The organism is Paenibacillus sp. S29 (genome assembly GCF_049319765.1).
In the GTDB taxonomy this organism is placed as follows: Bacteria; Bacillota; Bacilli; order Paenibacillales; family Paenibacillaceae; genus Paenibacillus; species Paenibacillus polymyxa_B.
In genome coordinates this window covers 57,672-173,014 of record NZ_JBMOUI010000011.1, presented here as the reverse complement: position 1 = coordinate 173,014, position 115,343 = coordinate 57,672, and the positions used below count along the sequence as shown (strand labels likewise).

General features: G+C 45.5%; 94 protein-coding genes (2 of these 94 cut by a window edge). 39 read left to right on the top strand and 55 right to left on the bottom strand.

What is annotated here, in order from left to right:
* The 10 genes from ACL9RM_RS18890 to ACL9RM_RS18845 all read right to left on the bottom strand — a co-directional run.
* Nucleotides 1-386, bottom strand: the 5' end (the start) of a protein-coding gene (locus tag ACL9RM_RS18890; protein WP_250267228.1) for an HSP90 family protein. 1,510 nt of this gene lie to the left of the window's left edge; the window shows 386 of its 1,896 coding nt (coding positions 1-386); its start codon is at nt 384-386; its stop codon lies beyond the left edge, outside the window.
* A 420-nt stretch (nt 387-806) separates the two neighbouring features.
* Entirely contained in the window at nt 807-2,321 is a 1,515-nt protein-coding gene (locus ACL9RM_RS18885) for an alpha-N-arabinofuranosidase (RefSeq protein ID WP_023986630.1), read from the bottom strand.
* 617 nt (nt 2,322-2,938) lie between these two features.
* Nucleotides 2,939-4,786: an ABC transporter ATP-binding protein gene (locus ACL9RM_RS18880; protein ID WP_414126441.1), complete on the bottom strand. Its 1,848-nt coding sequence runs from the start codon at nt 4,784-4,786 to the stop codon at nt 2,939-2,941.
* Nucleotides 4,787-4,851: 65 nt separating this feature from the next.
* Entirely contained in the window at nt 4,852-5,997 is a 1,146-nt protein-coding gene (locus ACL9RM_RS18875; RefSeq protein ID WP_250267226.1) for an opsin family protein, read from the bottom strand.
* Nucleotides 5,994-6,683, bottom strand: coding sequence for an ABC transporter permease (locus ACL9RM_RS18870; protein ID WP_250267225.1), 690 nt, complete (start codon nt 6,681-6,683; stop codon nt 5,994-5,996). The genes ACL9RM_RS18875 and ACL9RM_RS18870 overlap by 4 nt, the downstream gene beginning before the upstream one ends.
* A 4-nt stretch (nt 6,684-6,687) precedes the next feature.
* Entirely contained in the window at nt 6,688-7,575 is an 888-nt protein-coding gene (locus ACL9RM_RS18865) for an ABC transporter ATP-binding protein (protein WP_250267224.1), read from the bottom strand.
* The gene (gene papB / locus ACL9RM_RS18860; RefSeq protein ID WP_250267223.1) at nt 7,556-8,977 is read right to left on the bottom strand and encodes a PapB family radical SAM/SPASM ranthipeptide maturase; all 1,422 of its coding nucleotides are present in this window, start codon (nt 8,975-8,977) and stop codon (nt 7,556-7,558) included. Before papB ends, ACL9RM_RS18865 begins: the two co-directional genes overlap by 20 nt.
* A 708-nt stretch (nt 8,978-9,685) precedes the next feature.
* A complete protein-coding gene (locus ACL9RM_RS18855) occupies nt 9,686-10,540 on the bottom strand; it encodes a carbohydrate ABC transporter permease (protein ID WP_023986622.1) in 855 nt (284 codons plus the stop codon).
* Nucleotides 10,541-10,558: 18 nt separating this feature from the next.
* Nucleotides 10,559-11,443 carry a carbohydrate ABC transporter permease gene (locus ACL9RM_RS18850; protein ID WP_061830707.1) on the bottom strand — a complete coding sequence of 295 codons (885 nt, stop codon included), beginning with the start codon at nt 11,441-11,443 and terminating at the stop codon, nt 10,559-10,561.
* A gap of 36 nt (nt 11,444-11,479) precedes the next feature.
* A complete protein-coding gene (locus ACL9RM_RS18845; RefSeq protein ID WP_061830775.1) occupies nt 11,480-12,733 on the bottom strand; it encodes an extracellular solute-binding protein in 1,254 nt (417 codons plus the stop codon).
* A gap of 537 nt (nt 12,734-13,270) precedes the next feature.
* On the opposite strand from ACL9RM_RS18845, the gene bglX reads away from it, so the two are divergent.
* From bglX to ACL9RM_RS18830, 3 genes are all read left to right on the top strand, one after another.
* Nucleotides 13,271-15,445 (top strand): beta-glucosidase BglX, encoded by a 2,175-nt coding sequence (bglX, locus tag ACL9RM_RS18840; RefSeq protein WP_235308313.1) that lies wholly within the window; start codon nt 13,271-13,273, stop codon nt 15,443-15,445.
* 13 nt (nt 15,446-15,458) lie between these two features.
* Nucleotides 15,459-18,899, top strand: a complete 3,441-nt coding sequence (locus tag ACL9RM_RS18835) for a GH36-type glycosyl hydrolase domain-containing protein (protein ID WP_235308312.1) — start codon at nt 15,459-15,461, stop codon at nt 18,897-18,899.
* A 162-nt stretch (nt 18,900-19,061) separates the two neighbouring features.
* Nucleotides 19,062-20,066 carry a LacI family DNA-binding transcriptional regulator gene (locus ACL9RM_RS18830; RefSeq protein ID WP_235306984.1) on the top strand — a complete coding sequence of 335 codons (1,005 nt, stop codon included), beginning with the start codon at nt 19,062-19,064 and terminating at the stop codon, nt 20,064-20,066.
* Nucleotides 20,067-20,165: 99 nt separating this feature from the next.
* On the opposite strand, the gene ACL9RM_RS18825 is transcribed toward ACL9RM_RS18830, so the two are convergent.
* The 6 genes from ACL9RM_RS18825 to ACL9RM_RS18800 all read right to left on the bottom strand — a co-directional run bounded on the left by ACL9RM_RS18825 (nt 20,166) and on the right by ACL9RM_RS18800 (nt 24,928).
* Nucleotides 20,166-20,843: a hypothetical protein gene (locus ACL9RM_RS18825; protein ID WP_250267222.1), complete on the bottom strand. Its 678-nt coding sequence runs from the start codon at nt 20,841-20,843 to the stop codon at nt 20,166-20,168.
* Nucleotides 20,844-20,936: 93 nt separating this feature from the next.
* Nucleotides 20,937-22,157: a stalk domain-containing protein gene (locus ACL9RM_RS18820; RefSeq protein WP_250267221.1), complete on the bottom strand. Its 1,221-nt coding sequence runs from the start codon at nt 22,155-22,157 to the stop codon at nt 20,937-20,939.
* A gap of 354 nt (nt 22,158-22,511) precedes the next feature.
* Nucleotides 22,512-22,997 (bottom strand): cytochrome c biogenesis protein CcdC, encoded by a 486-nt coding sequence (locus tag ACL9RM_RS18815; protein WP_235306981.1) that lies wholly within the window; start codon nt 22,995-22,997, stop codon nt 22,512-22,514.
* Between the two features lie 43 nt (nt 22,998-23,040).
* A complete protein-coding gene (locus tag ACL9RM_RS18810) occupies nt 23,041-23,808 on the bottom strand; it encodes an ABC-2 transporter permease (protein WP_209949939.1) in 768 nt (255 codons plus the stop codon).
* Nucleotides 23,805-24,518, bottom strand: a complete 714-nt coding sequence (locus tag ACL9RM_RS18805) for an ABC transporter ATP-binding protein (RefSeq protein ID WP_414126440.1) — start codon at nt 24,516-24,518, stop codon at nt 23,805-23,807. The genes ACL9RM_RS18810 and ACL9RM_RS18805 overlap by 4 nt, the downstream gene beginning before the upstream one ends.
* A complete protein-coding gene (locus ACL9RM_RS18800; RefSeq protein WP_414126439.1) occupies nt 24,515-24,928 on the bottom strand; it encodes a GntR family transcriptional regulator in 414 nt (137 codons plus the stop codon). The genes ACL9RM_RS18805 and ACL9RM_RS18800 overlap by 4 nt, the downstream gene beginning before the upstream one ends.
* Before the next feature lie 212 nt (nt 24,929-25,140).
* On the opposite strand from ACL9RM_RS18800, the gene ACL9RM_RS18795 reads away from it, so the two are divergent.
* Entirely contained in the window at nt 25,141-25,713 is a 573-nt protein-coding gene (locus ACL9RM_RS18795) for a hypothetical protein (RefSeq protein ID WP_250267219.1), read from the top strand.
* Nucleotides 25,714-25,970: 257 nt separating this feature from the next.
* Nucleotides 25,971-26,516 (top strand): GNAT family N-acetyltransferase, encoded by a 546-nt coding sequence (locus ACL9RM_RS18790; RefSeq protein WP_250267218.1) that lies wholly within the window; start codon nt 25,971-25,973, stop codon nt 26,514-26,516.
* Nucleotides 26,517-26,567: 51 nt separating this feature from the next.
* Here the strand turns inward: ACL9RM_RS18790 and ACL9RM_RS18785 are convergent, their stop codons facing one another.
* On the bottom strand, nt 26,568-26,900 hold the full coding sequence (locus tag ACL9RM_RS18785) for a hypothetical protein (protein WP_061830729.1): 333 nt from the start codon (nt 26,898-26,900) through the stop codon (nt 26,568-26,570).
* A 187-nt stretch (nt 26,901-27,087) separates the two neighbouring features.
* Here ACL9RM_RS18785 and ACL9RM_RS18780 point away from each other — a divergent pair, with 187 nt between their 5' ends.
* Complete coding sequence (locus ACL9RM_RS18780; protein ID WP_235306975.1) at nt 27,088-27,906, top strand: alpha/beta fold hydrolase; 819 nt, start codon at nt 27,088-27,090, stop codon at nt 27,904-27,906.
* Nucleotides 27,907-28,014: 108 nt separating this feature from the next.
* Here ACL9RM_RS18780 and ACL9RM_RS18775 read toward each other — a convergent pair whose 3' ends face one another.
* From ACL9RM_RS18775 to ACL9RM_RS18765, 3 genes are all read right to left on the bottom strand, one after another.
* Entirely contained in the window at nt 28,015-28,230 is a 216-nt protein-coding gene (locus ACL9RM_RS18775; protein WP_013308357.1) for a cold-shock protein, read from the bottom strand.
* A gap of 131 nt (nt 28,231-28,361) precedes the next feature.
* On the bottom strand, nt 28,362-28,562 hold the full coding sequence (cspD, locus tag ACL9RM_RS18770; RefSeq protein WP_013308356.1) for a cold-shock protein CspD: 201 nt from the start codon (nt 28,560-28,562) through the stop codon (nt 28,362-28,364).
* 387 nt (nt 28,563-28,949) lie between these two features.
* A complete protein-coding gene (locus ACL9RM_RS18765; RefSeq protein WP_250267217.1) occupies nt 28,950-31,379 on the bottom strand; it encodes a LamG-like jellyroll fold domain-containing protein in 2,430 nt (809 codons plus the stop codon).
* Nucleotides 31,380-31,804: 425 nt separating this feature from the next.
* Here ACL9RM_RS18765 and ACL9RM_RS18760 point away from each other — a divergent pair, with 425 nt between their 5' ends.
* Both ACL9RM_RS18760 and ACL9RM_RS18755 read left to right on the top strand, forming a co-directional pair.
* Complete coding sequence (locus ACL9RM_RS18760; protein WP_061830735.1) at nt 31,805-32,149, top strand: DUF805 domain-containing protein; 345 nt, start codon at nt 31,805-31,807, stop codon at nt 32,147-32,149.
* 418 nt (nt 32,150-32,567) lie between these two features.
* On the top strand, nt 32,568-32,966 hold the full coding sequence (locus tag ACL9RM_RS18755; RefSeq protein ID WP_250259842.1) for a hypothetical protein: 399 nt from the start codon (nt 32,568-32,570) through the stop codon (nt 32,964-32,966).
* Between the two features lie 82 nt (nt 32,967-33,048).
* On the opposite strand, the gene pyk is transcribed toward ACL9RM_RS18755, so the two are convergent.
* The gene (gene pyk / locus ACL9RM_RS18750; RefSeq protein ID WP_023986598.1) at nt 33,049-34,464 is read right to left on the bottom strand and encodes a pyruvate kinase; all 1,416 of its coding nucleotides are present in this window, start codon (nt 34,462-34,464) and stop codon (nt 33,049-33,051) included.
* 179 nt (nt 34,465-34,643) lie between these two features.
* On the opposite strand from pyk, the gene ACL9RM_RS18745 reads away from it, so the two are divergent.
* On the top strand, nt 34,644-35,432 hold the full coding sequence (locus ACL9RM_RS18745; RefSeq protein WP_061830739.1) for a helix-turn-helix domain-containing protein: 789 nt from the start codon (nt 34,644-34,646) through the stop codon (nt 35,430-35,432).
* 169 nt (nt 35,433-35,601) lie between these two features.
* Here ACL9RM_RS18745 and ACL9RM_RS18740 read toward each other — a convergent pair whose 3' ends face one another.
* From ACL9RM_RS18740 to ACL9RM_RS18720, 5 genes are all read right to left on the bottom strand, one after another.
* Nucleotides 35,602-37,020 carry a sucrose-specific PTS transporter subunit IIBC gene (locus ACL9RM_RS18740; RefSeq protein ID WP_013308350.1) on the bottom strand — a complete coding sequence of 473 codons (1,419 nt, stop codon included), beginning with the start codon at nt 37,018-37,020 and terminating at the stop codon, nt 35,602-35,604.
* A 67-nt stretch (nt 37,021-37,087) separates the two neighbouring features.
* Nucleotides 37,088-38,563 (bottom strand): glycoside hydrolase family 32 protein, encoded by a 1,476-nt coding sequence (locus ACL9RM_RS18735; protein ID WP_250259844.1) that lies wholly within the window; start codon nt 38,561-38,563, stop codon nt 37,088-37,090.
* 183 nt (nt 38,564-38,746) lie between these two features.
* Nucleotides 38,747-39,769, bottom strand: a complete 1,023-nt coding sequence (locus tag ACL9RM_RS18730) for a LacI family DNA-binding transcriptional regulator (protein ID WP_235306969.1) — start codon at nt 39,767-39,769, stop codon at nt 38,747-38,749.
* Nucleotides 39,770-39,937: 168 nt separating this feature from the next.
* A complete protein-coding gene (locus tag ACL9RM_RS18725; protein WP_250259846.1) occupies nt 39,938-40,780 on the bottom strand; it encodes an aldo/keto reductase in 843 nt (280 codons plus the stop codon).
* Nucleotides 40,781-40,795: 15 nt separating this feature from the next.
* A complete protein-coding gene (locus tag ACL9RM_RS18720) occupies nt 40,796-42,007 on the bottom strand; it encodes an MFS transporter (protein WP_250259848.1) in 1,212 nt (403 codons plus the stop codon).
* 187 nt (nt 42,008-42,194) lie between these two features.
* Between ACL9RM_RS18720 and ACL9RM_RS18715 the strand changes: the two genes are divergently transcribed.
* Entirely contained in the window at nt 42,195-42,560 is a 366-nt protein-coding gene (locus ACL9RM_RS18715) for a winged helix-turn-helix transcriptional regulator (RefSeq protein WP_069292048.1), read from the top strand.
* A 77-nt stretch (nt 42,561-42,637) separates the two neighbouring features.
* On the opposite strand, the gene adhP is transcribed toward ACL9RM_RS18715, so the two are convergent.
* Nucleotides 42,638-43,654, bottom strand: a complete 1,017-nt coding sequence (gene adhP / locus ACL9RM_RS18710; RefSeq protein ID WP_250259850.1) for an alcohol dehydrogenase AdhP — start codon at nt 43,652-43,654, stop codon at nt 42,638-42,640.
* 224 nt (nt 43,655-43,878) lie between these two features.
* On the opposite strand from adhP, the gene ACL9RM_RS18705 reads away from it, so the two are divergent.
* Nucleotides 43,879-44,718: a carbonic anhydrase gene (locus ACL9RM_RS18705; protein ID WP_250267216.1), complete on the top strand. Its 840-nt coding sequence runs from the start codon at nt 43,879-43,881 to the stop codon at nt 44,716-44,718.
* 111 nt (nt 44,719-44,829) lie between these two features.
* On the opposite strand, the gene ACL9RM_RS18700 is transcribed toward ACL9RM_RS18705, so the two are convergent.
* The gene (locus tag ACL9RM_RS18700) at nt 44,830-46,116 is read right to left on the bottom strand and encodes a Gfo/Idh/MocA family protein (protein ID WP_250267215.1); all 1,287 of its coding nucleotides are present in this window, start codon (nt 46,114-46,116) and stop codon (nt 44,830-44,832) included.
* A 138-nt stretch (nt 46,117-46,254) separates the two neighbouring features.
* On the opposite strand from ACL9RM_RS18700, the gene ACL9RM_RS18695 reads away from it, so the two are divergent.
* On the top strand, nt 46,255-47,091 hold the full coding sequence (locus ACL9RM_RS18695; RefSeq protein ID WP_235306965.1) for a helix-turn-helix transcriptional regulator: 837 nt from the start codon (nt 46,255-46,257) through the stop codon (nt 47,089-47,091).
* 10 nt (nt 47,092-47,101) lie between these two features.
* Here the strand turns inward: ACL9RM_RS18695 and ACL9RM_RS18690 are convergent, their stop codons facing one another.
* The 4 genes from ACL9RM_RS18690 to ACL9RM_RS18675 all read right to left on the bottom strand — a co-directional run bounded on the left by ACL9RM_RS18690 (nt 47,102) and on the right by ACL9RM_RS18675 (nt 50,939).
* The gene (locus tag ACL9RM_RS18690; RefSeq protein ID WP_013308340.1) at nt 47,102-47,932 is read right to left on the bottom strand and encodes a carbohydrate ABC transporter permease; all 831 of its coding nucleotides are present in this window, start codon (nt 47,930-47,932) and stop codon (nt 47,102-47,104) included.
* Nucleotides 47,922-48,794 carry a carbohydrate ABC transporter permease gene (locus ACL9RM_RS18685; RefSeq protein WP_250267214.1) on the bottom strand — a complete coding sequence of 291 codons (873 nt, stop codon included), beginning with the start codon at nt 48,792-48,794 and terminating at the stop codon, nt 47,922-47,924. The genes ACL9RM_RS18690 and ACL9RM_RS18685 overlap by 11 nt, the downstream gene beginning before the upstream one ends.
* A 38-nt stretch (nt 48,795-48,832) precedes the next feature.
* The gene (locus ACL9RM_RS18680) at nt 48,833-50,131 is read right to left on the bottom strand and encodes an ABC transporter substrate-binding protein (protein WP_061830761.1); all 1,299 of its coding nucleotides are present in this window, start codon (nt 50,129-50,131) and stop codon (nt 48,833-48,835) included.
* Between the two features lie 250 nt (nt 50,132-50,381).
* Nucleotides 50,382-50,939 (bottom strand): GNAT family N-acetyltransferase, encoded by a 558-nt coding sequence (locus ACL9RM_RS18675; RefSeq protein ID WP_250267213.1) that lies wholly within the window; start codon nt 50,937-50,939, stop codon nt 50,382-50,384.
* 117 nt (nt 50,940-51,056) lie between these two features.
* Here ACL9RM_RS18675 and ACL9RM_RS18670 point away from each other — a divergent pair, with 117 nt between their 5' ends.
* Nucleotides 51,057-51,980, top strand: coding sequence for a hypothetical protein (locus ACL9RM_RS18670; protein WP_250267212.1), 924 nt, complete (start codon nt 51,057-51,059; stop codon nt 51,978-51,980).
* Nucleotides 51,973-52,587, top strand: coding sequence for a mitochondrial import inner membrane translocase subunit TIM54 (locus ACL9RM_RS18665; RefSeq protein ID WP_250267211.1), 615 nt, complete (start codon nt 51,973-51,975; stop codon nt 52,585-52,587). The genes ACL9RM_RS18670 and ACL9RM_RS18665 overlap by 8 nt, the downstream gene beginning before the upstream one ends.
* Nucleotides 52,588-52,657: 70 nt before the next feature.
* On the opposite strand, the gene ACL9RM_RS18660 is transcribed toward ACL9RM_RS18665, so the two are convergent.
* The 9 genes from ACL9RM_RS18660 to ACL9RM_RS18620 all read right to left on the bottom strand — a co-directional run bounded on the left by ACL9RM_RS18660 (nt 52,658) and on the right by ACL9RM_RS18620 (nt 62,398).
* Nucleotides 52,658-53,116, bottom strand: a complete 459-nt coding sequence (locus tag ACL9RM_RS18660; protein WP_250268989.1) for a hypothetical protein — start codon at nt 53,114-53,116, stop codon at nt 52,658-52,660.
* Between the two features lie 49 nt (nt 53,117-53,165).
* Complete coding sequence (locus ACL9RM_RS18655; RefSeq protein WP_250267210.1) at nt 53,166-54,134, bottom strand: ABC transporter ATP-binding protein; 969 nt, start codon at nt 54,132-54,134, stop codon at nt 53,166-53,168.
* Entirely contained in the window at nt 54,121-55,158 is a 1,038-nt protein-coding gene (locus ACL9RM_RS18650) for an ABC transporter ATP-binding protein (protein WP_250267209.1), read from the bottom strand. Before ACL9RM_RS18650 ends, ACL9RM_RS18655 begins: the two co-directional genes overlap by 14 nt.
* A 75-nt stretch (nt 55,159-55,233) precedes the next feature.
* Entirely contained in the window at nt 55,234-56,079 is an 846-nt protein-coding gene (locus ACL9RM_RS18645) for an ABC transporter permease (RefSeq protein WP_250267208.1), read from the bottom strand.
* 4 nt (nt 56,080-56,083) lie between these two features.
* Nucleotides 56,084-57,034, bottom strand: a complete 951-nt coding sequence (locus ACL9RM_RS18640) for an ABC transporter permease (protein ID WP_023986565.1) — start codon at nt 57,032-57,034, stop codon at nt 56,084-56,086.
* A gap of 72 nt (nt 57,035-57,106) precedes the next feature.
* A complete protein-coding gene (locus ACL9RM_RS18635) occupies nt 57,107-58,726 on the bottom strand; it encodes an ABC transporter substrate-binding protein (RefSeq protein ID WP_250259869.1) in 1,620 nt (539 codons plus the stop codon).
* 156 nt (nt 58,727-58,882) lie between these two features.
* Nucleotides 58,883-59,245: a DUF1304 domain-containing protein gene (locus ACL9RM_RS18630; RefSeq protein WP_061831915.1), complete on the bottom strand. Its 363-nt coding sequence runs from the start codon at nt 59,243-59,245 to the stop codon at nt 58,883-58,885.
* Between the two features lie 130 nt (nt 59,246-59,375).
* On the bottom strand, nt 59,376-60,887 hold the full coding sequence (locus tag ACL9RM_RS18625) for a methyl-accepting chemotaxis protein (protein ID WP_323873131.1): 1,512 nt from the start codon (nt 60,885-60,887) through the stop codon (nt 59,376-59,378).
* 257 nt (nt 60,888-61,144) lie between these two features.
* On the bottom strand, nt 61,145-62,398 hold the full coding sequence (locus ACL9RM_RS18620; RefSeq protein WP_061831913.1) for a cation:dicarboxylate symporter family transporter: 1,254 nt from the start codon (nt 62,396-62,398) through the stop codon (nt 61,145-61,147).
* A 211-nt stretch (nt 62,399-62,609) separates the two neighbouring features.
* On the opposite strand from ACL9RM_RS18620, the gene ACL9RM_RS18615 reads away from it, so the two are divergent.
* Both ACL9RM_RS18615 and ACL9RM_RS18610 read left to right on the top strand, forming a co-directional pair.
* Nucleotides 62,610-63,914, top strand: coding sequence for a sensor histidine kinase (locus ACL9RM_RS18615; RefSeq protein WP_250267207.1), 1,305 nt, complete (start codon nt 62,610-62,612; stop codon nt 63,912-63,914).
* A gap of 5 nt (nt 63,915-63,919) precedes the next feature.
* Nucleotides 63,920-64,849 (top strand): response regulator, encoded by a 930-nt coding sequence (locus ACL9RM_RS18610; protein ID WP_061831911.1) that lies wholly within the window; start codon nt 63,920-63,922, stop codon nt 64,847-64,849.
* 202 nt (nt 64,850-65,051) lie between these two features.
* Here ACL9RM_RS18610 and ACL9RM_RS18605 read toward each other — a convergent pair whose 3' ends face one another.
* Complete coding sequence (locus tag ACL9RM_RS18605; RefSeq protein ID WP_250267206.1) at nt 65,052-65,555, bottom strand: MarR family transcriptional regulator; 504 nt, start codon at nt 65,553-65,555, stop codon at nt 65,052-65,054.
* A 103-nt stretch (nt 65,556-65,658) separates the two neighbouring features.
* Entirely contained in the window at nt 65,659-67,158 is a 1,500-nt protein-coding gene (locus tag ACL9RM_RS18600) for a monooxygenase (protein ID WP_250267205.1), read from the bottom strand.
* Between the two features lie 309 nt (nt 67,159-67,467).
* Here ACL9RM_RS18600 and ACL9RM_RS18595 point away from each other — a divergent pair, with 309 nt between their 5' ends.
* Both ACL9RM_RS18595 and ACL9RM_RS18590 read left to right on the top strand, forming a co-directional pair.
* Nucleotides 67,468-67,965, top strand: a complete 498-nt coding sequence (locus ACL9RM_RS18595; protein WP_023986557.1) for a DinB family protein — start codon at nt 67,468-67,470, stop codon at nt 67,963-67,965.
* Nucleotides 67,966-68,169: 204 nt separating this feature from the next.
* Entirely contained in the window at nt 68,170-69,369 is a 1,200-nt protein-coding gene (locus tag ACL9RM_RS18590; protein ID WP_250267204.1) for an MFS transporter, read from the top strand.
* Nucleotides 69,370-69,390: 21 nt separating this feature from the next.
* Here ACL9RM_RS18590 and ACL9RM_RS18585 read toward each other — a convergent pair whose 3' ends face one another.
* Both ACL9RM_RS18585 and ACL9RM_RS18580 read right to left on the bottom strand, forming a co-directional pair.
* On the bottom strand, nt 69,391-70,212 hold the full coding sequence (locus ACL9RM_RS18585) for an endonuclease/exonuclease/phosphatase family protein (RefSeq protein WP_250267203.1): 822 nt from the start codon (nt 70,210-70,212) through the stop codon (nt 69,391-69,393).
* 5 nt (nt 70,213-70,217) lie between these two features.
* Entirely contained in the window at nt 70,218-71,882 is a 1,665-nt protein-coding gene (locus ACL9RM_RS18580) for a PTS transporter subunit IIBC (RefSeq protein ID WP_250259879.1), read from the bottom strand.
* Nucleotides 71,883-72,124: 242 nt separating this feature from the next.
* Between ACL9RM_RS18580 and ACL9RM_RS18575 the strand changes: the two genes are divergently transcribed.
* From ACL9RM_RS18575 to ACL9RM_RS18535, 9 genes are all read left to right on the top strand, one after another.
* A complete protein-coding gene (locus ACL9RM_RS18575) occupies nt 72,125-73,132 on the top strand; it encodes a LacI family DNA-binding transcriptional regulator (protein ID WP_103048414.1) in 1,008 nt (335 codons plus the stop codon).
* Between the two features lie 155 nt (nt 73,133-73,287).
* A complete protein-coding gene (locus tag ACL9RM_RS18570) occupies nt 73,288-75,570 on the top strand; it encodes a glycoside hydrolase family 65 protein (protein WP_414126437.1) in 2,283 nt (760 codons plus the stop codon).
* Nucleotides 75,571-75,595: 25 nt separating this feature from the next.
* Nucleotides 75,596-76,261 carry a beta-phosphoglucomutase gene (gene pgmB / locus ACL9RM_RS18565; RefSeq protein WP_025722091.1) on the top strand — a complete coding sequence of 222 codons (666 nt, stop codon included), beginning with the start codon at nt 75,596-75,598 and terminating at the stop codon, nt 76,259-76,261.
* Between the two features lie 250 nt (nt 76,262-76,511).
* Nucleotides 76,512-77,990, top strand: a complete 1,479-nt coding sequence (locus ACL9RM_RS18560; protein WP_414126436.1) for a spore germination protein — start codon at nt 76,512-76,514, stop codon at nt 77,988-77,990.
* A gap of 4 nt (nt 77,991-77,994) precedes the next feature.
* Nucleotides 77,995-79,149 (top strand): Ger(x)C family spore germination protein, encoded by a 1,155-nt coding sequence (locus ACL9RM_RS18555; RefSeq protein ID WP_250267198.1) that lies wholly within the window; start codon nt 77,995-77,997, stop codon nt 79,147-79,149.
* A gap of 17 nt (nt 79,150-79,166) precedes the next feature.
* Nucleotides 79,167-80,267 (top strand): GerAB/ArcD/ProY family transporter, encoded by a 1,101-nt coding sequence (locus tag ACL9RM_RS18550; protein WP_250267197.1) that lies wholly within the window; start codon nt 79,167-79,169, stop codon nt 80,265-80,267.
* 193 nt (nt 80,268-80,460) lie between these two features.
* A complete protein-coding gene (locus ACL9RM_RS18545) occupies nt 80,461-82,116 on the top strand; it encodes an SWIM zinc finger family protein (RefSeq protein WP_250267196.1) in 1,656 nt (551 codons plus the stop codon).
* Nucleotides 82,113-85,073 carry a DEAD/DEAH box helicase gene (locus ACL9RM_RS18540; protein WP_414126434.1) on the top strand — a complete coding sequence of 987 codons (2,961 nt, stop codon included), beginning with the start codon at nt 82,113-82,115 and terminating at the stop codon, nt 85,071-85,073. The genes ACL9RM_RS18545 and ACL9RM_RS18540 overlap by 4 nt, the downstream gene beginning before the upstream one ends.
* A gap of 216 nt (nt 85,074-85,289) precedes the next feature.
* Nucleotides 85,290-85,565 carry a hypothetical protein gene (locus ACL9RM_RS18535; RefSeq protein WP_422759384.1) on the top strand — a complete coding sequence of 92 codons (276 nt, stop codon included), beginning with the start codon at nt 85,290-85,292 and terminating at the stop codon, nt 85,563-85,565.
* Nucleotides 85,566-85,656: 91 nt separating this feature from the next.
* On the opposite strand, the gene ACL9RM_RS18530 is transcribed toward ACL9RM_RS18535, so the two are convergent.
* Nucleotides 85,657-87,750 (bottom strand): family 16 glycoside hydrolase, encoded by a 2,094-nt coding sequence (locus tag ACL9RM_RS18530; RefSeq protein WP_323873130.1) that lies wholly within the window; start codon nt 87,748-87,750, stop codon nt 85,657-85,659.
* Nucleotides 87,751-88,122: 372 nt separating this feature from the next.
* Between ACL9RM_RS18530 and ACL9RM_RS18525 the strand changes: the two genes are divergently transcribed.
* From ACL9RM_RS18525 to ACL9RM_RS18485, 9 genes are all read left to right on the top strand, one after another.
* Nucleotides 88,123-88,644 (top strand): ClbS/DfsB family four-helix bundle protein, encoded by a 522-nt coding sequence (locus ACL9RM_RS18525; protein ID WP_250267194.1) that lies wholly within the window; start codon nt 88,123-88,125, stop codon nt 88,642-88,644.
* 75 nt (nt 88,645-88,719) lie between these two features.
* A complete protein-coding gene (gene udk / locus ACL9RM_RS18520; RefSeq protein ID WP_013308305.1) occupies nt 88,720-89,355 on the top strand; it encodes a uridine kinase in 636 nt (211 codons plus the stop codon).
* 260 nt (nt 89,356-89,615) lie between these two features.
* Complete coding sequence (locus ACL9RM_RS18515; RefSeq protein ID WP_250267193.1) at nt 89,616-91,175, top strand: response regulator transcription factor; 1,560 nt, start codon at nt 89,616-89,618, stop codon at nt 91,173-91,175.
* A gap of 38 nt (nt 91,176-91,213) precedes the next feature.
* On the top strand, nt 91,214-93,028 hold the full coding sequence (locus ACL9RM_RS18510; RefSeq protein ID WP_250267192.1) for a cache domain-containing sensor histidine kinase: 1,815 nt from the start codon (nt 91,214-91,216) through the stop codon (nt 93,026-93,028).
* 44 nt (nt 93,029-93,072) lie between these two features.
* Complete coding sequence (locus tag ACL9RM_RS18505) at nt 93,073-93,216, top strand: hypothetical protein (RefSeq protein WP_235306938.1); 144 nt, start codon at nt 93,073-93,075, stop codon at nt 93,214-93,216.
* 215 nt (nt 93,217-93,431) lie between these two features.
* Nucleotides 93,432-94,721, top strand: coding sequence for an ABC transporter substrate-binding protein (locus ACL9RM_RS18500; RefSeq protein ID WP_250267191.1), 1,290 nt, complete (start codon nt 93,432-93,434; stop codon nt 94,719-94,721).
* Nucleotides 94,722-94,822: 101 nt separating this feature from the next.
* Nucleotides 94,823-95,719, top strand: coding sequence for a carbohydrate ABC transporter permease (locus ACL9RM_RS18495; RefSeq protein ID WP_069081021.1), 897 nt, complete (start codon nt 94,823-94,825; stop codon nt 95,717-95,719).
* Nucleotides 95,716-96,540, top strand: a complete 825-nt coding sequence (locus tag ACL9RM_RS18490) for a carbohydrate ABC transporter permease (RefSeq protein ID WP_025722097.1) — start codon at nt 95,716-95,718, stop codon at nt 96,538-96,540. Before ACL9RM_RS18495 ends, ACL9RM_RS18490 begins: the two co-directional genes overlap by 4 nt.
* Before the next feature lie 52 nt (nt 96,541-96,592).
* Nucleotides 96,593-99,637, top strand: coding sequence for a glycoside hydrolase family 2 TIM barrel-domain containing protein (locus ACL9RM_RS18485; RefSeq protein ID WP_250267190.1), 3,045 nt, complete (start codon nt 96,593-96,595; stop codon nt 99,635-99,637).
* 126 nt (nt 99,638-99,763) lie between these two features.
* Here ACL9RM_RS18485 and ACL9RM_RS18480 read toward each other — a convergent pair whose 3' ends face one another.
* The 4 genes from ACL9RM_RS18480 to ACL9RM_RS18465 all read right to left on the bottom strand — a co-directional run bounded on the left by ACL9RM_RS18480 (nt 99,764) and on the right by ACL9RM_RS18465 (nt 104,158).
* Nucleotides 99,764-101,380, bottom strand: coding sequence for a DUF4179 domain-containing protein (locus ACL9RM_RS18480; RefSeq protein WP_250267189.1), 1,617 nt, complete (start codon nt 101,378-101,380; stop codon nt 99,764-99,766).
* Entirely contained in the window at nt 101,364-101,882 is a 519-nt protein-coding gene (locus tag ACL9RM_RS18475) for an RNA polymerase sigma factor (protein ID WP_250267188.1), read from the bottom strand. Before ACL9RM_RS18475 ends, ACL9RM_RS18480 begins: the two co-directional genes overlap by 17 nt.
* A gap of 246 nt (nt 101,883-102,128) precedes the next feature.
* Nucleotides 102,129-103,067, bottom strand: coding sequence for a YwqG family protein (locus ACL9RM_RS18470; protein ID WP_250267187.1), 939 nt, complete (start codon nt 103,065-103,067; stop codon nt 102,129-102,131).
* 197 nt (nt 103,068-103,264) lie between these two features.
* A complete protein-coding gene (locus tag ACL9RM_RS18465; protein WP_250267186.1) occupies nt 103,265-104,158 on the bottom strand; it encodes an AraC family transcriptional regulator in 894 nt (297 codons plus the stop codon).
* Between the two features lie 130 nt (nt 104,159-104,288).
* Between ACL9RM_RS18465 and ACL9RM_RS18460 the strand changes: the two genes are divergently transcribed.
* The gene (locus ACL9RM_RS18460; RefSeq protein ID WP_250267185.1) at nt 104,289-106,547 is read left to right on the top strand and encodes a glycoside hydrolase family 127 protein; all 2,259 of its coding nucleotides are present in this window, start codon (nt 104,289-104,291) and stop codon (nt 106,545-106,547) included.
* Nucleotides 106,548-106,866: 319 nt separating this feature from the next.
* On the opposite strand, the gene ACL9RM_RS18455 is transcribed toward ACL9RM_RS18460, so the two are convergent.
* A complete protein-coding gene (locus tag ACL9RM_RS18455; protein WP_250267184.1) occupies nt 106,867-108,015 on the bottom strand; it encodes an RDD family protein in 1,149 nt (382 codons plus the stop codon).
* Nucleotides 107,993-108,865, bottom strand: a complete 873-nt coding sequence (locus ACL9RM_RS18450; RefSeq protein WP_250267183.1) for a LysR family transcriptional regulator — start codon at nt 108,863-108,865, stop codon at nt 107,993-107,995. Before ACL9RM_RS18450 ends, ACL9RM_RS18455 begins: the two co-directional genes overlap by 23 nt.
* 135 nt (nt 108,866-109,000) lie before the next feature.
* Between ACL9RM_RS18450 and ACL9RM_RS18445 the strand changes: the two genes are divergently transcribed.
* Entirely contained in the window at nt 109,001-109,990 is a 990-nt protein-coding gene (locus ACL9RM_RS18445) for a zinc-binding dehydrogenase (protein ID WP_250267182.1), read from the top strand.
* A gap of 88 nt (nt 109,991-110,078) precedes the next feature.
* On the opposite strand, the gene ACL9RM_RS18440 is transcribed toward ACL9RM_RS18445, so the two are convergent.
* The 3 genes from ACL9RM_RS18440 to ACL9RM_RS18430 form a co-directional block, all read right to left on the bottom strand.
* Nucleotides 110,079-111,470, bottom strand: a complete 1,392-nt coding sequence (locus ACL9RM_RS18440; RefSeq protein WP_250267181.1) for an MATE family efflux transporter — start codon at nt 111,468-111,470, stop codon at nt 110,079-110,081.
* Nucleotides 111,471-111,745: 275 nt separating this feature from the next.
* Nucleotides 111,746-113,116, bottom strand: a complete 1,371-nt coding sequence (locus ACL9RM_RS18435) for a glycoside-pentoside-hexuronide (GPH):cation symporter (protein ID WP_414126433.1) — start codon at nt 113,114-113,116, stop codon at nt 111,746-111,748.
* A 27-nt stretch (nt 113,117-113,143) separates the two neighbouring features.
* On the bottom strand, nt 113,144-115,087 hold the full coding sequence (locus ACL9RM_RS18430; protein ID WP_250267179.1) for a glycoside hydrolase family 127 protein: 1,944 nt from the start codon (nt 115,085-115,087) through the stop codon (nt 113,144-113,146).
* A gap of 193 nt (nt 115,088-115,280) precedes the next feature.
* On the opposite strand from ACL9RM_RS18430, the gene ACL9RM_RS18425 reads away from it, so the two are divergent.
* On the top strand, nt 115,281-115,343 hold the beginning of the coding sequence (locus ACL9RM_RS18425; RefSeq protein ID WP_061830230.1) for a helix-turn-helix transcriptional regulator. 813 nt of this gene lie beyond the right edge of the window; 63 of the gene's 876 nt are visible here — the first part of the coding sequence; its start codon is at nt 115,281-115,283; its stop codon lies beyond the right edge, outside the window.

Genomic DNA, 115,343 nt, shown 5'->3' with positions numbered 1-115,343 from the left:
GAAGTCTCAGAAGCCAGCAAATCGGCTCCCTTCTTGGAAGACTGACCGATGATCGACAAAAAACGGTGAATGTCTTCTTCTGACAATCCAATGCCGTTATCCTGAATCATCAATACCTGATGCTCCCCGGAACCAGATAACTCCACGATGACTTTACCTTCATAGTCGTTACTCTCAGAAGCTGTATCTTCAAGGGCCTTGTCTTCTTGTAATACATTACTTTCAGCAGCAACCTTCCGCAGCTCCTTGCGAGCCGTGATCGCATCTGTTGCATTTTGCAGAGCCTCACGTATAAACACTCGCGGACTGCTATATAAATGATTGGCCAAAATATCAATCATACCGCCCAAGTTCACTTGAAAACGATATTCGTCTGTTTGACTCATACAGATCATTCCTTTCTCGAAATACTACAACCACCATTTGGATTTAAATAGACTGTCTTTTAAAGTATAACGTGGATTTAAGTCGGATTGCACACCCTGCATTTCAGATATCAGTACGTTGACAACGATATAATAGGGTCTTTTTTCACCTGGGAAGTATGGCACTGGGTCTAATTAACTTCATAAAAATGTACGGAGTACGAGCACTTAGTGAATAAGGATCATCTTTGTCTAGTTAAATTTAGTAATAAACATAATATTTATTTAAAATCCACCCTTCTCTTAGAAACCTATATCTATGGAGGGACAAATGGCTCATTTTACGCAAAAAGCTCGCATTGCCGCTCTTGTAATACTCTTACAAGAGAGGATGCGAGCTTATTTAGATACAGTCGAAGCTGTACCTTTTACAGAAGAGAATTAATGAGACTTAGCGAGACGGATAACGTTCCACGATGCTTTGCCCAAATGAGCTTTTACAATTCCGTCTTCAAGCTTAGCATTGCCGCCGTTGTGAGGCGTAACTTTTTCACCAGCTGGACTGTTGGTCGCTTTAAGATCATCATGCTCCAATACAGTATGCTCGACAATGCGGTAGCCTTCAAAACTGCGTACATCTACTGTCAGCTCCAGCGATTCAGACAAATGACGGTTCACTGCAAAGACAGTCAGTGCGTCTCCCTCTTCATCATAAACTACAGCGCTGTCCAGATAAGGAATGTCTGTGAAGTCCTTGGAATCGTATTTTTCCGAATCCACAACAGGCATCAGCGATATGCCACGACCATAACGGGAGGCATGCAAATACGGATAGAAAATCGTTTGTTTCCACGCCTTTCCGTTATTCTCGGTCATGATCGGCGCAATAACGTTAACCAGTTGGGCGAGGCAAGCCATTTTCACACGATCCGCGTGGCGCAGGAACGTAATCAACATACTGCCTACCAACAATGCATCCTCAAAGTTATAGATATCCTCAAGCTGCGGCGGTGCCACAGACCACGGATCAATTTTTTTGTCCGCATCATTGGAGTGGTACCATACGTTCCATTCGTCAAAGCTGAGCATCATTTTTTTCTTGCTGCGTTTCTTTGCTTTGATATAGTCACAAGTCGAAATGACCGTATGAATAAAATGATCCATATCCATAGAGCGTGCCAGGTAATTAGCCGTATCATTGTCATGATTGCCGTAGTATTGGTGCAAGGAAATATAGTCTGCTACCTCATAGGTATGATCCAGTGTGGTTGCTTCCCATTCTGGGAACGTCGGCATTGTGGAACTGGAGCTACCACAAGATACAAGCTCAATGTCAGGATCAATCAGCTTCATGGCTTTTGCAGATTCAACAGCCAGACGGCCATATTCTTCTGCTGTCTTGTGACCAATCTGCCATGGGCCATCCATCTCGTTACCAAGACACCAGGTTTTAATCTTATGTGGTTGCTCTACACCGTGACTACGACGTAGATCACTCCAGTAGGAGCCGCCTGTGTGATTGCAATATTCCACCAGATTACGCGCAGCATCAATTCCGCGCGTACCCAGATTAACCGCCATCATGACTTCGGAACCTACATCCTTGGCCCACTTGAAAAATTCATTCGTACCCACTTCATTCGGCTCGACCGTTCTCCACGCCAGCTCCAACTGTCTAGGTCTGGACGCGACAGGGCCAACACCGTCCTCCCAATTGTAACCGGATACAAAATTGCCTCCCGGATAGCGTATAATAGGAACATCAAGCTGTTTTACCAACTCTTTAACATCATTTCGGAAACCGCTTTCATCACTGGTTGAATGAGTAGGCTCGTAAATGCCACCATATACGGCACGCCCGAGATGCTCTACAAAAGAGCCATAAATGCGTTTATCGACTTCAGCAATACGAAAAGATTTGTCTACAATCATCTTTGCTTTTACAGCTGCTGCCACCTAAACCATCCTCTCTGAATGCGAAAATAAAATCCGTGTACCACCAAGACTAAGATGCCGTTTTATTTACGGTTTTAATATAACACACCATATTCATCATAGTCAATATTATTATTAAATACTTAATATAATTATTAACATTCAGAATAAACGATAAGCAATTGGTCACGTATTTCTAAGTGTTTCGTTTTATAAACAAACTTATTGAGTGAATACCTGCTGATCATATTTCCATTAGAGTAAACGGAGGTGCTTCTTTGAACGATAGCGTTCGTCTGAAAGCACCCTCCTAATTGTACTATACACATAATAGCCCGATCAGACTGCAAAATACGCGGCCTGTACCCTTCCTCGCTGTCAAATATAATATTTCGGTTACGGCTACAACGACTCGAATCTATAGACTGAAAAGAAAACTTCGTACATTATCCCATCAATATTGTCTAACTCATATATAAATATATCCATGTAAAGCAAAAAAGCGGAGCCCCTCTTCCAAAGAGAAGCTCCGCTGTCGTTCTTGTGACTATGACTTGTATATTCTACTTAGTCTAGTTCTTTAGGTAAAAAACAATACTGTTCACAGTCCAAATATATGCCAGAATCCCTATACACAGTTAGCGTGTATCATTAGTAACTAGCGCTTCCTGGAATGTATTAATTTCATCAGAAAATAAATCATAGTAAAGCCCTCGACTTTCAATTAGTTCTTGGTGAGTTCCTTCTTCTATAATCTGCCCCTTATCCAGAACTAAAATTTTACCTGCATATAGAACAGAGGTATAACGATGAGAAATGTAGAGGCAAAGCCTATCAATAACAAAATTTTGAAATTGGCGAAATACTTGTTTTTCTGATTCTGGATCAAGAAATGAACTAGGCTCATCTAATACGTAAACGTCAGCATCTTTGAAGAGCGCTCTCGATATAGCTATCTTTTGCCACTGCCCTCCTGAAAGCTGTATACCCCCTTCAAAGTTTCTTCCTAGCTGTTGTTCTAATTGATTAGGCAAATCTCGTATTACCTTATCTACTCCTGTATGTTGTGCCGATTTCCATATCCTAGTATCAAATTCAAGATGTTCTATACTACCAAAACCTATATTTTCTCTTACTGAAAAATCGAATTGAACAAAATCTTGAAATATAACACCTATTTTTTTATAAAGTACTTCTTTATGATAATTTCGAATCGAGATAGAATTAATTAAAATATCCCCTTTAAAATCTTCATATAATCCCATTAAAAGTTTTATCACTGTTGTTTTCCCTGATCCATTCCTGCCCACTAGAGCAAGAGATTCACCACGCTTCATTTTAAAACTTATATCTCTGAGAGCCAATTCTTTTTGATCTGGGTAGGCAAATGAAACATTTTTAAATTCTATGCATTCTATCGTCGAATCAGCTTGTATACCTGATTCTCTTAGCAACATACTAGAACTGTCTTGTTTATGTTTTATGTTAAAAAAAGCGAATAATTCATCTAGATACAGATTATGATCACACAATGAAATCAATCCTTGAGATACTGTGTTAATATTTTGATTAGCTAATAATACTGCTTGAACTAATGCATAAATACTGCCAACGAGAAATACTTCTTTCCAAGCTATTTGTATAATCATAATCAAAGCAATGGCTATAAATAATGTACTTATTACTTGAAAAGACAAATATAACGCAATACGTTTTTTGGCTAAATACTTATCCTCTTTGTAGAAAACATCAAAAATGTCCTTATATTTTGCTGTAAAGTAGTCACTAAGTTGATACAATACGATTTCTTTAAAAGACTTCTCATTAGTCAATAAGTAATTAATATACCTGGATTTACGTTGTAAAGGAGCCCGTTTTTTCTTGGCTACATATTGAATTTGTGTGAACCTCAATAAAGAATAAAAAGATGCTAGGGGGGAAACAACAAGAATCAGTAAAATCCACCATCTGAATGCTATTAAAATGGCAATACTAGAGCATAACGTAACCATGGAACTTAACAAATTAATGAGTTCTTTATAGATCTGAATAGGTCTATCTATTGAGTCGTTTTGTACTCTTTTGAGCTGATTATGTACTTGCGGACTTTCAAAATCCGCAAGGTTAAATGTTGATGTTTGTGATACTATTAATGTTTGTAATTTATTTATCAGTGAAATTTGAAATAATTTATCAGAATATTCAATTAAACTTGAAATAAGCAAACTAGAAAACATCACGATAATTACAGGGAACACTGCACTTATTTGAAGCTTATGCCATACCGTGCTAGTCTCTAATTCAGAAACCAAATACTGTATGGAAAGAAGGTTAGCAATCGGGAGTATTCCTTTTAGTAGATAGCCAAAAATAATGATAATAAAGTAGATAGGTTCTGTACTCCATAATAACTTAGTTAACTTCGGCCAATATTGGAATGAATGAAATATAGCTCTGAAATTCAAATGTTCTGCCTCACGTTCCATGCATCCCATCCCTTTCTTTTTATCTACTATTATTCGTTCTTCATGAAACCTCGCTATTTTAGCTCTCATTCCCCATGAATTGTATAGACATTTTCGGGATTTTTCTTTCTAACTTCCATAATAATGTCATTTTTGAGGTGTTTAAAAGCGTCAACTTGCTCATTGGATAAGTGGGTCGATTGGGGCAAAATGTAATCAATCCACTTACTCGCCCAATCCATTCCGAAATTAAACTCTAAAAGCTTATTTGAATAAATATTGATTTGAAGTTTATTATGATTTTGCACTATTATTTTCGGCTCGAACGATGACATGGAGTGTATTCGGGTGATTTCCAGGGTATAGCGAACCGGGTGTGTCTCCTTTTTCTTAGCCACTTGATACAGCGTTTCAAAGAGGGTGGCAAATTGCCTCGCCTGATACGAACTAATCCCCTTATACTCTACTTGTGTTTGTCCCACAGTTATTTTTTGAAACGACGAAGTCTGTAGATTCTCATTAAATAGCCTCTCATATCCCCATACGCCAATCAGTATACTACAAGCAAGGACCGTACTAATCCAAGGGATTATAGACTTTTTGCCCCCTCCGCGCCGACTGGATAACAATGTGCCTAATCCATAAAATAATAAACTACAGCCTAAGAGTCCAAAGAGATTTCGCCAGTTGATCATATAGGGGTTGAATATATTCACTACAGGAGATATGTAACGTAACTTTTCATTAAAAGACCAGGAAACTAAACCTATAGGAAGGTAAAAAGCAATGAGAAAAGTGAAGGCCAACCCATAATGCTTTACTACCTGCCCTAACAAGAGACCCAACATCGACGAAAAAACACTAGAAAAAAACACAATGATAACCAAATTCCATAATGATACATCAGCGAATGATTTCCATAAAAGTCCTATCATCATGAGCAAGAGAGGAAACGAAAGAATTAAAGAAACATAAAGCTGGTAAGTGATTAAACGGTAATTAGGAAAGACGGAAATATATATATACGGCTCTGTATGATTACGATTATGTATACTCGCAATCTGTAAAGAAAAAAAAGCTACAAATAACAAGTTAACACTATAAGTTATTGCAATACCTTCATTCATTATTAAATTGAATAAAATAACCACACTAAAGGAAACGAGCAAGGTTACTGCTTGTTCTCTTCGAAGTAAAAGCTGTAGCCAGAAACGAACTATAATTCCATTCATTCTTGTACCCTCGCCATCCATAGATGATTACTGACTTTCATCAATACCCACATAAACAAAAATAGGAATATTCTACCAAAAGCAAACGACTGTGTGAAGAAATTGGAAATAATCCAATCTGGGTTAAACCAGATTGAAATGTAGGGAAAGTTGATAGTAATACTGATTAAAAGGTAAACGAGCATTACAATGTTTACATACAGTTGTTTACGTAAGAGCAAGTTCAATATGACAGTAATTTGAACAGAATATCCCATAGTTGCTAAACCTGCTACTGTTAGATGAAGCAGTATCAAGAATGGAGCCTTACCATGAGTCGACCATTGAACTACACAAATCATAGCTAAAGCGACAAATTGAAATAAGCAAACCACTCCCCATAATACAAAACTCTTACAATAAAAATATTGGGCTCCTTTAAGCAATTTAGGCATTATAACAGAAGAGATCATTTTTTGCTTCTCGCCATCATAAAGAACAGAATACATTAACGGCATTAGTAATATGGTAAAGAACATTTGTCCATGATGCAAAAATATCCATAACTCGTTATTCTTATTCCCTGCTCCTAGATATAAAAATAAAGGAATTAAAAAACAAGAGAACGTTAGTGCTATAAAAAACACTACACTTTTCTTCATAAGCAAAACTTCAAATCGAACTAGGGCTCTGATTACTTGTCCCATTCTGCTAACTCTCCTCCGGATCGGAAATGTATAAATACGCATCCTCAAGATTAGCCGTTTCAGGTGTGACTTCTGTACAACAATCTGGAGGGTAGTTACACAATAATCGAGCCTGAATTCTTCCTTCCTTCCGCACAATGGAGGTGATTCGAGCTTGTTGGCTTAATTGTTCCAATTGATGCTTGCCAACATCAACCAACCATACTTTACCCTCGACAGTTCGAATCATATCGTCTATAGCCCCTTGATACAGACAACGGCCTTCTTTTAAAACGAGTAGTTTGTCACATGTGCTCGAAACGTCAGGAACAATATGAGTAGATAACAATATAATCCGCTCTTCTCCATAATTCTGAAGCAAGTTTCGAAAAGCAATTCTTTCTTTGGGGTCCAGTCCAACCGTCGGCTCATCAACAATTAACAACTTAGGTTGTCCTAACATAGCTTGGGCAATTCCTAAGCGCTGCTTCATTCCCCCAGACAGCTGTTTTATTTTTTTATGAACTTGATCGATAAGTCCCACCTCAATTAATCGCTGAGATGTCTCCTCTTGAATATGACGCTTACCTTGAATACCTTTTAAAGCTGCAAAATAGTGCATAGATTCCATAATCGTTACATTTGGAAAAAAATCGAAATGTTGTGGCAAATACCCTAGTAAGGAACGAATAGCATCAGGTTCTTTTTTCAAAGAATGTCCGAATATTTCAACTTCCCCTCGGTCGAATCTAAGTAAAGTGGCAAGAATTTTCATTAAAGTGGTCTTACCCGCCCCATTGTCTCCGAGCAGTCCGAAAATACCATTATCAATGTGGAAATGAAGCTCGTTAAGTACTTGGTGAGAACCATATGACTTACTTAAAGCTTGAATATCAATTGTCAAATGAGACATCCTCCAATAGTTGCTCTCGCTGCCGCTTAGCAGAGAACAGGTTTTTCTTGTCTTCTTTAGTTAATCGTAAATACAATTCCATACAATCCATTATTGCACTACGAGTAAAGTTACAGTATTTATCCACTGGCTCATTAATCGAACCACTAAGCACCATATTTTCTTGAGGACAACCTCCACCACATAGATTCTTAGCCCAACATTCTCCGCATACAGTTCTCTTCTCTAAACGCATCTCACTAAGCATGCCACTCTTCTTTCTTACATCCATCCCTTCCCTTACATTCCCTAAAGAATAATCCTTTTCATTAACAAATCGTTGACAAGGATAAAGATTACCATGCACATCAACGGCAAGCATATGCGAGACCGCTCCACAAAAATAATCTCGCTTAGAAGAAGAATGAATCATCTTCAAGTATTTTAGAATGTTCGATATTTGACGTGCTTCCCCATATTTTTTAGCTTGAAGCAAAGATTCAAAATGAACAACCAATTTGGTGAATTCCTTTGCATACTTCTCAAAGTCTTCCTCACTAAGCATCTCGACTGCAGGATACATCGCAACATGGCGGATACCAATCCCCATTAAATGTGTAAGTGTATGTGTTATATCCAATTGTACTGGTGAAATCGTAGCTCTTGCTGTTATGACACCTTTTTTTCTTAAACTTTCTGTTCTATTTAAAATGATTTCATAGGTACCTTTTCTGTTCTGATAATATCGATTGAAATCGTGCGTCATTTGATCACCATCTAGACTTATCTGAATAGAAATATGATGATCTAATAAGAAGTTTTCAATTTCTTTGGAAATCAAGGTGCCGTTCGTTGTCATACTATATGTAACACGTTTATTTGATTTTTCTTGTTTTAGCTTAGTGTAGGCTACAACTTCTTTAATAACTTCAATGTTCAGAAGTGGCTCCCCTCCAAAAAAGCAAATATTCAGTTCTTCTTCTTCGCCAGAATGATTAAACAGATAATCAACTGCTTTTAATGCGGTCTCTGTGTCCATCCGTCCTCGGTCATTATATTCTCCGTCTCCTCCATAACAGTAAGAGCATCTTAGATTACACTCTTGAACCAGCATAAGGATTATAGATGATAGACTTACTTGCTCATCATTGCAACTTTTACATTCCTTTTGAATAGACAAATCTTTATTATATATAACCGATGCTTCCTCCAGACTGGCTAATAGCCTATCTACCTCTTCTCTACTAGAACGATGCTTAAGTAATTCATATATTTCTTCAATTTCCTTACCTTCGCTATTACATATATCTACTACGACATCATCAATCTGAAAAAGCCCATTTGTTTTTATATTGTATAAGTATAACTTTTCATTTTGTTCTATGATTTTGACGGGATTTTTTTCAAATGGAGCACTAATCACTAGTAATCATCCTTTCAAAGTTAACAAAATAAGAGGAAGTCCAAGAAGATTAGTTCCCAGACCTCCTAATTGACTATCTGTGTTTGAAAGTCCTATCGCTGCGAGTTTTACTTCAATTAATCGCTATCATTATTAGTACACCAATGACCACTTTCTTTGCTACAAAACCAATCAGTAGCATCACAACCTACACAACGATCACGTGTATCACAAAAAACGCAAGTCATAGGAGAAACACTACCTTCAGCTGCTTGGTTAATAGGATCGAACAATTTGATTCACCTCATTTTTTATATTTTGTTATTTCTTTTCCAATATAGTCAGTTTTTCATTGCATTTCTATACTTTTTTTAAAAAAATTGTATAAAATTTGTTAACATATTATTTTTGAAATATATTCAATTAAATATAATAAAAGTATAATTCGCTTTGCTAAAAAAAACTGGTCTTTGTTAATGTAATGCATACCCTAATGATTCTGGAGGTCGTAACTTTTATTCACCTTCGTAACACGCAATCTGTATTCTAAATCTTTCTTCTCCCGTTCTCATATATAAACAAAACCTGATGCAGCTTTTAAGAATGAATGTCAACTAGTCTGGATTTCCTATTTTTCTATAAAACAAAAACACAAAAAACGGAGAACTTCTTTGACTTAAACTAAGAAGTTCTCCGTTTTGTGTTTTTATCATTTTGCGTATTACACTACTACTTAATCCCCGAAATCGTATAGTTCTCGATAATATACTTTTGGAAAACAATGAAGATAATCATGATCGGAACGACCATAAAGGTCGAGCCTGCCATTTGTAGGGCAAATTGACTTTCGTTCTGCCCCTTGAGCAGTGACAGTCCAACGGACAAGGTGTACAGCTTCTCATCATTCGCAATAATGAGCGGCCACAGAAAGCTGTTCCATCCGCCGATAAAGGTTAAAATGGCCTGTACTGCTAGAATCGGTGTCGAGATAGGCAATACGATTTGCAGAAAAGTACGGAACTCCCCTGCTCCATCGAGGCGTGTCGCCTCTAGCAGTTCTTCCGGGATATCGGACATGAACTGCCGGAACAGGAAGATCGCGAACGCACCTACCAATCCAGGCAGGACAATCCCTAGCATCGAATTGGTCAACCCCATCTGGTTCAGGATCAAATAGACGGGAATCATCGTCACTTGACCTGGAATCATCATCGTTGCCAGTACCAAATAGAACAGAAACCCTTTGCCTTTAAATTGGAATTTGGCAAAGCCATAACCTGCCATGGCATTCAGAAATAATCCGAAGAAGGAAGCTAAAACAATAATCAGCGTATTCGTCAGATAGGTTCCAAAAGCCATGCTATCGAATAGTAATTTAAAATTATCCAGTGTAAAATGCTGCGGCCAGATGGTCGGAGGAATTTTGGTTACCTCCCCCTCTGTCTTAAAGGAGGATAGAATCATCCACGCAAAAGGCAGCACCATCAACAGACCTCCCACGGTCAGGAGAATCGCCACGAACCATTGAAATGTTTTTTCACCACTGCGCGTATTGGCGCGGGCTTGCTGAACAGCTGTTTTCACGTTCATCACCTCTCTCTATCAGGACTCCGCTTTATTTTGCAAACGGAACTGAATCAGCGTTACCGCGATGATCGCGAAGAACAGAATGAACGATCCCGCCGCGGCATACCCGAATTTACTAAATTGGAAGCCGTTATTGTAAATAAACAAGGATGCCGTCAGCGTGCCGTCCAGCGGTTTCCCTTTGGTCATGACAAAAGGTTCCTCGAAAAATTGCAGCCAGCCGATCATCGTCGTGATGGACACGAAGAAAATAGCGTAACGAAGCTGCGGAAGCGTAATATAACGAATTTGCTGCCATGTATTGGCCCCGTCAAGCTGTGCCGCTTCATAATAAGAGCCCGGAATCCCTTTAATAGCCGCAATAAAAATAATCATGTTTAAGCCGATGCCCCGCCAAACCGCTAACACAATCAGCGAAATTTTCGCTACTGTTGGATCGGTCAGCCATGGGACGGGACCTAAATTCATCAGACCAAGTACGTAGTTGAATAATCCAAGCGTCGGATTATACAGATAGCTCCAAACCACTGCGACTGCAACCACATTCGTTACGGACGGCAGATAGAACACGACGCGGAATACTTTGAAAGCACGTGATTTACCCATGTTAATCAGGATCGCGATGCTGAGCGAAAATATCAGCACCAACGGAACACCAATGATGACAAAGAACAACGTATTACCAATGGACTTCAAAAAGGAAGGGTCCAAAAGCACGTTCGTGTAATTTTCCAATCCTATAAAGCGAATACTTTCATAATTAACGAGTCCGGACAGATCCATATCCGTGAAGCTGATCACGAGCGCCAGTAGTATCGGCAACAACGAAAACAGCGTTAACAGGATGATGGAGGGACCGATAAACAAGTATGGCGCAAGCTTCTGCGAGCTTCCTTTCATGCCTTCACTCCCTTTGACAATGACGGATATGGATCATTATTTTTTCATTATACTTGCAGCCTGCTGATTAAAGTCATCCATTTCCTTCTGTACATCGGCATGACCGCGGTAAATACGTTCGAAGCTCTTGATGAATTGTTGAGAAACCTCTTCCCATGCGGCCAGTTGCGGCAATGCTGCGGAATGATCCAACTGTTTGCGAATCGTCCGAAGCATCGGATCACTCTTCAGTTTGGCATCTTCCCACGATTTAGTAGTTGCAGGCAAGTTACTGGACAGATCCATCCATTTCAGCTGTGTTTCTGGTTTGCTCATGTAAGCCAGGAATTTGGCCGACTCCTCTGGGTGCTTGCTGAATTTCATAATTGAAAGGTTGGCTCCACCCAAAACGGACAGGTTGTTTACTTTGCCAGGAAGCTCCGCTATATTCCACTTACCTTCCAATTCTGGTGCCTTGCTCTTGATTTCTTTAATCATGAAGGGACCGCTGATAAACATTGGAACGATACCCTCGCCTTGCAAACCTTGAACGGAATCAATTCCAATATCCACTGCGTTAGAGCCATTTTGGAAAAAGGTATTCACATACTTCACAGCATCCACAAACGGTGGTTGATTGAACAGCGGATTGCCCTGCTCGTCAACCAGCTTGGAACCGTTCTGGAGAGCAAACATAAAGCCCATAGACTGCTCCTTTGCACTAAAGGAGATGCCATATTTGCCTTTGCCCCGAGCCGCCAGCTTTTGAGCAGCATCGGAAAGCTCTTCCCACGTTTTAGGTGCTTCATTATATCCGACTTGTTTCAGTAGGTCAGAACGATAGAACAAAACTCTCGTTTCAGTGTACCAAGGCACACCGACTGGTTTCCCTTCAAATTTTGTCGTACCTACAGCACCCTCGAAGAAATTCTTCGATTCCAGTTCAGGATACTTGCTGATATAAGGGGTAATATCCGTCAATGCACCCGCAGACGCAAGTTCGGGAACCCATGATGTACCTAACTGAACCACGTCCGGACCGGATTTTGAAGCAACGGCTGTCAGCAGCTTATCGTGAGCGTTATCCCAAGGCAACGCCTGTACATCAACGTGAATATCTGGATTTTCTTTCTCAAAATCTTTTACAATTTCAGGCAGCAGTTTTCCTTCTGCTCCCATGCCCCACATGGTGATGGTCGTCTTGCCATTCGCATCTTTGCCAGACGAATCATCCTTGGACGAGCAGCCTGCCAGCGCGCCCCCCAGTAATAAGGTACTTGCCAAAATGATCCCCAACGTTCTTTTCATCATACGAATTCCTCCCGAGATGATCGGTTTACCGATCATGCAATATGATAACGGATTCAAATACGAGGATTTTGCAAAAATACAATAATTGATTGGAATCGAATTTTGCAAAATCCTGATGCATGTAAATACATAGCGATTAAAGCATACCGCTATAACACTTATGTTCAAAGCACAAGGACCATACCCGTCAATAGAAACGTTTCGATAGTCATTATAGAACAAATTGAAACCGTATTCAATAGCAATATTATTTTTTGTTTGTTCGGAATCCTGACTTTTTTTCGTTTTTATCATCTTTATTACGCTATTTAGCCTATAAGAACCCGGTGAATTGGATTTGACTCTCCATTTGAAAGCGTATATAATCCAACTGAGTTCAACAATAGAAACGTTTCGATTAATAATACGACAGAATATTATGCTTCTATACTAGCTATTAGCCTGTTCAGCACTTTTTTGAATCATCTTTATCCAAAAAATCTCATGAATCTGAAAAAGAGAGCTGTCCACCAACAATACAGCTTATGGAGGATTATGATGGAACAACACCTGAATTCCTATTTAGAAAACATGACGCTTGAAGAAAAAGTCGATCAACTGCTACAGCTTGTAGGTGCCTTCTTTGAAGAAGCGGGAACAGATAGTCAAATTACCGGTCCTATGGCTTCTCTCGGCATCACAGAAAAAAATGTCCATAACGTCGGTTCCGTGCTTGGCCTCGCAGGGGCTAAAGAAGCGATTCGTGTTCAGCAGGCTCATTTGAGTAAAAACCGTCTGGGTATTCCGCTTTTAATTATGGCAGATATTGTACACGGCTTCAAAACGATTTTCCCTATACCGCTGGCTATTGGTTGCTCATGGGATATGCAGCTGGCAGAAGAGAGCGCTACCATTGCCGCCCGAGAAGCGGCTGTATCCGGTGTTCACGTCACATTCGCCCCTATGGTCGATCTGGTGCGTGACCCGCGCTGGGGCCGTGTGATGGAATCTACAGGGGAAGATCCTTACCTCAACAGCGAATTTGCTCGTGCGTTTGTGCGGGGGTTTCAGGGTAAAGATCTGACGAACGATACCGACCGGGTGGCCGCATGCGTGAAGCATTTTGCCGCATATGGAGCTGGCGAAGGCGGACGGGATTACAATACTGTTGATGTATCCGCATGGCAGCTGCGAGAGTATTATCTCCCCTCCTACAAAGCTGCTTTAGATGAAGGCTGCGAAATGGTGATGACGTCCTTCAATACCGTAGAAGGCGTAGCTGCAACGGGCAATAAGCGCCTGATGCGTGATTTGCTTCGTGATGAATGGGGATTTGATGGTGTACTCATCTCGGATTGGGCCGCCATCAAGGAGCTTATCCCCCACGGCATCGCCGAGGATGAGCGCGAGGCCGCGAAGAAAGCACTGCTGGCTGGCGTAGATATCGAAATGATGACCTCCTGCTATAACGGGCATCTGCCTGAGCTGGTTCGCAGCGGACAGCTGGATGAAGCGCTCATTGATGAAGCAGTGATGCGTATATTGAAGCTCAAGCAAAAGCTGGGCTTGTTCGAAAACCCACTACGCGGCGCAGACCCTGAGCGTGAACGTGAAGTTGTGTTCTGCGACGCTCATCGCACAGTTGCCAAAGAATTAGCTATTAAATCATGCGTACTGCTCAAAAATGATTCCGTTCTTCCATTGAATCGCAATCAACGTATTGCATTGATCGGACCTTTTGCAGAGAGCGGTGATATCCTAGGTTCTTGGTCGTGGAGCGGTTCACAAGAGGAAGCCATTCGTGTTGTTGACGGGTTCCAATCGAAAATATCCTCCTCGTTGCTCACGGTTGCGGCAGGTTGCTCTATCGACGATATGACTGAGGAGCAATATACAGAAGCTCTGCAAGCTGCCAGCCAAGCAGAGGTTATCGTGTTGGCGCTTGGAGAGCGCTCGGATATGAGTGGTGAAGCAGGCAGCCGTTCCAATATTCGCTTGCCACAAGCCCAGTTGGAACTGGTGAAGCGCCTGAAGACGCTGAACAAGCCTATGGTAGCCGTACTGTTTAATGGTCGTCCATTGGATCTGCACGGCGTCATTGAAGAAGCAGACGCTGTACTGGAAGCCTGGTTCCCTGGTGGCGAAGGCGGCGCAGCAATTGCCGATTTGTTATACGGTGATGCCGAACCTACGGGTCGTCTGACCATGTCATTCCCACAATCGGTCGGGCAGGTGCCCGTGTATTACAATCATTTTAATACAGGACGCCCGCAGTTAGATCCGAATACAAAAGAACGCTACGTGTCCCAATACCTAGACGTACCGAACGAACCTTTATTCCCGTTCGGCTATGGACTGAGCTACACCAATGTAGCCTATGACAGCGTACAGCTTTCCGGCGACACTCTTACTCCCGGTCAGGAACTGACCGTTAAAGTGCAGGTAACGAACACAGGAACGCGTCCAGTCGAGGAAACCGTCCAGTTCTATATTCGTGATATCAGCGGTGATACGGTTCGCCCAATGAAAGAACTGAAAGATTTCTGCAAAGTCCTGCTTACCCCAGGCGAAAGCCGGGAAGTGAAATTTGTATTGACCGAGCCTCAGCTGCGTTATCATCATGCAGATTTGAGCTTTGACAGTGACAGCGGTGAATTTGCCGTCTTTACAGGACCTAACAGCCGAGATACTACAGAAGGCCGTTTTCGGTTAGTAAAAGAAACAGGAAAGTGAGGCGTTCCCTATGATGAATACAAGTCTGGATCAAAATATTTTGCTGCGGGCCGGCGACCTGTCTTTTACCTTCTTGAGCAGTGGTGATGTGTATAAGATCGCCCACGGCTCAACGATGATCAACCAACTGTTGACCAATTCAGTCGACGGTTCCTTGAACAATCTGTACTTGAGATTGTACCGTCCGTCCGGTGTAAGTATCACTCCCCTGCTTGGGGTTCGCTCACCGGGAGTAATCCGACAAACGGATCAGCAGATTATTTGGGAAGGTTTCACCGCTGGTGTAGGCTATCAGGTGACCTTCACGCTAAGCCGCCTGGGAGTATGGTTCTGGGATGTAACCCTACAGGGCGATGACGTGGAAGCAGATGTCGTGTACGGTCAGGATATCGGCATTGCCGATACCGCTGCTGTGCGCAGTAATGAAGCTTATTTATCTCAATATATTGACCACACCGTGTATCATGATGAACAAAGAGGCTATACCGTTTGCTCACGTCAAAACCAGCCTCAAAGTCAGGCATTCCCATACATTCAACAAGGCTCGTTAACCCGCACTGTTGGTTACTCGACTGACGGATTTCAGTTCTTTGGACTTTCGTACAAAGAAACGAATGAGCCGGAAGCACTCCGTCGCGATTCGCTCGCCAATGAAGTGTACCAATACGAATTCGCCTATACCGCGTTGCAATCTGAGCGGGTGAAACTGGCTGGGGAAGCTCGCTTTACTTTTTACGGTCTGTTCCAGCCCAATCATCCAGCCGCAGTGACAAAGCTGGAGTATCAGGAACTGGTGACAAAAGCACGTGACGAAGTAGCTGCCATTCTAGTAGACGCTTCCGAGACCAACATACCGGTACGCGCGGCAAGTGATCTTCAGGCAGGGCGTGTGGCTCCAGCTCAAACCATCGGTGAGCCGCTGCGTACATTGGACTTGACCGATGCCGAAGTGGATCAACTTTTCCCCAAACGGCAGGAAGAAGAACGGGATGGCGATGAACTACTTTCCTTTTTCACGGACAGCTATGAGCATGTCGTACTCAAATCCAAAGAGCTTCGTGTAGAGCGTCCCCATGGGCACATTTTAATGGGTGGGCATTACTCAGGAGGTAAGGAAGAAACCATTACAACCACCTCCTATATGTACGGGGTGTTCAATTCCCAACTCGTAATCGGCAATACAAATTTCAACAAAATGATTACCAACGCGCGTAATGCGCTCAATATTCCCAAGACATCCGGTCAACGTATTTATGTCGGAATCCAAGGGAAATACCGCCTGCTCACGATGCCTTCCCTGTTCGAGATTGGCTTCAATTATGTGCGCTGGTATTACAAAACGGCTGACGATACATTCATTATTACAAACCATACGAATGTCGATAGCCCAGAAGTGCGGCTTCACATGCGTGCGGCGAGTGGCAAAACCTATCCGTTCCTCATCACTCAGCAAATGTCTATGCATGTGAACGAATATGAGCTCCCGTTTCATATGGAACGTGAAGGTGACGCCCTACTCTTCCGGGCAGACTCTGCTTCCCTGAGTGCCGAAGCCTATCCAGACCTGCTGTACCGAATGCACATAGAGGGCGCTCCATTACAGCATGTGAGCGACGCTCACGCACTGCTACAGGGGAAAGCTTCTCCTGATGCGTCTCTGGTTGTGCTGGAGCTGGGTGACAGCAGCGAATGGACCTGCACCGTGCAGGGTTGGCTGAATGGGCTTTCAGCTGGGCAAGAATCAGCGCACAAAGAGCGTCACGCTTCCTTTGAAGATGAGTGCGAGCGCTATCGGGCATATTTTGCCGAGCTTATGAACGGTTTCCATCTGTCGCTGGGTCAACACGAAACGAGCGAGCTATTCCGTGTGAACGCAGTGGCTTGGTGGTACACCCACAATATGCTCGTTCACTACTCTGTGCCTCACGGTCTGGAACAATACGGCGGTGCAGCCTGGGGAACACGTGATGTGTGTCAGGGGCCTGTGGAATATTTCTCAGCTATGCAAAAGTTCGATGAGGTCCGTTCCATTTTGCTGACTGTTTTCAGCCATCAGTACGAGGACAGCGGAAACTGGCCGCAATGGTTTATGTTTGACAACTATACTCACGTGCAGCAAGAAGAAAGCCATGGAGATATTATCGTCTGGCCGCTCAAGGTACTGGGCGATTATTTGACCGCTACCCGTGATTACAGTATTCTGGGAGAAAATGTGCCTTACACCCATCGGCATACTTTCGATTATACCAAGCAGACCGCGACTCTCATGGAACATGCCCTGAAGGAAATCGAATATATTCGCGAGAATTTCCTCCATGATACGTATTTGTCGGCCTATGGCGACGGCGATTGGGATGATACCCTCCAACCAGCCAATGCTCAGCTGAAGCAATACATGGCGAGCAGCTGGACGGTTGCACTCACCTACCAAGTTATTAGTAACTTTGCTGCTGCTTTGGAGCAGGCCCCCGCAGGTGTAGTAAGTGAAGCCGACAAGATCGCACAAGATCTACATCAGATGGCCAATGGCATCCGTAAAGACTTTAACCGCTACATGCTGGAGAGCGGAATTATTCCGGGCTTCGTGTATATGGAAGAGCCCGGCCAACCTAAGCTGATGCTCCATCCGTCTGACACCGAGACAGGAATCCATTATCGGTTGCTGCCGATGACACGCAGCATGATCAGCCAGCTGCTCACGCCTGAGCAAGCATTAACTCATGAGCAACTCATCCGTGAGCAGTTCCTCTGCCCGGATGGCGTGCGTCTGATGAACCGCCCTGCACAGTATGATGGCGGTGTGAGCTCGCACTTCAAACGTGCAGAGCAAGCGGCCAACTTCGGACGTGAGGTCGGGCTGCAATATGTGCATGCCCATATCCGCTTTGCGGAAGCGATGGCCAAATTGGGACGCAAGGATGACGCTTGGCACAGCTTGAAGCTCATCAATCCGGTCGGCATCCGTGCGTCCGTACCGAATGCCGAATGGCGCCAAAGTAACGCCTATTTCAGCAGCTCGGATGGTAAATTTAATACCCGCTATGAAGCACAGGAACGGTTTGGTGAACTGCGTGAAGGAGCCGTACCCGTCAAGGGCGGCTGGAGAATCTATTCCAGTGGTCCAGGAATCTATATGAATCAGCTCATATCGAACGTCCTTGGTGTTCGTCAGTCGGGCGAAGATCTGATCCTAGACCCCGTGCTGCCGGATCATCTCGACGGATTGGAATTTGAATTTTCCTTTGCAGGAAAACCAATTACCTTCGTCTACCGCATGCTGCAAGAGCATACTGGCGGTGAGCAGGGCCGTACAGTATTGAACGGAACACCACTGGAAAGCGTGCCAGCCGATGATAATCGCTACCGCTCCGGTGCCTTGCGCATCAAACGCGAGATTTTCGAGCAAGCCTTGGCAGAACATGACGGTGTACACCGTCTGGAGATTATTTTATAAAGCGTTTTTAATGCTAAATCTGGTATAGGCAACAAAGGGATGGCGATCTTGCGGGATCGCCCTTTGCTGCTTATGTGTAGGACTACGACATTTGGAATAGATATGTGGTTAATAATGAATATACAATAGCAATTATAAGATGGACGACAAGGAGGTGACGATGTGGTCAGCATTAAAGATATCGCCAAACAGGCGGGCGTTTCCATATCTACCGTTTCATATGCCTTGAATGGTAGCGATAAGGTAACAGAAGAAACTTGCGCACGTATTTTAGCCATTGCCAAAGAGCTTAACTATGTGCCCAATGCCGCCGCACGTAATCTCAAGAAAAGGCAGACCAAAATTATTGGCGTTTTCCTAACTGATTTCCGTGGAGACGTTTATGGAGATTTACTGTATGGCATCAAGGAAATTTTGAACCGCAAGGGCTATGATCTCATCGTATGCAGCGGTAAGCAGTCTCACCGAATGCTGCCGGAACGCATGATCGACGGCGCCATTGTGCTGGATCAGACGTTTGATAGTCAGGAGCTACTGAACTACGCCGAGCGAGGACATAAAATTGTCGTGTTGGACCGTGAACTGAATCATCCTAACATTAACCAGGTGCTGCTGGATAACAAAGCGGGCGCCGCTCTCGCAATCGAACATTTATTGGAATTGGGACACCGTAAGCTATATGTGGTTACCGGACCAGAAGGTTCTTACGATTCATGGCAACGGATGCAGGCGGTCAAGCAGACCATTGAGCGTAGCGGCGTGGCTGAAATGATCGAAATTGACGGCGATTTTGAGAAATCGGGCGGTGAACAGGCGGCTGAGATCATTTTGCAGCAACACGTTAGCCCGGATTCGGAACCTGTAGCCGTATTTTGTCTCAATGATGAAATGGCAGTGGGCTTGTACAATCGAATGGCTCAGTCAGAGCTGACGATTGGCAAGGATATTCATATCGTCGGCTTTGATAATATCGAGCTGGCGCAATATATTCAGCCCCGTCTGACAACGATTGACTATTCCAAGCGTAAATGGGGCGCTGTAGCTGCCGAACAAGTTCTCAAAATCATTGCTGGGGAAGACGTGGAGCATGAACGTTTATACGTTACGCTTGTCCAAAGAGAATCGGCAGGCGCAGCATTCATCACCCAAGATCAACAGAATCTGTGATGAACAGCGTAGAAGTAACCTGCTCGCCAGCCTCCTCCCAAAAAAAAGAACTTCCACAGGCCCAAAACACGGGGTGGAAGTTCTTTTGGTTATACTTATTTAACTTAACAAATCCTCAATTGAATTCGACAACGACCGTAAGGGATTACCAATCGTTTGCCCCGTCTCCAGCTCCACCTGTAACGCAGCATCAACCATAGACAACTGTGCTACAGCCAGCCCTCTGCTTGGATCAGCCTCCCTTAGCTCATACAGCGAACGAACCAGCAATTCCTTATACTCGTCTTCACGTCCCTGCATAATCAGTTCAAAAGCGTCCTCCACCACCTTAACCTCTATCCAAGAAGAGATATCTGGTTTGCCTAACAGAGCAGCCGTATGATAAAGACGCTTCATCGTTCCCTCTACAGTAGCCGGATTCGTGAATACCAAGGTCCGTGGCAGCAAATCATCGCATATCTCATGAAAAAAGGGCTCATCCAGCGCAATTACTGGTGTAGACAGGGTCAATTGAGCTTTTTCTGCCAAAACGATATAATTCGTGCACGTTATCAAAATAACGTCTATATCGCTTTGAGCAATCCATCTCAGTTGATCTTCTACCTTGCGACTGGCATCGTCCGCAGAAAAATGCGGGTCTGACGAGATCCGGCGCATAAGCCCAGGGTCCACAAAATGTATCAGCTCCACCTCATAAGAAGCAAAAGCTCGTTCCACATAGGCTATGTTCGAGTGATGTGCATGCAGGCAGCCCACACGTTGCTTCAAGCCTTCCATCGTCCAACCTCCTGTTATAAGTTTGCATCATTTTAACAGGAAGAGGACGATTAGGAAAGCATGCCAATCACGCCATACCACAAATGCACTTTCTTAAAACTTGCCGTTTGTATTTTTCCACTCTGTTTTAGCTGGAACCTCCTGAACTACGTCCCAATGTTCCGCTACCTTGCCGTTCTCTACCCGGAACAGATCATAGACAGCGGCTGAAGTTCCCTTAGACGATGTCAATTCACTCACAACCAGCACAAAGTTGCCTTCTCCAATGACCATGTGAACCTGATCATATCCAAAGGGAGAACCCTGGCTTCCCGCTGCGGAAAATGCTTGTTTCAAATTGGATACACCGTCACCAAAAAGAGGATTATGCTGAATGTAATGGTCACCGTTATAGTAGCTTTCCAATGCAGCACGATTTTTGCCAACCAGGACATCATCCACAAACTTGCGGATCAGTGTTTTGTTCGTCTCAGTTTGGTTGAGATCCGTGATCTGTGTTGTTCCATCAATCATGGTGTGTCCGCTTGGATTGGCTGGAGCCGAGTCCTGCATATTGTCCCAATGCTCAACAATTTTACCATTGCTATCGAAGCGGAAAATATCAAAAACAATGCTCGTTTTCCCTGCAATGGACTCTTTATAATGAACTGCTACATAATTACCATCCTGAATTACACGTTGGATTTCAACCTGTACATTGGCTCCCTTCGACTGGCTAATCCCTTGCAGCAACGCATCTCTTCCGCTAGCAAAGCTCAGATTGTGCTGAATGTACTGATCCTTGCTGATCCAAGTCTCGGCCGCTTTCGTGTCTCCGGTTTCAAAGCTTTTCACGATTTCAATGACCTTATCCTTATTGCTCACCCCGATTTGTACCGTTTGGCTGGCCGGGTCCCAAATCACTTGCTTGCCCCACGCTTCTTTTATGACATCAACCGGTACATAGGTTACCCCTTGTTTAGTCAAGATGGTCGAGGTGGACAGTGGTACCTTAATCCCGTTGATTTGCGCTTCCGGGCTGCCTGACACCAGTACAACCGTCGCCTGGTCATAACGAATGGTTGTGCTTTGACGCGCCGTATTGAACGTAATATGCTTGGAATCCAGCGGAATCCCCAAACTGGAGGCCAATTGTCTCAAGGGAATTAAGACCTGCTTATTTCTCACGATAGGCGCAATTTTGTAAGCCTCCTTCTTGCCATCTACCCAAACCTGAATACCTGTAGCGGGTTTTGCTTCGGCCGCCAAGGCCGGTACAGCAGAAGATAGCACGAGCAAGCCAGCGAGTGCGGCAGTAACCGTATGTTTTTTCATGAATGTAAGCCCCTCTCAACATAAAAAAAATAGAAAATTGAAAACAATTCCCTTTTATGTAACTAATTAAGTTACACCTAATCACAAAAAATGAACTTTTCACGTCCTGCCTTATCTTTAACCCTCATCTGAATCTCTTGAAACCTCAATACCCCTCCTTTCAAAATTCTATATGCATAGCCCGTTATGCAGCAAGCTACAGCCTTAGAATAAAGGATATGGGGACTAATAACAATGTATGCTTATGGTCTTACAAATGAATTTATGATGAAACCACAAAAAAAGCGGCTCCTATCGCCAAGCGAATGAACGCTTTTTGAATAGTAAGCCGCTGTGTTAACCCCATTGCTATTGTTATACGGATAACGTTCTCCGAAACTTGATAAAGCTCCCGATTCGCCAGATTGAGATATACACCAGCGCCATCGTAATTGCCAGCATGCTAATTTCGGTCGTACCCAAACTACTGAGGTACTGAGTCAAAACGACGCGAATCAAGATAATAGCGATAATAATATATTTAAAATATTGGTTCGGCTTGGGATAAATAAGACCATCATCCCGTCTTTCATACGCTGTATGCAGCAAAATAACATAGCCAAACAGAGCCCCTAATAGCCCGGCAACCAGCAGTTCCCAAAAGGCGGGGAGCTCGTACGTTTGACCGGGAATATGCATTAATTGGTACACAGACATCATCATAAGCGGGAAAGCGATAAACAAGGGGAGCAGAATCCGGATTCCATTTCCTTTTACCGGTCCCCTTCGTCTCTTGGTCCTTAACCAGATCATCAGCCCCACCAGAACAGCCATCAATACATATATAAATATCGTCGTCATGGTGTAGTAACTCCTTCCTCATAGATCCTGTAGATACGCTAGCCTAAATCGACAGTTTTTTCTCCAGCAAATACGCGCTCAAGCGGATTAATACATATGCAGCAACCCAACTCATCAACACCGCAATCGGGAAATGCCAGGTAAATGGAAACCATTGTCCTGTTTGAGCATGGTCAAACTGCTCATAAAGCCCCTGATCGCCTGACCAATAAAAGACACTCCCGCCACCCATCAAAAGAATCCACAGTATCGGGTTAAGCGGCCGCAAGGTGCTGTATTTGGTACTGGCCGTCAATAGACCCAGCGCAATAACCAACGGTGTGAAGGCGATAATCATCACAAACCAGTTCAATCCGGCTACAATAAAAGACGCTGCATCCGCAAACGTATAAGGCTGTATGGTTGATGAGATGAACAACGCGTACAGAGAACCCACCACAAACAGAAGCAATATTACGACCATGGTTTGTAAAATAGCCGCAATCCATTTGGCGCTAATCAGCCATATGCGCGGATAGGGAAGGGTCAGCCACCATCCGTAGGTGTCATTTTCCCATTCTCTTCTCAAACTTCCCACACCCATAAAAATGATCATGTACGGCAGGCCCAGGGTGACATACCACAGCCTTGTTAATTCGAGCTGGTTGTGAAGTGCGAAGTACAAGGAAATAGCGAACGCCGCAATTAGAAATAATGAGAAATATACGAGTCTCCACGATCTCGGTAGTCGATTGCGGCCCTGCTTTCTCCAGCTTCCTTTATTTCGAAATTCATGGCGTATCAAATCTTTGAACAGCCCTGATGAATTCACGCCTTCCACTCCTTTTTGTACAAATTGCGGAACACCTGATTCAGCGAGCCATGCTCTGCACGCAGATCATCCGAATCACCAGACCATATGATCCGTCCGCGGTCCATCATGACCGTGTAGTCAAACAAGCCTTCCACTTCCTGAATATCATGCGTGCTAATGAGTATCGACTGCTGCCGACCCTCCAAATAATCAATAATCCCGGCTACAATCGCCTCTCTAGAGAGAACATCAATACCCGCAAACGGTTCATCCAGGATCATGAGTGGAACCTCACGTGCCAGACATAAAATCAGTAGCACACGTGCCTCCTGCCCGCGACTCAGCCCAGTCATTTTAAGTTCCAGCTCGACGTCCATATGATCAGCAAGCTTATACGCGTCTTTTATATTGAAGCCAGGCAAAAAAGACTTCCCCCATTCCAGCGTCTGCTGAACTGTATGATTGGGGTACCAGCGTGCCCGGTCAGGAAGATAGGATATATCCCGGTTGGTTTTCCAACCAGGCTGTCGGCCCAACACCTGAAGCTCGCCCCCATCTGGCTGAATCAATCCGGTGATTGCTCGAAAGAAGCTGGACTTCCCACAGCCATTGGGTCCAAGCACGCCTACAATACGTCCTGCCGGAATGATGACATCCAATTGATCCAGTGCTTTTTTACTGCCGTATTGCTTCACCAGATGATTCGCAACCACAACAGACTCCGTCATGCCTTATCGCCTCCTTCCTTGCCATTTCCGTCCTGTTTGCTTCGTATATACTGCTGTACATCTTCCCACGATAACCCCAGGCTACTCATCTGTCCGAGAAACTGATCTATATATGTTGTAGCCAATTGCTCCCGAAAGCTGGCAATCCGTTCACTGGACGAAGTAACATAAGTGCCTAACCCGCGCCGCTTCTCAGTCAATCCGTCCCGCTCCAGCTCCTGATATGCCCGCATCACGGTATTCGGATTCATGCGTAATTCCTGCGCCAAATCACGAACAGATGGCATTTTGCTTCCCATTTCGATCTCCCCTTTAGCAATGGAGCTTCGTACTTGATTTAATATTTGTTCATATAATGGCTGGCTAAAGTCAATTAAAAATCGAAACGAGCCAACCCGTTGTTCTTCCATGGGTGTTTCCCCCTAATCGGCTGCATCTATCGTGCCTGTAGTGTATTATATCACTTAATACACGTAATACAAGTTTATTTAGCTGAAATTTTAGTCATGCCACCCAAATTTCATTCAGTAAATGCTCAGCTTGCGCTCAGATAGCATTCAAGTTGATCCCTTATGATGTATCACGTACCAAGCAAACCATAACCGAAAGGTGGAAAATGAAGATGAAGAGCACCAAGAAAGCAATTTTGGCTGGAACGATGGCCTTGGCATTTTTAGGAGGCGGGGCACTGTACTCCACAAGCGCAGCCCATGCTGCTTCAACTACACCTGAGAAGGCTCCCATCGCAGACAAAGCACAGGCACCTAAGGGGAATCCCGGCGATGCTAATGGCCCTAAAATCGCAGGAGGTAACTATGCTGAGAACAAAGCTCTCCTGAAATTATTGAAATTATCCTCCACTCAGTTGGATACACAGTTGAAAGCAGGTAAATCCCTGGCTACGATCGCCAAAGCACAGGGCGTGAGCGTAAATTCCGTTATTGATGTAATGGTTTCAGATATGAAAGCGAAACTGGCTACGGAAAAACAAAACGGCAAGATTACGGCAACCGAATATAACCAACGTGTCTCTAATCTGAAGCAAATGATGACAGATATGGTGAATGGCGTGAAACCATCCAAACCACCAGTAGATGGCGGTAAAGCGGATGCAGGTAAAGCTCCTACTCAAGGAGATGCAGCCAAGGCTCCTGCTAAAACCAATGCAGCTAAAGCCTCTGCTAAGCAGAAATAGCCACAACTTCCGTTTTCCAAAAGCTGTAGCTCGATAAGTCGCATTCATAAAAACCATTTGTTAATCTGACACATCCACCCATGTATAATAAATCTCCATCCGGCTTCCCTGTACGGATAGAGAAATCAATAAGCCTGTCCCCTGCTGCGATACAACAGAAGGAGACAGGCTTATTTGCCATGTAAACAAGATAATATGTGGTAGACTAACATGATCCAGAGGTATTCTTCACTCTAATTCATAATAAGGAGAATGTAATGAAAATAAATCAACAGGAATTTGATGTGCAAGGAATGCGCTATACGATCAGATCAGCCATAATTCAAGATGCGAAGAATTTGTCTGAAATCCGCTTGCTGATTGATGGAGAAACTGAAAATTTAGATAGAGAGAAGGGAGAAGCGTTTATAAGTACATCCGGTTTTGAACAGCTCATTGAATCAGATACAGAGAATAACAGAAACCTATTTTTAGTTGCGGTAGTTCATGATAAAATCGTCGGATTTTCAAGATGTGAGGGCCATGTTCTGAGCAGATTCTCTCATAAAGTTGAATTCGGCGTATGTGTACTAAAGGAGTTTTGGGGTTACGGGATCGGGACGAATCTTTTAAAAAAATCTATTTCCTGGGCTGACTCCAATGGCATCAAGAAAATAACTCTACAAGTTTTGGAAACGAATGATAAAGCCATTGAGCTTTATAAAAAACATGGATTTGAAATCGAAGGGTTATTAAAAAACGATAAGGTTCTTTCAGATGGCAAATACTACAACACCATCATCATGGGGAGATTTCATAAATAAAAAAAGACCCTGTTCAACAGGATCTTTCATCTTTGCATCGCCACACATCCCCTAGTAGCGATAATCATCATAAGGATTGCGATTACGATACTGATCACGCGGCTGCTGGGCTGCGGTAATCATCAAAAATATGCCTGAGAGCAAATGCATCAACCAGCCCACAATCGGAATCCATCCAATAACCGAGGTCACGATCCCTAAAATAGATCCATAATAAGACTCTCTATTCGTCACCGATAGCACCAACGTAACAATGTGGAAAATCAGCATAAAGAACAATATAGTATACGCGGAATTTACGATGAGCAGCCCGCCCAAAACGGGAATAGCTAAAAATAGCTCCAATCCGCCTGTAATCCATTTTAATGTTTTTGATGGTGTCATTGTTCCACTCTCCCGATGCTGTTTCATTCCATAATTATATCCTATCCCTATACAGGATGACATACATTTGTTGACATATTATATGCTTATATCGTGACAGACTCATCCCTTTTTCGAATGAGCTAAGCCCTGGCTACATATATGTGAGAGAGAATGAAATGACGTGATTTCTAGAGGGGTGAACACGATGGGATATTATATTGAGGTGGAACGCGGCGTGAAGCTGTATGTCGAGGATATTGGAGAAGGCATCCCTGTTCTGATGGTGCACGGCTGGCCGCTGGATCACCGAATGTACGAATACCAGGTCGCCTTGTTGCCTGCTTACGGGTATCGCTGTATTCAGGTTGATCTTAGGGGGTTCGGCAAGTCTGATCGACCATGGCATGGATACAATTATGATCGATTGGCGGACGATCTGCTGGCTGTTATGCAGGCGCTACAGTTAAATCAGGTACGGCTGATCGGTTTTTCCATGGGGGGAGCTGTAGTCACACGCTACATGAGCAGGCACCGGGGATTTGGCGTCAATCAGTTGATCTTAATCGGAGCAGCTACACCCCGGTTCACGCCAACCAGCGACTTCCCTTATGGTACTCCTGTCACAGAGGTAGATAAACTCATCAAACAAGCCTATACAGATCGCCCACAATTGGTAACTTCTTTTGGCGAAATGTTGTTTGCCAATCCCGTCAGCCAGAGCTTACGCGACTGGTTACGTGATCAGGGCTTTGCGGCTTCAGTTCATAGCATGGCTTGTACTTTGTATTCACTACGTGACTCTGATTTGCGTCCTGATTTGCCATGTATACACGTGCCTACTTGGATTCTACACGGCAAGCTGGATCGGGTCTGTCCTTTCCCCCTGGCTGTCCAAACTCAAAAAGGAATCGCCGGATCAAAGCTTATTCCTTTCGAACGTAGCGGCCACGGTGTATTCTACGAAGCGCTACCTGAATTTAATTCTATCTTACTGAGCATACTAGCCCCATCCTACACACCATAATTGAAAGCCTGTTCATTCTTATGTATAATTTATATTTATAAAAAACAAAAAGACGCCTCAGCGCCGTTAATGGCTATGGGGCATCTTTCACTACAAACATTTATCCGCTTAGGATTGTTTGGTATGATTGAAGCTCGTATTATTTAAAACTGCCAGCTTTTTCTCGCCCTTCACCATGGCAGAACCGCAAATGGGGCATGTCGGCTCGACAGAAAAAGCGAAGTTATCCCGCATCCAGCCGTTACATGTATCGCTGGCGCAATTCCAGACAGTTGTAATTTCCTCAGGAATCTCATCCATTGGCTTTTTCCGTGAATTGTACATAAACATCCCTCTTTCTTCATGATTTATAAAGCGATAAGATGTAATCAGTTCAAAAACGGTCTTGTGAACAGATAAAAACAAATGCCCCAAACGCTATGTTCGGGGCATCTGAAGTAGGCTGTAATTTTAAATTACAGTTTTACAACGTTCTCAGCTTGTGGTCCACGGTTTCCTTCAACTACGTTGAATTCTACGCGTTGGCCTTCGTCCAAAGATTTGAAGCCGTCGCCTTGGATTGCGGAGAAGTGTACGAATACGTCGCTTCCACCTTCAACCTCGATGAAACCAAAACCTTTTTCTGCGTTAAACCATTTTACTGTACCTGTTTGCATGGAATTACCTCCAAAATGTATTTATATGACCTTTATTTTTTACAAATAAAAATTCACATATTGCACAAGGTTATTTCAACCTAAAACAATAGCCCTCTACAATATGCGAATCTCAGGTCACAATTTCAATATACTCATATTACCATAAGTGTATTGAAAACGCAAGCACTGGTGAATTTAATTTATGCAGAGTGCTTATGTTCTCTATTGCGAACTTCAAAGCTGTGTTCATTCGAAGGGAGTGAGTCATTAACGCCTACTTAAAACATTATATCCGCAGTTGCTTCTTATTATACCAGCAATCAAGAAATAAATATACAAAACATTGTGCAGGAGACGAACTTCTTACTAAAAGCTCATCTCCTGCGTTTATTTGCTCATTTTGAACTACAATTCTGCCAGTGCTTTAATTTCCTCTGCTGTCAGCGCTTTGTTATACAATTGAACTTCATCCAGGCTGCCATTGAAGTAAGCATCGGCGGCAAAACGGCTTTTGCCGAGATAAGCCTCGCTCGTCAGCAACTCATCGGGATTGAAGGTAATGCTGTCATTAACAGCTACTTCCTCACCATTTACATACAACTTCCCTGTATTCCCTTCCAGTGTAACCGCTACATGCGTCCACTGGTTTAGAGGTAATGATGATTTGGAAAGCAAGCTTTGATCCGTACCCTCATGGATTGTAAACTGGAGCACACCACTTCCTTGGGAAGGGGTAAGAAACATATGCCGAGCTTGGCCGTTGCCAAAGTCAAAAATCCGTTGCCAAGCTGCACCGCCCTTCCAGTTCACCCAAGCGGAAAAGGTAAAATCCTTCGCATCTGTTACCATATTTGGTAGTTGAACGTAACCATCCTTACCGTTGAGGCCAAGAGCACCGCCAAGCTTCCCGTCTTTATCCCATGCGGCACCACCATAGGTCTTACCATCGAATTGATTGTATGTGCTGTCGACAACCGAAGTTCCTTGATCTTCACTCCACGAATAGCGTGCAAGCTGAGGACCTTGGGCCTGTCCGGGAACAGTGACTGTAAAACTTTTCTTAGCTGTGGCTTTGTCCTTTTTGATGGTCGCCGTCAATGTAACTGTTACAGGCTGAGAACCGGCTTCTGGACGGTATACTTCACCTGTCACAGAAATACTCTCCGGGTGGGTGGACTCCCATGAAATAGTGGTATCTTGTGCTGCTTGAGTAGGTAGCGTCAGATTATAAAGAACATTGCTCGTATCGCCCAGGCTCAGATCCTTCTGCACAGCAGCTACAATCTTGCTGGCCTTCAGGTCAGGCTTTAGCGAACCCCATACCGCAACACCCTTTGAGGACAACGCGGTAAAAGCAAGCGTCTTGGCACCTGTGTCTGGATCACGGGGCTGCAGGAATACGCCTTTGTACTTCGTACCCTCTGCTGTAATTTCCAACTGATTGCCTGCCCCCAACTTCCATGTACCGTTCACTCCACCAGACAGCTTGCCGCCGCTATCCAGACTGACGTTAACGGCTTGCTTAATATTTGCCGAGATTTCCTTCCCGTGATTTACATACGAATATTGACCGAGGACATCCTTTTCTGACAGCTTTTTCAGTGAATCCTCATCTCCCGAATAACGATAAGGTGCAACCACAGGCCAACCGTCAGCGTTCATGAACATTTCATGTACCCGCACTTCATACTGTTCGCCTCTCCCCGGGAAACGGGAATGGAAAATGACAAAATGCTTTTTCGTCTTGGGATCATAATAAGCCGAGTTGTGTCCGGGCGACACATAGCCTGCACCCAGTCCAGTACCCGGATCACCAATTTCTCTTGGAATCAGGTAATTACCTATCAGTTTGACACCGTATGGTTCAATGGAAGCGTCATCAAAAAGTGGTTTATCAGGATTTGCCTTGACCTTGATCATATCATTGCCTTCAGCATCGTAGAAAGGGCCATCCGGTGTTTTGGACCGAGCCACCCGCAAGTTGTATCCGCCATCCGCTGACAATCCACCATAGGACAGGAACAAGTAATAGTAGTCCGTTTGCGGACTGTATTGTATGTACGGCCCTTCCATACGAGCATGGTTACCGCCTGTCAGCTTTTTCCCGTAGCCTTGACCAGGGAGCGGCTTCCCTGTTTTTTCATCCATCTGCATAATGAATATGCCTCCTGAGTAAGAGCCATATACCATCCACAGCTTGCCGTTTTTATCATAAAAGGTGTCCGGGTCCACGGCATTCGGATGCTTGGTTGCATCATAGATCGTTCCATCCTCACTCGGTTGATCCCACATGCCGGATTTTAGAAAAATTCCTTTATTCTTATAAGGCCCTTCAATTTTATCAGCAACTGCTAGGCCCATCGCTGAACGCGGGGAGTCACCCTTGCAAGCGTTATAATACATATAGAACTTGCCATCTGCCAGTTGAATGACATCAGCTGCCCACAGCGTGTCCGTCTGCGCCCAATCCAGTGCTTCCTTTAATTCTTCTTTGACATTGGGAATCAATGCATTACCATTCGCCACTCCTGTAGCAATCGTATCCCAATTCATGAGGTCTTTGGACTTGGCAGCCGCCAGATGTGAGCCAAAAATGTAAAATGTGTCTTTCACTTTCAGAATGGATGGATCATGTACGGAAGTCTCCTTGAAAGAGACAGCCTTTTTACTTTGAATTGAAAAGTTTTCTAGGTCTTGAGCAGAAGTTTGCCCCACATTTTGAATTCCATCTGTATCTGAATTGAGTGTTGGCTCCGCGCCTACCAAAGAAGCAGGCAACAACAGCGCACCTGCGAGTGAAGCTGCCGTTACTTTACGAACAAATGATTGCTTCATAAATCAATCTCCTCTCGTTTTGAACATCCCTGATAACATAAAAAAATATTGAGAAAGCGGTCAGGATTATGTTTGTATTAACTTCTTCACCCTCGAATTTAATGTTGGTCATCCCTCCTATTTCGCATTAAAGCGCTTTCAATTGATTCGAAAAATAAAAGCACCTTCTGTTAAGAAGGACGATTCAAACCTGGCGGTTAACCGTACCTCTATATTATTCAATGGATATGGAAAATTCAATATGTAATTTTATGTTTTTATAAATTATTCATCGAATTATTAGCATTAATAAATGTATTGCGTAAATTTCTAGTTTAAAGTTATAATTTTACAACTAAAATTCTATATGTTTCCTGCCGATATACCTAAAAGAACAATTTTACGTGTATAGAAACATTTAGATTTTATAAGGAGGTGAAAAATATATGCAATGGTATTTAAATGCATTAAAAAACTATGTAGGGTTTCAAGGTAGAGCAAGACGTACAGAGTATTGGATGTTTGTACTATTTAGTGCAATCGCTAGCTTTGTAGTCAGCCTGATCGATAGTCTTGTAGGCTTATCACCAATATTGACTTTGATTTATTCTCTTGCTGTCCTGTTGCCATCCTTGGCCGTTATGGCCCGTAGACTGCATGACACAGGTAGAAGCGGATGGTGGATTCTAATCAGTCTGATCCCTCTCGTAGGGTCAATTATTTTGATTGTATTCTTCTGCCAAGACAGTCAGCCTAGCGACAATAAGTATGGGAAAAACCCTAAACTGTAATGGTTGTGTCTAAAACCTCTTTCACTTTTGTGAAGGAGGTTTTTTTCATATCCGCCTCTCCCCTAACAAAGTTAAAAAGTCGCCAATCCAGCACAACGAAAGTAAGTCTGAGCAGATGCTCTGTATCCATAGGATACGAACAATGTGGTCAAAGAAAAGGGCAGAATCCAAAGAGTAAATCACATCCATTATTCGCATCCGTGAATTTTTTTGGGCTTAACCTGTTTACATCCTCCTCTTTTAGTTTATTTTAAACGAGTATTAAGCTGGCGCTAAGATTGGGTGTGTATGATGTATATTAGAATCTGGTAATTACATAAGCCGGATCGGCTAAAGGCATAAACATTACTCCCGTTGGATATCCATATAAGGCTCCACCCTGTCAGAAATTGAATGAACACAAAGGAGATTTACACTAATGAATCGAAAACGAATTATAGTCATCTGTACACTGTTGCTGGCGTTATCTATTGGGCAGTCTTCTACTTGGGGAAGTCGGGCTAATGCTGCTACAATGGCTCCAGAGAGAGCCCCTCAGGTACAGGATAATGAAGCTTCCAAGGATGATGAACTTTTGAAAACACTGGGCGCATCCTCGGATGAGCAATTGTATGATGCGTTATATAACGGTCAAACCTTGGCAGATATTGCACAAACCAATAAAAAGGACGCACAGGCTGTCGTTGATTTACAGGTAGCTCAGTTAACGGAGCAGTTGGATCAGCGACTGGCCAATAAGAGCATTACACCTGAGCAATACCAAGCCCATAAGGCAGAATTGACACAGGTCGTTGCTAAAAGTGTGTTCGGGCTGTAAGTTAGTGACATGACAGAATGTGAAAAAGGCGCTGAACCCATGGGGGCCAGCGCCTTTTGGCTTGTCTATATTTGGTTGTAAATTACACTTGATATACTCGGATCAAGTTAGTGGTGCCCGCCTCAGCGACAGGAACACCTGCTGACAGGACTACAGTATCGCCTTTATGGATATATCCTGCATTCAGGGCGTTACGGATGGAGGATTCGAACATTTCATCCGTTGTTGCTACTTTATCCCCCTTGATCGGGAATACGCCGGATAACAGGCAGATTTTAGCGAATACCGTATTATTCGGAGTAACCGCAATAATAGGTGCCTTCGGACGATATTTGGATACCATACGTGCCGTGAATCCGCTGGCAGTCGATGTAATAATTGCTTTCGCATCCAGCTCCAGGGACGAACTCACCGCACCCTGACTAATCACTTCGGTAATGTTGGTGCTTTGACGTGCTCTGCGCTTATCAAACTGCTCCTGATAATCGAATTGCGATTCTGCTCTGGCAGCTACAGCGGCCATGGTCCGTACAGACTCGACAGGGTATTTACCCGCAGCTGATTCGCCCGACAGCATAACAACATCGGCTCCTTGCATAACGGCATTAAACACGTCACTAACTTCGGCTCTCGTCGGACGCGGGTTCACCTGCATGGATTCCAGCATGTGGGTAGCTACGATAACGGGTTTGCCGACCAGATTACACTTGTCGATCATTTCTTTTTGCATCACAGGCACATCTTGAATCGGCACTTCGACACCCAGATCGCCACGGGCTACCATAATGCCATCGGAAGCTTCGATAATATCATCCAGGTTTTCCATGCCTTCAGCATTTTCTATTTTGGAATAGATTTGTACATGCTCAGCATGATGTCCCTTCAAAATCTCACGGATTTCACGGATATCGTCGCCTTTACGCACAAAAGAAGCCGCAATAAGCTCAACACGCTGCTCCACCCCAAATTGGATGTGCCTCACATCTCGCTCCGTCACGCCTGGAAGGGTCGTATGAATCCCTGGCAGGTTTACACCTTTTCTCGGTTTCAAAATACCGCCGCTTACAATATTACAAATCATTTCCGTACCTTCGATGGAGGTTACAGTCAGATCAACCAAACCGTCGTCAATGAGAATGCGGTCGCCTGGTTTGATGTCCTTCGGCATATCCGGGTAATTCACTGAAATACGATGCTCGTCCCCTAGAATCTCTTCTGTGGTCAGAATGAGCTGGCTACCTGGTTTCAACAGACAAGATGCCTCTCTCAGCTTGCCAATCCGTATTTCTGGTCCTTTAATATCCATCATGACAGGTATAAAGGTATTCATTTCCTTCGCAGCCTGACGCACATTTTCGATACGTTTAACGTGATCTTCCAGCTCCCCGTGAGCCATATTCAAGCGGGCTACAGTCATACCAGCCTGGATCATTTCTTTTAGCAAATGAATGGAGTCACAGGCAGGTCCCATAGTACAAATAATTTTCGTTTTAAGCATAGTAATGTCATCCTCCTGAATGTCTTTACTGTATGGTTTTCTATTCCACTTTGCTTCTCTATCTACATTAAACTTATATAGCTCTATTCTACCTGTACCCGTGCACCAAGACTATGAACTATAGTATGATGAATGTACTACAGTATAATGAATGTTGAAGACATCGGGGAGTGAGTTTCGTGATTACATTGGTGGATATTCGGCAGGACAACGGTGTGGACTGGTATGAAAAGGCTGGTGCAAATAGCGACAACGATGACTTACTGTTCATTTTGGTCACCTTTGGCAAATGTGTATATTGGGTGAACGATTGCAAATTCATTCTCGGTAAGGGTGAAACACTGCTTTTACCCGGTCATCTGGATTACTATGGCAAGAGCATTCCTACGCTTTTTCATACCAAGTATGTGATACATTGCCGCAAAACATGTACGAACAGCACACTTCCCATACTGAATACTGACAAGCCGTTGTTGATCAAACCTGGATGCTACGATATGCTGCATGAACGGATTAAATCGATGTACTATCAATGGACTGAACACCCAAGCTACTACACCCTGATGGCTGACTGTCTGCTGACCGAGGCAATGATATATATGAATCAGGAATGGGACAAAGGCGCCATTTCTTGCGATCGAGAGCGACATGTGGAACATATGAAACAGTATATCCAGAACCACTACCGTGAAAAGGTAACCAAGGAGGAGCTTGGCGACGCCATCCGTAAAACCCCCAATTATGCCGCGACGCTGCTGCGTGAGGTAACACGCCAAACGATCAGCGAGCATGTACATACGCAACGTATTAAAACCGCCATCTACATGCTGACCGAGTCCCGGCTAACGATTCGTGAAATTTCGGAGTATGTGGGATATAGTGATGTTTCCTATTTTCATCGGATCTTCAAACGGTTGACAGGCTGCTCGCCGTCCGAATTTCTGGATGAACGCTCTTCGATTGTTTAGTTGGATGATCTGGAGCGGAATTTTATAGTCAATAAAAATGGTCGCTCCACTTGGAACCCTGCTCTAGCAGTCCTTTTTCATTAGGGACCAAGAGCGTTTCCATGTAGAACGACCATCCTATTTATACTTACGCGTACGAATCTGCGTGTATTCGCACCACTGGGTGGTGTTAATTGGAGGAACCCGCTGTTTTGACCTCTTCCAACATTTTATCGTTATAGCCAAACATCCAGGTCAAGACAAAGGCTACAACCATAGCAGCCAAGTTCGCCAAAATGTAAAGCGGAAGCTGATGATTCATGTAGAGCAACGTGCCTGGAATGACCGTAACTGCCATGCCTGTAGCCGCCAAATGGAAGACAGAAGCGATAAAACCGCCAACCGCCCCACCGATAAGACCCATAACAAAAGGCTTCATGTATCTCAGGTTGACCCCGAAAATAGCCGGCTCCGTAATCCCCAGAAAAGCAGACAACGAGGAAGGAAGTGCCAACGCTTTCAGCTTGCTATTCTTCGTTTTCAGTCCAACCGCCAGACAGGCAGCACCTTGAGCAGCCATAGCGCAGGTAATGATGGCGTTAAAGGCATTTACGCCGTTCTTTTCAAGCAGTTGAATCTCCAAGAAATTAAATATATGATGCACACCTGTAACGACGATAATCTGATGCAAGAAACCGATGACAATCCCTGCAATACCGAAAGGCAAATCCAGCACAAACGTTGTTCCGTGCAGCACCCATTCTTCGAGTGAATGGAAAATCGGACCGATGGCAAACAATCCCAAAGTGATCATGATCAACAGTGTTAAAAACGGTGTGAGAATCAGATCTAGCGCTTCAGGCACCCGTTTGCGCAGCGCCCGCTCCAGCTTGGCTCCGATCAAGCCCACGAAGAAAGCTGGCAATACCGAGCCTTGATAGCCCACTACAGGAATGAACCCGAACATCGTCAACGGATGGGCTGAGCCGTCCGCAACACTATAAGCGTTGGGCAAGGCCGGGTTTACCAGCATCAGACCGAGAACGATACCCAGCACTGGACTACCGCCGAATACTCTAAAGGCTGACCATGCGACTAACGCGGGCAGAAAAGCAAAGGCCGTATCCGTTAATACTTGTGTGTATAATAGAAAATTGGGTGAAATGTCCTGTGGCGTCATGCCGAGTAGAGCGAGAATTTGCGGCTGAGTGAGCAAGCCACGTAGCCCCATGAACAGCCCCGTAGCAACCAGCACAGGAATAATGGGTACAAACACATCGCCAAAGGTACGAATGGAGCGTTGGAAGACGTTGCCTTCCTTTTTCGCCTGACTCTTCACCTCTTCTTTAGATGAACCGGTCACGCCAAGCTTTTCGACCTCTTCAAAAATTCGATTTACCGTACCTGTACCAAAAATAATCTGATATTGCCCGGAATTGAAGAAAGCACCCTTGACCTTGTCGATCTCCTCAACTTTTTTCTGATCAATCTTCTCCTTGTCATGCACCATAATCCGCAAGCGCGTCGCACAATGAGCAAAAGATGCAATATTTTCTTGCCCACCGATTGCCTGGATCACTTCTTTAGCTATTTCTCTGTTTTCCGCCATGATGTTCATCCTCTCGTTCATTCCGTTATGTTTGATGATTAACGAACCACTTGATGTTTTAGCCTACTCATGTAAAATCCCATTTTACCGCCTGGAAGAGAGCCTCTCCCTTGTCGGCAAAAAAGCGTATTTCGTCACTCTCTGGATGCGGAAAAATACGACTGGTGAACACCTCTTCCCCATCGTTGACGAAAATCTCAACTGAAGACGCATCTACAAACAAATGTAGTTTGATATGATCTTTATCCCATGGACACTGCCGTACCTCACCATAGGAAGTGGCTACAGGCTCACCTGATTGCGAACGGTCCAATACAAGTTTGCGACTGACGGCATTATATTTAATCACCGTCTTCTCAGTCTCACTCGCACGGAATTCAATACCAAACACCTTAGCGCTCAAAAGATCTACCTCACAGATCAGCTCATAGGCCGTACCTGTAAATCCTTCATAGGTTTTGCTCTCTGAAAATAACGTGTCAGCTACCCGATCCTCACGATTTCTACGCAGCGTAGTCAGCTCAGGGATCGGCCGCTGCAAGAGTTTGCCCTCATGAAGCGTAAGCTCCCTTGGTAATGTCAGACAATGAGCCCATCCGTTCGGATCTGTGGGATATTCGATATCCGGCAGGCCCATCCATGCCACCATAATACGCCGCCCCTGTGGGTCAATCATCGTCTGTGGCGCATAGAAGTCAAAGCCTCTATCGAGCTCGTGGAATGCACCGTGCTCCAGCGTTCTTGTTTCGGTATCCAACGGCTTGCCGATTACGTAGCCCGATTGATAAATATTGCGATTTTCATCCCCAGAAGGCTCCAAGCCCTGAGGAGAAAAGATCAAGACTCCCGCTTCGTTCAGTTCAAAATAATCTGGACATTCCCACATGTAGCCAAACGACTTCAGGCCTGTACACAATTCTCCCTCAAACTCCCACGTACGAAGGTCGGTTGATCGGTAGAGGACGGCGCAGCCTGTTAAATTCGTTCTCTGGGCACCAATCACACAGTAAAAGCTATCGCCGTCTTTCCATAGCTTGGGATCACGAAAATGGTCTGTATACCCTTCTGGCACATTGGAAATAACGGGGTGCTCCCATTTAGTAATGTGACCATTCTCGTCCATAACAGCCATGCATTGATAAGGATGTCTGATCCAGTCTTCATCTCGTGCATTTCCCGTATACAGCATATATAACTTGCCCTCATGCTCCAGTGCGCTGCCCGAATAAGCCCCATGTGAATCAAAATAATCCCCAGGTGCGATGCCAATGCCCGCACTATTCCATGTGACCAAATCTTTAGATTTCAGGTGATACCAATATTTCATCCCGTGATCCGTTCCGAGCGGAAACCACTGATAAAATAAGTGGTATTCACCTTGGTAATATGAAAAGCCATTGGGGTCATTGAGCAAACCTGTCGGTGGTTGGATATGAAATGCCTGCCGCCAGTGACATTGCTCCACTTTCTCCTCCAAGCTGGCTATTTCACCGGGTTCTGCCTGCTCGATCATTCGATACTTTTGTTCTCTTGTCATTTTCATAGGTGTACCTCATTTTTATTAAAACTTTCGCTTCAGGAACCGGTTCCAACTCAATGAAAAAAACATTCTATCGGAACCGGTTCCCATACGATTGAAAAAAATGCTCATCCATGGATTTGCAACCGATTCCATTTGTGCTCGAATGCTATGGAACCGGTTTCGTAGAAATTATAATCCACTTGTTCAGCGTTTGTCAACGCTTTCTCTTTCGATAAGAGAATAATTCATGACCGTCACTTTTTCTACCGATTTATGTTCTACCAGCCGCATAATATTTTGCGCTGCTACACGTCCAGCCTCCATATACGGATATTGAACGGTTGTCAGGGCAGGGTGAATGACCTCCGTAATATCGTATCCCCCAAAGCCAGTTACCGACAAACCCGACGGGATGACAATCCCTCTGGAATAAGCCGCATTGATTACGCCCAGCGCGATATTATCCGTAGCACACACCATTAACGACGGCTTGAAATGGTCCAAAATGGCGGATGCAGCAATCCGTGCATCGGACATTTTAAATCCGGTCTCATAGTATCTGATATCATACCCTGCTGCTCGCATCGCACCGTCCGTATGAGACTCAGCAGGCAATGCATCGCGAACAGCCTGCCTAAAGCCCTCCTTGCGCTGCACACCGACGGCAACATCCTTTTCAGTAACACCAACGTAGGCAATTTCGCGATGTCCCTGTGACAAAACGTACGTGCCGATATCATATCCTGCACGATAGTCATCATGGATCAGGCTATGAAGCTGCTCGTGCTGCTGGCCCACCAGCAACACCGGAATACCAATGTCACGAATCGCGGTCAGATGGTCGTCTGTAATTTGAGCAGCCAGCAAAATGATACCCGAAATCTTTTGTCGTCCCAGCTCATAAATGGCTTCGATTTCACGCTGTACATCCTGGCTCGTATTAGAGATCAGCATCTGATAATGCTGAGAACGCAGTTCCTCATCAATCCCCATCAGCGTATGAGATGTCGCAAAAGAATCTAGACGCGGCACAACGGTGCCGATGATGTTGGTCCGCTTCGCCTTAAGACTCTGGGCAAAGGCATTGGGCACATAGCCCGTGGCTTTAACCACTTTTTCAATTTTTCGTTTCGTATCCACGCTGACAGACCCGCCGTTCAAAAAACGGGATACCGTGCTCTTGGATACGCCAGCCATTTGGGCTATATCTGCAATCGTCTTATTCATGAAGTCCCCCGGAAATTTTTCGTATTCACAAGCTTCCAAAACGTCTCTTTTCACATAACCCTATAATACCATATGGCGGGATTGGATTGCTGTAGCTCCAGACCCATCATGCACAAAACGCCGTCCCTTCAGTGAAGAAGGAAACGGCGTCTCATGATGAACGTAATTTTAAAAATCAAAGTTATCCGGATCTGGACCTACCCGAAGATCGGCATTTAACGCCTGGATTCGATCCATATCCTCGCGCGTCAGTTCGAAGTCAAAAATGTCGGCATTTTCGACGATCCGATGCGCCTTGGTAGACTTGGGAATGGTGACAACTCCCTGCTGCACATCCCAGCGTAAAATCACTTGCGCCACCGATTTGCCATACTTGGTCGCTATGTCTTGCAGTACCGGATGATCGAGCAATTGGCCTTGCATTAACGGAGACCAGGCTTCCATTTGAATGTCGTTCTTTTGACAGAATTGCAACAGCTCGGCTTGGGTTAATTGTGGATGGAATTCCACCTGATTGATCATGGGCTTGATTTCAGCATCCTTCATGAGATCTTCCAAATGATGAATCTGGAAGTTGCTGACTCCAATGGCCTTAATCCGTCCTTCTTTATACAAGGATTCCAACGCTCTCCAAGCTTCTTTATACTTTCCTTGAACTGGCCAATGGATCAGATATAGATCCAGATAGTCCAGACCCAGCTTGTCCAGACTGGCTTCATAAGCGGCTCGTGTCTCTTCATAGCCTAAATCTGCATTCCACACTTTGGACGTGACGAACAGTTCTTCTCTGGACAGGTTATTTTCCTGAAGGGCTTCCTGAATAGCCTGCCCTACACTGCTTTCGTTCGCATAGATTGCAGCTGTATCTATACTGCGGTAGCCATGCTTTACAGCAGCCTTTATAGCATCGACCAGCTCCGAACCTTCTTCCACTTTAAATACCCCGATCCCAAACCAAGGCATGCGAACTCCGTTGTTTAACAATGTTGTGCTTTGTAAGTTTTGTGTCATTTTGAATCTTCCTCTCTATTTTTTAAAAGCTTTAACCTGTAATGGGGGTTTATCCCTTTTTTCGAGCATACGACTCCAGCCTGTGAGCAAAACCGCAACGAAAACCATAATGCTCCCGATCCAGGCCGTATGAATGAGACCGAGTGAATCCGTTACAATCCCGCCTACATAAGCTCCGATTGCTATCCCTGCGTTGAAAGCTGCAATATTAACAGCAGAGGCAACATCGACAGCTTTGGGTGCAAACCGTTCGGCTAACATGACGACATATACCTGTAGCCCGGGCACGTTCATAAACGCAAGCAATCCCATAAAGAAGATCGTAATCAGTCCTGCCGTTTTAAAAGGTGCCGTGAACAACAGGAGAAACAGGATCACTGCTTGAATCAGAAACATGTAAAACAAAGCTGAAAGCGGCTTGCGGTTTGCTGCTTTTCCGCCAATAACATTCCCGATGGCAATCGCAATTCCATACAGCAAAAGTATAAACGTTACCGTACTTTGCTGAAATCCGGTTATGTCGTGAAGTAATGGAGATAAATAAGTAAATACCACAAATGTGCCTCCATACCCCAAAGCTGTAATGATAAATGCGAGTAGCAAGCGACCATTGGTAACCAGTTTGACCTGCTCGCGGAAAGGAGTCTTGTTCCCTTTGCGCAGCGTAGATGGCAGCAGAATCAGATTGGCGATGAGTGCCACTACACCGACGACCACAATCGCCATAAATGCTGCCCGCCAACCCCATTGCTGCCCAATGTAGGTACCCAAAGGTACGCCTGTAACCGTGGCTACGGTCAATCCGGAGAACATAATGGAAATCGCACTCGCTCGCCGATCATCCGGCACAAGATCGGCCGCGATGGTGGAACCGATGGACATGAACACCCCATGAGCGAACGCCGAGATCACACGTGCAATCAGCAGCAAGGCAATTCCGCTAGAGACCGCAGCGAGGCTGTTGCCTGCAATAAATATAATCATGATCCACAGCAGCAACGTTTTACGGGGAACACTTGATGTTAATGAGGTCAAGACAGGTGCCCCGATGGTGACCCCTAATGCATACAGCGTTACAGTTAGTGCAGACATCGTTACAGATATGTGCAAGTCTTCAGCAATCAGGGGAAGCAGTCCCACGCTGATGAACTCAGTTGTCCCAATCGCAAAGGCGCTTACGGCTAGAGCCAGTAATGGCCAGATACTTCGTTTTGATTCTGGCGACATGTTTTTCACTCCTATCTATAGAAATCTTCGACCAGCAGATGTTATTATGAGTTATTCAAGCAAATATGAACAGTACGTACTTTTTAGTGATATAGGTACTAAAAAGTACCCTAAATAAAGTTCTTTTTAATTAAAACAGGCTGTTAAGGTATGTATAACAGAAGCGATACACATGGGGGGATCGGCATTGGGGAAGAAAAAATACAATATCTCTGTTGAGGCGACGTTAGAGGTGATCGGGGGGAAATGGAAATGCGTCATTCTGTGTCATTTGACACATGGAAAGATGCGGACAAGCGAATTAAAACGGATGATGCCTTCCATAACACAAAAAATGCTGACTCAGCAGCTTCGTGAATTAGAGGAAGACGGCATTGTCAATCGGATTAGCTATAATCAGGTTCCACCCAAGGTGGAGTACGAGCTTAGTGAATATGGATGTAGTCTGAAAGGCATTTTAGATTCTCTTTGTGCTTGGGGAGAAAGACATATTATTAAAGAATACGGGGATAAATCTGCGGTTTTGGAAGATAACATTCTGAATAATTTGTAAAGCCAAAAGAGCGCCCGCAATACATCAGCAGGCGCTTTCTCTCTCCGAATTCCAAGGGTTACGAATTGGACATCATTTTAATTTGTGAAATCAATGACCATGCGTCCTTGGATTTTGCCCTGCTCCATCTCCTCGAAGATCTCATTAATGTCTTCGAGCGGACGTTTTTGTACAAGAGGGACAACTTTACCTTCTGCAGCGAACTGGAACGCTTCTTTAAGGTCTTCACGTGTGCCGACCAAGGAGCCAATAACTTGAATGCCGTCCAGAACCAGACGTGGAATGTCCAGATCCATCTTATCGGTTGGGAGACCTACAGCTACGACACGCGCGCCAGCCTTCACAACGTCGATGGCCTGGTTGAAAGGTGTTTTGGCAACAGCAGTAACCACGGTTGCATCCAGACCAGCACCGTCTGTTAACTCCTTAGCTCGAGCGACCGGATCTTCTTTCATGCTGTTAACGATATAGTCAGCACCAATTTGTTTGGCCAGTTCTAGTTTTTCATCACTGATGTCAAAGGCTACAACTTTAGCATTGAATACATTTTTGGCGTATTGCACAGCCAGGTTACCCAAGCCACCAATGCCGAAGATACCGATCCATTGTCCTGGTTTGACTTCACTTACTTTAACTGCTTTATATGTGGTAACCCCTGCGCAAGTTACACTACTTGCAGCGGCAGGATCAAGACTATCTGGTACTTTGACCGCGTAGTCAGCTGTGACAATACATTGCTCTGCCATTGCACCGTCTACCGTATATCCGGCATTTTTAACTTCACGACACAGCGTTTCCCGCCCGGTTAGGCAATATTCGCAGTGACCGCAGCTTTGGAACATCCAGGCAATACTTACGCGATCACCAATCTTAAGACTGGTTACTCCTTCACCTAATTCAATGACTTTCCCAATACCTTCATGCCCCAGAACTCTGCCTGTGACATCACCAAAATCTGCATTTTTTACATGTAAATCTGTGTGGCAAACTCCGCAATACTCGACTTGGACTAACGCTTCCCCATGCTTCAGGGAGCGTAAAGGTTTCTCTTCTACACTGACTTTCTTGTCTTTTGTAACAATTGCTGCTTTCATGTAGATCTCTCCTTTAAATAATATGGAATTATTTTGTAATGCACACTCCATTATTATAGTAACTCTTGCCCAAAAAGGACAAACATAAATCTAACTTACTAACTTAAAACTATTTAATCGAAAAATGCTTCTTTCTAAGTCCTTGGACCCTTGTAGGAACTTTGTACAATAATTTACAATGTAAAAAGTTTCACATACTCTATTTGGAAGAAGGATAAAGAAACATGAAAAAAAACTGGAAAGGTTGCCTGTTCAGCATATTTGCCATTATCTTGGTTGTATCAGTAACAGGATGCAATTCACAGCCCGCCATTTCTAGTACCACCAGCACTTCATCCTCATCAGCTACCAACGCTCATGCGGTTGTTCAAAAAGGCCCGCACTGGTCTTATGAAGGAGATCAGGGACCGGAGCATTGGGGAGAGCTGGAAAAAGATTTTGTTGCTTGTGGTAACGGCCACGAACAATCTCCTGTCAATATAGAGCATACCCATTTGGAAGCATCGCAAACGCAGCAACCGCTGCAAGTTCATTACACTAATACGAAAGCATCCATTTTGAATAATGGGCACACTGTGCAAATCAATGTTGCCGATGCCAGCAATAGCATCATGCTGGACGGTACTAAATTCACTTTAAAGCAGTTTCATTTTCATCACCCGAGCGAACACCAAATAGATGGTAAAAATGCTGAAATGGAGCTTCACTTTGTCCATCAAAGCGACGACGGAAGCACAGCTGTCTTAGGAGTCCTTATCCAAAGTGGCAAAGAAAACAAGGCTTTCAACCGCATTTGGTCCAAACTACCGAAGGATAATTCCCAAGAAGCGGCGGCTCTAGATGAAGAAATAGATCTCGCTGCGCTGCTGCCAAAAGACCTGCACTCCGTTCGCTACAACGGATCGCTGACTACCCCGCCATGCACAGAACATGTAAATTGGACAGTGCTGGAGCAGCCTATTGAAATGTCCGCAGACCAAATCAACCAGTTTGCTGCCATTTTCCCCGATAACCATCGTCCTGTACAACAACTGGGAACCCGGGAACTGACTGCCGATAAATAATAAAATAAAGTGCCGTAAGATGTAAGGCGCATTCTATATATAAATACAACCGAAAAGCCCCCTCTATTCATCTAGTTAGAGGGGGCTTTTCGGTATTACATTTACTGCTCATTACAAGCGCACCAGTTCCCCTACCTTCACCGGTTGACCTGTACGCATAGAACGGTTGGCGGCAATGCCTGTTAAAATGGACCATGCACCGTCAATATGTGAGGCCGCACGATGGAACCGATCCTCTGCCGGCTTATCGAAAATATCACGCAGCATAACTGGATCTCCTCCGCCATGACCACCCTGGCCTTCCTCCACTTCGACCTCATAAGGCGCTGCAAAGTGAGGATAGATGGTGATGGTCTTCTCTTTTAGCGCACCCTCATCTGCCTTGCTCCCACCGGAATTAACATAGGATTGCTCGGATACCCGAACCTCCATCCGTCCCTTCGTGCCGTTAAATACGATGATAAAGCCTTCCCAAGGCATGTAAGCATTCAGCGAATAGTTCATTACCGTCTTGTTCTGATACTTCACCATGACACTCAGCGTATCTTCAATGCTGATATTGTCGCCAAATACGCTTTGATCCCGCACATAGCCATCCTCATGCTCAGCATCCAGATACATGCTTTTTAGATGCTCGTTACGGTCCAGGTGTAGCGCAAAGGTGTCATTTTCCGCTGCCTTGCTGCCGTAAGCCCGTTGATAAAACTCCGTCACGCCACGCTGCTCCGCATTTTCTCGTCCGTAAAATTTCAGATCCCCCATCGCATACACCGTCTCCGGTTTCGAGCCAAGCCAGAAGTTCATCAAATCAAAATGATGCGTCGATTTATGCACCAACAGACCGCCGCTATTGCGCTTATCCCGGTGCCACCGACGGAAATAATCCGCGCCATGCTGTGTATTCAGCAGCCATTCGAAATTGACTGACAGCACCTCTCCGAGCGTTCCGTCCATGATCAGCTCACGGATTTTCGTATTATGCGGCGCATAGCGGTAATTAAAGGTGACACGCAGCTTCCGTCCCGTGCGGTCTATGGCATCCAAAATGTCTTGGCATTTATCTTCATCCACCGTCATCGGCTTCTCGGAAATGACATCACAGCCCAGCTCCATCGCCCGGATAATATACCGATGATGCACCCGGTCAATGGTCGTAACAATGACGATATCCGGCTTCGTCTCCGCGATCATCCGATCAAACTCGTGAGCTTTATAGGTCGGAATCGGCTCATGCTCGTATTTCTCCTGCAGCAGCTGATTGGCATAATCCATTCTCGTCTGATTGACGTCACAGAACGCGATCAGCTCCGAGGTATCTTTGAATACAGTAACAACTTCACCGTAAAAAAATTCGGCTCTTCCTCCGGTACCCACAAGTGCATATTTGATTTTAGCCAATTGGTTCACACCCTTTACATGAATTTCTTTTATTTTATAGTATAAGAAAGAGCAAATTCTTCGCTTTTATTATGATTTTTCCCGTAAAGTATACATATATTATCCTTATGTATTCTTTCATTAAAGGAGACTATCGATATGATCGCTACACCCCGTTTTGCCATCGAGCAAGCGTTGCGGAAGGTGCCATTCAGCATGTCCGCCGACCATGTCCACCAAGCGCACGAAATCTATTATTTGCTGGCAGGAGAGCGCTACTACTACATTAATCAGCGAGTATACGCCCTCCAGAAGGGCGATCTGATTTGGATCAGCAAACATGATTTTCACCGTACGAGTAACAAGGGTAGCGGTAGCCATGAACGGATTTTGATTAACTTTGATGAAGAATTTGCAGCCTCGTCAATGACCGTCTCTCCCTCCAGCGATCAGAACCAGCTTCTTCTGCCAGAGAAAAGCTTTCTGCTTCGCCCCTCCGCGGAAGAACAATGCGAGCTGGAACACCTATTCCGGCAAATGCTAGATGAATACCACCAAGAACATGCCTACCGCCAGCTATATCTCCAGAGCTTGCTACTCCAGCTCCTTATCCGCATCCGGCGCATACAATCGGCCACTGCCGATACCATTGCACCGGAACGTAGCGAAAAGCAGCAGCGCGTGTACTCGGTCATCGCATACCTGCATGCTCATTATGACGAGAGCCTGTCGCTAGATCAGCTGGCTGAGCATTTTTATATTAGCAGCACGTATTTGTGCCGTATTTTCAAGCAGACAACAGGTTTTACCTTAGTAGAATATCTTCAGGATGTGCGGGTCCAGCAGGCTCGGGCGTATTTAAGAGAAACGAGCTGGAAAGTGACTTCCATTGCTGAAAAAACGGGTTTTGACAGCATCGCTCACTTTGGTCGTGTATTCAAGCACCTTACTGGGCACACCCCACTACAGTACCGAAAAAAATACAAAAAGGAGTAGAGAGATGCCCCTACCCCTTAATTCCCGTCAAGGTGATGCCTTCAATAATTTGCTTTTGGGCAATGATGTAGACGATTAGCACCGGGACGACAGAAATGGTGGTACCCGCCATCATCAGTGACCAATCGGCGGTATATAACCCTTTGAAATTGTTAAGTAAAAGCGGAACCGTGAATTTCTCCGGTGTATTGAGATAGATAAGCGGATCAAGAAAGCTGTTCCAGGCACCCAAAAAGGTGAAAATCCCTATCGCCGCCAATGCCGGACGAATGAGTGGCAAAATGACGCTCCAGTAAATACGAATGTAGCCCGCCCCATCCATTACCGCCGCTTCCTCTAGATCGCGTGGGATACCCATGACGAACTGGCGGAGCAGAAACACTGCGAATGCATTAAACAAGGCTCCAGGTACGATCAGCGACCAATGCGTATCCAGCCAACCGATGCGATCCATCACCAAATATAGCGGAATCATCGTCACCTGCTTGGGCACCATCATCGTTGCGAGGAACAAGATAAACAGTATATTCGAGCCCGGAAATCGGATTTTAGCAAAAGCATACGCCGCCATAGACGCGCTAATCAGCGTCGCAGTTACGATGATCACCGTAATGTAAAAGCTGTTCATATACGCCTGCACGAAGGGCATCGCTTCCAGCGAGGCTGGATAGTTGCTCCATACGAACGGATCAGGAATCCATTGAGGTGGGACGACGAAAATTTGAGAAATATCCTTCAGGGAACTGAGAACAGTCCACAGGAATGGAAAAAACATGACTAAAGAGCCGACAGCGAGCAGCACATGGCGCAGGAATACCCTACCTCTGGAACTAATCTCCATAGTGCACCCACCTCTTTTGCATTTTAAATTGCAGCAGTGTAAATACGAGAATGATCACGAACAAAATCATTGCTGCCGCAGCACTTTCTCCCATCGTGAAGTCAATGAACGCCTGATCATAAATGTGGTACACCAGTGTATAACTTGCTTTAGCTGGCCCTCCATTCGTCATGACAAACGCCTGATCGAACACCTGAAAAGAACTGATGACCATCATGATGGTCACAAAAAAGGTCGTCGGTGACAACAGCGGCAATGTAATATACCTTAGCTGCTGGAACTTGCTGGCCCCGTCAATTTCGGCTGCCTCGTAATAGCTTTTGGAGATACCCTGGAGTCCTGCCAGAAAAATGACCATATTATATCCCAGTCCCAGCCATATGCTCAAAAGCGCAATCGACGGAATCACCCACTGCGTATCGGTAAGCCACATCGGGCCTGTAATCCCAATCGCTCGCAGCAGATGATTTAAAATGCCAAATTCGCCGTTCAGTATCCACATCCAGATGACACCAACCGATACCGAACTGGTTACGACAGGCATGAAAAAGAACAAGCGATAAAATTCCTTGCCCTTCACTTTGTTGAGCACGATGGCTACGAGCAGAGCCAATATAATCCCCGCCGGAATGACCAGCACCATATAGTACATCGTATTGATGAGTGCCTTCCAAAAATCAGGATCAGATAATTGGCCCTTGAAATTGTCCAAGCCGACAAACAAGGGTACGCCAAATCCATCCCAGTTTACAAAGCTTAAGTAAAGTGCATATAGCAACGGCAACAGCGAAAAACATAACAGACCCAAAAACTGGGGGCCAATGAATAGATAGCCCCACAGCGCTTGATGCTTTTTCTGCATCTTGTCACCTTCCTCCCCGGTCACGACCCACCCCGTGCCTACTTGACCGCCTTGGATATGATCTGATTCAACTTTTCAATAGTTGCCGCAGCATCCTGCTTGCCCAGGAACATCAGATCGATGGTTTCCGTGATATCCGAGTTCAGCCCTGGCACCTGAGCATCATAGGCCAGTGCAGATCCATGAGCATGCCCTATGTTACGTCCTTCGGTCAAATAGCTTGAATGCTCAATTGTCGCCTTTTTCATAATGCTCTCATCTGCGGCAGCAAGCGTACCCATGGCATTCCCACCTTCAACCAGCCGGGCCTCCTGCCCCTTCACAGAGACGTAGAATGCTGCCAACTTCATGGCCTCTTGCACATGCGGACTATTTTTGTTTACAGCTACATAGGCAACCGGAATGGCAACGGGCTCATTCTTACCGGTATTGGATGGCCAGTAGATATAATCGAAGTCGAGGCTTTTATTTTGGCTAAACAAGGGTTCCAGCCATCTTCCCGCCGCCAGCATACCGACTTGATTGGACATGAACATCGCGTCAGCCCCTTGCCCTTTGGGAAGCGAGCCGAGATATACCGCATTTCCCTTTTTCACCATATCGTACATAAAACCGAAGGCTTCCTTGCCCTTTTCATTGTGGTCCAGCACATATTTGCCTTGTTCATCAAAGATCTGACCGCCATTCGACCACACCCATGAATACCAGTGAGCCCACCAGTTTTCCGCAATATAACCCTGCTTTCCGGCTGCCTTCAGCTTGGATGTAACCTCTTCAAAGGCGTCCCAATTCCACTTGCCTTCGTCATAGTATTCTTGCGGCGTCTTCACGCCTGCTTCCTTAAATACCTTTTTGTTGTAATACATGACCATCGGGTTTGAGTCGGGAGTGACCCCATAAATTTCCCCATCACGCTTTGCCGGTCCCCACAATCCTTCCGGAAAATCCTCAGCCTTCACATCACTCGCATCACTTTTTAAAAACTCACCCAAAGGCTGTACCTGCTTCGCCCCGATCAAACGCGCAATCGTCGATTCATACGAATAAAACACATCCGGTCCGCGACTTCCCTGAAGCTGTGTCAACAGCTTTTGCTCATATTGGTCTCCCGGTACAGGCACCAGCTTAACCTCGATATTTGGGTTTTCCTTTTCAAATGCATCCAGCGCCCGCTGATACACCTTCACCTCCGCAGGATTACCCCAAGCCTGCATCGTAAGTCGCACTTTTTGCCCTTCTGTGTTCTCTATTTTGGGAGAAGTACTGCATGCCGCTGCAAGTAAAAACAGAACGCTGAGAAAAAATCCAATCTTTATCCAGCTCATGTAATTGTCCACCTTAACCGCCTCCTGTAGCTTCGCATGGTTGTATGTCATCCTTATTTTGAAGCGCTTACAAAACTTTCCCTATCATCATATGTAGGAGGGGGAGGCGCGATATCCCCATTTTCATTTTTATATAAATTTTTTTCTTTTGGGGCTCTGATATGACAGCGACCAAGGGAAAGTAAAGGGCTATACAACAAAAAAAGAAGAATGCAGCTCACCTGCTTCCTTCTTTCGTATTCCTTCAGTATGATTCCGTTTTCTATGACTTTATAAGCATCTTTTCAAAAATATTATAGCCGTTCGTTTCGCCTATATACGTATAACCGCATTGTCTGTAAAACTCGCTAAGCTTGTCATTGCCCGCAATACAGTCTAAACGGATTCGATCCTTGCCTGTGAAGTGGATGCCTCGTTCAATCCATTGCATCAGCTCACGGCCTAGCCCCTTCCCGGTGCTATCGCGATCCACAACCAAACGATGCAGATATACTGAGGTTCCTCCTTCAGAATCCGTTTCGTCTAGTCCCCACAACTTACGGTCCCATGCACTGGGTTGCTGCTGCAAGATCACTGCGCCTGCCAAGCCATGATCCTCTGATGCTCGGAAAATAACCACTTCTCCGCGTGCAATAGCACCGCCTAGGTTATGATCATCTTTTCCTTTTAGTAAGCGTCCCCATTGCGTAGAGCCTTTGCTGTGCAGCCATCTGGCCGTCTTTAAAATTAACTCCTGAACCTGCTCCTGATCTTCAGTGCTTGCCTGAAAAGCCATTAATCCTGGTTTGACGGATGATTCGACAATAGTCATTGATGTCATGCTGCACCTCAACTCTCAAATTTTCCTTATGTATAAAATATAGCATAAAAAATGAGCGTCTGATGATCTGGCAGAGCGTAAAAAATATGAATACTACTATACTCTTATCGGTCATTTATGGTGAAAAATGTAACCTTTCTAATCATTTCAACCGATGATATCCGTATGAGAACAGTTGGAAAGGTTGTGAATGAGGTGCCAAGCCGTAATCCATATCTCCTCAAAAAGATATTTGGCATAAACAGAGAACGTATACTCATCTTCGCGCTGCTGCTGATCCCCGCTATCGCTGCCTTTATTGGAACAAGGCCTATGCCTGCGCAGTATATTTTGCAGGGAGAAATGCATCCGGTCAAAGATCTTGGCGTTCAGGGAAGCGTGTTTTTCGCGTCTGTGCAAACGGGTATTGCTAACAATCTCCTGGAGCGTTGGAATGTATATTCCAGTGAAAATGTATCTGGGGGAGCGATTAAATTTGAACCTCTTGCCCCTGATGAAGTGGACTCTTATTTGAAGGACCTTACAGAGACGGACACGCTAAAATATTCTGCCATGCAAGCCGTACATGCAGCGACGGAATTAAGCGTAGACAGCGACACAGCTGGGGCTACGGCGACTTTCTCGAATCTTAACAAATTGGAGGATGCTCGCTATGCGGAGCTATTGACTCATTTGCAGGATCTTTCGGGAAATTCCTTGGGTCTGATGACAGGTATCGGACTGTATGAGGAAGCCAATAATATCGACTTTTCAGATGGCGGACGTCACAAAATCGCAGGCTCTGGCACAATGGAAGAATACGGAGATGTCGGATCAGTCGGTGGACTGGAGCAAAAGCTGCTGGGAGCCGAGGCGGCAAAGGTTGATCTATTTTTCGTACCGGCAGATTATGAATGGTACGGTGAGGAAGGCAACGAAGCAGAGGCTGCCCGAGTTCAAAAGGAGCATGGACTCAAGTTACGCATTATCCCCGTAGAAACACTGGAGGATGCTATCGTGTATTTGAAGCAACTAGATTGGGAGGAAGTACATCTTGAATGATCCAGATTCCAAAGCATTCCCATCCAAGACAGCTGGCAGCGTACATCAAGCCTTACTAGCAGTGGGCACTATAGGCGAATTTATCATCCTTATTTTTACATTAATGTATATCTACGCAAATGATTTTTATTATGATCATCTATACGAGCTAGAGCAAAAATTTACAGTTTTTAGCTTTGTGCTGTACTACTTGTGTTTTGTAACCTATCTGATCTGGCTAGTTCAAGTACATAAAGCCATCCGGCAAAAGCATTCCGATTATCCGATTCGTACCGTGGGAGCCATTGCTCGCATGATTCCTTTTATTAACTTGTGGGGATTCTCTAATACATTCACCCATATTTACAGGTACTTTGCGCTCCACCCCGAATTGGAGCGCAAAGCCCGTTATATTCAAAAGATGATTGTTCCGCTATATTTTGTCTGGTTTGGTGAAGGAATTATTAATCGGATTCTTATCCGACACTTTTCCGATATGGAATCGATGTCCATGTTGTTGGGAGCTATAATGCAAACCGCCAGAATGGCCTGCTTTTACTGCATGACACGGGTTATTCACAATAGTCTGGTTATGCTGAATAAAAAAGATGAAGAAGGATTGTATTAAAAAAACGAGCTGGCCTTCACGGTCAGCTCGTTTCCATTTCTTGTGAATGGTGTTACTCCATCCCCATGATTTAAATCGTCTGTGAAGCAGGTACAATTCGGTATAATCCTGAAGTCTCGCCCGCCGCGGGACGTACTTCCTGGATGACCCAGCCTAATGACAGTACCCGCCCAAGCCGATCATACTCAGCCTTCGTCAGTTCGGATGTAACGGCTTCGCTTCCTTCCTCTAGTGACAGCTCAGGCTCCCGCCCGAACGCAACGGCAATCCACGAACGAATGCCCCGGATCGTATTGTACTTGATCTGATATCCATCCGTTACTGCGCTGACAAACACCTCCGGCTCTTGGGACGCCAGCCCGGTGACAAGCTCTGTATAATCAAAATCGGATGGTCCGTCCGTTGGCAGCTCATTTTGCTGCACCCGACGGATTAATTCCTCTTGGGACCAGCCTAAAGAGCGTAATGATTCCAGCAAGAGTGCGTCCCATTGGGAAATACGTACTCTTTTCGTCGTCGATTCAGTCATCATTTTTTACCTCCTTTGGGTCATGCACATCATACAACCGATCTTAACCCTAAAGGTTAACCGGGTATGCTACATAATGGCCGGGACTGATTTCTCTCAGCTCGGTTGTACTGTTGTTATCCTTGTCCCATACTAATGAACCGTCTGGTTGGGCCAAGCCTCCCCCCAGTCCCTCCCGTTCTCCGACTGCTCTCGGATCAGGCACAGGGATGGAGGATAGCAGCGCCTGCGTGTAGGGGTGAGCGGGCTGCTCATACAGTTCATCTGCATCGGCTACTTCTACCAGTCGCCCATGGTACATCACACCGATTCGGTCTGAAATATGTCGCACCATCGACAAGTCATGGGCGATGAACAGATACGTCAGCCCGAACTCCTGCTGGAGATCCTCCAGCGTGTTAATGACCTGCGCCTGGATGGACACATCCAGTGCCGAAATCGGCTCGTCACAGACGATGAACTCGGGGTTCACGGACAGAGCACGAGCGATGGAAATCCGCTGGCGCTGCCCACCACTGAACTCGTGCGAGTAGCGATACAGATGCTCCCGCTTCAGCCCTACCTTTTCAAGCAAAGCTACTACAGCATCTTTACGCTCACTACCCTGATGCAATCTGTGAATATCCATCGGCTCGCCGATCAGGTCAAGCACGTTCATACCCGGATTAAGAGAGGAATATGGGTCCTGAAAAATGCTCTGAATACGCCGACGCAGCGGCTTGAGCTGTTTATCGTTCAGCTTGGAAATATCCTGACCGTCAAAGCGTACCGTACCTTCTGTATAATCGTATAATCGCGTCAGACAGCGTCCAACCGTTGATTTCCCACTACCTGACTCACCGACCAGTCCGAACGTCTCGCCACGCTTGATTTGAAAGCTCACGCCATCCACCGCCTTGAGCACCTCAGAGCTACGCCCTAACAAATCCTTTGCGGTTACAAAATGCTTCTTAAGCTGGTGTACCTCTACCAAGGGCTGTTGCTCACCCAATACATCGTTTGCTTCACTCACCGTCATTCCCTCCTTCCGCGTGGCCCGCTTTCGGCGTCTTGCAGACTCCGGCAGGCACTGCGTCCGGCTCGTTCAACCAGCAGGCTGCTCGCTGATCCGGGCGCAGCTCCACCATCGGTGGCCGCTCTACACAGCGGGCAAACGCGTGTGGGCACCGTTCCATGAACGGACAGCCTGATGGCGGGTTCAGCAGGTCCGGCGGCGTGCCCTCAATCGGCACCAGCCGCTCGCGAAAGCCGTTCGTGCGCTGGGGCACAGAACGCAGCAGGCCCTGCGTATACGGGTGGCCCGGACGATAAAAGATATCGTCCACGCGTCCCTCCTCCATCACCATACCGCCGTACATGACGATGACACGGCTACAAACCTGAGCGACGACGCCCAGATCATGGGTGATCAGAGCAATGGACATGTCGGATTGCTGCTTTAGCGTCTTGAGCAATTCCAAGATTTGCGCCTGAATCGTTACGTCCAGCGCTGTAGTCGGCTCATCTGCAATCAGCAGATCCGGGCTGCACGAGAGCGCCATGGCAATCATCACCCGCTGGCGCATCCCGCCGCTGAATTGATGCGGGTATTGGTTCATTCGGCGCTCCGGCTCGGTAATGCCTACTTGTCGCAGCAGTTCTACAGCTGCTTGCGTAGCCGCTTCCTTGCTCAGTCCTCGATGTCTGCGAATCACCTCGATCAGGTGATAGCCAACCTTTTTGACCGGATTCAGCGAGGTCATCGGGTCCTGAAAAACCATTGCAATCTGGTTTCCGCGTATTTTGCGCCATTGCTTTTCCGTCAGAGCGGTCAGGCTTTGTCCCCGGTAACGGATATCGCCGTTCAGCCGCTTGCCCGGCGGGGCAATCATCGACATGATCGCTTTCGCTGTAACACTTTTGCCGCTCCCGGATTCTCCTACGATTCCTACCGTTTCTCCAGCATCAATATGAAAACTAACCCCTCGAACTGCCTGATTTTCCCCTTCACGAGTGAAAAAGGAGACCTCTAGCTGTTCGACGGACAGTAGATGTCCTGTCATTGTGTTTTCGCTCCTTCCTGTCGCTCCTGGAGCCATTTGTAATGGACCTGTACTATGAATCTATGAAACTATAAATCATCGTTTTACTAATTTGGGTTCAAAGCCTACACGCAGCACATCTCCCAAAACATTAAAGCTCAACACAGTCAGTAATATAAGTAGACCCGGGAATAATGCCATATATGGGGCCTGTGCAATATATCCTTGGGCATTATTCAGCATACTGCCCCACGTAGCGTTCGGCAGCTGAACACCAAAGCCAAGGAAGCTCAGTGACGATTCCATCATAATCGCTGAAGCGATATTGTTCGTTGCCCCTACAATAATTACCGGAATCAGATTCGGTACGATATGCTTCATAATAATACCCAACGTGCTTTGTCCCGAAGCTTTGGCGTATAGTACATACTCCCGTTCGCGCAACGTCATTGTCTCTGCACGAACCACACGGGCAATGTTCATCCACATGAGCAGTGCGATAATGACAATGATATTGCCGACGCCCGGCTTCAAAAACACACTCAGCAGCAAAATAACCAAGAAAGACGGAATTGACATGATCAGCTCCAAAACCCGCATAAGCAGATTGTCGATCCATCCTCCAAAATACCCGCTCACAACCCCTACCACTGCACCGATACTAGTCGCAATAATCATGGATGCGAAGCCTACCAGCAATGATACACGTCCGCCGTACAGTGCTCTTGTAAAATAGTCCCGCCCATAATCATCCGTCCCAAACCAGTGTGCCGCTCCCGGTGGTTGGAGACGCTCCAGCACGTTCAACTTATTCGGGTCCTGCGGCGATAAAAATGCGAAAATCGCCCCCAGCGAGAATACGATCAATAGTATGAGGGCGACGGCGCCCATTTTGCTCGTCATCAGCTCGCTCCCGATGTTGCGCCATTTGCTCCGATTCATGAATTCACCTCGTTGATTTAATTCTCGGGTCCGCGATGCTATACAAGATATCTGCAAGCAGATTACCCAGGATCAGCAGCAGAGCGGAAAATAAAGTAATCCCCATGATGACGGGATAATCCATCCCTTTTACCGCCGTCATGCCCAGCGAGCCAATGCCCGGCCAGGAAAATACCGTCTCCGTCACAATGGCTCCAGCCACCAGGTCCGCAACCGACATTCCGAGCAGCGTAATGATGGGCAACAGCACATGCTTAAGCACATGTCGAAACAAAACCAGTCTTTTTCCAGATCCGAACGCGTATTGAATCTGCACATACTCTTCCTTGAGCTGCGTAATCGTGCTGGAACGGATGTACCTCACATACACAGACAGAAAGCCGAAGGCCAGTACAAAACATGGTAAAATCCCATGCTTGATTACATCTAGCACCGAGTCCGTACCGATGGTACGCATTCCTGTACTCGGAAGCCAATGCAGATAAATCGCAAACAAATAAATAAGTAAAATACCGAGCCAAAATAGCGGAACAGAAATTCCGATGTACGACATCAGATTAATGAGCTTGTCGATCCAGCGATTCCGATTAGCCGCAGCCGTCAAACCGAGCGGAATTGCAATCAGCACAGCCAGTATGATGGAGGCGCCCATCAACCCGGCTGTAGCCGGCAGACGATCGAGAATCTGATCCAGCACAGGCTGGTGATTAATTAGCGAGTAGCCGAGATCACCCGTCAGGCTCTTTTTAAGCCATAATATGTACTGCACATAAGCGGGCTGGTCCAGCCCCAAGCTATGCCTCATTCGTTCAATGTCTTCCAGATGCATATTCGGTGTAACAAAAGAGAGAACCGGATCACCTGGAGCCAGCTTGATCAAGCCGAAGCAGACGATGGACACAAAAAATAGCATCGGTATAACTTGCAGCAACCTTCTGGCGATGAGTTGTCTCATACGTTTCCCTTCCCCTTGCTGTTTTCGAAAAAAATAAGCTGGTTAGCCCAGCTTATTTTTGAAAACCCTGTCTTATTTGTGATAAATTTTGGACAAATCCTCGAAAATCACGACCGGCTTTAACACAGCCTGATCAATACCGCCATACTGCTTGTCGAAGGCTACAATAGTCTTGGTGTAAGCAATCGGGTAGATGACAGCATCCTCAGCCAGCAGCTCTTGTACCTTTTTATAAATTGCTCCACGTTTCGTCGTATCCGACTCACCCGCGCCCTCTTCCAGCAGCTTATCCACTTCTTTATTTGAATAATGCGAATAGTTGGAGGATGATCCGGTGCTATACAAAATACGATACGCGTCAGGATCATACCCCATGATATAGCCGCTGATCGCCAGATCGAAGTCCTTGGCATTCGTATCGACGAATTTTTGCGACCATGCCGAGGAATCCATGCTGTTCACGTCCAGCTGAACGCCAATATCTTTGAACTTCTGCTGGATATAGAGCGCTTGTGCTTCCTGTACCTTGTTGCCGCCCGGAATGATAATGCGCAGCTTCAGTCCTTCAGCGCCAGCCGATTTCAGCAGCTCTTTTGCCTTGTTCACATCATTATTGAAAAATGCAACGTCATTCGTGTGATACAGTACATCCTGTGTCAGAGCAGATTTCGCAGTATCTGCATAATCTTTGGAGCCATAGGAGACTTGAATCAACTCATCCTGATTCAGTGCATAAGAAAGCGCCTGCCGCACTTCTTTTTTGTTCAACTGCTTCGTATCACTGTTTTCATTAAACATCAGATAAGCCAAGCGACCTTCGCTGTAAGGGAAAATGTCAAACTTATCTGTTGCTTTAATGGTCTCCACATTTTGCGGATCGAGATAGTTTACATTGATCTCACCATTTTGAAGGGCCAAATTCGCAGCATTTGAATCTTTAACAATCCGGTATGTTACTGAATCCAGATGCGGCTTTCCGCCAACATAGTTATCGAACCGTTCGAGTGTAACGTACTCACCGGTTTTGTACTCTTTAAATTTGAAAGGGCCAGATCCAATCGGAGAGTTGTTTTTTGTGCTCTTCTCAATATCCGCTTCATTCTCGAAAATGTGCTTCGGAATCGGGGATACCTGTACCAGTGCTGCCTCAAAAGCGGGAGCTGGCTGAGGAAGCTTGAAATCCACTGTTGTATCATCAACCTTGCTCGCCTGAACCGGTTTGCCATTAACCATAAAATTACTTCTCAAAAAGCTGTGCTGCTTCTCGTCCAAAATTTTGTTAATGGTGAAAACAACATCGTCAGCTGTCAGCTTCTCGCCATCATGCCAAGTCAGATTTTTTTTCAGTTTTAGTGTATAAGTCAGCTTGTCTGCTGAAGGAGTCAGACTGTCTGCCAAATAAAATGTCTTTTTGCCATTGTTCACTTGAAACAATGGTGCGAATATCGCCTGATCTATCGTCAGACTTACCCGATCACCCGCATAATTCGGATTCAGCACCACCGGATCAGCTTGTACGCCAATGATCAGGCTGCCGCCATCTTTAGGCTGTCCGTTATCAGCTGTTGTGGTAGCTGTACTGGGTGTATTCCCATTCGTCTCAGACGTAGATCCAGAATTCCCGCCGGAGCATGCACTTACAACCAACATCAATACAATAAATACCAATACACCAGTCAAATTACGACGCATCGCTCTAGCCCCCGTGTCCTCTTAGTATGTAATAAATTTATTATAAATCGGAATAGTCGGATTTACAATCGATCAAAAACTGTTTATTCCCCTTGTCATTAGCATTCCAGACATTATGTGATCGAATCTAGAAAAAGACACCCGTTAAGGGTGTCTTCAGAGTATCCACAAACTGATTAGGGCCAGGATGGCAGGCAGGCCTTGCTTTAATAAAATAGACTTATTGGCAGTTAATGCACCATACAACGCAGCCACTACCACACAAATGACAAAGAATAATTGGATTTGCCGCCCGAATACAGTATCCGGATAGAACAAGCCCCACACCAATCCGGCTGCCAAAAAGCCGTTGTACAGCCCCTGATTTGCAGCCAAGGATTTGCTTGCTTCCGCCAGCTCCTTCGAGGTGCCGAACGTACGCATCGCCCGCGGAGTCGTCCACAGAAACATTTCCAATATTAGAATGTACACATGCTCCAGAGCTACAATTCCGACCAATATTGAACTAAGTAAGCTCAAGTATATTCCTCTTTTCCACATAAAGTTACTATGAGGTGATTTTTAGATCTATCCTCGAAAAGTATAGTTCATCTTCCAAAAACAGTAAAGAGACCGAGCCTAAGGCCCGGCCTCATTTCTACATGAAGCCTTACATCGTTCTTGCAAAATCCAACAAAGCTTTGGACATGCTGTTGATCTCGTCTGTAGATGCATTCACTTGTTGCGTTAGCGCGGCTTGTGTTTGTGTCAGCGTAGACATATTACCAATATTGTGCAAAATACGCTCGATGAGTGTCTTCATTTCGTCCAGACTAGTCTCGATATTTCCGGTCGCATCAGCACTGTGTATGGCGAGTTTTCTCACTTCATCTGCAACTACCGCAAACCCCCGCCCCTGCTCGCCCGCACGCGATGCCTCAATGGCAGCATTCAGACCCAGCAGATTCGTTTGATTCGCAATCTCTTTAATGAAGTTGGAAATGTTTTGGGTCTCTTCTGCACTGACTTTGGCTTGATTCGCTGCCTCTGTCGATTGCTCCTGAGCCGTTGCCAGCTCCTGCGCCTGGTTACTAACCGAGTTAACGCCGTTCACCATTTCCGTAATGGAATCGGAGAGATGCTGAATTTTGAGCGTCAGCTCATCCGCGACAGCCTGCTTTTCCTTTTCGACAGTAATATCACGAATGGTACCCGCAATACGAATAGGCACTCCCTTGCTATCGCGTATGCTTCTTCCACTGTTTTGATACCAGCGATATTCGCCATTTTTACTTTGCAAGCGACACACCATGTCATATGGCGTACGATCTGAATAGTCATTTAAATGGTCAACTACAGCCTTAAACGCATGCTCGGCATCGTCAGGATGTATACGCGAACTCCAACTGCTTAGTACACTCGGGAAGTCCTGCTCATCCTTAAAACCCAAGGTGTGGCGGAATTGCTGGGACCACCAAAATATATTATCCGGGTTCTCGATATCTCCATCAGCCAGAATGACATCATATGGAGCCTCTACCAAAACACGATTGATGAGATCATATCTTGTAACTAGAGCCTGAAGCTCCTCGGACTTAATCTTCTGGTCGTGCACATCCAATAGAGCGCCCGCAATCCGAAGCGGCACTCCCTGCTGATCGCGGATCGTCGTTCCGGTAGCCCGGAACCAGCGGTATTCTCCATGCTTCAGCTTCAAACGATACTGTACGTCATAAGGCGTCTTTCCCGTAAAATCCAGCAAATGATCCGACAATTCGGTCAATGCTCTGTCATGATCTTCGGGGTGCAGCCGGGATGCCCAGCTGTTTAATACATTGGGGAAGTCCTTTTCGCTCTGATACCCCAGCATAGCACGAAATTCTTCTGACCATGTGAACGTATTACTTGGATTGACGGGATCACCCGCAACCACCTCCATGTCCCATAAGCCAATCTCTATAGCCTTGGTAACAAGCTTCAGACGGATGTCAACATGTTGAGCATCCTTTTTCATGGACTCAAGCGCTTGGTTTACATTGTTTGCGATTTCTTGAACCTCGGAAGATTTGGATGAAACTTGTATTGCGGCAGAATAATCCTTCTGCTGTATTCTTTGTGAAAGTTTGTGGCTTTCTTCTACTAAAGGAGCAAGTGAGTGGGTCTCATTTTTTTTAAGAAACATATATGCTCTTCCCTTCTAAGCCAATATATAAAACGATATAGTATAATATCGGAATTTTATTAAGAATCATTATAAATAAATCTAAAATTGCATAGGTAATAAGAATCGTTTTTATGTCCATATACCTATATATTCATACAAAAAACATCGAAAAATGTCGAAAAAGGAAAGGCCTTAATAAGTCTGGAAATGAAAAGAACACCTTCGCATTACTTCGCAAAAGTGCTCTTTCTGGCAACTCTTCAGTTCGTTGCATCTTATTTAATTGAAGCAACGTATTCCTCGCCCTTTTCTTTATCATATTGGCCTTCCCATTTGGACATGACCACAGCGGCAAGCGAGTTACCTAATACATTGACTACCGTACGCGCCATATCCAGAATGCGATCAATACCAGCAATAAAAGCCAACCCCTCCAGCGGGAGGTTCACTGCTCCAAGTGTAGCGAGCAAAACGACAAAGGAAGCACCTGGCACCCCTGCAATACCTTTGGAGGAAATAATCAAAACTAGCACCAGCGTGATTTGTGTCGTGATTGGCAGGTCAATTCCGTACATTTGGGCAATAAAAATCGCAGCCAGTGCCTGATACAGGGTGGAACCGTCCAGATTAAAAGAATACCCAATCGGAATGACAAAGGACGTAATTCCTTTAGGACATCCGAACTTCTCCATCTTCTCCATGATCTTAGGCAAAACACTTTCCGAACTGGCCGTCGAATATGCAAGCAACAGCTCACTTTTCAAAATTTTAACCATGGTCCAGAGACGGGTACCGCAAAGCTTGGCGATAATTCCAAAAACAATCACAATGAACAGTATCATGGAGCCGTACACCGACAAAACAAGCTTCAATAAAGGCCATAACGAGGCCAATCCAAACTTGGCCACTGTCGTTCCAATCAGGGCAAATACACCGAACGGAGCCAGGCGCATGACCTGATTGGTTACCCAGAACATAGCGTCGGCTACGCCTTCAAAGAAATTCAGCACAGGCTTGCCTTTGTCACCAATCGCCGCTACCCCTAGTCCAAACAGTACGGAGAAGAATATAATAGCCAGCATATCTCCCTCGCCCAGGGCGTGAATAACATTGGTAGGAACAATATGCACAATCGTATCTATAAAGCTATGGCCTGACTTCTCTGCAGTCTCTACATAGGAATGGATATCACTCTTGGCCAGGTGGGACATGTCCACGCCGTCACCTGGTCGAACCAAGTTGGCAACAAGCAGTCCGAAAAGGATGGCGATTGTCGTTACAATCTCAAAGTAAAGGATCGACTTTCCGCCGAGTTTACCCAGTTTCTTCATATCTCCGACGCCGGCTACGCCGATAATGAGCGTTGAGATCACAATAGGCACCACAATCATCTTGATCAAGCGGATGAAAATATCACCGATTGGCTTTAAGTAGACTTCCACCCCTGAATTGCCGTAAAATAAGGCACCAATAATAATACCTAAAGCCAGACCGATAAAGATTTGCATCGTCAAATTAATCTTTTTCACTTCGCGTCCCCCCTGGCTGATTTGTATATTTTTGCAGTATGCTGTTCTTAATATTCAAATGATGTTATTTATACTACAATCTGATCTATAAAAAACGACAATTATCTACAGCTGCATTTATTTTTTTCTATAAATTCACAAACTTTAACGGCGAGCCTGTGAATTTAGCTCACATTGCCTTTCTGACTGAATACCCAGGAGGTGAATATGGATGAAGTTGAATACGCTCCTTTTCCTGCTCATGCTTGTATTTGTACCGCTCGCAGGTGAGCTGAATATTCACCCGTTCGCTAATACATTCCGTCTCAGCTTTGGTACGCCTGTATTTTTTTTCTTTCTGTTATCTATTCGTCATATTCCGCCTGCATTATCGGGAGTGCTTGCAGGGATAGCGGTAGTCGCCTTTCGCATCTTACTCAATCATTACACTCAGCCCGGCCTTCCCTTTGAAGAGTTGCTGACACTGCACGGCCCTACCTTTTTTTATTACATGGTCTACGGCCTGCTCTTCCAGGTCCTTAACATTAATGCTGAGCCTTACCGCGCACTCCGCGTGGGCATCCTCTCTGTAGGGATTGAGGTTGCCGCAAGTGTGTCGGAACTTAGCGTCCGGTGGAGCATGGACGGCGATTTCTGGGACATCATTAAGATCAGCAAAGTAGCTTTCATGGCTATGATCCGCAGCTTCTTCGTGCTTGGGTTTTATAATATGATTCGGTTAAATCAATCGGTCCAGCATGAAGAGGCACAAAGGCAGCAGACGGAGCGAATTTTACTCCTTGTATCGGACTTGTATGAGGAGTCGGTCCAGTTAGGCAAAACGCTGTCACATGCAGAACAAATCACTCGTGAAAGCTACGAGCTGTACCGTGAGTTGCAGCAGGATGAATCTCTGAAGGATAGAGAACATTACGCCAGACAGGCACTTCGTATTTCTGGACAGGTTCACGAGATCAAAAAAGACAGCCAGCGGATTTTTGCTGGTTTGTCCAAGCTGATTGATGCCGAAAGCGGAGTGCATTACATGGCTTCTCAAGAGCTTGGGGAGCTAATTATCCGAACGAACAGCAAATACGCCCAATCGCTGGACAAGTCTATTCGTTTTACCCTAGATGTCGATCCTTTGTTGCCCAAGCTGCATGTTTATACCGTTTTGACACTTATTAATAACCTGACAGCCAATGCGGTTGAAGCGATGAAGGACAGTGGAAGGGTTGACGTTTCCATTCGCTTTCTAGCGGGAAAAGAGGATATAGCTTCCTTTAGTGTTACCGACAACGGTCCGGGTATTCCTGAACGGAAACGGGAAATGGTCTTCACACCAGGGTATACGACCAAGTATGATGAGGAAGGACAGCCGTCGACCGGTATGGGATTGTTTTATGTACGTGAGGTCGCGGAGAGCCTTGGAGGAACGATTGAACTGCAACAGGATGAAGAAGAGAATACAGATAGATTACAGACCACTTTTAGAATTACATTGCCTTTACGGAAACTGACGGAGAAAGGAAGATAGCCCGGATGCGTTTTTATATTGTGGATGACGATCAGGGAATTCGTTCTATGCTGGCAGACATTATTGAAGACGAAGGTCTAGGAGAAGTCATCGGGGAAGCAGAGGATGGTACCTACGTGAATAGCGGCCTCCTGGAACTGAACCGGATTGATGTATTGCTGATTGACTTGCTGATGCCGCTTCGTGACGGCATTCAGACCGTGCGTGCACTCGGCGATCAATTCAGCGGCAAAATCATTATGATTTCTCGCATCGAATCCAAAAACATGATCGGCGAGGCATACTCGCTCGGTATTGAATATTATGTGGCCAAGCCTTTGAATCGACTGGAGATTATTGCAGTTATTCATAAGGTGGCTGAGCGTCTGCGCATGCAGCAGTCGATTACGGATATTCAGCGCACGCTTCAAGGGTTGTCGATGTTCACAACGAATAACCCAACGGCAACAATTGAACCGACCCGAAACATCGTAACTTCCGGGCAGTTTCTGCTCTCCGAAATGGGGATGATCGGCGAAGCCGGGAGTATGGATTTACTGGACATGCTGGAATTTCTGGACCAGTATGAGGAGGAAACAGGCAATTTATCTCCCTATCTGTTCCCGCCGTTGAAGGATATATTTGCTAATGTAGCGTCCAAACGGTTAGGGGCTTCAGCCTCAGCAGTAGAGCTGAGTAAGGAAATCAAAGCATCGGAGCAACGTGTCCGCCGTGCTATTTTCCAGACGCTAAGCCATATAGTATCGCTCGGATTGACTGACTATACCCATCCTAAATTTGAAAATTATGCATCCAAATTTTTTGATTTTACAGAAATCCGCAAAAAAATGCTGGAGCTGCAAAACAATGTGGAGCCTTCACTGTCCCAAGCCCGCATTAATACGAAAAAGTTCGTACAGGTGCTCTATATGGAAGCAAAACGGCTATTACACTAAGCATTTTGCATAAATCCCAAGAGTATTTACAAATCAGCAATATATAGATCGGAACGGGTTAGTCCGTCTATATATTGTACCCTCGAGCGTTGGGAATCCAATTATGCAAAATGCTGACATTAAAAGAAAAGCACCTGCATCTCCCCATGTATCTATTACTTGGAGATTAACAGGTGCCCATCGTTGATGATTCGATATCCCTTTAGTCCAGACTCTTGCCCTGCCACTCCATAGCTTCCAAGAGATCTACACCATCGGACAGCAGACGTTTCAAGACATTCAGATCTTCCGAGCTATAACGATTTAAAAATTGAAATAACTGCTGCTGTACCTTAACATGCAGTCGTTCATGCACAAGAAAGAGTCTTTTCCCCAACGGGGTTAACCGAAAATAAATTTCTTTCTTGTTGTCGTTAAGCTGGGTTCTGCGAATCCAGCCTTCCTTGAGCAGCTTGGTGCTGACTTTCGAAACTGTACCCTTGCTCAGCTCAATTCGATCCGCTAATGTCGTAACATTAATCGGCTCATGCCGCCCGATACAATCCATAACGTGCACATCCGTCATATTGAGCGAAGTCATTCCATCAAAGTGCTCGCGGATTTCTTCGAGAAAGGTCATGCTCTCTCTTTGCTGATGCTGCTCCCACTGATGATTCATCTTAATAAGCAAATCATAGACATGCTGAACCGATGTCGCCTTTTCCATACGAACAAGTAGTCACTCCTTTGGCATACTCCTCCTTTCATTATAGCCCACATTTGTTTCACAAGAAACAATATGGTCATGTTATGAACATACCCTTTCCCCTTTATACCAATGTGGCAATGCCGTCCTTAATCACACTCAATATATCCGTTTGTTTCATAGAAATGGCCCAAGCGATATACCCATCCGGACGGATGAGAACCGTATGCACATCTCTCCATCCCACGGGCAATTCTTCGGCTACGGCCTCCACATATGAAATATGTGAAAGTGAGCTATGGCGAAACTCATTCGATACCTCATTATCCTGTGCAAGATGGAGAAGTACAAAGCAGCCTTCATGAAGAAGATCGTAAGCATACGATGTCATTCCGTCAGGCAAATGCAATTCAAAATCAGCAAACCGTTTCCCGTTCAGTGGATGCTGCGGTATATTGCCAGCCGCCGGATAACATACATCCAGTGCACTAATCTGCTCTGCCATAGATTGATTAATTCCCGGATGGCGGAACCATTCCTCATGTAATTGGCGGTGTGCCAATACAGCAGGCGTAAAGCCCAATAAGCGGGTCTGAACCTCGGTATTCCGTAAGAACTGCGTATTAACCGGATAACGTTCGTCATGATAGCTACTCAGCAGCGTGTCTGGAGCCCAGCCACGAATCACTCCGGCCAGCTTCCATCCCAGATTTGCCGCCTCTTGCAAGCCAACATTCATTCCCTGCCCACCTGCTGGGAAGTGGATATGCGCAGCATCACCTGCTAGCAGGATTCTCCCTTTACGATAGGTCTGCGCCTGCCGCGTTGCATTCCCGAATCGAGATAACCAGCGAGGATTGGATACGCCAAGATCTGTACCGAGCAGATCATACAGTCCTGTCTGCACTTCTTCCAGCGTCACAGGTACGTCCTTCGGAATCTCCATCATTCGCGGTGTAGTCAAAATAACCCGATAAATATCTGAATATACGGGGGCAATCATCACCCCACCTCGTTCACTATATTCGGAATGTACGCCACTTTCAGGCGGATTGGCTAACTCTACATCTGCCAATACAGCGGTCAGAGTCGTATCCGTGCCCGGAAAAGCAATCCCGGCTTGTTTACGCACGATACTCCCAGCCCCATCCGCTCCTACGACATAAGCAGCAGTCATCACCGATACATTGGCTTGTGGTCCAGATGTGCATACACCTACCACCTCTACGCCCTGCTCGTGCTCTCGCACAGATACCACTTCCATGCCACGATGGACGACAACTCCCAGCTTGAGCGCATGCTCCTCGATCACTTGCTCTGTAATCACCTGTGGAATAAACAACGTGTAATTAGAAGAACTATCAAGCACAGAAAAATCCAAGCGGGTATTCAGCATTGAAAAGTGACCCGTACGTATAGGTCTGCCGCGCTTCATAAACCGCTCCTTCAATCCACGCATATCAAACATCTCAAGCGTCCGTGGATGTAGCGTAAGCGCACGCGACTGGCCACTAGGCTCCTCTAAACGTTCAATTACACATACGCTTACGCTTGCTAATGCCAACTCAGCAGCTAACCACATTCCAACAGGTCCGCCGCCTACTACAATCACTTCGTAATCCATGTTCACACCCCTATTTAAAATCTTTATTCCCACCATCTAATTGTTTCGCATGAAACAATATATACATACAGAAAGCTCCCCTTAACATTTCCGTATATATCAAACAAACATATACAGCCATTTTTTATTGTTTCTATTGAAACAATATTATTGTAATTTAATTGATAACAATTATCAACCACTTTATTAAAAAGATTTCTACCCTTTACTTTAAATCATGCATTCATTTCCATTTTATAAAATATAATTGTATAATCGTAAAATGAGAATAAGCTAGAAACAAGTTCTCCATAGAAGGGATGATGATACATGTCGGATGCAAACCAATTATTCGGTCAAGCACTGGTTAAATCACTGGTCGGGGAACGTGGACATATTCGAGTAGCTCGGGCTTTACCAGACATCGACGTCGAGCTGGCAGGGAAGAAAAATGCAGAAATGCCTTACAGCATTTATCAACTGCTGAAGCATATGATTTACTGGCAGCAGTTCATGCTGGAGCATTTGGAAGGACGGAAGCCCCAGCTTCCGGGCAATGTCATGGAAAGCTGGCCCGAAGAGACTGGACCGCAAAGCGAAGAGGCATGGCAGGCTGTCATTAACGAATTTTTACAGGGCGTAGATCAGGCTGTGCAGATTGCCGAAACCGCGCAACTGGATGATTCACTAGCTCATTTTCCAGGTGAAACGAAAGCAGGACTACTGCGGAATATCGCTTCCCACAATTCATATCATTTGGGTGAAATCGTGCTGCTACGCCGGATTTATGGAGCTTGGCCACCACCAGGAGGCGGCTTTCCAGCCTAAAGGCAACACCACGCTCTAATCAAGCTTTCCCCCATCCGCTGCTCCATACCTCCATCATTGCAATGGGATTTAGGCACCGCGAGGAACTCGCTTGCGTACCCTATATGGGAACCTGCTAACTCGATCTGAAGCCGTTAACCCGTAATCAGGTGGAATCCGAATAACGGTTCCCATGATGCAAGATCAAAGAGAGGTTTCGAGGTTATGGTGAGACACTTATATTTAAATCGTAATATCGCCTGTATGATCGTTATTAGCCTTATTGCTAACATGAGTGGGAGTATGATCCTTCCACTCTTTGCTATTTATGTAGAGCAATTCGGGATATCTACACTCGGCATGAGCATTTTATTTTCTCTATTTTATGTAGGTAGATTTCTTGGTGGAGGCTTGGCAGGACGAATTTATGAAAAGATTGGCGCAAAACGCTTGGGGTTGAGCTTACTCATTGCTGAAATCGCTTGTATGCTCCTGTTTCCGATTGCAACAAGCTTCATCATTCTATCCATACTGAGGCTCCTCCAAGGCTTGGTAGCCATAGGGCTAACCGTCTTTGTAAGAGTCACGATCAACCATATGAGCACCGCAGATAATCGAGGCATGCTCAATGGATATATCAGCAGCAGTGAAGGTGCCGGTATGATTTTAGGGCCTCTTATGAGTGGAGCTATTGTTTCTTATTTTTCTTTATCCATTCCGTTTTATTTCGTTGCTATTTTCTCATGTATATCCTTCGTTGCCGTCTCCAGAATGACTTTCCCCAGTCTCTCTTCCAAACCTCAGCAACAGCACGCACCCCTTCATGAGTCGAAAAGAAAAACCATGCTAACGAAACAGCTACTGCTCTATTCCACCGTTCATTTCCTTGAAATGAGTGCATTCGCTATATTTTTAACGTACTTCTCCATATATGCAACCTACAAGCTCCATTGGAGCCCCGCAGAAATTAGCTTAGCTTTTACAATTATCGGCATATCGACCTTCATATCAGCCCCCTTTATTGGCAAACTATCTGATCTACTTAAGGATCGCTTGATGCTTTGTATCATCGGTCTATTGTTGATCATGGTGGAAATCATCTTATTTCTTTGGTTCACAGAACCGTGGATCGTATACTTAGGGATGTTCATCGGAGGTATAGGAGGAGCCAGCTATCTGGATTCCTTTTACTCGCAACTAGGGGATGTTATTCCTGAGGAGAATAGAAGCTCATTTATCGGCAACGTTGTATCTTTGTCTGAATTGGGGGCCATTGTGTCTCCGATCATCGCAGGTGCACTCATAGAACAGTTTAGCATCAACACTCCCTTTTACTACAATTTGATTTTGGTGTTGATCGCTATAGTTATCCAATATGTCATTCGATTCAAGTCGAAATCTATAAGAAAAAGGCCAATTGCATAAGCAACTGGCCTCCTTTCTTTCTCACAGCTCCAACTCAACTGCAACCCCAAAATGATCCGATACAACTGGTCCCGTTTTCCCGTTCAGTACAACGGTTGAGGATTGAACCTGTGCAGCCTTATTGGAGAAGATAAAGTCAATACGGAGCGGCTCCGCATTACTTTCCCAACCAGCAATAGCTTTAATCACCGTGTGGCCTTCATCACGTACTGCTGCATTCGGATAGGTGTCCGACCAGCCGGATTGCAGTACATAGTCATATCCTTCTCCGCGTACTTCAGCCGCGTTGTTGAAATCACCCATCATAAACACAGGAGTCGGAGCAAAAGAATTTAGCACTTTTGTTGTACGATCCCATAGTCCACGGAAGGATTCTTCATCATTCCACCAGTTATAATGTCCACTTACAAACCAGGCCTGCACTCCGTCCACCACAGTTTGAACGCCGACAATTTTACGTGAGCGGTAGTTGTCATAATCCTGTAGTGAGGAAACATATTCGTTCACCGTAGCTGTAATCGGTGTTTTGGACAGAATCGCCAAACCCTCGTCGTATTTGGCAAAACCAACATGTGCGGGAGCCCACGTCCACTGATAAGCATCGGACAATAGCCCGTTCAGCACATAAGCATAGTTATCACGCTTAATGACAACTTCAGGATCTGCGCTATAATAAGCGCCCAAATCGTCCGGCGACAAAGGAGCCTCTTCCATGGACTGGTTCACTTCCTGCAAAGCAATGACATCAAACTGCTGTTCATCAATAAAAGCAGCCAGCTGCTTTAGCTTATCATGCTGGTTTTCTTCCATCCAAGCATGTGCATTTAAGGTTAACAACTTCAAAGTAATCACCTGTTGAGTATGTCTTGTATATCTGATTTAAGCACATCGGCCTTCGGTCCGTAAACCGCCTGCACCCCATTATCTACTTTTATCAAGCCCAAGGCACCCAGCGCTTTCCACGTCTTTTCGTCCCCAACGGCATCCGTATCCTTCACCGTCACACGCAGACGGGTCATGCAAGCGTCCACCTCGACAATGTTCTGCTCACCCCCAAGCGTCTTGATGATATCCGTAGCCAGTTGATTTTGAGTGGAAACAGCTGCCACACCCTCTGTCTTTGTACTCCCAGCCACGGAAGTCCCTTGAGGCTCCTCATCCGTATAGTTCCCCAGTCTTCCCGGCGTAGCCATTTTGAATTTACCGATCATAAAATACGCGATAAAGTAGGTTGCTACCGCAAACACCACACAAGTCAGCACGAAGTTAATAATATCCTGCACCAAACCCGCATTTATAGACAACGGCATTCGGGTCAGCAGTTCAATCATACCAAACGAATGCAAACGCAAATGTATGATGTCGGCCATTCCGAACGCAATACCGGTAAGAATAGCATAAACTACATACAGCACAGGCGCCACGAACATAAACATGAATTCCAGTGGCTCCGTCACCCCTGTTAAAAAGACAGCTGCGGCTGCCGAAAAGATCATCGACTTGTACTTGCTGCGTTTATCTTTGTCTACACGGCGATACATAGCCACCGCTAGTCCCATAAGGATTCCTGCTCCACCGATCATTTGTCCTACCTTGAAGCGGGCAGGCGTCACGCCTTCCAACAAGCTATTGTAGGCTGTCGGATCAGTACCACGAAGCGCACTCAGGTCACTTGCCCAAGCCAGCCACAGCGGGTCTTGCCCGGCAACGACGCTTCCTGCCCCGGAACCCGTAAGTGTCGTGTAAACGCCACCAAGTTGAGTATAGTTAATAGGAACGGTCAGCATATGGTGAAGTCCAAAAGGAATTAGTAGTCTTTCCAGTGTACCATAGACAAATGGCGCTACAAAAGGAGCCGACTCCCCTGAGGTCGCTAACCAAATACCGAACTGATTAATCCCCCCCTGAACAAATGGCCAGATGGCAGACATGATCAAACTTACGATGACAGACCATAAAATCACGACAAAAGGAACAAAACGTTTGCCGTTAAAAAAAGCTAAAGCGTCTGGCAGCTTGCGGTAATTGTAGTACTTGTTAAATACCACGGCTCCGACAAAGCCGGAGATGATACCGACAAACACACCCATATTAAGTGCAGGTGCCCCTAAGACAGAGGTAAAATAGCCACTAACCGGAATGGATGCACCAAAAAGAGTGTGGGTGGTGGCACCCTCCTGGGTTAGCATTTTCGAGGACACACCCAAAATCGTTCCTGTTGAAATATTAATGAGAATAAAGGCAATTAGGGCCGCAAAAGCTCCGCCCGCCCGTTCCTTAGCCCAGGAACCACCAATCGCCACGGCAAACAGTATGTGTAAATTATTGATAATACCCCAACCCAAATTCTCCATAACCCCGCCGACGGTCAACCAGAAATGGATATCACCAGCCAACATCGCCACTACTTTACCAAGCGAAATCATAATCCCGGCTGCCGGCATAACAGCAACAACCACTAGCAGTGCTTTCCCGAGCTTTTGCCAAAAATCAAATGATAGAAGTTTTTTCATGCTCCTTCAATCCCCATCCCTTATAGTATGTACAGCGTTGTTTGTACCCTATAAACATTATGCAATCGGTTGCACAATTATTATAATGATATCGCTTTCTATTGGCAATACCCTAATTGTAAATATCTTGGCTAATGATCATAGAAATACTCGAAAAAGCCGCGAATTTGTTGATTTTCGAGCAATATCGTATGATAGAACATAATATTTCCTGCTTGAGATAGCAAAAGGAGACGAAGACGATGGCAGTAACCATCAAAGATGTCGCAAAACGTGCTAATGTTGCTACTTCCACCGTATCCCGTGTCATTCAAGACAGCCCCAAAATCAGCGAAGCGACCAAGGCACGTGTCCGTAAAGAAATGAAGGCGCTTGGCTATGAACCCAACTATTCAGCTCAGAGTCTGGCTAACCGTGTCACACAGTCAATTGGCATTATTATGCCTGAATCGGATGTGGCAATCTTTCAAAATCCGTTCTTTCCGGAAAGCCTTCGCGGGATCAGCGAATGGGTGAATGAGCACAACTATACACTGTCCATTGTCACAGGAAAAACGAGTGATGAATTGCTATCCCGCGTGAAGCTGATGACCCGGACCGGACGTGTTGACGGCTATATTGTTCTGTACTCCAAACAAAAAGATAGCATTGTGGAGTATCTTCATAAAGAAAAAATACCTTACACCGTAATCGGTAAGCCTCAGCAATTTGTCAGTGAAACTACCCATGTAGATAACGATAACTACCAGGCTGCCAAGGATGTGGTCACTTATTTGACTGGGCTGAATCATCAGCACATTGCTTATGTTGGCGGTGATCATGAACACATCGTGAATATTGAAAGACTCCGAGGCTACCAGGATGCGTTGCGAGAGGCAGGCTTGCCTTTACCCAAGGAATACGTGGTCAGAGAGCCATTTAATCTGGAGGACATGCGGACATTATTGCAGGCCACCCCGCCGCCTACCGCGATGATCGTTAGCGACGACCTTGTAGCCATGGCAGTACAGAAAATGCTTTCTCAGCTAGGCGTGTCCATGCCAGAGCAGTTATCCATGGTGAGCTTCAATAATCTAATGCTAGCTGAGCTGATGAATCCCCCTCTGACTTCCGTGGATATTGATATCTTCACTCTAGGTTATCAGGCAGCCAAAAGCCTGATTGAAAAAATCGAGGACCCCAAGGAATTGACCAAGCACATCATTGTTCCCCACCGAATCGTGGAGCGCAAATCCAGCCAATTACTATGATTCTTAGCGGAAATGAACAAGAACTGATTTTGTGGAAACCCATAAAATCAGTTTTTTTGCGTTGACAGGGCAAACGGTTGCACTATATACTGAACTCGCTCATATACTGGTTTCGTTAAAACAACGATCTCATTTTCCGAGAGGGGTACGCAATCATGGTTTACAACCGATTATTTGACGTAGATAGCTGGAAGCTGACAACACACACTCTACATAGCACACACATGCGATTACAGGAAAGCATAACGTCCATAGGCAACGGTTATATGGGCATGCGCGGCAATTTTGAAGAAGCTTATTCAGGTGATCATCATCAGGGAACGTATATCTCCGGTGTATGGTTCCCCGACAAAACAAAGGTCGGCTGGTGGAAAAACGGCTATCCTGAATATTTTGGTAAGGTCATCAATGCCATGAACTTCATCGGCATCCGTCTGATCGTAAACCAAGAGGAAGTAGACTTATTTACGGCACACATCAGCGATTTTGTGCAGGAGTTGGACATGAAACAGGGTATCCTGCGACGCACCTGCACCGTGAACGATCAGGTTCGTATCACTACGGAGCGTTTTCTGAGCATCACCACTCGTGAGCTATGCCTGATTGATTACCAAGCAACGAATATAAGCGAGCAGCCTCTAACCATAGAGCTTGTCCCTTATTTGGACGGCAATACGAAGAATGAAGACACGAACTATGACGAGGTTTTTTGGTTGGAGGAGGCCCGAGAGGTTCAAGAACAATTCATCAGCCTGTCCACAACAACTATAGATAATCCCTTCGGTATTCCGCGCTTTACCGTAAACGCTACCATGGGTATTGTGACCGAGGGACAGGATCTGCAGACGACGGAAGAGAGCTTTTTGTATGCTGCACGCCACTATCAATACAGCGTCGCTCCGGGCGACAGTATCCAGCTGCAAAAAATTGTGGCGGTTACCACCTCACGGGATATGGAAAAGGATGCACTGATTCCACAAGCTGAACGCATCGCTGTGGAGGCTGTGAACAAAGGCTACACCTCCCTCAAGCAGGAGCATGTCGCAGCTTGGGCCCGACGTTGGGACAAAGCAGATGTAGAAATCGAGGGAGATACAGAGGCCCAGCAGGGAATACGCTTTAACATTTTTCAACTGTTCTCTACGTACTACGGCGAAGATGCCCGTCTGAACATTGGTCCCAAGGGCTTTACAGGTGAAAAATATGGCGGTGCCACCTATTGGGACACAGAAGCATATGCCGTACCTATGTACCTGGCGCTCGCAGACCCGGATGTAACCCGAAATCTGCTGCTGTACCGTCACCAACAACTAGAGGGTGCCAAGCATAACGCAGCCCAGCAAGGGCTACGGGGTGCACTATACCCTATGGTCACTTTTACAGGTGTGGAGTGCCATAACGAATGGGAGATTACCTTTGAGGAAATCCACCGTAACGGGGCCATTGCGTATGCCATTTACAATTACACCAACTATACGGGGGACTCCTCCTACCTTCATCAGTACGGCATAGATGTACTGGTCGAAATTAGCCGCTTCTGGGCCGACCGGGTTCACTTTTCCAAAAGCCAGCAGCAGTATATGATCCACGGGGTTACCGGGCCGAACGAATACGAAAATAACGTCAATAACAACTGGTATACCAACACGCTGGCTGCATGGGTTTTGAAATATACCTTATCGGTCTTACCTCAAATTTCAGCAGAAAAATCAATGCATCTAGCGGTTACGGCTGATGAGCTTGCACATTGGCAGGATATCATCACTCACATGTATTATCCCTATGATGAGGAGCGGCAAGTCTTCGTACAGCACGATACCTTTATGGATAAGGATTTGCAGCCTGTATCCTCCCTTGATCCCAGCAACCTTCCACTAAATCAGAAATGGTCATGGGATAAAATCCTTCGTTCCTGCTTCATTAAGCAGGCAGATGTGCTGCAAGGGCTGTATTTCTTTGGAGACCAGTTTACGCTGGAAGAAAAAGCGCGCAATTTTGCATTTTACGAGCCAATGACTGTTCATGAATCCAGTCTGTCCCCGTCCATTCATGCCGTGCTGGCTGCCGAACTCAAAATGGAGGAAAAGGCAGTCGAGATGTATAAGCGGACGGCCCGTCTGGATCTGGATAACTACAATAACGATACCGAAGACGGACTTCATATCACTTCCATGACAGGAAGCTGGCTGGCGATTGTACAGGGATTTGCCGGGATGAGAACGTATCGTGAAACATTAAGCTTCTCCCCCTTCCTGCCTCAAGGCTGGAGCAAATATACGTTTAAAATCAACTATCGCGGTCGCTTGTTAAGTATTCTCGTACAGGAAAATGAAGTGATCATTACCCTGTTGGACGGAGAACCGCTGACGCTGGAGCTGTATGGAGAGCCAACGCACATTACCAGTGGACAGTCGTTAATGACGAACAGCGTTTCATAAATCGGGCAGACAGGGGGGAAACCAAATGAAAGCAGTCATTTTTGATCTGGACGGAGTCATTACAGATACCGCAGAATATCATTTTCAGGCATGGGGCAGCTTGGCGGCAGCGCTCAGCATCCCTTTTGATCGGGAATTTAATGAACAGTTAAAAGGAATCAGCCGTACGGAATCGCTCGACAAAATACTGGCGCGCGGTAACCTGTCCGATACGTTTTCAGAAGAAGGCAAGCAAGAACTGGCCACACGGAAAAATACGGAGTATCAGCGGCTCATCTCAGCTGTAACTCCCTCGGACATTCTTCCAGGCATTAAAGCGCTTCTGACAGAGCTTCGTGAAGCCCGAATCGGCATCGCGCTGGCCTCTGCAAGCAAAAATGCAGCATTTATCCTGGAGCGACTGGAGCTAGCGTACTATTTTGACAGTGTGGTGGATGTTACCGCCATTCGGCATGGCAAACCTGACCCGGAAATTTTCCTCACCGGAGCCGCAAATCTGGGCGTTCAGCCTGCCGACTGTATCGGTATAGAGGACGCACAGGCTGGCATACAGGCGATCAAAGGCGCCGGGATGTTCGCGGTCGGTGTAGGAACACCTTCGCAAATGCAAGGTGCGGATATCGTGGTAGCCACTACTGCCGAGCTTTCTCTGAGCATGTTGGAGGCACATTTCTACGAGTTCAAAAAGTGACCTCCACTCGGAGTAGTTTATATGGCGTTATCTTAGGGATAGAGCACTCTCGCCTCATATGTATGACCAACGACGGACACCACTGGTGTTCGTTTTTGTTTACATATACTCCAAAAAACTCCCTCTGTCTCTCGCGTCTTCAGCTCCTCCATCGTCGAACACGCTAAATTACCATTTCATGAATATATATTACCATTTTACACATATTACATGTATATCGTTGATTTAAGCTTTTGAAGGAGGACAAGTCATGGCGAGATCACTCGAGGAGAAATTGGACCATCTAAAAAAGACCCTGGGTCATCTTCCTGATGTCGTCTTCAAAAAAATGGACGTGGGACAAACGGGAATTCATGTAGTGATGGTTTATCTCTCCGGTATTGCGAATACGGGCATAATTAACGAACAAATCGTTAAGCCACTCATTTTGACTGGAATCCGTGAAAACCACTCCCAAGTTAATCTGGAGAAAATAAAGGAGGAACTGATACAGCAGACGGCATTTACGATCGGTACGAAAGAAGGGGCAGACCTTGAGACATGTGTAATTGAAGTGTTATCGGGAAATACTTGTCTGCTGATCGAAGGAACCGATGAAGTTTTTTTTGCTTCTACGGGCCAGTTTCCTTCGCGAAGTGTCGATGAACCGAGCACCGAAACTTTGGTTAGAGGGCCGAGAGAAGGTTTTATTGAAGATTTGGAAAGCAACTTGGCAATGGTAAGGCGGCATATCAAAGATCTAAGTTTCAAAATAGATAAAATGACCATAGGAAGGAGATCTTCACGGAAATTAGCGATCTTGTACATATCAGATATCGCAAATCCAGAGCTAGTTCAGGAAGTTAAACAAAGAGTCGAAACGATTGATGTGGACGATGCTTCCGATACCGGGATTATTGAGCAATGGATTGAGGAACATTCATGGTCTCCGTTCCCACAGATTCAAGCCTCTGAACGCTCGGATAAAGCTATAAATGCTTTAATGTCCGGAAGAGTTGTCATTATGCTTGATGGCACTCCTTTTGTCCTGATTGCTCCCATGACCTTCTGGATGCTGGCTCAATCCCCAGAGGATTATTACGAGCGTTTTCCTTTAGGAACATTTTTTCGTATGCTTCGTTTAATGGCTCTGTTCATTGCAACATTCCTGCCTTCGCTATACGTTGCACTTATTTCTTTTCATCCTGGATTAATCCCGCCTGAGCTGGTGATCTCTATCGTTGCCTCAAGGGAGGGAATTCCTTTTCCCGTTTTTGTGGAAGCTCTAATCATGGAGTTATCATTGGAAATATTACGCGAGGCAAGTCTGCGACTACCTAAAGGCATAGGACAAGTCATCGGTATTGTAGGCGGTCTTGTGATTGGACAAGCAGCGGTCGAGGCGGCGGTCGTAAGTGCTTTTCTGATTATTGTCGTTGGTCTTACGGCCATTGCGTCCTTTGCAAGCCCGCAGTACAGCGGCAGTATTGGAATACGGCTTCTTCGTTTTCCCATTATGATGATTGCAGGGATTTATGGGCTGTATGGCGTGATTTTAGCCTTTATTTGCTTAGGCGTACACATGGTCCAGATCAAAAGCTTTGGAGTTCCTTATATGTCACCTCTAGCCCCAATTCGGCTAAGAGATCAACAAGATACTTTGGTCCGGGTTCCTTTTAAATACCTCAAAAAACGTCCTATGATGCTAAAAACACTGGACGAAACACAATCTAACAGGAAAAGGAAGTAAGCCAATGATCTCTTACATCTTTCTGTTTCGTCGAACCCTACGGGTGCAAAAATGCGTCGCCGTATGGATCGCATGTGCTCTCCTCACTGGTTGTTGGGACAGCAGAGAGATCGATAACTTGAGTATCATTCAAGGCGTCGCCATTGATACAGATGAGCAGGAAATGCTGGAGCTTACCTACCAGCATTTAATAGCGCAGAAATCCAGAAAAAATATGTATAGCAACGTAACAACCTTTAACAAAAATTCCATTCAATCTGCTTCAAGGGAACAGGCCAAGCTGGTATCCCGTGCTCCTTTATATAGTTTTATTCGCTTGATTTTGATTAGTGACCAAGCTATACAAAAAACAAGAATCGACCAATTGTTAGATACGTTTACTCGCTCCTATAAACCGAGTCGAAAATCACTTGTTATGATCGTTAAGGGCAGTGCGAAAGAAGCGCTCAATAAGATCGGCAAACATAAAGAGATACCTTCCATTGACCTTGAAGCATTGGCTAAAAATAGCGATTTCAACTCCAAAATACCCTATAGAATAACATTAGGGGAAATTTCTACACATATTTCACAAGGATCTGACTTCGTCATTCAATGCCTAGAAACCAATGAAGGCAACCACTTCTCAGGCGCAGCTTTGGTCAGCGGCAAAACGAAGAAATTTGCTTATTGGCTAGACGAAGAGGATGTTAACGGGATCAACTGGATGCTGGGAAAAACGAAGGGTTCAATTATTAGAACTGAAGGCCCAAAATCGGAACAATCCATGGTGTTTGAAGTTGAGGATGTCCATACAAAACTTATCCCCCACCTCAACGGGCAGGATCTCTCATTCACAGTTCGTATTAAAGCAGATATCAAACTAAACGAAAGCTCGGATAATTCTGTAGACTTCCTGAAGGAATCATTCATCCAAACCGCTAAAGAAGCGGCGCAAGATGAAATCAAACAAACAGTATCCCTATCGTTAAACACGCTCCAGAAAGAAATGAGAGCAGATGTAGTCGGTTTTGGCACAAAAGTAAAAGTGAACTATCCCGCTTACTGGGATCGGGTAAAGGAAAATTGGCAAGATACATTCAGTCAAATACCGATCGATGTTCAAGCTAAAGTACAGATCGAACGAACAGGTGCTTATACAAAAGGAGAGGGAGCGTAATGTCCAACATACCTTCCATGAAACAGGAAAAAATATCTACTCTGCAAGCCTTATTTACCGTCACTTCGACCGTGTATGCTGTGGGTATTGTCAGTTTACCAAGAACCATTGCGGAGCAGACAAAAACGCCCGACGTGTGGCAGGGACTTTTGCTGGCAAGTCTGCTTGGGATAGGCGTGATTTTTATCCATGTTAAATTGTGTCAACGATTTCCAGGGAAGACGTTCTATGAGTTCAATCCTGCGATCGCAGGTAAATTCATCGGTCAACTCATCAATATCGCATTTATTGTATATTGCACGATGATCTGCTCGCTTGTATGCAGAATGATGGCGGAATTCCTCAAAGGCCTTGCATTGGAGAGAACGCCAATAGGCATGATTATTTTTCCGTTTCTTCTGCTTATAGGGTATTTGACTTGGGGCGGTCTCCATGCGATGGTTCGATTGGTCGAGCTTTTTTTTCCTTTAACCCTTATTGTTTTTTTATTGTTGATCGTTTTCAATATCAATCATTTTGACATCGATAATTTGCGCCCTGTTTTTCATAAAGGATGGGGCCCGATCTTCCAATCTCTTAAAGTTGTACCTTTTTCGGCAATGGGTTTTGAATCGGTGCTCATATTAACAAATGTTATGGCCAATCCACAAAAGGCGTGGAAGGCAGGCTGGATCGGCTACTCGATTGCAATGGGTTTGTATCTCTTGATGGTAACGATGGTCGTTGGCTGTATGTCAGTTGAAGAAGTTTCCCGATTGCAATGGCCGGTCGTTTCTTTTGCACAGCAAATTGAATTCCCTGGCGCGTTCCTAGAACGATTTGAAATATTATTTATCATTTTGTGGACGATCAAAATCTTCATGACCGCCTCAAACTATTATTTCTATATTGTTGCCGGGATCAGCCAGCTCACCCAAAAGTGGAATAGGTACATCTGTTATCTCCCGTTAATTTTATTATTTTCCCTGAGCATGTATCCCCAAAGTTTTATTGAAATAGGCAATTTCGATAAAATAACAGGTTACTTTGGTATTATTATATGCGCGGCAGTCCCCTTGGTACTTCTTGTCATCTCCATGGTCTTCCGCCGAGTGGAGAATCTGGATGGGAAACAGTAGAGGATAGCTCCCATTCTTGCCTGATGACTCAAGTCCCCTTACGCTATAGAGTAAGGGGGCTTTTTGCTTTATCCAACGGATATTCTTCGAAATTTTCCAACTCTCCCTCCACTCAATTTATATTCGTGAACTGATATAATGGAAGAGTTAAGCTACTACCTGATCAACTATTCTCTCTTAGGAGACTAATCATATGAAACCAACCTATCTTATGGATGATATACAGTGGCAACAGCTTATTCAAAACGTGGCTGACCATTTTAATGACGTGACGATCAAACGAGGTTTCCAGTATTTTAAGCAAGGAAAGGTAAAAGAATTCGCAATGCCTGATGCCGATCATATTGCAGCTGTCGTGGATGGAAGCGAGCTATACGAGGTGGATCTCCACTTGAGTGCTTTTGCTGCCAGCAGATGCACATGCCCTGTCCACACCAACTGCAAGCATATGATCGCCGTACTACTGAATTACGCGAATGAACAGGAACGTTCTGTACATGCTTTAGTGAACGCTCATTCGGCGGGATTCACCCGATTGGCGGCAAAAGCTGACACGCGTACCACACCTCCTTCCCGGTCGAATCTTTCACCGGATCACAAGGAAGCAACAAGAAACGCTCTCAGTAAAACAGCAAGCAAGATACCAGACATGCCCATTTCAGAGTGGCATGATCTGTTCGATCAGTGTATCGCCCTTAACCGTGTGAACACACAAAATTCCCAATATGTCCAAAGCGCTTTAGCCTCGATCTATGCTGTGAAGCCACCGCTTTCACCCGGCATGCAACAGCTATACGGACTGCATGCTCATCTGCGTGTGCTGGAAAAGCTGGTGCCTCAGTCTCCCATGCCGGGCTATCCCTCTCATACCTATATGGGGTATTACACGCAAATCGCCGCCGATGAGCTTAAAGAAGCTATCGAGCGTGATTTTGAAAGCCCGCTGGAGCTGACCGATGAATCGATGCAAGAAGCCCGTATCGCAGAAACCTTAGCCTATTTACGCCGAAAAATGCTGACAGAATCGCGTAACGGTACTTATTTTTCAGACACGTATTATCAGTTTTGGCTGAACTGGGTGCACCCCGAAAGACAGGACTCCAGCATATATACGGAGGAATTACAGCATTTACAGGCGGCTGAGGAGGATCTCGGCACAACTTTAGCACGGCTTCCATGGATGTTGGCTCGTAGCTGGATGCATATTTACCAATCGCAGGATAATGAAGCCTGGGTACTTCTTCAGGAAGCGGAACGAGCTTTTCCACTAAAAATCTCTTCCAACCAATTGCTTTTGTTCTTACAGGCGTTGCGCAAAGCCGAGGATTGGGCACGTCTCAAGGACGGACTGCAGCATATCGGTCCCCTGCTTCACAGTCATCGGGATGACCATTTACAGGATTATATGCATGATTGGGATGTGGTTTTGCAGCACCTTCCAGAAGCGGAGCAGGACATGTGGGACACGCTGGTGGGTATGCTTCCATTTGCTGGAGGAATGTATGAAGAGGCGCTGCTTGCCCACGAAAAATGGCGGTCATGGATCGACTATCAGCTAAGCATACGCAGTGAACCATTGAGTTTTCGAGTGAGCGTGTTACAGCCCATTGAAAAGAACGCGCCTGAGTTACTACTCCCCTTTTACCATCAAGCGGTAGAACGTTATGTGCTAGAAAAAAACAGAGCCAGCTATAAAGCAGCAGTCAAGCTGTTAAAGCGACTGTTCAAGCTGTACAAGAAAATGAAGCAAGAATCACGCTGGGAGCTGTTCTTCACGACCTTCACCAGCCGTCATAGCCGCCTGCGGGCGCTACAAGAGGAATTGCGGAAAGGGAAATTGTTATCATGAGTCAATATACCGAAACGATTACCGTGCATATCCAATTAACTACCTATGGAGACGCGCTGATCTATGGCGATTCCTCCATGAACTATAGCATTTCCGGCCAAATCCTGAAGCAGCGTTTGTTTGCTTGGCATGAGGCTTCGTTTTATGGCACCGAGCTGGAGATTCAACATATTCAAGACACGGATATTATCCTGCTGCCTTCGGAGCAGGTGATTCCTTTTCTGGCAGAGCGCGAGCTTCTAAAGCATATCGAATGGATCTGGGACGAGGCCCATGCCCCGTGGCTTCGGCTGATCCCTTTACTTGCTCACTGTATTGAAGCGAAAGCATATGTGCCCAGCTTCACGGCATTCCAGGCAGGGAAGCTGCAATGGATGTGGGATGCGGAAGCACAGGAAAACATCCAACCGGCAGAGCTTGCTTTGCTAGACAGCTTGGAGAAGGACGAGCAGGATGGGCTGATAGCGGCGTTCTCGGCTGCCGTATTTCAGCGCTGGTACGGCACTGAAGCGGAAGCCGCCGATTTGCGAAGAGAATATCCAATTCTCTTCGCTCCCAATCGCCCGGCGGCGGGTCTAGACGCGCGGGCCTGGCTCATCGCCATCGGCTGGAAAGCCGATACCGCGCCATTTCGGCCGCTTCTGCAACTGCTGGAGCCAGAGCTGGAGGACGATGAACCGTCCTGGCAGCTCAAGCTTGTGTTGCAGGACAAGCAAGACCCAGCGTTGCTGGTGTCTGTACAGCTCGCCGATGATGGGTACGCATCCGGCTCATGGCCCGATGCCTGGACAGCACATGTCCGTGAGCGCTCAGCCGGGTGGCTAGAACGCTTGACCTCGATTTTGCCTGCCGGGCAGCGTGCCGGAAGCCGCGATGACGTGCTGAATCACCCGCTCTCCGACGAAGCAGCGTGGCAATTCCTGACGACCGACAGCCAGCGTCTGCTGGAAAGCGGTTGGCAGGTGCTGCTCCCGGCTTGGTGGGAGGCAGCTACCCGCAAGAAGCCGAAGCTGCGGGCCAAGGTACGCCCGGGCGAAGGGGCGGGAGAGCGCACGAAGGGCAGCTCGCTGTTCGGACTGGACTCGATTGTCCAGTTCGATTGGCGTGTTGCCATTGGCGACGCCGATCTGAGCGAGTCGGAATTCGCCGAGCTCGTCGCTCGCAACGAGCGCTTGGTGCGCTTCCGCGGGCAATGGATCGCGCTCGACCCCGCGTTGCTGGCGCAGATCCGCCGGGCCATGGCCGGGATCGACAGTGCTCAGGGATTGTCCTTTCAGGACATCCTACAGCTACACCTGCTCGGCAACGCCGACGAGCCTGAAGGCGACGCCTCGGGCGAGCAGCCGGAAGATGCGGCACGCTTCCGACTGGAAGTCGAGCTGAATGCCCATCTGCTGAAGCTGATCAGCCAGCTCGGACGGCAGTCGGAATGGCCTGCATTGGACGTGCCGGACGGGCTGCAAGCCGAGCTACGGACGTATCAGCGGGACGGGTATGCATGGCTTGCCTTTTTACGGCGTTTTGGACTGGGTGCCTGTCTGGCCGATGACATGGGACTCGGTAAAACGGTGCAGTTTATTACTTATTTACTGCACCTACAGGATATTGCCGCCGAGACGGGCGTCCGTTCCAGCTCGCTGCTGATTTGCCCGACTTCGGTGCTGGGCAACTGGCAGAAGGAACTCAGCCGCTTCGCCCCTTCATTAAAGGTGATGCTGCACTATGGAAGCAAGCGGGAGCAGGGAGACTTGTTCCGCGAAGAAGTCGAGCAGGCCGATGTCATCCTGACCTCCTTCGCTACGGCAACCCTGGATCAAGAGCTGCTACAAAGCATGACTTGGGATTCGGTCTGTCTGGATGAAGCGCAAAACATTAAAAATGCGCAAACCAAGCAATCCACAGCCGTGCGCAGCTTTCCTGCACGTCATCGGATCGCGTTGACCGGGACACCTATTGAAAATCGGTTGTCCGAGCTATGGTCCATTTATGATTTTATCAACCCAGGTTATCTGGGCAGCTTACGCGCCTTTAGCAATCGCTTCATTAATGCTATTGAGAAGGAACATAACGAGCAGCGCACGTTAGATTTGCAAAAGCTGGTTCAGCCCTTCATGCTGCGACGCAAGAAGAAGGACCCAGCTATACAGCTTGATTTGCCTGACAAGAATGAGATGAAAACGTACATTCATCTGACCTCTGAGCAGGGCGCGCTCTATGACCAGATTGTCAAAGAGTTGATGGAACGGATGCAGAAGCTGGAAGGGATTGAACGGAAAGGAGCCATTTTATCCGCCCTTACCCAGTTGAAGCAGCTTTGTGACCATCCTGCCCTCTTAACCAAGGAGGCACTCCCGAATGCCGCGGATTCCGGTTATAGTCAGTCCGATCTTGAAGCGGTCATTAGCCGTTCATCCAAGCTGGAGCGCATTCTGGCTATGGTCAAGGAACTGCGGGAGGAGGGCGAGCGCTGCCTTATTTTTACACAGTATATTGGTATGGGGCAGATGCTCCAGCAGGTACTCGCTCAGGAGCTGCAAGAGCCCGTGCTCTATCTGAACGGCAGCACATCCAAAACGGCCCGTGACCGAATGATTGACCAATTCCAATCTCACACGCTCCCCCCTGCCGAGCAGCCATCCGTGTTTATTTTGTCGCTCAAAGCCGGGGGGGTGGGTCTAAATCTAACGGCTGCCAACCATGTCTTTCACTTTGATCGCTGGTGGAATCCGGCTGTTGAAAATCAAGCCACAGACCGAGCCTATCGGATGGGGCAAACAAAAGATGTACAGGTGCACAAATTTATCTCGCTGGGCACGCTGGAGGAACGCATTGATGAAATGTTGGAGAGCAAGCAGCAGCTTAGCGACCAAATCATAACCAGTACCGAGGGCTGGATTACTGAGCTGTCTACAGACGCGTTAAAAGACCTCTTTACGCTACGGCGCGATTGGGCATGATGAGGTCCCGAATCGAACGATAATGTACATGGAGTGTCATTTTGAGTTCGATATATACCTATTTATAAGAAGTCGTAGTTAATAACACAGTCGAAAACTCCTTTGTGTGCATTTACTATCTCATCACAACAAAGGAGTTGATTTGAAGTGGCCATTCGTCCTCCACAAACATTGAAATCTACGGGCAGAAAGGTTCCTGTTACGAGATATCGCAATGTGAGCCCTACACAAACTCTACGCCGATTTACAGTTATCTGGGCTAACACAAACGGTGTTCCTTTTAACACAACCGGATTCTTTGCTATACTCCGGCGTCTAGATGGAAGCTTTGTCCAAGCTGCAGGCTTCGATGGTTTTGGTACTGCGCGATTTAACAATGTTCGCACACCTACGAACCAGCCTTATATTCTGCGTACTTTTAGAGATGATGGAGTATTATTCCGCGTTAGATCCGTACCTGCTGGCGTATCCTCGTTTGTCGTTATTGGTTAAGTTCGTACCGAACGCAGCCTAGACGTAGTTAACAAAAAAAGCAGCCAGCAACAGAGCTTATCTGTACTGGCTGCTTTTTTATATGGCCTACCTATTCGGAATCTTCTTCCACTATTGCATTTTTCGTAACGGACGTATTGTACACCGTTTTGAGCCAGTTTTCACTCGACCAGTTCAGCTTACCTGCACCCGCTCCATCCTTAGCCTGCAATTGAGCAACCAGATTGGCAGGGTCTTCGGCTGTATAGCTGTATGGCAACGTTGTGAACCCATTCCAAGAGAAGTCCTTGGTCTTGGCAGGATAAGGGGCTAACGGGCTATTCGCATCGTCACTGCCTCCTCTGAATACGGTACCGTTGTTCGAAAAGATAACGTCCTCGGCTTTGATTTTACCTGTGTAATCCGCTTTGTTAGGATCTTTTTGATTATTACGCACTGGAGAAAATACATCAATTAAATACGATTTTTCTAGCAACACCGCGCCGTTTTCTGTTGAAATTGCACCATTACCCACGACATCAAAATGGTATCCTTTTGCAGCAATTGCTTTAGCCATATCAGAAGTAATTCTTTTTTTGGCTCTGGCCAATCCGGCATCGTCCATAACGATGTTATATGCATGAGCATTACCACCACGCAGACGAGGCATGCGATCCTGAATATCCAGATAGTAATTATGATGCAGCGTCACCTCCAGGTCTGCATTGTCGGAAGCCATTTCCGTAGCACCGATTAGATGAGCCTTCTTTTGTCCTGCTGCAATATCAATGATATCTTCTTTACTCATGCCTACTGCACTGCTTCTCAGATACGCGTACATAGGATAGGAAGACTTGTCTGCTTCCATCGCGTTGACTTGTTGGGTTACCCAGCTGTTGGAGCTGCGGTCATCTCCTTTGAACAAAGACCAGGAAATCGTAACTCCGTTACTACCTTTTTTCACATCTACCAAACCATCATAGGCTTTGTTAAATGTACAGTGGTCGATCCATACCTTGGAACTTGTACCTTCGATGGTAACATAATCCCAGTCATTCTTATCATAGTTCCCTTTGGTTGCTTCATCCCACTCCCAAAGCTCATCAAATTCGAGGTTACGGAAAATCAAATTAGAGCTTCTTTTGATGACAAAGCCAGCATGTTTGATTTTCGCACCATTGGCAGAGAAAATCGTAACCCCATTCATATTTTCGATATAGACTTTGCTCACACCTGTCTTTTTCAGAACAGGATGCGTCTGTACAGGATTGTTGGCACTAAAAGGCATTACTTTGGCAGCACTAGGAATTTCATTCCAACCGAGATCAAGATCGTTCATAATCTCAATCACTTTGACTTTGCTGCCTTTCTTCAGTGCTTCGTTGAGATCTACAGCATTGTATACCTTTTTGTAGTTGGCATCGGTATCCGCAATGTTGCCACCACCTGTATTACCATACGAAAAGCCAGTCAAATTATAGTTATTTTTGGAGGTTACATCAGGGTCCACCCCAGGAGTCGGTTGTTCTGTACCTGGTGTCGGATTCACAGGCGGTGTTCCTGGATCTACCTCAGAAGAAGCACCGGATACCATCACATTATCGAATTGGGCAGCTGCTTTGGAGGTTACCAAGCCAATGGCTCCAGCAGTGAGGCTGGTGTCTGTTGCGGACAGTTCCAGTTGATCATTGACATACATTTTGATTTCCGAACCGGATAGTTCCAGCTTGACTCTGTACCATGTATTCGTGTCCAGTTTGTATTTTTTATTCGTAGCCAGTGTCTTCATAGAGCCTTTGACTTTTTTCCGAATCTCAAGAGCTCCGTCTTTCTTGTTATACAACGAAGCTGCATAGAAGTTGTTGGAATCTGTGTATCTACCTGCAACGTAGACTCGATTGGAGCCATTAAAATCATTTACATATACATCTGCTTGCACGCTATAGTTCGTCCATGAGGCGTTACCTTTGACGGAATGGCTTTCGCTTCGAGTAGATTGTTGGTATGTAGATCCATTCCCATCCTTGACCACAGACCAGTTCCCCGATCCTGCGGTCCAGCCTTGAGCTTCCCCTAGTTCAAAATCATCACTTATCTGTAAATTCCCATCCGCATGTGCATGACCTAGCAACGGTAATGATAAAGACAGTACCAACGTACTGCTTATCATTACACTTGCACATTTTTTTAACAAACTCGACTTCATATAACAGTCTCCTTCTCGATTAGATTCATGAATACTAAAGCAAAGGTTGCACCGTTTATCGGACATGACATGCCCAACGGTATATAACGTACTGATGAAGGGAATAATATTCCAACACCAATGAGGGCCCTAAGCGCTATACTCCAATAATTATAGACACTTAAATAAATATTAAAATATGTCTAATTACTTATCTTTTGTCTTAATTTCTCTATTAATTTTGCATCCTGTTTCATGAACACGCTAAATGCTATTTCATAAAATCACAAAAAACGATATTTTTTTATTTTTGAATAAGACATACGGTTGTCATATTGGGAATGGTACATATAAAGGGTGAGTATCATCCATATCATTTAAAGGAGCGATGAGATGTCCAGTTACGAATACGCCTCCAAATCAGAATTAAAGGAAGCCATTCATGCCTCCTACTTACGATTTGACGGTGAGTTCCAGGAGATCGACGAGAGCCAAAAGGATATTCGTATCCCTGAAGTAGATAAAACACCCGCAGAAATGATCGCCTACCAGCTCGGATGGCTTCATCTTGTCATGACATGGGACAGGGACGAACGGGAAGGAAAAACCGTGATCATGCCCGCCCCCAATTATAAGTGGAATAGACTAGGCGAACTATATCAATCATTTTACAAGACCTACTCCCACCAATCTTTACGTGAATTACGCGATATGTTCAAGTTGGCTGAGCAAAAGTGGCTGGATTGGATCGACACACTTAGTCATGAAGAGCTCTTCACTCAGGGCGTTCACGACTGGACAGGGACTAATCCGAAATGGCCCATGGCAAGATGGATTCACATCAACTCGGTGGCACCGTTTAAAACATTCAGAGCCAAGATACGGAAATGGAAGAAATACAAAGTTCAACAGTGATGAAAAAAAGTGTGCATTGTGCTACAATACTTGAGTTGTATCGGGATACATTTAGGGAAGGGTAAGTGAAACGCCATGCTTATTATTGGTATTGCCGGCGGTACAGGTTCCGGTAAATCGACGGTAGCACGCGCCGTCGTTGAGCGTCTGGGATCTAATAAAGTGACTTTCATATCTCAGGATAACTATTATAAAGACCATTCACATCTGAGTTATGATGAACGTGCTTTGGTCAATTATGATCATCCGTTTGCCTTTGACAACGAATTGCTTATTGAGCATCTCCAATGTCTGAAAAAAGGACAAGCGACACAAGCGCCAGTGTATGACTTTACGGTTCATGCACGCTCCACGGACGAGACGGTAGAGCTTCTGCCAAATCACATCGTTATGTTGGAAGGTCTGCACGTACTGTCAGACGAAAAGCTCCGCAGCTTGCTTGACATCAAAGTATTTGTGGATACTGACCCTGATGTGCGCATTCTCCGTCGGGTTCTTCGCGATATTGAGGAACGCGGCCGCACCATCCATTCGATCCACGATCACTATTTGACTACGGTTAAGCCGATGCATGAGGCATTTATTGAGCCTTCCAAGAAATACGCTGACCTGATCCTTCCTGAGGGAGGACACAATGAGGTTGGTATTCAACTGCTGTCTATTTTGACTGAGAAATATTTAGCAGGAGATCGGACATGGGGTACTGTATAAGGTAATCCCGGTTATTTAGGCTGTCGAGATTTTCTCGGCCGCCTTTTTTGTTGTTTTATATGCCATTTGGACTAAATTTTTTTGGAATCCCCGTGTGGTTTATGTTAGCATGTAAAGATTAAATGCTTTAGATTTAAGCTAAGTTGGAAGCGTTGTCAAATATGTGCCTCAGATGATATGACGTCCACGTGATGGAGGTCTTTTTTGAATCAGGATTTTTGCAAAATCCTCGAATAGGTATAATTACGGAGAGTGCTGCCATGAATGAGCTATGCAACATTTTGATTGTCGATGATGAGATATTGGTACGGCAAGGGATCAAACACCACTTGTCGTGGGAACAGTATGGATTTCGAATTGTAGGTGAAGCTTCTAACGGGAAAGAAGCATTGGAGCTAATTGAAACCTTGCGCCCTCATATAGTCATTACAGATATCGTAATGCCGATCATGGATGGCGAGGAGCTGACGCGCATAGTCAGACAGAACTATCCAGATATCGAAGTCATTGTACTTAGCAGTTACGGCGAGTTTAATTACGTGCGATCCACCTTTCAGCAAGGGGTTGCTGACTATATTTTAAAGCCTAAGCTAGACACGGATGAGCTGCTCCAAGTGCTCCAGAGAACCGCTCGCAAAATTCCATCCATTCAATATCAAGCAGATGCCGGGAATAGTCAAATTACGATAGATCATGTGATCGAAAAGCTGATCTCCGGGTATAGCATGGACTATGACGCCGAGCTGCTGAAGCAAGCATTTCCTTATGCCCGTTTTGCGCTCATAGGTATAGAACAGCTGGCACAGCAGGATAAAGGGCGCTCCATCTCTGCCTCGGACCTATTTTCCAAGCTTACGGATCGAGTATCCTCTGCCTGTGAGTACATCGTACTGCGACAACTGCCATCTGATGTCTATGCGGCTATGTTTTTAGCCAATCTTGATCCACGGGAAGTAGACGCCTGGATGGCTGCGGTTAGGGAAGTTGCTCAGGAGACAAAGCGGGTCGATCCACAGACAGGCTGGTCAGTTAGCCATTTATTTGATGACTTCAATCAGATTAGTGACGTCTATCAGAATGAACTGCCAAAACTGCTGAGTTACCGCTTTTATTTTCCAGGAACAGCGCTGCTAATAGAAGATGAACTCCCTCCGCCTGTACAGGTGAACAGCTCGTTCAACTTAAAACAGTTTACAGAAGAGATGAAGCGTGAGCATTTTGATACAGCTTTTCAGGATTTGAGATCCTATGTAGCTGCCATGTCCGGTAACTATACCTCTACCGCTTTTGAATTCAAATCGCTTCTCGGAAATATCGTGTTCAACATTACGATTTTGCTCGGGAATCAGGGGTATGATATGAAGGAGCTGGATGCGGCGAAATATTCCTATTTCAAAACAATTAATGATGCCCCTCATGTACATGAAGCCGTGCGCCTTCTGGAGACTTTTTTGGAGGAAGCGAACAGACAGATCATGGCTAAAACACAGCAAGGAAGTAGTGCAAGCATGAAAAAACTGCTGGAGTATATTGAGGAGCATCATGCTGAAACGCTCAATTTGACGACACTTGGGCAATATTTTCACTTTAACCCTTCCTACTTGTCCAGTTATTTTACGGCACACCATACAGAAGGTTTTAGCGAGTATCTCAACAAAATTAGGGTTGAAAAAGCCGCGGAGTTACTACGGTCGGGGACGATGTCCATTTCGGATATTAGCAGCACGGTAGGCTATTCGGACCCCAGCTATTTTACCAAAGTGTTCAAAAAAGTGAAGGGTTACTCGCCCAGTCAGTACCGCCGGGAGCATCTCTATTAGAGAGTAAGCCACATCTGCCAGTAGAAAAGAGATTGAATATGAAAAGATATATCCATAAGATCAAATATCAAGGTCTGTTCTTCAAAATCTTTATTGTTATGGTGGTCAGCATCACTGCGGTGTCCTTGCTGACCTCTTTGGTGACGATTCGGATGTCTGAACGACTTTTTGCTGAGACATTCAGTATTACAAATGCCAAGGTACTCAGCCAGATTCAATCCAGCTTTGAATCCTTCAATGATTCTATCGTGAATGCCGTAACCCATGCTTCGGAAAATGGAACGGTCAAGAACTATCTGACTGGCGGTCAATCTGACTCAATTAACTCGGCGAGGATTTACTTCGGAATGGCACAGCAAATGAAGCAAATTAAATCGAACGTCGATGCCTATGATGTCGGTGTCGCTGTAACAGGTCTGAATGGCCGGAGCTTTTACTCCGACTCGTCCTATTGGCCTGTAACTGCGGAAGAGCTTAAAAGCAGTGCTATTACAGCCCGAAGTGTAGCACGACCGGCACAGCTTATGTATCAATTGGATACTGAATTGTTGCAGCAACAAATGAATAGTACCCCGCAAAAGCCAACACCCTATATCATCGCCTCCAAACCATTTATGGAGCGGACCAGCGGCACCCTGTACGGCATGATCTACATCGCTATCCGAGAGCCTGAATTCCGCCGTTTCTACAACAATTTCACGAGCAACGGCAATGATGTGCTTATTTTGGACAAGTCGGGACTGATTGTATCGAGCAATCGCCAGGATCTGATCGGACAACGCTCCAGTGAGCTGCTAGGCTATGCCACAAAAATCAATGAACAGGGACTTAACTACATTAATGCGGATGTGATGAATAAGGAGAGTATCCTCCTTTCCAACTATATCCCTTCATTTGATTTTTATCTGGTGAACATGATTGACAGACAAGCCGCCATTGGGCAAATTATTGACGTTAAATCCGTTGTATGGATCTGCATTGCCATCGTACTGATTGCTTTGGTGATCGTTTTTCTGATATCCCGTCGACTGATTCGTTCGCTGACTCGACTGGTGAAGCAAATGTCGACCATACGCGAGAAGAATTTTGATAATTATATCCCGGTAACGGGCAGCTATGAGGTTAGACAATTAAGTCATGCTTACAACTACATGCTGGATGAACTAAATGACTATATCCGTAAGCTTTTAGAGACGCAAAAGGGTCAACGGAACGCAGAGCTTGCTGCACTACAACGGCAGATCAATCCGCATTTTCTGTACAATACTCTGGCTTCGATCAAAATGCTGGTGCTCAAAGGAAACAAGGAAACAGCTGCCGAGACGATCAATGCACTCATTTCCTTACTGCAAAATACAATCAGCAATGTAAGTGAAACGATCACCATCGAGCAGGAAATGGCCAACATGCAAAATTATGTGTTCATTAACCATGTACGCTACGGGCAGCGGGTACAAGTGAATTATTTTGTATCACCCGATTGTCTGGAGTACCATGTGCCCAAGCTCATCATTCAGCCTTTTATCGAAAACTCATTTTTCCATGCGTTTAATGAAAAAAATGCAGGCCACATCTATATATTGGTGTCCAAAACGGAGGATACATTGATCTGTGAGGTGGTCGATGATGGAGACGGTATGGAATTGGACGGGCATACGGCGCAGGACGGACTGCCGAATCCCAAGAGCAAGCGCCAACTGTTCACAGGCATCGGCATCCAGAATGTGCACAACCGCATTACCCTTTTATATGGAGAAGAATACGGCGTGACCATCTCCAGTAAAAAAGGCGAGGGCACCAAAGTCAGAATGACCCTGCCATTGATCGTAAAACCCGCCCCTCCTACCCCATAAAAAATATAGGCTGAACTAAACAAAGAAGGTGGAACAAGAACGGAGTGGGCGGAATGGTGCTGTACAAGCGTAGCGGTCGCCTTTGTATCCAGATTTCAACCTTATATAATTTGAATAAAGAAATCTGGATACAACAGCGATGGGAAGCACCATCCGGCCGCGCAGTGGCGCTTCGTGAACAACTTTAGTTCAACCTAAAAAAAGTACCTAAACCAAAACAAAATACAAATGTAAGCGGTGCCTTTTTTGATAAATCATAATAATAACACCAATCCGTATAAAGATATTCCTAACGCCGACAAAGTATGGATGGTACACTAGATTTATAAATAAGGTAACCGCTTTCATTTAAGAGATTTAGAACTAGCAAGCAACATATAAAAAAGAGTAGGGGTTGAACAAAATGAAAAAAATGACTTTCCTTCTGCTGATTGCAAGCTTGATCTTGCTATCCGCGTGCTCCAGCAATTCCGAGAAAGCAGCTACTACCACAGATTCAGGCAAAAAAGAAATCACCGTCTGGGCTTGGGACCCGAACTTTAATATCGCAGCCCTGAAGCTGGCAAAAGATCGCTACGTTGCCAAACATCCAGATGTAACCGTAAACATTGTTGAATATGCTCAAAACGATATCGTACAAAAAATGAATGCTGGTCTTAACTCTGGTTCTACCAAAGGACTGCCGAACGTGGTTCTGATCGAGGATTATCGCGCACAGAACTTCCTGCAAGCCTATCCCGATTCTTTCCATGATATGAGCAGCACGATCAAAGCATCCGACTTCGCTGATTATAAAATCGGACCGACTAGCTACAACGGCAAGCAATACGGTGTTCCTTTCGACTCCGGTGTTATGGGACTGTATGTAAGAACGGATTATTTGGAACAAGCCGGCTACAAAGTAGCAGACCTGACCAATATTGATTGGGACAAATTTATTGAAATTGGTAAAGCCGTAAAACAAAAAACAGGCAAAGAAATGCTGACTCAAGATCCGAATGACCTCGGTCTGATCCGTGGTATGATCCAAACCGCAGGTTCATGGTACCTGAAAGAAGACGGTAAAACACCAAACCTGGCTGGTAATCCAGCTATGAAAGAAGCGCTCTTGACGTACAAATCCTTGTTCGACGCTAACATTGTTAAAATGAATGCCGACTGGAGTCAGTTCCTGGCCGCATTCAACAGCGGTGCAGTTGCTTCCGTACCTACAGGTAACTGGATTACACCTTCGATCAAAGCAGAAGCTTCGCAATCGGGTAAATGGGCCGTTGTTCCTTTCCCTAAGCTGAAAAATATACCTGAATCCGTGAATGCTTCCAGCCTCGGCGGCAGCTCCTGGTATGTTCTTAACTCGGACGGTCAAGATACCGCTGCTGATTTCCTGAAAGAGACATTCGGAACAGATCCAGAGCTGTATCAAGATATGCTGAGCAAAATTGGAATTGTTGGTTCATTGAACGCAGCTTCCAGTGGTAAAGCTTATGACGTAGAAGATCCGTACTTCGGTGGCGACAAAGTATACAAGAAATTTGCAGAATGGACTAAACAAGTTCCAAAAGTCAATTATGGCCTGCACACGTATGCCATTGAGGATATCATGACCGTTGAAATTCAAAACTATCTGAACGGAAAAGATGTAGACGCAGTTCTGAAAGATGCTCAAGGACAGGCGGAAGCACAGCTTAAATAAGACAGTCCATCTAGCCAAGGCTAAACAATAAAACGATAAGCACTTAAAACCTTGGGCTTGCGAGTTCAAGGTTTTATTGCTGCACAGGGAGTTGACATGGTATGAAGACAGCCGCGCCCAAAATAACTACAACACGTCTCAAAGCAGGTATGACAGGATGGTTGTTCATATCCATCGCAGTGATCATGATTGCCGCTTTTTATTTCTATCCGATGATTCAGGCGCTTATCTTGTCCTTTAAGACAGGTACAGGGTCTAATCTGAGCTTTAATGGCATTGATAACTACAAGCGATTGTTCACCGATAAAATGTTTATAACCGCCGTGAAGAATACGTTTATCTATTTGATTTTCCAAGTACCTTTGATGGTCATTCTGGCTCTGTTCATTTCGGTATTGTTGAATGATAAAAACCTGAAATTCAAGGGCTTTTTCCGCACAGCTATCTTCTTGCCGTGTATCACATCCCTTGTAGCATACTCGGTTGTCTTCAAGTACCTGTTCTCGTCCGACGGTCTGGTAAACTCCTTATTGCTGAATCTGCACGTGATTGGCACGCCCATCCAATGGATTACAGATCCTTTCTGGGCCAAGGTTACGATTATTATCGCGATCACATGGCGCTGGACTGGTTATAATATGATCTTTTACCTGTCCGGTCTTCAGAACATTGACAATTCCATCTACGAAGCGGCCCGTATTGACGGAGCTTCTCCGATCCGACAGTTTTTCAGCATTACGGTTCCACTGCTTAAGCCGATTATCCTGTTCACTTCGATTACATCAACGATTGGTACACTCCAACTCTTCGATGAAATTATGAATATTACCAAGGGTGGGCCAGGGAACGCGACATCTTCAATTTCGCAATATATTTACAATTTGTCCTTCAAATATTCATCCGACTTTGGTTATGCGGCGACCGTATCTTATTCCATCGTCATTATGATCATTATCTTGTCGATTATCCAGTTCAAAGTGGCAGGTGAGAAAAAATGATGAAAACAAAAAGAGCATTTACGTACGCCTTTCTGATCATTGTGTCGTTCGTTTCGATTTTCCCGTTCCTCTGGATGCTATCCAGCTCCACGAACCTGTCAGTCGATGTGACCAAAGGCAAGCTTCTGCCTGGCTCCCATCTGATGGATAACATGCACAATCTGCTCGAAAAAGTAGACATCGTTACCGCACTAAGTAACTCTGCAAAAGTCTCTATCTCAACTACGCTGCTGGCTATGCTGATCGCATCACTGGCCGGTTATGGCTTTGAAATTTACAGAAGTAAAGCAAAAGACGTTGTCTTCAATATCCTGCTGATGTCTATGATGATTCCGTTTGCGGCGATCATGATCCCGCTCTACCGGATGTTCGGCAGTATTTCTAATGTCATACCATGGATCGGTATTGATACACTCTCTTCCGTCGTCATTCCGACCGTAACTACGGCGTTCCTGATCTTCTTTTTCCGCCAAAGCACCAAGATGTTTCCAAAGGATCTACTGGAAGCAGGTCGTATGGATGGATTATCCGAGCTGGGTCTGTTCTTCCGGGTGTATATGCCTACGATGAAAACAACCTATGCCGCTGCCGCGATCATCACATTCATGTCCAGCTGGAACAACTACCTCTGGCCTCTGATTGTGCTGCAAACGCCGGAGAATCAAACGATTCCGCTGTTGATCTCGAACCTTGGCTCCAGCTATGCACCGGATTACGGTGTCATCATGATCGCCATTGTTCTGTCCACACTGCCGACTGCACTGGTATTCTTCCTGATGCAGAAACACTTTGTAGCGGGCATGGTGGGTTCGGTTAAATAACAGACTTCTGTGTACAATCTTCATTTCATTTTAAAAATAAGGAGTGTTCGCCTTGACCATCCATACCCCTAGTCTGGACTGGCTGACCGACGTAACCAAATTTGCTGTGCATCGGCTGCCCGCCTATTCCGATCACAAATATTACGCTACGCTTCAGGAAGCGGAGCAGCAAGCTGATATGGCTTGGCGTCATAGCCTGAATGGGAGCTGGAAGTTTAACTATGCAACGAATCCAGCCAGCCGTCCGGTAGAATTCTATGCGCCCGGCTTTGAGTATGGCGGCTGGAGCGATATTCAGGTACCGGGTCACATTCAGACGCAAGGCTTTGGCCAAATGCAGTACGTGAATACGATGTATCCGTGGGACGGACATTCGGACGTTCGCCCACCCCATATTCCGGAGGATCACAACCCAGTCGGGAGCTATATCAAAAGCTTTGTTTTGCCGGAAAATATGGCTTCCGACGCGCAGCCTGTGTTCATTTCTTTCCAAGGCGTTGAGTCGGCTTTCTATGTATGGCTGAACGGACAATTTGTCGGTTACAGCGAGGACAGCTTTACACCGTCTGATTTCGAACTGACACCGTTCCTGCAAGCAGGTGAAAACAAGCTCGCGGTTGAAGTATATCAAAGAAGTACGGGAGCGTGGCTGGAGGATCAGGACTTTTGGCGTTTTTCCGGTATTTTCAGAGACGTATATCTCTATACCATCCCTACGGTTCACGTTCGTGACCTGCATGCCAAGGCGGATCTGGATGCTTCCTACACGCAGGGCCTTCTGGAGCTGAAATTGACCTTGGAAAAGCCGGCAACGGCCTATGCAACTGTCGATGTGAAAGATGCTGCCGGCCATGTTGTAGCTTCTTTAAAAGCTGACTTTACTGATGGCACAGCTTCGCTGTCAGCAACCTTGGAGCAAGTGCAGCGTTGGAGTGCCGAGAAACCCTATTTGTACACGTTGTTCATTCAAATTTATGATGCCAGTGGATCGCTCGTGGAAGTCATTCCACAAAAAATTGGCTTCCGTAAATTTGAGCTGATCAACAAGGTCATGCATTTGAACGGCAAACGCATCGTCTTTAAAGGTGTGAACCGCCATGAATTTAACGCTCGCACCGGACGTGCGATTTCTCGTGAAGATATGCTGTGGGATATCCGGACGCTCAAGCAGAACAATATGAACGCTGTTCGCACCTCTCATTATCCAAATCAGACTCTGTGGTATGAGCTATGCGATGAGTACGGGGTCTATGTAATTGATGAAATGAACTTGGAAACACACGGTTCCTGGCAAAAACTCGGTGCCGTCGAGCCCTCGTGGAATATTCCCGCTAATCTGCCTGAATGGCAGGATATCGTCATGGATCGCGCCATTTCCATGCTGGAACGGGACAAAAACCATGCGTCCATTCTAATCTGGTCCTGCGGCAATGAGTCGTATGCAGGTGAAGTGCTGCGCAATGTCGCCAACTATTTCCGGTCCACCGACCCGAGCCGTTTGGTGCACTACGAAGGCGTGTTTCACAACCGTACGTACGATGATACCAGCGATATGGAGAGCCGAATGTACGCCAAGCCCGCAGATATCGAGCAATACTTGAACGACAATCCGCAAAAACCGTATATCAGTTGCGAATACATGCATGCGATGGGTAATTCCGTAGGCGGCATGCACAAGTATACAGAGCTGGAGAACAAATACGAGCTGTATCAGGGCGGTTTTATTTGGGATTATATTGATCAGGCTGTTATGAAAAAAGATCGCTACGGACGCGAGTACCTCGCAATCGGCGGCGACTTTGACGACCGTGCTACAGACTATGGCTTCTGTACGGACGGAATTGTCTATGCAGACCGGAAGGTTTCGCCGAAGATGCAGGAGGTCAAATTCCTGTATCAAAATCTGAAGCTCACCCCGGATCGCAGCGGTGTAACCCTGCGCAATGAAAACCTGTTCGAGGGAACAGGCGACTATGAGTTAGTATATAGCCTGCTGCATGAAGGCCAAGAAATCGCACGTAATGCCATTCATGTAGATGTAGCGGCTCAGACCGAAGCCTATATTCCACTAACGTTCCCTAATACGGATGGAAAGCCTGGTGAGTACGTTATTCACACCGCTCTGGTTTTGAAGGAAGCGACGCTTTGGGCTGAGGCTGGACACGAAGTGGCCTTCGGACAACATATTTTCATCGTGGAAGATCCAAATCCACTGAAGATCCCTACGGTCGGTGCCTTACGAGTGGTGTATGGCGATGTTAACATTGGTGTTCACGGTGCAGATTTCAGTATGATGTTCTCCAAAGGAGCAGGCAGCCTGACTTCACTTCGCTACGCCGGACGTGAGATGATCGCCATGCCTCCTGCCCCATTGTTCTGGCGGGCGACCACAGACAATGATCGGGGAACCGCACTAGGCTTTGAAGCCGGTGGCTGGTTCGCTGCAAGTCTGACACGTAAATGTGTGGGCATCGAGGTCACGGAAGAGCAGACAGACCGTGTAACCGTTACATTCCGCTACACGCTGAGCATTCATGCAGACGTACAGGTAACGGTAGCCTACACCGTCTTCGCCGACGGTAGCCTGAACGTAAAATCGACTTATGAAGGCGTCTCAGGATTGCCTAACCTGCCGATCTTTGCCCTTTCGTTCAAGGTTCCAGCGGACTACCGCCATCTGGACTGGTATGCAATGGGACCGGAAGAGAATTACATCGACCGTGCCTTTGGCGCTAGACTTGGCGTATTCCGTAACGAAGCTGCGGATAACGTGTCCGGGTATGTTGTACCACAGGAATCCGGCAATCGTACAGGCGTGCGCCGTGTCGATATTACTGACGATTCTCAGCGAGGTATACGCATTACTGCACCTGCTACCGCACCGGTGGAATGCAATATTTCGCCGTATACAGCGTTTGAGCTGGAAAGTGCCTACCATCTGTATGAGCTGCCGAACGTGTATTACACCGTTGTCACTGTAGCTGGAAAGCAAATGGGTGTAGGCGGCGACGACAGCTGGGGAGCTCCAGTACATGAACAATACCAAATTGCAGCCGATCAAAAGCTGGAATTCGAATTTACCGTGCAACGGGTATAAATAAGCACGCTCACTGTTAGACAAGTAGATATAGCAAAAGCCCTTCCGCTGCTTCCCTCATGGAAAGCTAAAGCTGGAAGGGCTTTTGTATTTACGTATCTGCAGAATAGGCAGCGATGGGCATATCTATTTCAATATAACTTCAATATCACGTCCAGGATCGCTGTACTTGTAGATGCCAGGATTTAGTTCCAATTTTCCATCTAATTCAATGTTTTTGTAACGGTCAACATTAACTCCTGTGGATACCATACCCTTCGCAATGATCTCAGGCACTACTTCTTTGCCGTTAATTCGCATCGTTGTTTGGTTGACGCCTTTGAAGCCAGGGGAACCGGATTTCGATTCGACAATCAAATCTTTTCCCTCTGTATAGTATGTGAAATCAATTTGATAACCGTCCGCATTAAGCTCAGCGAACTGTTTTTCTTCTTTAGGTTTATGAAGAGTGATCCAATTCTTAGACGTATCACGTTTCTCGATGACAGCATCTTTCAATATAAGTTTCATTGGAACATCAGACCAGTCCTTATACCACTCTGGGGATTCAAATTGATATAAGTGTTGATAATTTTCAGGACCAGCTCCTTTAATATTCCACCCTCCGTTAATTTTTTTATCACCTATAACCAGCTGAGCTGTTTTATAATGAACAATTCCTTTTTTAAGTGAATCACGCTCTGTTACTAGAATTTCAATATCCAAGGGGGTAACAATCAGTTGGTCTAAGGTAGTACCCGTATTTTCTTGGAATTCAGCGCTGCTATGCAGCTTCTTGGAATAAATCGCTTCACTTGCTTTTTTTCCATCCGCTTCAAATTCGAACTTCCAAGTACCTTCAATTCTTTTTGCTTCCTCAGTGTAACAAAAATGAAGGTTTGCCTTTTTCCAATCTTGTGCAGTCATGTTGAATACCTGCTCAATATGCAAGTCTGAGCTGTCGCTAGGTAGAATGGTTGGGATTGCGTCTATCTCTTTGTCGCCCACTTTCATTACCAAATGCGGGTTCCCACGTCCTAAATCGGATGGAGCTGCAGCAACTCTAAAGCGGACAACAGTCTTGTTGTTGGTTTGTCGAACGGATTCTATATAAATGTTAGGATACTGCTTGGTCCCGGTAACGAGGGTATCCCCGGCTTGATGATCCGTCTTTAAAGGAATATCCTGACTACGATAAAAAATAAGATTCTGTGCCTCAAGTGTGTAATCTTTTTTACGATCCTTTAAAGTATCAATAGTTTCATAAATGCCAAGGAGTTTCTGGCTTTTAGGATCGTAATTTAAATATCCGTGTGCTTGTCCCTTGGTATCAGAATTGCTAGTTACCGTAGTTTTCTCTATAGCAAACCCAATATAACTGGTTGGATCGGTTCCTGGATCCAGAGAGATAAGCATTTTCATTTTTTCGCCATCCGTTACAACACCATTCAAATTCATCGTAATGCCTGCACTGGATGCTTTTAGATCATACCGTTGGCCAATACCATTATTTAGTGCATTAGTTACACTACGTCCGCCTATTCTATCCCAATTGATAGTCACACTAGCGAATACAGGGATGGCGACGAGCAGAAAACATGAGAATACGATACTCGCTGGAACAACTTTTGCTCTATGCATAGGTGCTTCCTGTGACTGTTGCAGAGTTGCTTTTCGTTTGGTTGCTTCCTGTTCTATATTTACCCACATTGCATCATATTCAGGTTGAGGAATGTTCTGTTCTTTTTCAAAATACCGACTCACTGCTACTCATCTCCTTTACTTGGGATATCACCATTTTTTTTAGCAGTTTAAGCCCCCGATTTAATCTAGATTTAGCTGTTCCTTCGGGTATATTTATAACTCTAGAGATCTCCGGCACAGTCAATTCGTTTACATAACGAAGGACCACGACCATTCGAATTTTATCTGGAAGCTTGTTATATAGCTTGTGTAGCTCTGTCTTCGTTTCTCGATGATATAAGCTCTCTTCCACCGGATTAAATGAATGAGGGCGTGACAATAAAAAAGTTCGTATTTCCTTCATCAGTCCAGTTTTCCGCCTTCTAAGCACATTGCTGCACTCATTAGAAGCAATTCGTAAAATCCATGATTTGAGATCTTGTACTTTGGACCTGTCGGCCAAAAGTGCTTTGACAAACACTTCCTGGCAAACATCTTCTGCATCTGCTTGATTTTGCATTAGATAATAACAAAAATAATATATCTGCTCCTTATATAGTTCAAACAGCTCTCGATCAGTCATATACGTTGCACCTCCCTTGTTGTGGTCTCATCTATTAAGACTAATAATGGAGTACAATCGTTCATTTACATCGAAAAAAGGCAGCCCTATATAGGACCACCTATTATTGATCGTTCGATTCCCGACACTCGGGCAAAACAAACCTACTGTGCCACATGCTCAATTCACTGCTTTTATCAATCAAAAAACCACCCTGCTCTAACCCCCATCATTTGCCCTAAATCAGCATGAGTCTGCCGCACCGGGCTAGCTCGTAGCAAGATTGACATACGTTCGCGTGAAATCAAGGTTCTTCAAGTCCCTTTGATCTATAAAAAACTCCAAATACCCCGCGTCCCACCAGCACATGCCGACCTCGTCCAAAGAAGATACCGAGAGCAGAACATGCCAATTTTCCGAAGCCTGATCGTGCTTTTCCCGATTCGTCTGATATTCTTGCAGCTGAGGCAGCACTTCGGACCGTAAATGCTCCGCATAATCGGTATTTCCCCTATGCATAGCTTGCTCGACTTCCTTATGGATCTGACTCTCACTCTTATGCCAGTTAAACAGAAGACCTTCCAGCCCGTTTCGGCGTAGATAAGCATCCCGCCGGGTATTCCCGGCAAAAGATTGATGCTTCCCCCACACCGTGTCGCTATGTTCATATAGAAGCTCATAAAGCTCTTCGTACTGATCTACAAGAATATCTCCTAGCTCACCCTCCGATGGTAGCGTCAGGATCGGATGAAAAGAAATTGCATACGCGGTGAAACCCCGTTGCTCCGCCAACACCTCTACGCGCCCAGCGGGCGGTAATGTTTTCTGCAAAACGCTGCTGTCACCGTTATAGTAAAAGATTTTATGGTCAATATCATAGGCGGGTTCATCCAGCCCAAGAAAAAAGTAAAGTATGCCCTGATGAGGCAATCCCTCAAATGGTGAAAAAGGTAGCTCGCCCAAATTAATTTGAGCAATAAATGTATAATATTCCCCGTCTGAATTACAAGGCCAGTCTATTGTGGGTGGCAGATCTGGATAGCCGGCGATCCGACTATTTCCAACGTGCTCGTAGTTTTCCTCATGCTCCACATGAAATTGTATAGCAACTTGAGCTTCCTGATGAATCTCTTCTTTTAAATCTTCATCCAGTGAATGCCCTTCCAGTATTCGAGTCAGTTCATCCTTTAATGGTGGTTGTAGCATCTCGCTCGCCCCTTTTTCATGAAGTATTATGTATTGCTTGCTCTCATTTGATCTCTTATATCAGATTACCAAATTACAGTCTGACAAGCTATTTCTCTGGTGACAGGTTGGTCAGTCCTCGGTCAAATCATCGATCTTCGCTGCAAGTGAATGGTGGATACATCCAGCTCTGCATTTACGATCCAAGCGGAAATGCACTATACATTGTTCATAAATGTTTTGTGATAGGCATTCCGGTATTGGGAAGGAGTCATATGGGCTCTCTTTTTGAACAAACGCATAAAATACTTCTCATCGGTATAGCCTGCCTCTTCGGCAACCTGCTTAATGCTCATATCTGTACGGGAAATCAACTCTTTGGCTTTGTTGATACGAATACTGTGAATGAACTCCAAGGGACGCATACCTGTGTTTTGCTTGAACAAACGAGAGATATAATCCTTGTTATAATTGAATTTTCGTGCTAAATCCGTCACGGTCAGCGGTTCTTCAGCATGAATACGGGTCCACTCAATAATTTTGTTAAAACTCACATTTCCCTGTGAACTGACAGGATTGGAAAGCAAGCGGCTGAGCGCCAGTTCAGATATCTCGATCAGCAGCGAGGTGAACAAATAATTTGCGCTGTGATACGTAAGATAATGTGAGTTGGCTACATGCAAAATCTGATTGACGATAATATGAATCCGATCTCCGTTGTCTGCCTGTACACATTGCGGTAAATAGATATCACGCATCACACCATGTCGCTGCAAAAGCCCATCCAAAGCACTTGTTTCCTGCTTCATTTCCTCATTAGATAATACATTCGGGGTCGTGGGAACATCGAAATGGAACCAATAAAATTTCACGCCCGGCAACGATTCCCGGTATCCTTTATGCGTACGACCGGGGTACAGCAATAGAATATCTCCCTCGCCTACTTCAAAATCTTCCTGTTCCTCCCGTATATATACCGTCTCTTGGACACCCAGGATCAGCTCAAAATTCTCAATGGAACGACTCATATGCTTCCAAGGTACCTCGTTAACAAACTCGCCTGCCGAGATCAGTTGGATCGGAGCATCTACATTTACTTTTAGATAGGTCATGTTATCGCCTCTTTAAATTCAGGTTCGGATTTGTCCACCCATTGTATGGTTAAGCTACTGACATACCGCGATTGCAATGCTAATGTAGTGGAGAAATATACACTTTCATCTTAGCTAAGGAGCGATGATTTTGAAAGCTAAAGCTTTTGACTTGCATAAAGTAAGAATTGATTCCGGCCCACTTTTACATGCGATGGAACTGAATACGGCCTACCTGCTGAGTTTGGAACCCGACCGTTTATTATCGCGCTTTCGTGAATATGCGGGACTGAAGCCCAAAGCGGCTCACTATGAAGGCTGGGAAGCGCGTGGCATCAGCGGACATACACTCGGTCACTACCTGTCCGGCTGTGCGCTGATGTTTGCCTCCACAGGCGACGAAAGACTGTTGGAACGCGTGAACTATGTAGTCGACGAACTGGAAATATGCCAAAACAGTCATGGAAACGGATACATTTCCGGCATTCCACGCGGAAAAGAGATTTTTGAGGAAGTAAAAGCTGGAGATATCCGCTCCCAGGGCTTTGATTTGAACGGCGGTTGGGTGCCACTATATACCATGCACAAACTTTTTGCGGGCTTGCGTGATGCCCATCTGCTGGCGCATCATCCCAAGGCCCTGTCTATAGAAATCAAACTCGGCAACTGGCTGGAGGATGTACTTCAAGGGCTGGACGATGATCAGGTGCAGCAGGTGCTGCACTGTGAGTTTGGCGGTATGAACGAGGTGCTAACGGATCTGGCGGAACATTCGGGAGAAGAACGCTTTCTGAGCCTGGCGGAACGCTTTTATCACGGAGAGGTGCTCAATGATCTCACGGATAGCCAAGATACGTTGGCAGGGCGACATGCCAATACGCAAATCCCCAAAATCATTGGCGCTGCACGGCAATTTGAAATGACGGGCAAACCGCAATATGCGGACCTGTCTCGCTTTTTCTGGGATCGGGTTGTTCACAAGCATTCCTACGTGATCGGCGGCAATAGTTATAATGAACATTTTGGTGAACCCGGGAAGCTGAATGACCGTTTGGGCGAAGGTACCTGTGAAACCTGCAACACCTACAATATGCTGAAATTAACAAGACATATGTTCGAGTGGGATGCCTATGCAGCCTATGCCGACTACTATGAACGAGCGATGTTCAATCATATCCTGGCTTCACAGCAGCCTGTAGATGGACGTGTGTGCTATTTTGTATCGCTGGAAATGGGAGGACACAAGTCCTTTAATTCTCAATATGAGGATTTTACATGCTGTGTCGGGTCCGGTATGGAAAGTCACTCCATGTACGGCACTGCGATTTATTTTCACACGCCAGAAACGATCTATGTCAATCAATATGTCCCTTCTACCGTGACATGGAACGAGATGGGCGTACAGCTCAAACAAGACACTCTCTTTCCGCAAAATGGACGGGGAACGCTGCGTGTCATCAGCAAGGAGCCCAAATCCTTCGCGATCAAGCTAAGATGCCCGCATTGGGCGGAGCAAGGGATGATGATTAAAATCAACGGGGAAGAGTACGTCACAGAGGCCTGTCCTACCAGCTACGTCGTAATTGAACGGGAATGGAACGATGGGGATACGATCGAGTACGATATTCCTATGACCGTGAGAGTCGAGGAAATGCCTGATAATCCGTGCCGAATTGCTTTTATGTACGGCCCGCTTGTGCTGGCTGGAGACCTTGGCCCTGTTGAACAGGAGTCCACCGAGGAACGTCTGCTTGCGTCTGTTCTGATCGGATCGGCCGATTCCCTGACAACGAAGCTGATTGCTGACGGGAACGAGCCTAATACGTTCCATATGACCGACTTAGGCTATATCGGAGACTTGAAGCTTCATCCGTTTTATCAGATGTATGATCGTTCATATACCGTCTATTGGGATCTCTTTTCCCAGGAGGAATGGGTAGCAACAGAGGCAGAATATCGTACCGCGTTAGCGTATCAGCTAGAGCTGGAACGACTTACAGTGGACGTTGTGCAGCCTGCCGAAATGCAACCTGAACGGGATCATGCCTTTACTGGTGAGCATGTAGGTCTGGGGTCCATCTATAACCGCAAATATCGCGATACCTGGCCAGGGGGCTGGTTCTCTTTTGTCATGGAGGTGCTTCCGGATGAGCCTGTCCAATTGGCGGTCACTTATTTGAAGGACTTGAGCCGTCCCCATAGTGACTTTGACATTACTGCGGATGGTCAGATTTTAGGGGAAGGCAAGCTGGAGTCCGAGGAAATGAATAAATTCGAAACGTTCGCCTATGAGCTCCCTCTATCTGTGACAAACCACAAGAATGAAGTGACGATTCAATTCAAAGCCCATCCACAAGGTAAGGTGGCGAAAGTGGCCGGATTGCGAATAATCAGACATTCTATTGTATGATCAAATTATCTATATAAATCTACTATAGCGCCACTCACGCAGTCGGATGGGGCTTCCCATCGCCACCCCCCGGATTTCTGGAATAAAACCCTTCATCGGTGGAAATCCGGGGGTGGTGATGCTTCCGAAGCGAGCTTTCCTACGGAAAGATTTGAAAGCGACCGCTTCGCTTGTACAGCACCATTCCGCCTACTCCGTTTTAATTGTTCATTTTTTAAAGGAAGCTTATAAAACAACAAGCAGACGCTCCTATAAGCTGTCTGCTTGTTCCACTTACTTCCTTATAACTTCGATTCATTGTTATTGCTACATATTCACTTCACAGCATGTTCATTTCGCGGAAACTGTCTCTAATCTTGCGCAGCTCTTGCTGTGCCCTGCTGTATCGCGAGGCGTAGGTCCAAGCAAGCACTTGATGATAATGCGAAGGTGTTTCAATCGTGGTCACGTTATACATGGCCAGATTCCCATCTATTTCTCCTTTTAGGGTAAACTCAATGGCAGGATATCCGTTCACCACCATATCTGAAGCGGTCCCCAATTCAGGGTCCGTAATTCCTGACACCAAATGATCCTCAATGATTCCTTTATATTCTTGAAGAGTCATACTGCTGTCAAAATCGCTTTTCGGTTCAGACAATACAATCAGATATCTTTCGGTAAATTCATTTTTAATGGAGATGTCCGCATCCTCATTAATCATATTATCTCGTGACCAATTCCAGGGAGCCGTAACCGCAAACTGGCTATCCTTACTGGTAAATACCTCAGGCTTCATGATTTGCGTAATGAGCGTAGAAATTAAAGATACAGCAAAGACAATTGAAATGATCGTCGTCAGGATGATTGCTCCTGCAATAATCCCGGTTTTCTTTCTGCCCACCTTTCCCAAATCCCTTACCTTAACCACATATGTATTCGCAGCCATATCTCCAATCCGTTGTTTCCGAGGTGTCACCAGCACACATATACCGGCGGGCAGTCCCATGAAAAGCAGCGGATTCGTATCCACCAGATGTATGAGAGTGCGGATCAAGGATTTAACCATGCCTGGCGGCCTTCCTTCTCCATTCACAACCTGAATACGAAGTACAAACTTGCCCAGCGTATAGCCTGTAAGTCCTTCCAGTAACAGATAATAGCAGAAGGAGCCGATCAGGAGGAGCATCACTACCATACCCATATTTGGGGTTTCCGCTTCAGCTACTTTTTCCGCTGTAAAATATACCAGCCCTCCGTACCCAAAAACGATAAGAATGAAGTCAATCATCCAAGCCGCCCATCTTCTGAAAAAAATAGAGGCACCGTATGTTTCTGATAATACTGCCATCTTATCCGGTTCTCGTCGCTGATAGCCGCCATTCTTCACAAATTCTCCTGGAGCTACTGTAGATGGATTTTTCAATAAATTAGGTTCTTCCAAATGATACACCCCTGATGTCAATTTAATCCCAGTTAAGTATAACATCCTTTTTCATCCAGCGGAGCAAGCCTGACAGTGCACTGGAGTAAACCGAATCCCGCCGATAAACAAACCACACCTCTAATTTGCGATATTTTTCAGGTAAACGATGCGAAGCAATACTTCCCGCCTCCTCTGCCTTTGCAATCGACGATTGTGGCAACATGGACACCCCCAGACCAGAGGCTACGCCACCCAAAATGACTTCCAACGTTCCGAACTCCATAACCTGATATGCATCCACACCCGCTTCGCTCAGAAAGCTTTCCGCTCTTGTACGATGCGTGCACCCTACGTCGAAAAACAGCATAGGCTTGGCAAGCAGCTCGTCCATGTCCTTTTTCCCTGGTTCCGAGATGAGCACCAATTCCTCTTCAAAAGCTGCAACATGCTCTATATGCGGATCATCGACGGGGCCATAGACGAACGCTCCATCTAATTCGTAATTCAATACCTTTTGTACGAGATCATGGGTGCTGCCTGTCATAAGCGATAGATGGACATCAGGATATTGAGCGTGATACTCCGTCAATAAAGAAGTCAGATGCGTAACCGCCGCCGTCTCAATCGATCCCAGTCGCAAAGGTCCCGCAGGATGGTCTGAATATTGAGTGGACTTTACAGCCTCGTCGAGCAAGGTCAGTATGGTATCCGTGTATTTCAGCAGGTTCTCTCCTGCCGGCGTTAACGTCATTCCCCGATTAGATCGACGAAATAGCGGTACGTTCAGTTGTGCCTCAAGCTGCTGAATCCGCGAGGTCACATTGGACTGTACATAATTCAAAACTTGCGCAGCCTTCGTGATACTGCCCTCGCGAGCGACAGCCTGAAAAATTTTCAAATCACTGCTTTCCATGTATACGTCACCTGCTTGGTATGATCATTTATGATACTCACATTCGATTTTGTTCATTTTACCGGACGCTTGCCGCTCTGTACAATTCAATATACATGCAATTGCATCTAAATTCGAACCACGGGAGGTTTTAAAATGAAAGCCGTAATTCATGCCAGCAAAAACGGCCTTGAGGGTCTGATGTATACAGACGTTACGGACAGACAGCCGGGGCACAACGAAGTGAGGGTAAGACTTAAAGCTGCAGGCTTAAACCATCGGGATCTGTTCCTCATGGCGGATCGAACAGCCAACGATGCTCCACTCATTCTGGGGTCGGATGGAGCAGGTGTGATCGAGGCTGTGGGTGATGGTGTCCCAACCTCGCTAGTAGGTACTGATCTAATTATCAATCCATGTATCGGATGGGAGAATACGCATCATGTTCCCTTGGTTCCAGCCATTCTGGGCGGACCTTCAGACGGAACATTCGCTGAATCGGTTATCATCCCCGTCCAAAATGCGATCAGCAAGCCAGCATACCTTTCATGGGAAGAAGCAGGGGTGCTGCCTTTGTCTGCTTTGACCGCTTACCGCGCGCTCTTCACAAGAGGCCAATTACAGCAGGGTGAGCACGTCCTTATTCCCGGTATTGGCGGTGGTGTAGCCACGTATGCCATGCTTATGGCTTTAGCAGCAGGCGCGCGGGTCACCGTCACGTCACGCAGCGAAGCAAAAAGGCAGGCTGCCCTCGCTCATGGCGCTAATCATGCATTCGACAGCCATAGCGAATGGAAAGAAAGTATGAACGGAGACACCGTGGATCTGGTCCTTGACAGTATCGGTCCTGCTACGTTCGATAAATATTTGGATATCCTCAAGCCGAACGGTCGGATTGTTACATTTGGTGCAAGCTCAGGAGATCGAGTAGAGATTCCGTTGCGGTCTATATTTTTCCCTCAAATCAGCATCATCGGCACCTCTATGGGCAGTGGAGAGGAATTCGCAGCTATGCTTCAGTTCATGGAGCGCCATGCACTCCATCCGATTATAGATAGCATATTTTCTTTACAAGACACAGCACAAGCCTTCCACCGTATGCAGCAGGGAGCGCAGTTAGGCAATATAGGGATCAGGATAGGGTAAGAGATCTGAACGAAGTATAGGAATAGAAAAAAATCCACTACCGTAAAATGCCTTCTCCCAGAAGTCAATTTTATGGTAGTGGACCTATTCAGTCGATTAAACGATGCTGGACCCATTTGTTGCCGCGGAAGCGCCAAAGGAAAACGAGTCCCCGCACGCCCCATTCAAAATCCATGGCCAGCCAGACACCAACAATCCCCAGGTTGAACACAATGCCCAAAATATACCCGAGCACCACCCGGCACAACCACATGGACAGCATTGAGGTGAGGGACGTAAATTTTGAATCACCTGCTGCCCTAAGCGCAGAGGGTGTAATAAAGGCAATGGACCAGAGCGGAATCTGGGCCAACGTATTAATCAGTATGACAACAAATATGTCATCTACAATTTCAGCAGGCGGATGAAACAGCCCCACCATCGGCTCAAACAAAGGCATCAGTATGAGCCCCATTACAATAAACGAAAAAGACGACAGCCAAATAAACGATTTGGTAAACTTCCGGGCATCCTCGACATTTCGACGTCCCATACATTGACCGACCACGGTTACAATCGTAAGAGCCAAAGCATTCGCAGGGATTTGGAACACGTTAGCTAGGGATGAGCAAATGGCATTCGTCGCCAATGCATTGGTCCCCAGACTCACAATGAAAATTTGGGTCAAAATTTTGCCCCCATTGAAAAACATCTGTTCCGCTGCAAAGGGAAGCCCGATAAACAGAATCTTTTTAAGCATAGCCAGATTAAAATAAAGCATATCTCTAAGCTGAACACGCAAGTCGTCATCTACTCTGACCAAATAGATCAATGCGCACACTGCCCCTGCATATCTGGACACATTGACGGCAATCGTCATGCCCAGCACACCCATATCTAATACATTAATGAATACCACATTGAGGAGCACGTACGAGAGGTTCATGATGAGCGAAAGAGCCAGCGATGCCCTCGTCTTCCCGATCCCTCTCAGCGCTCCACACACCGCCTCAACGATTGCAATCCCCACAAAAGACATACAGCTTCCCAGCAGATATACCTTACCGTTGGCTAATACATCAGGCGAGGCGGAACCAAACAGAACACTTAAAATCGGATTGTACAACACGATCATAAACAAACTGATACATAAGGCCAGCAAGGAAACGGAGGAAATGGTGCCGGATGCGGCTTTAGAGACCATGAGGTCGTTACCGCTCCCCTTATACTGTGCCACGACAACCGTTCCCCCGGTAGACACTGCAACAAACACATTAATCAGAAAAATATTCAAAGAATCGATCATATTTACAGCACTGACTGCCGCCATTCCCGACGAGCTAATCATTGCCGTGTTCACCAAATTAAGACCCACGATAAAAGCCTGATCAATCAAAAGCGGGATAAACAGCGCAATAATCTGTCGATAGTCAATAGACTCTCCTGAAAAATGCTTATTCAGAAAGCCATGTGTTCTCATCCTTACACTCAGTTGACTCATATCATCACATTCTTTTTCTCAAATTGAAAAAAACCCTTCAACAGAAGAGCCTTCATGGCGAAAAAATGTATAAAGTTGCAAGGCTAGATGTGTCTAGTTCTTGATTCTGTACACTTTTCTCTACATAGAAGTATTACTCCAAAAGAAAATCCTGTCAATGGTCTTGCTCACATTTGAATATAAAATAACAGAAAAACCTGCTCAGCTCAGTGAACAGGTTTTGGAGCAGCATTATAATGTTTTAATATGTCATGAAAACATTGTTAAGAGAATGTCTATGATCTTCTCGCAATTAAATCTTGTTGAATAGAAGCTTCATTCTTTTCGAATTTTTTATAAAAAAACATAGGAATGATTCCGATCAAGAAGACGATAAATGGCAGCCAGATAAAGCTGAACTGAATGCCAGACAACGCCGTAGGAGTTTGAACTTGCCCAGCGATATAACCGGTGCTGCCCATGATCCATGCTGGCAATAATCCGCCGATTCCGCTACCCGCTTTAATACAGAATGCGCTTCCAATCGAGGTCAGGAAACCACTTGCCCGAATACCATTTTTCCATTCCCCATAATCGACTGTATCTGACAACATCGCAAACGGCATAGAACATGCAAAGCCTGATCCTAACGCACCAATAATCCAGCCGATAATAATGAGGGTTAAGTCTGTACTGCCCATTAAAATCACGACTTGCCCCAGCGCAGCTAATATCAATCCGATAATCATAATCGCATTTTTACTTAATTTTCTGGCGAAAAACGGAATCAGAACCATCGAGATCAACTGCAAGGAGGTAAGTCCATTGATTAAAGGCACTAAGTCCTTACTGTCCAGATTGTATTGCAGATAAAAGATTAGCGTTGCTGAACGAATATTCAAGCCGATCCAGTAACACAAGTTGGCAGCTACAACGAGCATCCAGGGCCAGTTTCGTTTGATGGCTGTAAAGCTTTTAGCAATGGGAACAGATTTCGTTTTCACTGCTGCATTTTCTCGCAAATCGGCAAACGCTATGAAAAACATAATAATCGCCATGATTCCAAATAAAACGAGCGTTAAGGAAAATCCTTTTTGATCATTCCCCTGTCCAAAGAAAGCGACCAAAGGTAATGTAAACGTCGTGGCAATGAAGAAACCTACGTTCCCCCCGACCATACGGAAGGAGTTTAAGACTACGCGTTCGTTAGAATTGGTGCTCAGATTAGGCAGAATAGACGTAATCGGCGTACTGATCCCTGTGTACAGGATGCCGGCTATAATATACGTAATGGCGGCATATGCAATTTTGCCTGACTCACTCCAATTGGGTGTCGTAAACGTAAGGACCATAAACACAGCGAACGGGATCGCTAACCATAGAAAATAGGGTCTGCTCTGGCCGTATTTTGACTTGGTTCGGTCAATCAGGATGCCCCAAATTGGGGCATCAATGGCATCGATAAAACGGGTGATAAATAGTAATGTCCCGGCAATCCCGATAGAAAGTCCGAATACATCTGTATAAAAATATAATAGATAACTGGAAATAACACAGTATAGTAGATTGCCTGCTGTATCCGTTAATGAATAGCTGATTTTACGATGAAAAGGAACGGTACTGGCTGCCTTTTCCGATGGTTCCGTACTCACAATTCTCGTACTCATGATCTTTCCTCTCCCCATGCGAATGAATTATGATTCATAAACCCATACACGCATTTCCCCTTTGGCCCGATTGCACCAGGCATAGTAAGGTATCGCGGTAATTTGTTGAGGAACAAATTCAGGAGGCTCCGAGCTATATAATGCATTCGAATTTTTTACCCGGTATCCCTCTATGGTCAGCTTTACAATGCCACCCAACAGGTTTTCGCTGAACTCTTCCGTAATGAGGCTATCCTTTGTCAATCTTAATCCTGCCAAATTCGCTCCATTATCCACTTCTTCCAGGCAAAACACGACTGGTCCGCGTTGGAGAGCAATTTGCTGCTGGTTCATGGAGACCAGCGGATTGCTCCGAATGCGCTCAACCTGCATAGCCAAATGCAGAGTTACCACATCTCCGTCCTTCCAAGTACGCTGAATCTCGATATAGCCTTTTTCCAGACGGTCTAATGATATGGTTTCTCCATTCACCTTCACCTCTGCCTGCTTGCACCACCCAGGAATCCGTAGTGCCCATTTGAAGGAAGTCGGCTCTGTTACGTGGATCGAAAATGTTAGATCCGCGTCCCATGGATAATGATGAGTTTGTGTAATTTCAACCTCATGACCAGATAAAGTCATGTTCACCTTGCTGGCAATGTACAGATGCGTATACAACGTATCGTCCGTTTGGGTATACATATTGTCCTCAACTGATGCAATCATTCGTGCCAAATTGGGCGGACAGCAGGCGCAGAAAAACCATTTTTGCCGTTCTGTTTTTACATGCTCCTGATCTTTTCTGGATTTTTGAAAAGGGTTAACCTCTAGCGGATTCACGTAGAAAAACCGTTTCCCGTCCAGGTCCATCCCACTAATCGTCCCGTTGTATAGCGCACGCTCCAGAACATCGGCGTATTTCCGGTCTGGCGCTAAACGCAGCATACGATTGGCCCAAAAGGCCAGCCCTACAGAGGCGCAAGTCTCACAGTACATGCTGTCATTGGGAAGATCGTGATGGCAAGTGAATGCTTCCGCGTTTACAGTAGAACCGATCCCTGCGGTGATGTACATTTTGTGATTCGTTACATCATCCCACAGCGTTTCACAGGCTTGTAACAGGGAAGCATCCCCTGTTTTCGCGGCCAAGTCCGCCATCGCAATATACAGATACACCGCTCTTACCGCATGGCCGACTGCCTCTTTTTGTTCCCGCACAGGTTGGTGTGCTTGCTGGTATTCGAAGCCTAAGCCAAAATTAATATTGTTATCATCATTCCAGGTGGGCTCTGTTTGAATATGTTTTCTCTGTTCTTGTTCCTCTGCAAAGTAAATAGGATGCTGTCCCCGCTGTTCAATAAAATATTGCGCTAATTTGAGATATTGATCCTTTGCAGTTACGTCGTATAATTTGATCAAGGCCAACTCAATTTCTTCATGTCCCGGATAGCCTTTCCGTTTACCTTCTTCCGTACCAAAAACCTGCTGAATCAGGTCTACGTATTTCTCCATAATGTGAAGAAACTTCGTTTTGCCCGTCGTTTCATAATAAGCAACAGCCGCTTCTATAAAATGCCCTGCACAATACAGCTCATGATTGTCTCTTAAGTTGGTCCAGCGATTGTTGGGTTCCTTAAGCAGATAGTACGTATTTAGATACCCATCCTCAGCTTGAGCTCTTCCCAACAATTCAATCACTTCATCAGCCCGTTCTTCAAGCGCAGGATTCGGATGATCCCTTAAGCTAAAGGCAACCGTCTCCAACCATTTGGCAAGGTCACTGTCCTGGAAAACGGTTCCATAATACTCCCCACTGGATTCCCCGGCTGCAATTCTAAAGTTTTCAATCGCATGACTGGGTTCTGTATCTGGTAATTCATCATTTAATGCTTTCCACTGATAAGGAATAACCTCTTCCGCCACAACTTGCTTATACTTTTTCCAAAATAAATCATCAACGATGACATGCTTAACTGGCTTTGCCGTTTTCATTGGATAAACATCCCTTCCTGGAAATAGAACGCTTTCATTTTTGAGAAAATAAGGATAAAGTAATGATAATATCGTACAAGCTAACCTGAGCTCCCCTTGCTACAGTCCTTATTTTATCAACCTGAATTTATAAAAAAAATCGCGATCTTTAACTAAAACTTATACGATTTCACACACAAAGGAGCTGGCTTCCATGAGCAAAACAGACTTTCTATCATTCCTTGTTCCTCCGCTGCCTTATTTCATTGAGGGGAAT

Bases quoted from the DNA above. Each gene is read 5' to 3' on its own strand.
- ACL9RM_RS18880 (WP_414126441.1), bottom strand. From the start codon at position 4,786: ATGGAACGTGAGGCAGAACATTTGAATTTCAGAGCTATATTTCATTCA.
- ACL9RM_RS18875 (WP_250267226.1), bottom strand. From the start codon at position 5,997: ATGAATGGAATTATAGTTCGTTTCTGGCTACAGCTTTTACTTCGAAGA.
- ACL9RM_RS18870 (WP_250267225.1), bottom strand. From the start codon at position 6,683: ATGGGACAAGTAATCAGAGCCCTAGTTCGATTTGAAGTTTTGCTTATG.
- ACL9RM_RS18865 (WP_250267224.1), bottom strand. From the start codon at position 7,575: ATGTCTCATTTGACAATTGATATTCAAGCTTTAAGTAAGTCATATGGT.
- ACL9RM_RS18850 (WP_061830707.1), bottom strand. From the start codon at position 11,443: ATGAAAGGAAGCTCGCAGAAGCTTGCGCCATACTTGTTTATCGGTCCC.
- ACL9RM_RS18845 (WP_061830775.1), bottom strand. From the start codon at position 12,733: ATGATGAAAAGAACGTTGGGGATCATTTTGGCAAGTACCTTATTACTG.
- bglX (WP_235308313.1), top strand. From the start codon at position 13,271: ATGGAACAACACCTGAATTCCTATTTAGAAAACATGACGCTTGAAGAA.
- ACL9RM_RS18835 (WP_235308312.1), top strand. From the start codon at position 15,459: ATGAATACAAGTCTGGATCAAAATATTTTGCTGCGGGCCGGCGACCTG.
- ACL9RM_RS18825 (WP_250267222.1), bottom strand. From the start codon at position 20,843: ATGGAAGGCTTGAAGCAACGTGTGGGCTGCCTGCATGCACATCACTCG.
- ACL9RM_RS18820 (WP_250267221.1), bottom strand. From the start codon at position 22,157: ATGAAAAAACATACGGTTACTGCCGCACTCGCTGGCTTGCTCGTGCTA.
- ACL9RM_RS18815 (WP_235306981.1), bottom strand. From the start codon at position 22,997: ATGACGACGATATTTATATATGTATTGATGGCTGTTCTGGTGGGGCTG.
- ACL9RM_RS18805 (WP_414126440.1), bottom strand. From the start codon at position 24,518: ATGACGGAGTCTGTTGTGGTTGCGAATCATCTGGTGAAGCAATACGGC.
- ACL9RM_RS18800 (WP_414126439.1), bottom strand. From the start codon at position 24,928: ATGGAAGAACAACGGGTTGGCTCGTTTCGATTTTTAATTGACTTTAGC.
- ACL9RM_RS18795 (WP_250267219.1), top strand. From the start codon at position 25,141: ATGAAGAGCACCAAGAAAGCAATTTTGGCTGGAACGATGGCCTTGGCA.
- ACL9RM_RS18790 (WP_250267218.1), top strand. From the start codon at position 25,971: ATGAAAATAAATCAACAGGAATTTGATGTGCAAGGAATGCGCTATACG.
- ACL9RM_RS18785 (WP_061830729.1), bottom strand. From the start codon at position 26,900: ATGACACCATCAAAAACATTAAAATGGATTACAGGCGGATTGGAGCTA.
- ACL9RM_RS18780 (WP_235306975.1), top strand. From the start codon at position 27,088: ATGGGATATTATATTGAGGTGGAACGCGGCGTGAAGCTGTATGTCGAG.
- ACL9RM_RS18775 (WP_013308357.1), bottom strand. From the start codon at position 28,230: ATGTACAATTCACGGAAAAAGCCAATGGATGAGATTCCTGAGGAAATT.
- cspD (WP_013308356.1), bottom strand. From the start codon at position 28,562: ATGCAAACAGGTACAGTAAAATGGTTTAACGCAGAAAAAGGTTTTGGT.
- ACL9RM_RS18765 (WP_250267217.1), bottom strand. From the start codon at position 31,379: ATGAAGCAATCATTTGTTCGTAAAGTAACGGCAGCTTCACTCGCAGGT.
- ACL9RM_RS18760 (WP_061830735.1), top strand. From the start codon at position 31,805: ATGCAATGGTATTTAAATGCATTAAAAAACTATGTAGGGTTTCAAGGT.
- ACL9RM_RS18755 (WP_250259842.1), top strand. From the start codon at position 32,568: ATGAATCGAAAACGAATTATAGTCATCTGTACACTGTTGCTGGCGTTA.
- pyk (WP_023986598.1), bottom strand. From the start codon at position 34,464: ATGCTTAAAACGAAAATTATTTGTACTATGGGACCTGCCTGTGACTCC.
- ACL9RM_RS18740 (WP_013308350.1), bottom strand. From the start codon at position 37,020: ATGGCGGAAAACAGAGAAATAGCTAAAGAAGTGATCCAGGCAATCGGT.
- ACL9RM_RS18735 (WP_250259844.1), bottom strand. From the start codon at position 38,563: ATGAAAATGACAAGAGAACAAAAGTATCGAATGATCGAGCAGGCAGAA.
- ACL9RM_RS18730 (WP_235306969.1), bottom strand. From the start codon at position 39,769: ATGAATAAGACGATTGCAGATATAGCCCAAATGGCTGGCGTATCCAAG.
- ACL9RM_RS18725 (WP_250259846.1), bottom strand. From the start codon at position 40,780: ATGACACAAAACTTACAAAGCACAACATTGTTAAACAACGGAGTTCGC.
- ACL9RM_RS18720 (WP_250259848.1), bottom strand. From the start codon at position 42,007: ATGTCGCCAGAATCAAAACGAAGTATCTGGCCATTACTGGCTCTAGCC.
- adhP (WP_250259850.1), bottom strand. From the start codon at position 43,654: ATGAAAGCAGCAATTGTTACAAAAGACAAGAAAGTCAGTGTAGAAGAG.
- ACL9RM_RS18705 (WP_250267216.1), top strand. From the start codon at position 43,879: ATGAAAAAAAACTGGAAAGGTTGCCTGTTCAGCATATTTGCCATTATC.
- ACL9RM_RS18695 (WP_235306965.1), top strand. From the start codon at position 46,255: ATGATCGCTACACCCCGTTTTGCCATCGAGCAAGCGTTGCGGAAGGTG.
- ACL9RM_RS18690 (WP_013308340.1), bottom strand. From the start codon at position 47,932: ATGGAGATTAGTTCCAGAGGTAGGGTATTCCTGCGCCATGTGCTGCTC.
- ACL9RM_RS18685 (WP_250267214.1), bottom strand. From the start codon at position 48,794: ATGCAGAAAAAGCATCAAGCGCTGTGGGGCTATCTATTCATTGGCCCC.
- ACL9RM_RS18675 (WP_250267213.1), bottom strand. From the start codon at position 50,939: ATGACATCAATGACTATTGTCGAATCATCCGTCAAACCAGGATTAATG.
- ACL9RM_RS18670 (WP_250267212.1), top strand. From the start codon at position 51,057: ATGGTGAAAAATGTAACCTTTCTAATCATTTCAACCGATGATATCCGT.
- ACL9RM_RS18660 (WP_250268989.1), bottom strand. From the start codon at position 53,116: ATGACTGAATCGACGACGAAAAGAGTACGTATTTCCCAATGGGACGCA.
- ACL9RM_RS18655 (WP_250267210.1), bottom strand. From the start codon at position 54,134: ATGACGGTGAGTGAAGCAAACGATGTATTGGGTGAGCAACAGCCCTTG.
- ACL9RM_RS18650 (WP_250267209.1), bottom strand. From the start codon at position 55,158: ATGACAGGACATCTACTGTCCGTCGAACAGCTAGAGGTCTCCTTTTTC.
- ACL9RM_RS18645 (WP_250267208.1), bottom strand. From the start codon at position 56,079: ATGAATCGGAGCAAATGGCGCAACATCGGGAGCGAGCTGATGACGAGC.
- ACL9RM_RS18640 (WP_023986565.1), bottom strand. From the start codon at position 57,034: ATGAGACAACTCATCGCCAGAAGGTTGCTGCAAGTTATACCGATGCTA.
- ACL9RM_RS18635 (WP_250259869.1), bottom strand. From the start codon at position 58,726: ATGCGTCGTAATTTGACTGGTGTATTGGTATTTATTGTATTGATGTTG.
- ACL9RM_RS18625 (WP_323873131.1), bottom strand. From the start codon at position 60,887: ATGTTTCTTAAAAAAAATGAGACCCACTCACTTGCTCCTTTAGTAGAA.
- ACL9RM_RS18615 (WP_250267207.1), top strand. From the start codon at position 62,610: ATGAAGTTGAATACGCTCCTTTTCCTGCTCATGCTTGTATTTGTACCG.
- ACL9RM_RS18610 (WP_061831911.1), top strand. From the start codon at position 63,920: ATGCGTTTTTATATTGTGGATGACGATCAGGGAATTCGTTCTATGCTG.
- ACL9RM_RS18605 (WP_250267206.1), bottom strand. From the start codon at position 65,555: ATGGAAAAGGCGACATCGGTTCAGCATGTCTATGATTTGCTTATTAAG.
- ACL9RM_RS18600 (WP_250267205.1), bottom strand. From the start codon at position 67,158: ATGGATTACGAAGTGATTGTAGTAGGCGGCGGACCTGTTGGAATGTGG.
- ACL9RM_RS18595 (WP_023986557.1), top strand. From the start codon at position 67,468: ATGTCGGATGCAAACCAATTATTCGGTCAAGCACTGGTTAAATCACTG.
- ACL9RM_RS18590 (WP_250267204.1), top strand. From the start codon at position 68,170: ATGGTGAGACACTTATATTTAAATCGTAATATCGCCTGTATGATCGTT.
- ACL9RM_RS18580 (WP_250259879.1), bottom strand. From the start codon at position 71,882: ATGAAAAAACTTCTATCATTTGATTTTTGGCAAAAGCTCGGGAAAGCA.
- ACL9RM_RS18575 (WP_103048414.1), top strand. From the start codon at position 72,125: ATGGCAGTAACCATCAAAGATGTCGCAAAACGTGCTAATGTTGCTACT.
- ACL9RM_RS18570 (WP_414126437.1), top strand. From the start codon at position 73,288: ATGGTTTACAACCGATTATTTGACGTAGATAGCTGGAAGCTGACAACA.
- pgmB (WP_025722091.1), top strand. From the start codon at position 75,596: ATGAAAGCAGTCATTTTTGATCTGGACGGAGTCATTACAGATACCGCA.
- ACL9RM_RS18560 (WP_414126436.1), top strand. From the start codon at position 76,512: ATGGCGAGATCACTCGAGGAGAAATTGGACCATCTAAAAAAGACCCTG.
- ACL9RM_RS18555 (WP_250267198.1), top strand. From the start codon at position 77,995: ATGATCTCTTACATCTTTCTGTTTCGTCGAACCCTACGGGTGCAAAAA.
- ACL9RM_RS18550 (WP_250267197.1), top strand. From the start codon at position 79,167: ATGAAACAGGAAAAAATATCTACTCTGCAAGCCTTATTTACCGTCACT.
- ACL9RM_RS18545 (WP_250267196.1), top strand. From the start codon at position 80,461: ATGAAACCAACCTATCTTATGGATGATATACAGTGGCAACAGCTTATT.
- ACL9RM_RS18540 (WP_414126434.1), top strand. From the start codon at position 82,113: ATGAGTCAATATACCGAAACGATTACCGTGCATATCCAATTAACTACC.
- ACL9RM_RS18530 (WP_323873130.1), bottom strand. From the start codon at position 87,750: ATGAAGTCGAGTTTGTTAAAAAAATGTGCAAGTGTAATGATAAGCAGT.
- ACL9RM_RS18525 (WP_250267194.1), top strand. From the start codon at position 88,123: ATGTCCAGTTACGAATACGCCTCCAAATCAGAATTAAAGGAAGCCATT.
- udk (WP_013308305.1), top strand. From the start codon at position 88,720: ATGCTTATTATTGGTATTGCCGGCGGTACAGGTTCCGGTAAATCGACG.
- ACL9RM_RS18515 (WP_250267193.1), top strand. From the start codon at position 89,616: ATGAATGAGCTATGCAACATTTTGATTGTCGATGATGAGATATTGGTA.
- ACL9RM_RS18510 (WP_250267192.1), top strand. From the start codon at position 91,214: ATGAAAAGATATATCCATAAGATCAAATATCAAGGTCTGTTCTTCAAA.
- ACL9RM_RS18500 (WP_250267191.1), top strand. From the start codon at position 93,432: ATGAAAAAAATGACTTTCCTTCTGCTGATTGCAAGCTTGATCTTGCTA.
- ACL9RM_RS18495 (WP_069081021.1), top strand. From the start codon at position 94,823: ATGAAGACAGCCGCGCCCAAAATAACTACAACACGTCTCAAAGCAGGT.
- ACL9RM_RS18490 (WP_025722097.1), top strand. From the start codon at position 95,716: ATGATGAAAACAAAAAGAGCATTTACGTACGCCTTTCTGATCATTGTG.
- ACL9RM_RS18475 (WP_250267188.1), bottom strand. From the start codon at position 101,882: ATGACTGATCGAGAGCTGTTTGAACTATATAAGGAGCAGATATATTAT.
- ACL9RM_RS18470 (WP_250267187.1), bottom strand. From the start codon at position 103,067: ATGCTACAACCACCATTAAAGGATGAACTGACTCGAATACTGGAAGGG.
- ACL9RM_RS18465 (WP_250267186.1), bottom strand. From the start codon at position 104,158: ATGACCTATCTAAAAGTAAATGTAGATGCTCCGATCCAACTGATCTCG.
- ACL9RM_RS18455 (WP_250267184.1), bottom strand. From the start codon at position 108,015: ATGTTATACTTAACTGGGATTAAATTGACATCAGGGGTGTATCATTTG.
- ACL9RM_RS18450 (WP_250267183.1), bottom strand. From the start codon at position 108,865: ATGGAAAGCAGTGATTTGAAAATTTTTCAGGCTGTCGCTCGCGAGGGC.
- ACL9RM_RS18445 (WP_250267182.1), top strand. From the start codon at position 109,001: ATGAAAGCCGTAATTCATGCCAGCAAAAACGGCCTTGAGGGTCTGATG.
- ACL9RM_RS18440 (WP_250267181.1), bottom strand. From the start codon at position 111,470: ATGAGTCAACTGAGTGTAAGGATGAGAACACATGGCTTTCTGAATAAG.
- ACL9RM_RS18435 (WP_414126433.1), bottom strand. From the start codon at position 113,116: ATGAGTACGAGAATTGTGAGTACGGAACCATCGGAAAAGGCAGCCAGT.
- ACL9RM_RS18430 (WP_250267179.1), bottom strand. From the start codon at position 115,087: ATGAAAACGGCAAAGCCAGTTAAGCATGTCATCGTTGATGATTTATTT.